This window comes from Streptomyces flavofungini (assembly GCF_030388665.1).
GTDB lineage: Bacteria > Actinomycetota > Actinomycetes > Streptomycetales > Streptomycetaceae > Streptomyces > Streptomyces flavofungini_A.
Window position 1 is genome coordinate 5,634,617 of sequence record NZ_CP128846.1, and the last position, 115,343, is coordinate 5,749,959.

Consider the following 115,343-nt stretch of genomic DNA (forward strand, 5'->3'; position numbering starts at 1 on the left):
CGAAGCAACGAAGCCAAGGAGATCAGCGAGCTTAGGAGCAAGGCCCGACGGAAGTCGCCTGACAGAGCCCAGGCGAACGGCCCCCGGCATGGCGCCGAGGGCCGTTGCTTTTGTGCATGGTGAGAGTGGGTTTCCCGCCCGGCGTCAGCCCAGGATTTCCCCAGCAAGACGCCCAAGGTCGACCGAAAAGGGCCGAACGGACCGGAAGTCAATCACCGCTCGCGAGCCATCGAAAATGGCCGCTGACCTGCGAAAACCCAGTTACGGCAGGTTCCTCGCCATGACGATGCGCTGAACCTGGTTCGTGCCCTCATAAATCTGCGTGATCTTCGCGTCGCGCATCATGCGCTCCACCGGGTAGTCCCGGGTGTAGCCGTAGCCGCCGAGGAGCTGGACGGCGTCCGTGGTGGCCTCCATGGCGATGTCGGAGGCGAAGCACTTGGCGGCGGCGCCGAGGTAGGTGAGGTCGGCGTCGCCGCGCTCGGAGGCCGCGGCGGCCTGGTAGGTCAGGGCGCGGGCCGCGGAGATCTTCATGGCCATGTCCGCGAGCATGAACTGCACGCCCTGGAAGTCGCCGATCGGCTTGCCGAACTGCTTGCGCTCCTGGACGTAGCCCTTGGCGTAGTCGAGGGCGCCCTGCGCGATGCCGAGGGCCTGGGCCGCGATGGTGATGCGGGTGTGGTCCAGGGTCTTCATGGCGGTGGCGAAACCGGTGCCCTCCTCGCCGATCATGCGGTCGGCGGGGATGCGGACGTTGTCGAGGTAGACCTCGCGGGTGGGGGAGCCCTTGATGCCGAGCTTCTTCTCCGGGGCGCCGAAGGACACGCCCTCGTCGCCCTTCTCGACGACGAAGGCCGAGATGCCCTTGGAGCGCTTCTCGGGGTCGGTCACGGCCATCACCGTGTAGTACTCGGACACGCCCGCGTTGGTGATCCAGCGCTTCACGCCGTTCAGGACGTAGAAGTCGCCGTCGCGCACCGCGCGGGTCTTCATGCCCGCCGCGTCCGAGCCGGCGTCCGGCTCGGAGAGGCAGTACGAGAACATGGCGTCGCCCTTGGCCAGCGGCGTCATGTACTTCTTCTTCAGTTCCTCGGAGCCGGAGAGGATCACGGGCAGCGAGCCGAGCTTGTTCACGGCCGGGATGAGGGAGGACGAGGCGCAGACGCGCGCCACCTCCTCGATCACGATGACCGTGGCGAGGGCGTCGGCGCCCGCGCCGCCGTAGCTCTCCGGTACGTGCACGGCGTGCAGGTCGGAGGAGACCAGGGCGTCGAGGGCCTCCTGCGGGAAGCGGGCCTCCTCGTCCACCGCGGCGGCGAACGGAGCGATCTTCGCCTCCGCGAGGGAGCGGATCGCGTCGCGGAGCATGTCGTGCTCCTCGGACGGGCGGTACAGGTCGAAATCAGCCGATCCGGCCAAGGTATCTCACGCTCCAAGCACGCTGAGGACGCTAATTACCGTTAAGTAACCCAAATTTTAGGGGTCCGCTCACGCCAGGGATACGTGAGCTTGACGACAGCGGAAGATGTGCCCGGTGAGAGCCCCTGTTACGCCAGGACTATGCTCGGGCACCGCGCAGCCGTCGTACCCGATCCACTGGAGCACCGCATGGCCCTCAAGATCACCGTGATCGGCACCGGCTACCTCGGCGCCACCCACGCCGCGGCCATGGCCGAGCTCGGCTTCGAGGTCATCGGGCTCGACGTGGTGCCCGAGAAGATCGAGACGCTGCGCCGGGGCGAGGTCCCGATGTACGAGCCGGGCCTCGACGAGCTGCTGCGCAAGCACGTCGCGGGCATCGAGGGCTCCACCGGGCGGCTGCGCTTCACGATGGACTGGGCCGAGGCCGCCGACTTCGGCGACGTGCACTTCGTGTGCGTGAACACCCCGCAGAAGCACGGCGAGTACGCCTGCGACATGAGCTACGTCGACGCCGCCATGGACTCGCTGGCCAAGCACCTCACCAAGCCCGCCCTGGTCGTCGGCAAGTCCACCGTGCCGGTGGGCAGCGCCGAGCGCATCGCCGCCCGGCTCGCCGAGCTGGCGCCCGCGGGCGGCGAGGTCGAGCTGGCCTGGAACCCCGAGTTCCTGCGCGAGGGCTTGGCGGTCAACGACACGCTGCACCCGGACCGGATCGTCGTCGGCGTCCGCAGCGAGCGCGCCGAGAAGATCCTGCGCGAGGTGTACGCGACGCCGGTCGCCGAGGGGTCCCCCTTCATCGTCACCGACTTCCCCACCGCCGAGCTGGTCAAGACCTCGGCGAACTCCTTCCTGGCCACGAAGATCTCCTTCATCAACGCCATGGCCGAGGTCTGCGAGGCCGCCGGCGGCGACGTGGTGAAGCTCGCCGAGGCCCTCGGCCACGACGACCGCATCGGAAGGAAGTTCCTGCGCGCCGGGATCGGCTTCGGCGGCGGCTGCCTGCCCAAGGACATCCGCGCCTTCATGGCCCGCGCCGGTGAGCTGGGTGCCGACCAGGCCCTGACCTTTCTGCGCGAGGTCGACTCGATCAACATGCGGCGCCGCGGCCACATGGTGGAGCTGGCCCGCGAGGCCGTCGGCGGCGGGTCCTTCCTCGGCAAGCGGGTCGCCGTCCTCGGCGCCGCCTTCAAGCCCGACTCGGACGACGTGCGCGACTCGCCCGCCCTGAACGTGGCCGGCCAGATCCACCTCCAGGGCGGCCAGGTCACCGTGTACGACCCCAAGGGCATGGCCAACGCCCGCCGCCTCTTCCCGACCCTCGGGTACGCCGACACCGCCGAGGACGCCGTGCGCGGCGCCGACGTCGTCCTGCACCTCACCGAGTGGCAGGAGTTCCGCGACCTCGACCCGGAGGCCCTGGGCGCGGTGGCCGGCCGCCGGGTCCTCCTGGACGGCCGCAACGCGCTCGACCCGGAGCGGTGGCGCGCGGCGGGGTGGACGTACCGGGCGATGGGCCGGCCGGCCGCCTAGGGCTGTCCGGCGGGCCGGTGCGCGCAGGCCTCAGGCCTTGTCGGCGGTCCCGGAGCCGCCCGGCGCCCGGCGCGCCCGGTACGCGCGCATCTTCGCCCGCGCCCCGCACACCCCCATGTCGCACCAGCGGCCCCGGCCCCCGGGGCTGCGGTCGTAGTACGCCCACCGGCAGCTCGTCGCCTCGCACCCCTTGAGGCGGGACCAGGTGCCCGCCACGACGGCCTCCGCGACGGCCGCGGCCACCCGGGACACCAGCGGCCCGGGGTCGGCGGGGGCGAGCGACGCGGCGCCGTCGGAGCCGTCCACGCGCACCAACAGGGGTGCCGCGGCGAGGAGTTCGCCGAGGGGGCGTACCTCCTGGTGCGGCGGGTGCCCGGCGTGGGCGAGGCAGACGGCCCGCAGGGACTCGCGCAGTTCCCGCGCGCCGTCCACGTCCGCCGCGGCGAGGCCGAACCGGGCCCGCCCCGCCTCGGTGTCGAGCTCGTCGGTGCCCGCCTCGATGTCCAGCGTGTTCACCAGGTCCTGGATCAGCGCGAGGCCCCCTGGTGCGGGCGCTCTGTCGTTCATGGTTGCGACGTTACCCGTATGGGGCCACTATGGGGTAACCAGAGTGGTTACCAGAGAACGTGATTTGCCGGTAACGGAGATTCCCGACCGAGGAGAGCTCATGACCACCCCTGTCGTCCGCCTTCGCGCTGTCGTCCTCGACTGTCCCGACCCGCACGCCCTCGCCGAGTTCTACGCCGGGCTCATCGGCGGCACGATCCACGAGGACGGCGACGGCGAGTGGGCCGAACTGCTCGCCCCCGGCCGCGTACGCATCGCCTTCCAGCGCTCCGAGGGCCACACCCCGCCCGCCTGGCCCCGCTCCGACACCAACGGCCAGCAGTTCCACCTGGACTTCGACGGGGGCTCGACCTGGGCCGAGATCGACGCGGCCCAGGAACGCGCCTTCGCCCTCGGGGCCCGCCCGCTCGACCTGGACGACGGCGGCGGCAAGCGGGACTGGCGCGTGTACGCGGACCCGGCGGGGCACCCGTTCTGCTTCTGCCTGGTCCCCGAGTCGGACCGGGTCTGACCGAGTCCGACCGGGCCGACGGGAGCAGGGCGGGCGACTCCCGGTCGCCCGCCCGACGGAAGCCGCCCTCGGCCCGCGCGCCCGCTCTCAGCCCGCGCGCCCGCTCTCAGCCGTCGAGCCGCCCGATCGTCGCCGTCGACGCCCCCCGCCGCTCCCGCGCCGCCCGCGCCGTGAAGTCCGCGCCGCGCAGCACACGCTGGGCGTTGCCCCAGGTGAGCGCCATGACATCGGCCTCGGCCCAGCCCCGCAGGAACAGCTCGGCGACCAGTCGCGGGTAGCGCGAGGCGTCGGCCAGCTCCCCGGAATGCCCGGACCTGGTGTCGTACATCCCGGAGATCCCGACGCACTCGGTCCCCGCCACCCGGCGCACGTGCTCCAGGTGGTCGGCCACGTCCCCGAGCGTCGGTCCCGTCCGGTCGGCCGTGAGCGGCACCAGGCACAGGCCCTTCGCCGCGCCCACCGCGGCGAGCAGCTCGTCGCTGAGGTTCGCGGGGTGCTCGCGCAGCGCCCGGGCCCCGGAGCGGGTCCACAGCGACGGCGCCTTGGAGACGGCGAGGACCCGGCGCGCGGTCGCCTCGGACGCCCCGGAGAGGTCCGCGAGGACGCCGAGCCGGTTCATCTCCCGCACCACCTCCTCGCCGAACGCGCTCAGCCCGTCCGCGCCCGCCCAGGAGGTCCCGGCGAGGGTGAGGGAGCTGAGGCCCAGCATGTGCAGCGAGCGCAGGGCGCCGAGCGAGTCGCCGATGGCGCGGGCGCTCGCCGGGCCGATCAGGGTGGCGATGCGGCCGCAGTTGTGGGCGTCGGTGGTCTCGGAGGCGTCGCGGGCCACCCGCAGCCCGCCCGCGTACCGGGCGACCACGTGCTTGACCAGGTCGAGCTGTTCGAGGGCCGAGCTGACCGCGCGGTCGCCCTCGGGCTCCGCGTCCGGCATCTGGAGCGACCAGAACTGCATGCCGACCCGGCCCGCCCGCAGCCTCGGCAGGTCGGTCTGGAGCCCGCCGTCGCCCAACTCCAGGTCGTACCAGGGATATTCGCGCAGCACCCCGGGCAGGCCGCTGTAGCCGTCGGCGACGGGGTGCGCGGCGAGCAGGGCCTCGGCCCGCTCCAGGGCGTCCCGCAGCTGCGGCTCCAGGGGCTCCGGCGGGGTCTCGGGCGTGCGGCCGTCGTCGGTGGGGGCGGGCACGGGGCGCACGTCGGGGGTGGGCGCGGCGCGCTCGTCGTCCGCCCCGGCCTCGGCGGGGGAGTCGAGTTCGTCCTGGAGGTCCGCCATGGCAGGGCTCCGCTCGGTGGTGGCGCTTGTGGGTGGTGGTCGGTCCACCGTGACACGGGGCCCGCGCGGCTTCGCGGCGGACGAGGCGTTCGGGGTACAGCCGTGCCCGTACCCCGAGAAGTCCGCGCTCCGGGAGTCCAGGACACCTGCTGTCCTGGACTCCCGGAGTCGCGGACCCGGAACTCTGATGACCCGGACACGCCGACGGCCCCGGTGCCGCGTCGTCACGCGGTGCCGGGGCCGTCCTCAGCGGTGGGCCGGGCGGGTCGGCTAGTTGCCGGACACCGTCACCTTCTCGTCGTTGTTGAGCTGCGACACCAACTGCTTGACCTTGGCCTTGTCCCAGACGACGTTGCCGCCCGCGAACCCCGAGATCGGCATGTTCATCGACTTGCCGTCGCCGCCGGTGACGCCCTTCATGGCCCAGAACATGGAGGCCACGTCCATCAGGTCCATGTCCTTGTCGACGATCAGGGTGTCCAGGCCCGCGCCCATCGTCGGGTACAGCTTGAACGGGTTCATGACCGTGCCGGGCGTCGCCGCCTGGTTGGCGAGGGCGGCGAGGAACTTCTGCTGGTTCTTGGTGCGGTCCAGGTCGCTGCCCGGCAGGGCGTAGCGGGTGCGGACGAAGGCCAGGGCCTCCTCGCCGTTCAGGGTCTGCTTGCCCGCCTCGAAGTCGGCGCCGGACTTCTTGTCCTTGAAGCCCTTGGGGATGTTCATCTCCACGCCGCCGACCGCGTCCACGATCTTGGCGAAGCCGCCGAAGCCGATCTCCGCGTAGTGGTCGATGCGCAGGCCGGTGTTGGCCTCGACGGTGCGCACGAGCAGCTCGGGGCCGTCCTCGGCGTACGCGGCGTTGAGCTTGGTCTGGCGGCCCGTGCCCGGGTAGAGCTTGCCGGACTCGGCGCCCTTGAAGGAGGGGATCGTGACGTTCGAGTCGCGCGGCAGCGAGATCATCGTGTTCCCGCCGTCGTCCGCGACGTGCAGGATCATCATCGAGTCGGTGCGCTTGCCCTCGGCGGAGCCGGTGTGGAGCTTCTTCTTCTCCTCGTCGGACATCCCGGCGCGGCTGTCCGAGCCCACGATCAGGTAGTTCGTGCCCTTGCCGCCTTCGGGCCGCTCGATGACCTTCGACAGGTCGACCTCGCGCTTGAGCTTGGAGTCCGCCCAGAAGTACGTGCTCACGGAGACCACGATCAGCAGCGCGAGGAACGTCACCAGGCCCCAGGTGATGCGCTTCTTCCAGTTGACCGGCGGCTTGGGCGCGCGCGGCGGGGCGGGCGGGCCGCCGGGGCCGCCGGGACCCTGCGGGCCGCCGGGGCGGCGCTGCGGCGAGCCGTACACCTGGCCGGTGTTGTAGCCGCTGTCGTAGCCGTCCTGGCCGTGGCCGTGGCCGTGGTCGCCCGGTCCGCCGGGACGGGCGTGCGGGTCCTGGCCGCGCTGGTCGCGGTACAGGTCGTCGTAGACGTTGTCGTCATACGATGGCTGGCGCGCCTGGCGAGGCTGGCGCGGGACCGAGCCGGGCTGGCCGGGAGCCGAGGGGCCGCCGCGCTGGACGTGGCGCATCACACGGGCGCCCTCGGGCTGTGCGCCGTCGCTGCCGTACCCGTGGCGGTCACCGTTGCTGTTCCGCGCGTCTGGCCAATCGCTCATGTGGCTTAGTGTGCAGTGCCGCACCCCACGCCTCACAGGGAGGGCGTTGTTTCGGGTCAGGGCTGTTGCAGAGCTGATGCAATGTGCCGCATGCCACTGCGCGGCCGCTGCGGGGGTGCGCGATCGTTTTCGGCCGGTGGATGGCGCGTACCGGGCGTTTACGCTTGTTCCATGACTGATCACGCCCCGATAGGGGCCGGAGACGACCTTTCCGGCAAGCCGACCTCGGCCTCGCGCACCACGCTGAGCCACATCATGACCGCGGGTGACACGAACCTCCTCGGGACGGTGCACGGCGGCGTGATCATGAAACTGGTGGACGACGCGGCGGGCGCCGTCGCCGGGCGCCACTCCGGCGGACCCGCGGTCACCGCCTCCATGGACGAGATGGCGTTCCTGTCGCCGGTCCGCGTCGGCGATCTGGTGCATGTGCACGCGCAGGTGAACTGGACGGGGCGCACGTCCATGGAGATCGGCGTCCGCGTGATGGCCGAGCGCTGGAACGAGTCCACCCCCGCGCAGCAGGTCGGCTCCGCCTACCTCGTCTTCGCGGCCGTCGACGCCGACGGCAAGCCGCGCACGGTGCCCCCGGTCCTGCCGGACTCCGAGCGCAACGAGCGCCGATTCAAGGAGGCTCAAATTCGCCGTACGCACCGACTGGCGCGCCGCCGCGCCATCAAGGAGCTGCGCGCCCAGGAGCCCGACGCGAGCTGAGCGCGGCGGGGCGCGGCGGGGCGCGGCGGGCCTCAGCGGGTCTGGTGGCCCCAGGAGCCCCGTCCTACGCTTGAGGCATGGCGGACGTGCAGCGGCACCCGAACATCGACACGGCGATTCGCTATCACCAGGCCGTCGCCCGCGGCGCACTCGGCGAGGAGCTCGCCGGCTTCTTCCACGACGAGGCCGTGCACCGCGAGTACCCCAACGCCTTCCTGCCGGACGGCGCCGTGCGCGACCTGACCGCCGTCCTGAAGGCGGGCGAGCAGGGCGCCAACCTGCTCAGCCGGCAGTCCTTCGACGTGCTCAACGCCGTCGCGGCGGGGGACCAGGTCGCGCTCGAAGTGACCTGGACCGGAGTCCTTGCCGTGCCGCTGGGCGATCTGCCCGCCGGGCAGGTGCTGCGCGCCCACATCGCGACGTTCCTGACGTTCCGCGACGGCAGGATCGTCGAGCAGCACAACTACGACTGCTACGAACGCACCGATGCCGTACGGGAGGACGACCCGCCGGAGGGACCCTAGGGTCCGTCCCGGTCACGGACACACCACCTGGTCCCCGGTCAGCGCCCCGTACTCGCCCTGGTACGCGTCCTCCGCCCGCACCGGACGCACGTCCTTGAAGTCGCTGCCCGCGATGACCTTCAGCATCGGGCCCTGCCCCCTCGCCACCCGCAACTCGCAGCCGGGCAGCGCCGCGGCCAGGGACTTCGCCGAGCGGTCCCAGCGCGGGTCATAGGCGACCACGGTGCGCGTCACGGGCTCCGCGCCGGGCGGCGGCAGCGCGCTCCCCGGCGCCCGGGTGGTGCGGAACCCGGTGGTCCGCAGCGCCGCGTCGACCCGCTTGCCGAGGCCAGGGGTGCTCGTGCCGTTGTCCACCTGCACCCGGATCTGCTGCGGCGACACCGGCACGAGCGCGGCCTTCCGCTTGGCCTGGTGCGGGGCGAGCGGCTTGTCCTCGCGCAGCGCCTTGAACAGCTTCCCGGCCTTCACCGGGTCCCACTTCAGGGTCGAGCCGATGCCCGGCACCTTGAAGCCCATCCTGCCGATCGGCACCGTCGTGAACTCCGACGACGACGGCGAGAAGTTCCGCATCGCCCGGCCGAGCGTGAGCATCTCGGTCGTCCCGAAGCCCTTGTCGGCCCGCACCGACTCCAGGAGCGTCTTGGTGACGTCGTTGAACTTCACCGGGTTGAGCAGCACGCCGCTGCTGGTCGCCTTCGCGATGAGCGCCGCGAGGAAGCGCTGCTGGCGCTGCATCCGGCCGAGGTCGGACGCCCCGTCGACGTACCGGGAACGGACGTACTGCAGGGCCTCGCCGCCGTTCAGCTCGTGCGTGCCGACGGGCAGGTCCAGGCCGGTGTGGGAGTCCTTCAGGGGGCGGGTGGTGCAGATCTCGACGCCGCCGAGGACGTCCACGGTCTTCATGAAGCTGGTGAAGTCGACCTCCAGGTAGTGGTCGATCTTCACCTTCGTCATGTGCTCGACCGTGCGCACGGTCAGGTTCGGGCCGCCCTCCGCGTAGGCGGCGTTCAGCTTCACGGGGTGCGCCCGGTGGTGCTTGCGGGAGTTCTGGTCGACGTGCTCGGGCATCTCGGCGTACGAGTCCCGGGGCAGGCTGACCACGCTCGCCCGGTCCCGGTCCTCCGAGATGTGCACGATCATGACCGTGTCCGTGCAGTGGCAGGGCGCGCCGCCGAGGCGGTACTTCCTGCGCTCCTCACTCGTGATCTTGTCGCGGCCGTCGGTGCCCACGAGCAGCACGTTCATGCCGTTGCCCGCCTCGGGCCTGTTCTTCATGTCCTTGAAGGCGTCGACGCGGCTGATGCCGGTCTCCAGGCCCGAGACGACCGAGTGCCCGATCCCGGCGGCCGCCAGTACCCCGACGGACAGGGTGGTCGCGACCCGCATGGCCCAACGGGGCCGACGCACCCGCCGGCCCGCCCGTGGGCCCCCCTTCGGGACCGGTCGCGGTGGCCGCGGGCGGTGCGGTGGGGTGGCGGGGGAGCGGGGCGGTGTGGGCACTGCGGGGCACCTCCGCGGTCGTGGTCCTGGGCGGGGGACGCCAGAACCGTAGGCCCATACGATCTGCGGACCGGGGTAGCGACCCGGACGGCGCGCGCCGGTGTCCCCCGTTCGCGGTAACGTGACGCCCGATGCTCCACTTTCCCGGGGGCGACCCTCGGACTCCCGGCCGAGCGATGCTGTGTCTCCCGGGGGGCGACCCCCGGACCCCCGGCCGAGCGACGAAAAGGAACCCGCGCAGTTGAAGTCCGACGTGCATCCCCCCGCTGTCTCTGTGATCATGCCGGTCCTCAACGAGGAGCGGCACCTGCGTGAAGCCGTGCACGCGATCCTCCAGCAGGAGTACGCGGGCGAGATGGAGGTCGTGGTCGCGCTCGGCCCCTCCACCGACCGCACCGACGAGATCGCCGCGGAGCTGGTCAAGGAGGACCCGCGGGTGCACACCGTCCCGAACCCCACGGGACGTACGCCCGCCGCCCTGAACGCCGCGATCAAGGCCTCGCGCCACCCGATCGTGGTACGTGTCGACGGCCACGCCGCGCTCTCGCCGGGCTACATCACGACCGCCGTGCGCCTCCTGGAGGAGACCGGCGCGATGAACGTCGGCGGCATCATGCACGCCCAGGGCACCAACGCCTGGGAGCAGGCCGTGGCCGCCGCCATGACCTCGAAGATCGGCGTGGGCAACGCCGCCTTCCACACCGGCGGTGAAGCCCAGCAGGCCGAGACGGTCTACCTGGGCGTCTTCCGGCGCGAGGCCCTGGAGCAACAGGGCGGCTACAACGTCGAGTTCATCCGGGCCCAGGACTGGGAGCTGAACTTCCGGATCAGGGAGGCCGGGGGGCTCATCTGGTTCTCGCCGGAGCTGAAGGTCTCCTACCGCCCGCGCCCGAGCGTGAAGGCCCTCGCCAAGCAGTACAAGGACTACGGCCGCTGGCGGCACGTCGTCGCCCGCTACCACCAGGGCTCCATCAACCTGCGCTACCTGGCGCCGCCGGTCGCCGTCTGCGCCATCGCGGCGGGCCTCGTCGTGGGCGCGGCCCTCACGCCCTGGGGATTCGTCGTGCCCGGCGGCTATCTCGCCGCCATCGTCGCGGGCTCCGTCCCGGCGGGCAAGGGACTGCCCCTGAAGGCGCGGCTGCAGATCCCCGTGGCGCTCGCGACCATGCACATGTCGTGGGGCTGGGGCTTCCTCACCAGCCCGCGCTCGCTCGCCAAGCGGGTCATCGCCTCGCGCCGCCCGGCGGTCCTCGGGGAGACCCAGGAGGCCTGAGCCCCGGCGTGGGCAGCCCCGAGGCCCAGGAGGCCGGAGCGCCCCGGCCCCAGCAGCCCCGCCCCAGGCCCAGGAGGCCCGACGGAGCCCCCTGGCCCCCCGTTCCGGGGGAGCCGGGGGGCTCTTCGGCTACCAGGTGAAGTTCGGGTCCACCTTCATGCAGGCCTTCTTGTCGGAGCCGCTCAGGGCGTCCGCCGACTCCGGGGTCGAGTCGTCCTGCTTCGCGGCCTTCTTCGGCTTGTCGCCCTCGCGCCAGTCGGCGCCGACGACCAGCGTGACGCCGGAGACGTCCGTCGACTTCTTCACCGAACTCAGCGGCATGCCGAGGGACTTGGCGACCCGCTGGGCATCGCCCTCCAGGTCCACGCTCGGATACCGGATGACCGTCCTGTCCTCGCTCACCGACGCCGACGTGTCCGGCGCCGCCTTCGCGAAGCCGAGACCGGCCAGCTCCTGCGCGACGGCGCTCGCCCGGCCGCGCACGGCGAGCTCCGTGGCCGTGCGCGTGCCGTTCTGGACCTGCAGCGCGATCTCCCCGTCCGGCGCCGCCGGGTCGTCCGACAGCTTCTCCTTGGCCGGCTTGCGCTTGCCCTTGCCGTCGAGGGCGATGTCGTCCCGTACCAGCCGGAAGAGCTGCTCGGCGTCGCCGGGCTTCGGGACCACCCGGGAGCCGGCGTACTCGAACGGCATGGTCGTCATCGTCGTGCGCTCCGGCGAGACCTTCTTCAGCTCGTTGCCGAGGCCGATGAGCTTCAGGGGGGAGCCGATGCCCGGGTCGACCTTCAACGCCCTCGTCGCGTTCTCGGCGAGCTTGCGCAGCCGGTTGGGGCTGGTCAGCCCGGTGTTCTCGCGGAGCGTGCGGACCAGCGAGTTCATGTACATGTGCTGGGCCTTGGCGCGGGATATGTCGGTGCCGCCCTCGAAGCCGTAGCGGGTGCGCAGCCACTGCAGGGCCTGCTCGCCCTTGATGTTCGTGGTGCCCTTCTCCAGCTTCAGGCCCGAGCCCTTGCCGTCGCTGGTGCGCGAGTGGATGTTCTTGTCCACGCAGACGGGTACACCGCCGATCGCGTCGGCCATCGACACCACACCCGCGAAGTCGACCATCATGAAGTGGTTGATGTGGATGTTGGTCAGCTTCTCCCAGGTGGCGACCGTGCAGCCGGGGCCGCCGCGACCCAGCGACTCGTTCGTCATCGTGCGCGGGCCGCTCTCCGGGTACACCTTGCCGTCGTCCGGGTCGGTGCACTTGGGGATGGTCAGGAGGGTGTCGCGCGGCATGCTGATGACGGACATGTTGCTGCGGTCCGCCGACAGGTGCAGGAGCATCTGCACATCGGCGAGGGGCGGGCCGCCGAAGGTCTCCTTGGCACCGCCGAGCTTCTGGTTCTCCTTGGAGTCCCGGGCGTCGGAGCCGATCAGGAGGATGTTCAGGGGCGTCTGACCCGCGGAGTTGGGCGTGGGCTCGGGGGCCCTGTGGTCGCCCAGATTCAGGTCGTCCGTCTCCAGGTTGCTGTTCAGGTGCTGGTAGTAGAGGTAACCGGCGCCGGCCGTGCCGAGTATCAGGACCGAAAGGACGATCGCCGACCAGCGCAGGACGCGGCGCTTGCGCCGGCGTCTCGGCTTGCCGCCGTCCCCGTCGCCACCGCCCCGCGTGCCCTTGCCGGGCGGGCCCGACGTACCGCCTTTGGTGCGTCCGCCTTTGGCGCGTCCGCTTGTGCCCCCGGCGCTTTTGCCCCCGGCGCTTTTGGTGCCCGCGCCCGCAGCGGCCGTGCCGCGGCCGGTCCGTGCTGCCTCGGCCCCCGCCGCACGGGAACCCGCCTCCGCGGTGGTGTCGCGTAGGCCGGATTCCTTCGCCGTGCCCGAGTCCGTGCCGGGCGATGTGTTCCGCGTCCCCGTCCCGCCGGACGCTCCCTCCCTGCGGACACTGTGCTGCCCCATCCCTGTCCCTCCCCGCCCTGTTTCACAAGTGCGGCCGCCCCACGGCGACTTGCGGCGCGGTGCCGCCGCCACACCCGGCGGCGGTCGCCGGCCCGCCGCCAGGTGTGGCGTTCTGTGAGACGTCAAACAACTGTCTCAGGTCACTTGGCACACACGGATTTGTCGGCACCGACCTTCTGAATGCCGTCCGGTGCCTTCGACGGAGCACTTATGGGCACCCCCGCGCCCTTGAAGTCGGCCCCCAGGGTCAGCACCATCGCGGGCAGCCCCTGCGCGTTCTTCTCGCTCTCGCCCGGCTTCAGCGCCGACCCGGGCAGCCCCATCAGCTCGGCGAGCCGCCGCGCCTGGTCGGCCTCGCCCTTGCCGTACTCCAGGGTGGTCTTGCCCAGGTTCTTCGGCGCGTTGCCGAGCTGGCTGGACTTCGTCACACCCTCGTTGTTCTGCAGCCAGGCGAGGGTCGCCTGAGCGGCGCCCGTCTTCCCGCTGCCGTTGTAGATGTCGACGCGGACGTCGGCGGGGTCGGCCTTGGGGCCCTTGAGGCGGGCGGCCACCGCGGCCTTCTCCTTCTTCTCCTTCTTCTTGACCTCGGTCAGCGACACGTCCTCGCGCATCATCGAGAACAGCTCGTCGGACTTGGCCTTGTTGAGCACGACCGTGACGGGCTTCTTCTCGGCGGGGTTGTCCACCACCGGGGTCGTCGCGAAGGTCAGGTTCTTCATGTCGAGCTTGCCGAGCTCCATGCCGAGGTCACGGAGTTTCATTATGTCGGCGATCTTGGAGTCGACGGTCAGCGCCTTCGTGCCCGCCTCCGCCAGACTTATCATCTTCTTCGGGCTGGTCAGCGTGCCCCCGGACTTCAGCTTGCGCATCAGCGAGCTGAGGAACTGCTGCTGCAGCTCGATCCGGCTGAGGTCGCCGCCGTTGCCCACGGAGTGCCGGGTGCGCACGAACGCCAGCGCCTCCTCGCCCTCGATCGTGTGCTTGCCCTTGGCCAGCTTCAGATGCGAATCCGGGTCGTCGATGTCCTTGGCGAGGCACACTTCGACGCCGTCGACCGCGCTGGACAGCGTCTTGACCGCGTTGAAGTCGGCCACCATGAAGTGGTCGAGCTCTATGCCGGTGATCTCGGTGACCGTGCGCATGACGCAGCTCGGCGTGCGCTCGCTCTGACCGAGGCTCTCGTTGAAGCGGACCTGCTGCGAGCCGGGGATGACCTTCGTGGAGCCGTCGTCCTGCTTGGTGGGGCAGTCCGGAATGTCCGTGATCAAGTCGCGCGGGATGCTCAACGCGGTCGCGTTGGAGCGGTCCTTGGAGACGTGCAGCAGGAGGGTGGTGTCGGCGTGGCCGACGCTGCCCTCGTCGCCGTAGCCCTCGTTGCCGTCGCCGCTGCGCTTGTCCGTGCCGACGAGCAGGATGTTGATGGCGCGGTCCTTGCTGAACCCGCCGGTGCCCGCGCCGTCGTCGGAGACGGCGGTGATGTTGTCGTTCAGGTGCTGGTAGTAGAGGTAGCCGCCGACCGCCGCTACGACGACCACGAAGGCAACCGTGCCGCCCGTCCAGATGGCGATCTTCTTGCCCGTGTTCTTTTTCTTCTTGGGCCGCCTGGTGCCCCGCCGGCCCGCGGCCGGCTCCGGCGCGCCGTGCCGCCTGCGCTGGCCCGGCACCTGCTCGCGGCCGTGCTCCCGGCTGCCGTGCTCGGACCCCTGCCGGCGTCCGTGGTCACGGCCGGGCTCGCGTCCCTGGTCCCGGCCGCGCTCACGGCCGTCGGGGCGCTCGGAGCCGCGCCCCGACGGCCGGGGTGCGGCACCACGGGGTCCGGGAACTCCAGGCGGCGCCGACTGCCCTGCGGAAGGACTCAGTCGCAGTTCGTAGTCGCCTGTCTGCGGATTCAGTACCCACTGGTCTGCGGGGTCGATGTCATCAGCCCGCCCACGGCCTTGCGCGTCCACGGTTGTTTGCGTCCTCCGTCAGGGCCACGCGGCGCCTTTCCCCCCTCAAGAAGGCGCTCGGTCAGTCGTACAACGGTGCGCGGTCGCGAAGACCGGGCACCGGATCGGCTCACACTATCCGCCCAGTTCAGCGTCCAACGACGCCGGTGACAAATTCCACTCCCCCTTGGGGCACCTACAACTGGGCAATCCACCCAATTTCTTTGGTGAAGGGCCCTTCGCGGTCCCGCCGGTTCTACTCGCAGCTGGTCCGGTCGGCCGTGTTGCCCCGGAATGTGGGCGCGGGGCTCGGCGTATGACTCGGGTCGTCGGGCTTCTCGTCGCCGCCCTCGTACGTGGATTCGTCTTCGTCGTACGTCTCTTCGGAGCCGTCCTCGTACGCCGTGGAAGCCTTCCCCTCGTACGCGGCCGCCGTGGCGTCGTGTGTCACGCGCACCGGCTCGTCCTTGCGCAGCCGCGTGAAGAGTTCCTTCGCGGCGGGCTCGACCAACTCGTCGCGATTCGCGTCATAGGCGTAGGAACGCCGTGGCACGGTGAGGAATTGAACCCGTTCTGTGGGGATATTGCGCACCCCGCGCACCAGTTCGTACAAACCACGCAGACTCGCCAGACCCGGGTCCGTCGTCAGCGAGGACGTGGCCGCGTCCAGAACGGGATAGAGCTTCACGGGATTCAGCAGGACGTCGTTGCCGCGCACCTTGTTGACGAGCGCGGCCAGGAACTCCTGCTGGCGGTCCATGCGGTCGGTGTCGCTGCCGTTGCCGAGCGACTTGCGGGCGCGTACGTAACCGAGGGCCTGCTCGCCGTCGAGGGTCTGCGGTCCCGCGGGCAGCCGGATCTTGGCGGCGCGGTCGTCGACGGGCTCCTCCAGGCAGACCCGCACCCCGTCGACGGCGTCCACCATGTCCTTGAACCCGGCGAAGTCCACGACCATGTGGTGGTCGATCCGGATGTCGGTGAGCTTCTCCACCGTGCGGATCGTGCAGGCCGTGCCGCCGAACTCGAACGCCCAGTTGAACTGGGCGAATTGGGCGCGGGTGCGGGAGCCGTCCGGGCGGCGGCAGCTCGGGATGTCCACCATCAGGTCGCGCGGCAGCGACACGGCGGTCGCGCTCTGCCGGTCCGCGGCCAGGTGCAGCAGGATCGTGGTGTCCGAGCGCTGGGTGCCGGGGTCGCGGCCGTACTTGCGGTTGTCGCGCCCGGCGCGCGAGTCGGAGCCGATGAGCAGGATGTTCTGGGCGTCGTGCACGAGCGGCGTCGGCCGCTCCGCCTCGAAGCGCGCCAGCTCGGCCGCGGCGCCGGTGTCCTTGGTGATGTTCCCGTTCAGCTTGGTGTACGCGGCCCAGCCGACGCCGCCCGCGGCGAGCACGAGGACGGCGGTGGCGAGCGCGGCCCAGCGCAGCCAGCGGAGCCTGCGGCGGCGCGGCCCGAACCCCACGGGGCTCGCGCCCGCGCCCGGCGCGTACGTGGCCTCGCGTGGCGCGGACGCGGCCCCTGCCGCTTCCTCGCCCGGCTCGGACGGCGTGCGCGCGGTGTCGGTCACGTGGCGGTCCACCCCTCTTGGCTGCGGTCGGTACGCGGTCGCTGCTCGCTCTGTGCGCTCTTACGACCATGGACCGGCGCGCGCCGGGGGGCCTGCGGGCCAGGGGCTCCGTTGGGCCGAACGGGGGATGCCGAGGGGGCCGCGGCGGAGCTCGGGCGGGGCCGGGGCGGGGTCCCTCGGGCCGGGGCGGGGCACCTCGGCCCGGGGCGGCCCGGGCCCGGCCGCCGTGGAGCCCCGCCCGGACGTCAGCGGGCCGTGGCCGTGACCCGCTCGCTCTCGATCCGCTTCTCCAGGCCGCCCTCGCCGAGCCGGTCGAGGTGGCGGCACAGGACCACCGAGCCGCCCGCGGCCAGCGGCGCGTAGAGCCCGGCGCTCAGGCCGTCCCAGGTGCCGTAGGGGCGGTCGGAGAGCAGCCGGGAGCCCGGGGCGAGGCCCAGCTCGGCGGCGTCGGCGCGGGCCCGCTCCACCAGGTCGGCGCCGGTCAGCTCCAGGCCGCCGACGGCGAGCGCGGGCTCGTCGGGGTCCACGGGCGCGTACGGGGCGAACCGGTCGCCCTGGCTCGGCACCTCCACGGCGTAGTCGGCGAAGCCCGCGGGGGGCTCGGGGAAGCGGCCGCCGAGGGGGCGCAGGGCGAGGGCCACGCGCTCGCCGGAGCAGGCCCGCGCCGCGTCGAGCGTGTCCGGGCCGCTGACGACGAGGTCGGCCGCCGCCGGGTCGCCGCCGACGTCCGCGACGACGCCCACGGAGGAGCAGGCGAGCAGCCACACCGCCGTCTGCCAGTGCGCGGGAAGCAGCAGCGCGAGCCGGTCGCCGGGCTCGGCGGACAGCTCGCCCTGGAGGAGGTTGGCGGTCTTGGCCACCCAATTGGCGAAGGTGGCCACGGACAATTCGACGCGCTCACCGGTGGCGTCGTCGTAGTACGTCACGAGCGGGCGCGCCGGGTCCGCGGCGAGCGCGGATCGCAGCAGGTCGGCAGGGGTGCGGTCGTTGGCGTTCACGGCCGCAAGGGTACGCGGACGACGGCGTGTCGCCGCTGCCCGATGCCCAGTTGGGCCCGTCGGCGGGGCGCCCTGCGGGCCGACGGGCCGTCAGTTCCGTGTGCCCCCCGATGGACAGATATGTGCCTGTATGTCAACTATCAGTTGTATGCGTGGATTCCTTGCTTCCTCGATCGGTGTCACCTGCGCCACGGCGCTCGCCCTCCCTCTCGCCCTGACGTCGTCCGATACCGCGGCCGTCACCCGGCCCGCCGCGGAGACGCTGCCCGGCAGCACCCAGTCGCTGCCCCTGGGACCGCTCGGCGCCGACCGCGCGGGCGGCGCCGCCCCGCGCGACCAGGGGCTCGGCCGCCGCGACGTACGCCCCTTCTCCCTGGTGGGTGTCGTCTGGGACGACCCGGACGTCGAACTGCACGGCCGGGTCCAGGTCCGCACCCGCGCCACCGGCACCACGAACTGGTCCTCCTGGCAGGAGGTCGAGACGCACAACCACGAACACGCGGCCGACCCGGGCACGGCCGAGGGCGACTCCGGCCGCGTCCGCGGCTCGACGGCGCCCCTGTGGGTCGGGGACTCGGACGGGGTCGAGCTGCGGGTGCGGCCGGACGCCGAAGGCGGTGCCGGGCGGGCCACCGGACGAGCCGGGCGCGCGCTCCCCGAGACGCGGGCGGCGCTGCCCGCGGGCCTGCGCCTGGAGCTCGTCGACCCCGGGGAGCACCCGGCGCCGCCCGCCGACCTCCACGACGGCGGGGCGCCGCAGGGAGCCCCGGGGCGGGCCGACGGCGTCCAGGCCGGGCTGCCGGACGCGGCCGGGAGCCCGCTGACGGCCGCGTCCGCGGCCGCGTCCGCCGTGAACGCCGACCTCGCCCCGCTCGGCGCCGCCGCGGTCACCCCGCTCGACCGGGCGCACACGCAGGCGGACCTCGTCGCCGCGCACGGGGGTGACGTCACCAGGGCCAGGCCGTACGTCGGGCCGCGGCCCGGCATCGTCACGCGGCGCGGCTGGGGCGCCGACGAGAGCCTGCGCGAGCGGAACTTCGCGTACACCAGGACCGTCAAGGCGGCCTTCGTGCACCACAGCGCCACCGGCAACAACTACAGCTGCTCGCAGGCGCCCTCCGTCCTGCGCAGTATCTACCGCTACCACGTCAAGAGCAGCGGCTGGCGCGACTTCGGCTACAACTTCGCCGTCGACAAGTGCGGAAACATCTACGAAGGCCGTGCCGGGGGAGTGGCCAAGGCCGTCCTCGGCGCGCACACTCTCGGTTTCAACAGCAACAGCATGGGCATCGCCGTCCTCGGCACGTTCACCAGCGCCGGCCCGCCCAAGGCGGCGGTGACCGCGGTCGCGAAGCTCACCGCGTGGAAGCTCGGCCTGTTCGGCGCGAATCCCCGCGGCAAGACGTATCTGAAGTCGGGCGGTGGCAACCTCTACCGGAAGGGCAGCAACGTCAGGCTCAACGTGATCTCCGGCCACCGGGACGGGTTCGCCACCGAGTGCCCCGGGCGGCTGCTGTACAAGAAGCTCGGCACGGCCCGGTCCGTGTCGGCCCGCCTCCAGGGCCGCTGAGGTCCCTCGCCCGGCAACCCCGTTCCTCCGTCTGCATACACTGGCCGGCCGACACGAAACCTCGGCCGGCCCCAGCAGGAAGCAGAGACGACAGGTGACAGAAGCGATCCTCCTGGTCGGCGGCAAGGGCACCCGGCTGCGTCCGCTCACGGTGAACACACCCAAGCCGATGGTCCCGGCGGCGGGTGTCCCCTTCCTCACCCACCAGCTGGCCCGCGCCCGCGCGGCGGGCGTCGACCACATCGTCCTCGCCACCTCCTACCTCGCGGAGGTCTTCGAGCCGTACTTCGGCGACGGCTCGGAGCTCGGCCTCCACATCGAGTACGTGACCGAGGAGGAACCCCTCGGCACCGGCGGCGCCATCCGCAACGTCGCCTCGCGGCTGCGCTCCGGACCCCAGGACCCCGTCCTGGTCTTCAACGGCGACATCCTCACCGGCCTGGACATCCGCGCCCTGGTCGCCGAGCACCAGCGCGTCGACGCGGACGTCTCCCTGCACCTGACGAAGGTCTCCGACCCGCGGGCGTACGGCCTCGTCCCCACCGACCCGACCGGCCGCGTCACCGCCTTCCTGGAGAAGCCGCAGACTCCCCAGGAGATCGTCACCGACCAGATCAACGCGGGCGCGTACGTCTTCCGGCGCTCGGTCATCGACACGATCCCCGCGGGTCGGCCCGTCTCCGTCGAACGCGAGACCTTCCCCGGCCTGCTCGCCTCCGGTGCGCACCTCCAGGGCATGGTCGACTCCACCTACTGGCTGGACCTCGGCACCCCTCAGGCCTTCGTACGCGGCTCCGCCGACCTCGTCCTCGGCCGCGCCCCGTCGCCCGCCGTCCCCGGCCGCTGCGGCGACCGCCTCGTGCTGCCCTCCGCCCGGGTCGCCTCCGGGGCCAAGCTCACCGGCGGCACGGTGGTCGGCGAGGACGCCGTCGTCGGCGAAGGGGCCCGGCTGGTCGGCAGCACGGTCCTCTCCGGTGCCGTCATCGAGCCCGGCGCCGTCATCACCGACTCCCTCATCGGTGCCCGTGCCTCGGTCGGGGCCCGGTCGGTCCTCACCGGGGCCGTCGTCGGCGACGGGGCGTTCGTCGGCGCCGACAACGAGCTGCGGGACGGTGTCCGCGTGTGGTGCGAGGCGCGCCTCCCGGCGGGAGCGGTCCGCTTCTCCTCCGACCAGTAGGTCGGCGCGGGTTCCCTCCCACCCGCCGCGGGACACCCACCCCCGGGGCCCGGGGCGGAGCCCCGGTTTCGGGAAGGGGCGGGGCCGGGGAAAGGCCACCGCGTACCCTCGACGGATGTCGTCCCGGTTCGCCCCCCGCCCCACCCGCACCACCGTGCGCGGCGGCGAAACGATCGTCCCCCAAGGCGCCCCCCGCCAGAACACCGCAGCGGCAACCCGCACCTGGAGACCACCCACCCCCCTGGACCTGAGCCTCACCCTCGGCCCCCTCCGCAGGGGCCCCGCGGACCCCACCTTCCGCACCACCCCCGACGGCTCCGTCTGGCGAGCCACCCGCACCCCCCAGGGCCCGGCCACCCTCCGCGTGGCCCTCCGCGCGGACACGGCGGAGGCGGAGGCGGAGGCTTGGGGCCCGGGCGCGGACTGGGCCTTGGACGGCCTCCCGGACCTCCTGGGCGCCGGGGACACCCCGGAGGACTTCGAGCCCCGTCACCGCCTGGTCGCGCAGACCGAGCGCCGCCGCCAGGGCCTGCGCCTGCTGCGGACGGGCCTGGTGATGGAGACCCTGATCCCGTCGATCCTGGAGCAGAAGGTCACGACGGACGAGGCGTACCGCGCCTGGCGCCTCCTGGTCCGCAAGTACGGCGAACCGGCCCCGGGACCGACCCCCGTCCAGGCCCGCATGCACGTGATGCCGGACCCGCGCACGTGGTCACGCATCCCGTCCTGGGAGTGGCACAGGGCTGGCGTGGACAACAAGCGCGCGTCGACGATCCTGCGCGCGGCGCGGGTGGCTCCCCGCCTGGAGGAGGCGGCGGCGATGGACCCCGTGGCGGCCCGCGCCCGCCTCGAACTGATCCCCGGCATCGGCCCCTGGACCTCCGCCGAAACCGTCCAGCGCAGCAACGGCGCCCCCGACGAGGTGACGGTCGGCGACCTCCACCTCCCCGGCATCATCGGCTACGCCCTCGCCGGCGACCGCACCGCCGACGACACCCGCATGCTGGAACTCCTCGCCCCCTACCAGGGCCAACGCCACCGAGCGGCCCGCCTGATCCTCCTGAGCGGTCACACACCACCACGCCGAGCTCCGAAGATGCGCAAGACGAACATCGCGGCGCTGTGAAGAGGGCTGGCGAGGCACGGTGAAGAGGGATAGCGAGGCACGGTGACGACCGGGGCGACATCTCCGCGAGCCTCCGTCACCTCCAGGCCTCCGAGACCGCCGCGAGCCTCCGACACCTCCGAGCCTCCGTCACCTCCGGGCCTCGGGGCACCTTCAGGCCGGCCCCGGTGAAGTATTCAGCCCGTCGTGGGGCTCCCTGCTTCTTGAGAGCTTGGGGGAGATCGAGGACGAGGCGCGAGGCGCCGATCCGGCGGCGCCCCGTCCCACGGCAACGGGGACAGGGCCCCACCGCTACCGCACAGCGACAAACTCCCCAGGCTCCCGCCCCACCCGCCCCGCCGGAGGCGAAGCCGGGTGCCCCACAGCAACAGCTCCCATCGGGTCCCAGTCCCCAGGAAGCTCAAGAGCCCCCCGCACGACATCCCGACAGAACATCGTCGAGGAAACCCAAGCGGACCCCAGCCGCTCCCCGGCCAGCGCGACGAGGAAGTTCTGCACCCCCGCCCCGGCGGCGACGACGAACATCTCCCGCTCGGCCGCGTCCCGCCGCGCGTCCCCGTACGTATGGGCCCCGTCCATGACGAGGCACGGCACGACGAGGTAGGGGGCGTTGCGCAGCACGTCCCCGCGCCGTACCCGCCGGGCGATGGCGTCCTCGGACTTCCCGTCCCGCCGCAGATCGGCGATCCAGGCGTCCCGCATGGCGTCGAGCAGCCGCACCCGCGACTCCTCGGACTCCAGGAGGACGAAGCGCCAGGGGGTGGTGTGGTGCGGCGCGGGCGCGATGACGGCGGCGGCGACGGCACGTCGTACGGCTCCGGGGTCGACGGGCTCGTCGGTGAACTCCCGAACGGTCCGCCGCAGCGAGAGCGCCTCGCGCACGGCTTCGGAGGTCCCGAGCCGGAACATGTCGTCCCGGGCGTTGCGCACCAGAGCCCGAGCCCCGAGCTCGGTACCGTCCGACGAATCCTCGGCCCCCTCAGAGCCCCGCGCACTCTCCGGATCCTCAGAGCCCCGCGCACCCTCAGAGCCCCGCAAGCCCGCGGACCTCTCGGCCTCCGCGGACCCCTCAGCCTCCCCGGCCCCCTCCCCGCAGCGGGCGACCACATGCCCCAGCCCCCGCACGACCGCGACCGGCAGCCCCGCTGCCTTCCCCTTGACGAGGTCCCCGGCGGCGGCCAGCTCGTCGGCGGTGGCGATGACGGTGGCGACGAGCGGATTGCCGAACGCGTCCGTGCCGCCGCGCAGGTCGTCGAGGACCCGCACGCCCGCGGCCCCGATGGCGACGTCGGTGAGTCCGGCCCGCCAGGGCCGTCCGAAGGTGTCGGTGACGATGACCCCGACGTCGACGCCGAGCGTGTCCCGCAGTCCCTGGCGGATGGCGCGGGCGGAGGCGTCGGGGTCCTCGGGGAGCAACAGGACGGTCCCGGCGGGGGTGTTGGAGGCGTCGACCCCGGCGGCGGCCATCACGAGGCCCTGCCGGTTCTCGACGATGCGCAGCGTTCCGCGCCGGGCGACGACGCGTACGGTCTCCGCGTCGATGGCCGCTTCCCGGTCGGCCGCGGCGACCACGCGCCCCTCGGCCTTGCTGACGATCTTCGAGGTGACGAGCACGACGTCACCGTCGGCGAGCGCGGGCTCGGCGACGGCGATCAGCTTGGCGACGTCGTCACCGCGCCGCACCTCGGGAATCCCCCTCACGGCCCACACCCGGAACCCGGGCACGTCCCCACCGGCAGACCCGGCAGACCCGGCGGACCCGGCAGACCCAGCGGACCCGGCGGAGCCAGCAGCTCCCGCAGCCTCCGCCCCCTCGGTGCCTTCCGCCCCCTCGGTGCCCTCCGCCCGCTCAGTCCCCTCGGCCCCCCTCACGCCCGCACCTCTTCAGCCAGCGCCAGCGCCTCCCGCGCCATCGCCGTGGTGGCGTCCTCGTCCGTCATCAGGAGGGGGATGGCCCGGCACCGGATCCCGGCGGACTCGACGCGCTCGACGGCGCCCGCGTCCACCGTGTCGACGAGCCAGCCGTCGAGGAGTCCGCTGCCGTAGTGCTCGGCGACGGCGGCGGCCGTGGTCTCCACGCCGACGGCGGCGAGGACCTTGTCGGCCATGCCGCGCACGGGCGCGTCGCCGACGATGGGGGAGAGGCCGACGACGGGGACCCCGGCCTCGGCGATGGCCTCACGGATGCCGGGTACGGCGAGGATCGTGCCGACGCTCACGACGGGGTTGGACGGCGGGAACAGCACGACGTCGGCCTCGGCGATGGCTTCCAGGACGCCGGGCGCGGGCTTGGCCTGCTCGGCGCCGACGGGCACGATCGCGTGCGCGTCGACGGAGGCGCGCAGCCGCACCCAGTACTCCTGGAAGTGCACGGCCTTGCGCTCGCCGTCGAGCTCGATGCCGACGTGCGTCTCGACGCGGTCGTCGGACATGGGGATGAGCCGCACGCCGGGCTGCCAGCGCTCGCACAGCGCCTCGGTGACGGCGCTGAGGGGGTATCCGGCGGCGAGCATCTGTGTGCGCACGATGTGCGTGGCGAAGTCGCGGTCGCCGAGCCCGAACCAGTCGGGTCCGACGCCGTACGCCCCGAGTTCCTCCTTGACCTTGAAGGTCTCGTCGGTCCGCCCCCAGCCCTGCTCCTCGTTGATGCCGCCCCCGAGCGTGTACATCACCGTGTCCAGGTCGGGGCAGACCTTCAGGCCGAACAGGTGGATGTCGTCACCGGTGTTGCCGATGACCGTGATCGCCGCGTCGGGCGCGGCCTTCTTGAGGCCGCGGAGGAAACGGGCGCCGCCGATGCCGCCGGCCAGAACCACAATGCGCATGCGCCCAGCATCGCAGGCGGGTACGACATCGTGTCAGGCGGTCACGGGATTCGGGCGGCCACCGGCCAGGGGGTTCAGGCGGCCACCGGCCAGGGGGTTCAGGCGGTCACCGGATCCTGCGGCGCGCGGGCCTCGCAACGGGCCGTGTGCATCGGCATCTCGGTGAGTCCGGGGTAGTACACGTGCAGGCTGACGGCCGGTTCGAGGGAGTCGTTGACGACCTCGTGGACGTACCCGGGCGCGAAGACGCGCTGCGCGCCGGCGCCCAGGGTGCGCGCGGCGCGCTCCGTACGCTCCGTCAGTTCGCCCTGGAGGACGGTCAGTACGCCGCTGGAGCGCCCGTGGTCGTGGGTTCCGCTGCCCTGCCCGGGTACCCACGACAGGAGCCACACCTCGTAGCCGGGTCCGGTGCGCAGGCGGTGGTACCAGCGGGTGGCGGCGTCGTACTGGACGAGGGGCTCCCACTGGGAGCGGTCGGCGGCGATGGCGCGGGCGAGGCCCGCGAACTCGGCGACGGTGAGGGGGTGCTCGCGCGCGGGCTGCAGGAGGTGCGGGACTTCGAGGATGTCGCCGGCGATCTGGAGGTCGCTGTCGCTGTTCATGGTGCGGTGGTTCCTCAACGTATGAGTGCTGGGGTGTCGCAGGATGGGGTCGTACGAAGCCGTGCGAGGGGTGATTCGGGCGATCTGTACGAAGCGGTACGACGGCCGTGCGAGGGAGTCGTACGAGGGGAGTGGCTCAACAGCCGGAGGCGTGCCTCAACAGCTGGAACAGATGCTCGTACAGCGACAGCGCGCGGGGGCAGCACCGGAAGACCCGCCAGTGCGGGTCACGGAAAGCGCCAAGTTCGCGAGCATGCCCACCAGGACAGCGGCTCACACCCTTGGTGTCAACTCGACGTCCGAATTGTGGACAATGTTTCACCTCATCCGGTTCCCCTGAGCGGCGAAAGGTTTGTGCAGTCGCCCCCTGGGACACATGCCGCATCAACCAGCGCTCGCGGGCGCGTCAACCGGCGCGTCAACCGGCGCTCGTCCGCCGTTGTGATCCTGTGATCCGAATGTGATCCGGTTCGCTTCGGTGATGGCCGATGCAACGGGAGTGAGTGTCGTGGCGTCCCTGTCATCGAGTGCCTGTACCGGGGCGGGCGGCGGACCTGCCGCTGGGAAGTGTCACGTTTTAGGTAGATTTGAACACTTTCCGCAAAGCCTTGGTTCCGCAGAGTGAATAAGGGGCCCAATAGCAGATCTCGGCTTGACTGGCCCGGATCGGCACACTTGTAATTTCACTCGTGTCGTTCAGCCGAAATCGGTAACGGCAGCATCACGGGGACGCGAAGACAGACGAGGGGCGCACATGACCGAGCTGGTTCAGGAACTGCTGGTCGAGGACGCGGACGAAGAAATCGGCTGGCAGGAGCGCGCACTCTGCGCCCAGACCGACCCCGAGTCCTTTTTTCCCGAGAAGGGCGGCTCCACGCGCGAGGCCAAGAAGGTCTGCCTCGCCTGCGAGGTCCGCTCCGAATGCCTTGAGTACGCGCTTGCGAACGACGAACGCTTCGGCATCTGGGGCGGCCTCTCGGAACGCGAACGCCGCCGCCTGAAGAAGGCGGCCGTCTAGCCCGGTGGCTGTCCGCCCCCGCCCCGGGGCCGTACGACCACCGGTGCCCGAACCTCCGCATTGCCCCCTTCGAGCGGCACTCATACCCCTTGTCGCCGCCCGTCACCGCACCACGAACAGCCCGTCGCCCGAGGGTTATCCACAGGCGGCGGGCTGTTGTCGTGCCAGCCGTTAGTGTGGGGCCCCGTCCGAGACGCCACAGCGCCCCACGGGGCGCGGGCGTCCACCGCAGTCCAGCGAACCGGGGCCCGTACCTCGATGTCCGTGCACAGCCACCCGGCAGCCCGCGAAGGCGCTGCCGCCGGGTTCGACCCGTCCCGCGCGGCCGGGTTCGACCCGGCAAGCCCACCCGAGTTCCCGCGGCATGTCGTCACCGCCGTGCTCGTCTCCCACGACGGCGCCCGCTGGCTGCCCGACGCCGTCGCCGGACTGCTCGGCCAGGACCGCCCCGTGCAGAACGCGATCGCGGCCGACACCGGCAGCGCCGACGACTCCGCGCGCCTGCTCACCGAGGCCCTCGGCCCCGACCGCGTGCTGCACCTGGCCCGCCGCTCCGGCTTCGGCACCGCCGTCGACGAGGCGGTCCGCACGGCACCCGTGCTCACCCCCGAGGAACTGCCCTACCTCAAGCGCCCCAGCGGCTGGGACCCGGTGAGCCGCACCTGGCGCGACGAGACGTACGACATGCCGGAGCTGCCGCACGGCGAGCCCGAGCAGTGGCTGTGGCTCCTGCACGACGACTGCGCGCCCGAGCCCGGCGCCCTCGCCGAGATGCTGCGCGCCGTCGAGAACGAACGCGAGCTCGGCCAGGACACCCAGGACATCGCGATCGTCGGCCCCAAGCTCCGCGGCTGGTACGACCGCAGGCAGCTCCTCGAAGTCGGCGTCTCCATCGCCCACTCCGGCCGCCGCTGGACCGGCCTGGACCGGCGCGAGCAGGACCAGGGCCAGCACGACCACGTGCGGCCCGTGCTCGCCGTCTCCACCGCCGGGATGCTGGTCCGGCGCGAGGTCTTCGAGCAGCTCGGCGGCTTCGACCGGCGACTGCCCCTGATGCGCGACGACATCGACCTGTGCTGGCGCGCGCACACCGCGGGCCTGCGCGTCCTGGTCGCCCCCGACGCCGTCGTGCGGCACGCCGAGGCGGCCTCGCGCGAGCGCCGCACCGTCGACTGCGTGGGCCGCACGGCCACCTCGCCGCACCGCGTCGACAAGGCCGGCGCCGCGTACACCCTGCTCGTGAACTCCCGCACGGCGGTGCTGCCCTGGGTCTTCGTGCGGCTCGTCGTCGGCACGGTCCTGCGCACCCTCGCCTACCTGGTCGGCAAGGCACCCGGTCAGGCGCTCGACGAAGTCGCCGGACTCTTCGGCACGTTGCTGCGGCCCGAGCGGATCCTCGCCGGACGCAGGAAGCGCGGCAAGCCGGTCGTCGAGGCGAGCGAGACCCGGCCGCTGTTCCCGCCGCCGGGCGCCACGGTCCGCGCCACCGTCGAGCAGGTCGCGAGCAATCTGGTGGGCCGCTCCGACCCCGAGGTGTCGGCCGCGGGACGGCACGGCGCCGTCGAATCGGGCCCCGGCGGCGACGACGCCGACTTCCTGGAGATCGAGCAGTTCGCCCGCCTCAAGCGCGTCGCCCGCAAGCCCGGCCCCGTGCTCTTCGCCGTGCTGCTCTTCGTCTCGCTCATCGCCTGCCGCGCCCTGCTCGGCGGCGGCGCGCTCGCGGGCGGCGCGCTCCTGCCCGCGCCCGCCGACGCCTCCGGGCTGTGGTCGCGGTACCTGGACGGCTGGCACCCCGTGGGCATCGGCGGCACCGGGAACGCCCCGCCCTACCTGGCGCTCCTCGCCTCGCTCTCGACCCTCCTGCTCGGCTCCAGCGGCCTCGCCGTCACGGTGCTCCTGGTCGGCTCGGTGCCCCTCGCGGGCTTCACGGCGTACTTCGCGTCCCGGCCGCTGGTCCAGTCCCGCCTCCTGCGCGCGTGGGCGTCCGTCGCGTACGCCTTCCTGCCCGCCGCCACGGGCGCGCTCGCGGGCGGGCGCATCGGCACGGCCGTCCTCGCGATCCTGCTGCCGCTCATCGCGCGCGCGGCCGTCTCCGCCAGCGGCCTCGCCGCCCCCGACGGCACGCGCGGCAGCTGGCGCGCCACCTGGGCGTACGCGCTCCTGCTGACCGTCACGACCGCCTTCACGCCGATCGTGTGGCCCATCGCACTCGTCCTCGGCCTCGCGCTGCTCGCGGTGCGCCGCCGCGACCTCGCCGCCTACGGCCTCCGGTTCCTCGCCGCGCTCGGCACGCCTCTGCTCGTGCTCGCGCCCTGGTCGCTCTCGCTGCTGCCGTTCGGCTTCTTCAAGGAGGCCGGGCTCGAGTACGGCACGGGGGCCGCGTCGGCGCTCGACCTGCTCGGCGCCAGCCCCGGCGGACCCGGCACCGTCAGCGGCCTGCTGCTCATCGGCGTCGTCCTCGCCGCGCTCGGCGCGCTCCTGCGCGGCCAGCGGCAGGCGGCGATCCGCACGGCCTGGGCCGTCGCCCTGGTGGCGCTGGTCTTCGCGGCCCTGTCGAACGGCTCGGCGTGGGCGGGCCCGGCCACGCTCGCGTACGGCATCGCGCTGCTCGCCGCCGCCGCGCTCGGCGCCGACGGGGCCCGCGCGCGGGTCGCCGAGCAGAGCTTCGGCTGGCGGCAGCCGGTGGCCGCGCTCATCGCCTTCGCCGCGGCCGCGGGCCCGCTGCTCGCCGCCGCCGGGTGGATGATCGGCGGCGCCGACGGTCCCCTGGAGCGGCGCGACCCGGTGCAGGTGCCCGCGTTCGTCGCCGAGGAGAGCGGCACCCAGGACCAGGCCCGCACCCTCGTCCTGGACAGCGCCACGCCCGCCGAGGTGTCCTACACCCTCGTCCGCGGCTCGGGCGCCCGCCTGGGCGACGCCGAGCTGGCCGCGGCCGACGGCACCGACAAGCGGCTCGACCGGATCGTCGGACGCCTCCTCGCGGGCTCCGGCGCCGACCAGGCCGACCAGCTCGGCGGCTACGCCGTGCGCTACGTCCTCGTCCGCGACGGCGCCCCCCGCCAGCTGAGCCGCACCCTCGACGCCACCCCCGGCCTGACCCGGCTCAGCCAGGAGGACGGCAGCGCCCTGTGGCGCGTGGACCGGCAGGTCGCCCGCGCCGCCATCGTGCCGAAGTCCGGCGACCCGGAGCCGGTGGCCGCGGGCCCCGTCGAGCTGCACACCCGCATCCCCGCGGGCAAGGAGGGCCGCGTCCTGCGCCTGGCCGACTCGGCCGACCCGGGCTGGACGGCCACCCTGGACGGCCGCGCGCTGACCCGGACGACCGTCGACGGCTGGGCGCAGGGCTTCGAACTGCCCCCGACCGCGGGACGCCTCGACGTCACGTACGAACCGACGGCGGGCCACACGGGCTGGCTGTGGGCCCAGGGCGCGCTCGCCGTGGTCCTGGTGGTCCTCGCCCTGCCCGGACGGCGCAGGGACGTCGACGACGACCTGCCCGAGGAGCCCGTCCTGCCCGCCCAGGCCGTCACGGGCGAGGGCCGCAGGGCACGCAGGCTCCGCGCCCAGGGGGAGGCCCCCGACGGCACCGACGCCGGGGACACGGGGGCGGAGGGCCTGGGCGCCGTCCCGGCCCAGCACACCCCGGACCAGGACGGGACGCCCGGTTACGACGACTGGCAGACCCCGGCCCCCGCGGGCGCCGACCACGGCGCGTACGGCGGCGAACAGGCCTACCAGGGCGGGCAGTACGGCTCCTACGAGCAGCCGTACCAGGCCGACCCCTACCAGGCGGGCCCCGGCGGAGCGGCGCACGGCGGCCAGTACGACCCGTACGCCTACGGCGGGTCCTACGGAGGGGCCCAGCCGGGCTACGGACAGACGTACGACCCGGCGGGCGGCCCCGGCGGCGCGCCAGGCCCGGCCGACGCCACGGACCCGACCGGCCCCGCGGACACCGGCTACGCCGCGCAGCTCCCGCCGATGCCGTCGCAGTCCCCGCCGATGCCGCCGCGGCCCCCGCGCGGCCCCGACAGTGAGCGTTCCGACGGGAGCCAGCAGTGAACCGCACCACCGTGTCCCTGATCGCCGCGACGGCCGCCCTGGCCGCCGTCACCGGCTTCGCCTCGGTCAACGCCCCCGACGGCGGCGACGAAGCGGCGAAGACCGCGAAGCGGCTGCCCGTGGAGCGCACCAGCCTGCTGTGCCCGGAGCCGAGCACGTCCGACCTCGCGGAGACGAGCTACACCGCCTTCACGCCCTCCTCCGGGGGCGCGGCGAGCGGCGGCAAGGCCGAACTCCTGCCGGCCCCCAAGGTCCTGACGGACACCCACCAGGGCGCCAAGGACCGCACGAAGGGCCTCAAGCCGTTCCTGACCCAGAAGTCCCCGGGCAAGCCCGTGACCGGTGAGGAGTCGGGCGCCGAGGCGCCCGCGCTCGTGGGCAGCGCCGACGGCGCCCTCGCGCCCGGCTGGACCGTCCAGCAGACCACCACGGTCAGCGCGGGCTCCGGGCGCGGCGTGCAGGGCGCCAACTGCGTCGCCCCCGACACCGAGTTCTGGTTCCCCGGCGCGAGCACCGCCAAGGGCCGCAGCGACTACATCCACCTGACCAACCCGGACGACGCGGCGGCCGTCGTGGACGTCGAGCTGTACGGCCGCGACGGCGCCATCAAGGCCGACGTCGGCCAGTCCATCCAGATCCAGCCGCACTCCAGCGTCCCCGTGCTGCTCTCCACGCTCACCGGCAAGCCGTACACGAACATCACGATGCACGTCGCCGCGCGCAGCGGGCGTGTGGCCGCGGCCGTGCACTCCTCGGACGACGAGCTCGGCGGCGACTGGCTGCCCGCCTCCGTCGACCCCGCCCCCAGCCTGGTCCTGCCCGGCATCCCCAAGGACGCCACGTCGGTGCGCCTGGTCGCCTTCGCGCCCGGCTCCGACGACGCGGACCTGAAGGTGCGCCTCGCCTCGCCGACGGGCACGATCACCCCGGCGGGGAACGGGACGCTGCACGTGAAGTCCGGCATGACGGCCGCCGCCGACCTGGGCGACGTCACCAAGGGGGAGGCCGGTTCGCTGCTCCTTTCGCCCACGGAGGACGCGGTGCCCGTGGTCGCGGGGCTGCGGGTCACGCGCGGCAAGGGCGACAAGCAGGAGACTGCGTTCATCCCGGCGACGAGCGCCGTCGGCGACCGCGCCACGGTCGCCGACAACCGCGCCAAGGGCTCCACGCTCTCCCTGGTGGCCCCGGGGAAGACGGGCCGCGTGAAGGTCACCGCGTCGGCGGGCACGGAGGCGGGGGAGCCCGTGACGAAGACGTACACGGTCAAGGGCGGTACGACGCTCGCGGTCGACCCGCCGGTCCCGTCCGGCCTCAAGGGGTCCTACGCCCTCACCCTGGAGACCGAGTCCGGCGGCCCCGTGCACGCCGCCCGGATGCTGGAGCTGCCGGAGAACGGCATCCCCATGTTCACGATCCAGACGCTTCCGGACGACCGGGGGACGGTGGCCGTCCCGGAGGCCGAGCAGGACCTCGACGTGCTGCAGAAGTGAGGGCCGGGCTGCGGAAGTGAGGCCGGGCGCTGTGGGAGTGAGGCCGAGGCTGTGGAAGTGAGGCCGGGCGCTGTGGAAGTGAGGCCCGGGGCTGCCCCTGGGGCTTCGGCCTGCTCGGCCTGCACCTCCTACTCCTCGCCGTAGCGCGGGTCCACCGACTCCGGTGAGAGGCCCAGCAGCTCCGCCACCTGCTCCACGACCACTTCGTGGACCAGCGCGGCCCGTTCGTCGCGGCCCTTGGTGCGGATCTCCACGGGGCGCCGGTAGATGACGACCCGGGCGGGCCGCCCCTCGGAGGCGGAGATCGTCCCGCCGAGCGGCACCGTCCCGGTGCCCCACTCCTCGTCACCGGCGTCCCCGCCGGTGGTCGGCGGCACGTCGAGTACCAGGAAGTCGATCTCGGTGAGCTGCGGCCAGCGCCGCTCCAGGCGCTCCACGGAGTCCTGCACGAGGTCCGTGAAGGCCTCCGCGCGGCTGGCGGAGAGCGGCACCTGCGGAGGCGCCACAGGGCCGCGCATGCCCCTGCCGTGACGGTCGCGTCGGCGGGGCCTCGGCTCACTGGAGCGGGGTTGTACGGGGTCGTCCATCACTGGGGAAGCGTAGTCCTCGAGATCGCCCTTTCCGCACGGAGCACGGCATGTCGCTTCCTGACCATTCCAGCCAAGCTTGGGCTCGATTGCGTATCTCTCCGGGACCGCCGATCTCGCGACGATTGGCCGCATTTGTACCGAGTGGTGACCGCGTTCAACACCGCAGGTCCCCCTGGTCCCTTGTGTCTCCGCAGGTCAGTGGCGCGTTCCCGAGGGCCCCTGTGTGCGGGATCACAGCACGACACGGGGGAGTGACCTCGGGGAGAGTCGTCGCGGCCCGCTCAAGAGTGCGGTACCGTCCAACGTCGTGAGCCCTGTACGTCGCTGTTCGCGCACCGCTTGCGGCCGTCCCGCCGTCGCGACGCTGACGTACGTCTACGCCGACTCGACCGCGGTCCTCGGCCCTCTCGCCACCTACGCCGAACCCCACTGCTACGACCTGTGCGCCGAGCACTCCGAGCGCCTCACCGCGCCCCGCGGCTGGGAGGTCGTCCGCCTGGCCGACGGCTCGGGACCGGCCCGGCCCAGCGGCGACGACCTGGAAGCGCTCGCCAACGCCGTGCGGGAGGCGGCGCGGCCGCAGGAGCGGGCCGCGGGAGCCGGTGGCGGCGGGGCGCGCTCGGCGGACCCGATGGAGGTCGCACGCCGGGGGCACCTGCGGGTGCTGCGCTCGCCGGAGTCCTGAAGCCCTTCTCCGTGGAGAGCCGCAGGGAGCCGTCACTCCTCACCGGCGTCTCCGTGGGCGACCGCCACTTCTGACCGGCATCTTGGCCGGAACGGCGTCTTGGTCGGATCGGCGTCTCCGTCGGAACGGCGTCTCCGAAGGCGAGCGGCGTCTCCGTAGAGGGCTGTTATTCACCCTTGAACAACCCGTCCCGCACGCCCCATTGACGTGGCGTTGGCGCGGACACGACCATTCCTCCCATCCATGAGAGATCCCTTTCCGCATCACGGAATCGGGGAGGCTTGGTGTACGTCCAGGAACTGGAGCCCGTGGCCGACTCGCTCGGCCTGTCCGCCCTCGTCGCGACCCTGCCCCTGCTCACCGTCCTCGTCCTGCTCGGCGCCGTCCGCATGAAGGCCCACCGCGCGGGACTCATCGGCCTCGCGGTCGCCGCCGCCGTCGCCTGGCTCGCGTACGGCATGCCGCTCGGCCAGACCGCCTCCAGCGCCGCCCAGGGCGCCGTCTTCGGGCTCTTCCCCATCCTGTGGATCGTCGTCAACGCCCTGTGGGTGTACCGGATGACCGTCCGCACCCGGCACTTCGACATCCTGCGCCGCTCCTTCGGACGGCTCTCCGACGACCCGCGCATCCAGGCGCTCGTCATCGCCTTCTGCTTCGGCGCGCTCCTGGAAGCGCTCGCCGGCTTCGGCGCGCCCGTCGCGATCTGCTCGGTCATGCTGGTCGCGCTCGGCTTCGACCCGGTGCGCGCCGCCGTCGTCGCCCTCGTCGCCAACACCGCCCCCGTGGCCTTCGGCGCCATGGGCACCCCCGTCGTGACGCTCGCCCAGGTCACCGGCATCCCGCTGGACACCGTCGCCACCGTCGTCGGCCGCCAGACCCCGCTGCTCGCCCTCGTCGTGCCGCTCCTCCTGGTCGCCCTCGTCGACGGGCGGCGCGGCCTGCGCGAGACCTGGATCCCCGCCGCGGCCTGCGGACTCGCCTTCGCCGCCGCCCAGTTCGCGGCCTCCAACTACGTCTCCGCGCAACTGGCCGACATCGGGGCCGCCTTGGCGGGCGCGGGGGCGCTCGTCGCCGTCCCGGGCGCCCGGAAACCGGCCGCCGAGCCCGTCCGCGCCGCCGTCCTGACCGGCGCCCGCAGCACGGACCTGGACCACGACGACCCGCGCCCGGACGTGCTGCGCGCCTACGCCCCGTACGCCCTCATCGTCGCGATCTTCTCCGTCGCCCAGATCCCGCCCGTGAAGGACTTCCTCGCCGAGGCGACCCGAACCTTCGACTGGCCCTTCCTGAACGTCGCCGACCCGGCGGGCGACCCGGTCGGCGGCAACGCCTTCTCGCTGCCCGTCGTGTCCACCGGCGGCACGCTCGTGCTCCTCGCGGGCGTCGGCGCGGCGGTCGTCCTGCGCGTCCCCGCGCGCGTGGCGGTGCGCGAGTGGCTGGCGACCGTGCGCGAACTGCGGTTCGCGATCCTCACCGTGACGAGCGTGCTCGGGCTCGCGTACGTCATGAACCTCTCCGGACAGGCCGCCACCATCGGGCACTTCGTGGCCGACGCGGGCGCGGGCCTCGCTTTCCTCTCGCCGGTGCTCGGCTGGTTCGGCGTCGCCGTGTCCGGCTCCGACACCTCCGCCAACGCGCTGTTCGGCTCGCTCCAGGTGACGGCCGCCGAGCAGTCGGGGCTCTCGCCCGAACTCCTCGCCGCCGCGAACAGCTCGGGCGGCGTCCTCGGCAAGATGATCTCCCCGCAGAACCTGACGATCGCCTGCGCGGCCGTCGGGCTCGCGGGCAAGGAGGGCGACCTGCTGCGCAAGGTGCTGCCCTGGAGCATCGCGCTGCTCCTGGTGATGTGCCTCATCGTGGTCGGGCAGAGCACCGCGGTCCTCGGGTGGATGCTGCCCTGACGGGATGCGGCCCGGATGCCCTGACGGGATGCCGCCCGATGTCCTGACGGGATGCCGCCCTGGCGCCGCTTCCCCTCCGGCGTTGCGGGTAGTTTGTTGCCACCGACGAGGGCTTGCCGAGCTCCCTGAACCTTGCAGAGAGGGTTGCCGTGACTGCTGACCTGTCCCAGCTCGTGAAGGCGTACGACGTGCGCGGGGTGGTCCCGGACCAGTGGGACGAGTCCCTGGCCGAGTTGTTCGGCGCGGCCTTCGTGAGCGTGACGGGAGCGGACGCGATCGTCGTCGGGCACGACATGCGGCCCTCGTCGCCCGGTCTGTCCCGCGCTTTCGCGCGAGGGGCCGCGGCGCGCGGCGTCGACGTCACCGAGATCGGCCTGTGCTCGACGGACCAGCTGTACTACGCGTCGGGCGCGCTGAACCTGCCCGGCGCGATGTTCACGGCCTCGCACAACCCGGCGGAGTACAACGGCATCAAGATGTGCCGCGCGGGCGCCGCCCCGGTCGGCCAGGACACCGGCCTCGCCGACATCCGCGCCCTGGTCGAGCGCTGGTCGGACGAGGGCGCCCCCGCCCCCGACCCGGCGGTGACCCCCGGCACGCTCACGCGCCGCGACACCCTCAAGGACTACGCGGCGCACCTGCGCTCCCTGGTGGACCTCACCACCATCCGCCCCCTGAAGGTCGTCGTCGACGCGGGCAACGGCATGGGCGGCCACACCGTCCCCACCGTCTTCGAAGGCCTGCCCCTCACGCTCGTCCCGATGTACTTCGAGCTGGACGGCACCTTCCCCAACCACGAGGCCAACCCGCTGGACCCGGCCAACATCGTCGACCTCCAGGAGCGCGTGCGCGCGGAGGGCGCCGACCTCGGCATCGCCTTCGACGGCGACGCCGACCGCTGCTTCGTCGTCGACGAGAACGGCGGCCCGGTGTCCCCCTCGGCGATCACCGCCCTGGTCGCCGCCCGCGAACTCGCCAAGCACGGCGGCTCCGGCACGGTCATCCACAACCTGATCACCTCCTGGTCGGTCCCCGAGGTCGTCCGCGAGAACGGCGGCACGCCCGTGCGCACGCGCGTGGGCCACTCCTTCATCAAGGAGGAGATGGCCAAGTCGGGCGCCATCTTCGGCGGCGAGCACTCCGCGCACTACTACTTCCGCGACTTCTGGAACGCCGACACCGGCATGCTGGCCGCGCTGCACGTCCTCGCGGCCCTAGGCGGCCAGGACGGCCCGCTGTCCGGCCTCGTCGCGCAGTACGACCGCTACGCGGGCTCCGGTGAGATCAACTCCACGGTCGACGACCAGGCGGCGCGCCTCGCGGCGATCCGCTCCGCGTACGAGGGCCAGGACGACGTCACCATCGACGACCTCGACGGCCTGACGGTCACGTCCACCGACTGGTGGTTCAACGTCCGCGCCTCCAACACGGAACCCCTCCTCCGCCTGAACGCGGAGGCCCGCGACGAGAAGACGATGACGCGGGTACGGGACGAGGCCCTGGCGATCATCCGAGGCTGATCCACGACCACCCTCATGCCGTTGCTGTCGGTGTCCTGCGCACGCGGGGGTGCGCAGGACACCGACAGCAACGGCTGGCCTGCGGCTGCGGGCGCGGACTGGCAGGTGGGCACCAACGCACCACGGGCCGCACCCGAAGGAACAAGCGTCGCCCCCCCGGGCATCCGGAGCGAAGCCCCGCCTCGCCCCCGCCCAAGGCCCCCGGCCAGCGGTACCCTGACCAGGCCACAAGCCCCACCCGCCCCACCCCGAAGGGACCCCGCACCATGCCGCTCGAAGCCGGCCTCCTGGAGATCCTCGCCTGCCCGGCCTGCCACGCCCCCCTCAAGGAGACGGACACGGAGCTGGTCTGCACGGCGAGCGGCCCGGACTGCGGTCTGGCCTACCCGGTCCGCGACGGCATCCCCGTCCTCCTGGTCGACGAGGCCCGCCGCCCCGAGTAACGATCGAAGAGGCGCACCGTACGAAGCCGCGACCGGCACCCCGTACGACCACCCAGCCCGCCACCCGCCGTCGCACGGCGATCGGAGGCCGCCCTCATGCTCGACGACTCGCTCCTTGAAGATCCCGGGGCCCTGGCCCGGGCCGACCTGCACGATCTGCTGCGCGGCGCCGCCGAGGCGGGCGCCCGGGTGCGGACCGCGGTCCGGCACGCCACGGAGTCCGGCCTCACGGACCTCAAGCCGGACGGCCGCCCCCGCGCCGTCCTGATCGCGGGCCCGGGCACCGCGGCGACCGGCGTGGCCGACCTCATCGGCGCGCTCGCGGGCACCGGCTGCCCCGTCGTGCGCCTCGCGCCCACCGGGGTCGCCCCCGCCGCAGGCGCGCTGCGCTGGTCCCTGCCCGGCTGGACGGGCCCCGTCGACCTGCTGCTCATCGTCACCCCGGACGGCACGGAGCCCGGCCTGACACTCCTCGCCGAGCAGGCGTACCGCCGCGGCTGCACCGTCGTCGCGGTGTCCCCGGCCCGCACCCCGCTGGCCGAGAGCGTCGAGGGCTCGCACGGCCTGACGGTCCCGATGGCCGCATCGCCCGTGGCCGCGTACGGGACGACGTACGGCGAGGCGGAGAGCCGCGTCGGCACGCACGAGGAGCCCGCGGGGCCCGCGCGGACCGACCCCGGCGGCCCCGGCGGGCCCCACGACCCCACCGGCCCCGCGCAGCCGGACCCCGCCGAACCCGGAAGCCTCGGCCGCCCCGGCGCCGCCCACGGCGTACTGGAAGACCGCGGTCCGCTGACCTCCCCGCACAACGACCCGCCGGAGGCCCCCGCGGCCGCCCCCGGCACCCTCTGGGCCCTGCTCACGCCGCTGCTCGTCCTCCTCGACCGGACCGGCCTCATCGCCGCCCCCGTCGACACCCTCCAGAAGGTCGCCGACCGCCTGGACGACGTGGCCGAGCGCTGCGGCCCGGCCATCACGACGTACAGCAACCCCGCGAAGACGCTCGCCGTCGAGCTGTCCGAGTCGCTGCCGCTGATCTGGAGCGAGGGGCAGACCGCGGGCATGGCGGGCCGCCGCTTCGCCGCCGCCCTCGCCGAACTCGCGGGCCACGCCGCGCTCGCCGCCGAGCTGCCCGAGGCCCTGCCCGCGCACGCCGCGCTGCTCGTGGGCGGCATCGCGGGCGGCGCCGAGCGCGACGACTTCTTCCGCGACCGCGTCGACGAACCGGCCGCGCTCCGCGCCCGCGTGGTCCTGCTCCGCGAGCGCCCGTCCGACGCCGGCGGCCTGACCGCGATGCCCGCCGCCCGCGAACTCGCCCGCAGCCACGACACCCCGCTCAGCGAGCTGGAACCGGGAGACGGCAGCGACCTGGAACGCCTCGCCGAGCTGATCGCCATCACGGATTTCGCGGCCGTTTACCTGGCGCTCGCCTCCGGGGGCCGATCATGACGGCACGCCGACCGTGACGGACGTGCCGACGCGACCGCACGCCGACCGTGACGGGTGTCCGACGTGACCGCACGCCGACCGAGACCGCACGCCGACCACGGGTGACCGCCCCGGCCGGGGCGTCCGCACCCGCGTACCCGCACCACCCGTAAGGGAGACCTCCCCGTGGACCGCCTCACCAACACCATCCGCCCCTACGCCTGGGGTTCCACCACCGCCATCGCGGAGCTGACGGGCGCCGAGCCCACCGGCGAGCCGCAGGCCGAGATGTGGATGGGCGCCCACCCGGGCGCACCCTCGCGCACCGAGCGCGGCCCGCTCAACGAGGTGATCGACGAGGACCCGGCGCGCGAGCTGGGCCCGCGCGCCGTCGCGAAGTTCGGCCCGCGCCTGCCCTTCCTCCTGAAGATCCTCGCCGCCGGCGCCCCCCTGTCCCTCCAGGTCCACCCGAACCTGGAAGAGGCCAAGGAGGGGTACGACGACGAGGAGCGCCGCGGCGTCCCCATCGACGCCCCGCACCGCAACTACAAGGACGCCAACCACAAGCCCGAACTGATCTGCGCGCTCACGCCCTTCGACGGACTCTGCGGCTTCCGCGCCCCCGCCGAGGCCGCCGACCTGCTCGCGGGCCTCGGCGTCGACTCCCTCAAGCCGTACGTCGACCTGCTGCACGCCAAGCCCGAGGAGGCCGCGCTGCGCGAGGTCCTGACGGCCGTGCTCACCGCCGACCCGGACGACATGGCGAAGACCGTCACCGAGGCCGCGGCCGCCGCCGAGCGCATCGGCGGCGACCACGCCCCCTACGCCGCCATCGCCCGGCACTACCCCGGTGACCCCGGCGTCATCGCGGCCATGCTGCTCAACCACGTCCGACTCCAGCCCGGCGAGGCCATGTTCCTCGGCGCCGGCGTCCCGCACGCCTACCTCCAGGGCCTGGGCGTGGAGATCATGGCCAACTCCGACAACGTGCTGCGCTGCGGCCTCACCCCCAAGCACGTCGACGTACCCGAACTCCTGCGCGTCGTCCGCTTCGAGGCCACCGACCCCGGCGTACTGCGCCCCGAGGCGTCCCCCGACGGCGAGGAGGTCTACGAGACCCCGATCGACGAGTTCCGCCTCTCCCGCTTCGTCCTGCCCGAGGCCGGCGCCGCCCACGACCTCACCGCCGCGACCCCGCAGATCCTGCTGTGCACGGCGGGCGAGGTCCGCGTGGGCGACATCGCCCTGGCGCCGGGACGGTCCGCGTTCGTCCCCGCGGGTGAAAAGACGGAAGTGTCCGGGGCAGGCACGGTTTTCCGCGCCACTGTGGTGGCCTGAGACACCGCACGCGTCCCGTGCTGCAACAATGACCCACCGCGAAGGCCGGGCGGAGCAGCGCCCGGACGCGCGCAAGGCGCAGCGGCAAGGCGTAGTGACGCAGGCGAAGGGACATCGGGCACACATGAGTGCGTCAGGCGGAACAAAGGCGATCGTGGCGGCACTCGCCGCCAATCTCGCGATCGCGGTGGCGAAGTTCGTGGCGTTCCTCTTCAGCGGCTCGTCCTCGATGCTCGCCGAGAGCGTCCACTCGCTCGCCGACTCCGGCAACCAGGGCCTGCTGCTCCTCGGCGGCAAGAAGGCCCAGCGCGAGGCGACCCCGCAACACCCCTTCGGCTACGGGCGCGAGCGCTACATCTACGCGTTCCTGGTCTCCATCGTGCTCTTCTCCGTCGGCGGCATGTTCGCCATCTACGAGGGCTACGAGAAGATCAAGCACCCGCACGACATCGAGCACTGGTACTGGCCGGTGGGCGTCCTGGTCTTCGCGATCATCGCGGAGTCCTTCTCCTTCCGGACGGCCATCAAGGAGTCCAACGCCCTGCGCGGCAAGCTCACCTGGACCCAGTTCGTGCGCCGCGCCAAGGCCCCCGAGCTGCCCGTCGTACTCCTCGAAGACCTCGGCGCGCTCGTCGGCCTGGTGCTCGCGCTCGGCGGTGTCGGCCTCGCCCTCGCCACCGGTGACGGCGTCTGGGACGGCATCGGCACTCTGTGCATCGGCGTCCTGCTCATCCTCATCGCGATCGTCCTCGCCGCCGAGACCAAGTCGCTGCTCCTCGGCGAGGCCGCGGGCACCGAAGAGGTCGCGAAGATCGAGCGGGCCCTGGTCGACGGCGACACCGTCACCGGCGTCATCCACATGCGCACGCTGCACCTCGGCCCCGAGGAACTCCTCGTCGCCGCCAAGGTCGCCGTCCAGCACGACGACACGGCCCGCGAGGTCGCGGAAGCGATCAACGCGGCCGAGGACCGCATCCGCGCCGCCGTCCCCATCGCCCGCGTCATCTACCTGGAACCGGACATCTACAACGCGGAAGCGGCGGCAGCGGGCACGAACCCGGCGAAGTCGCCAGGCGGCCACTGACGGCAAGGGCCCCGCACCACTTCGGTGCGGGGCCCTTCGACGTACGGCCCGCGTACGGGCGCACTCGCCCTCACTGCACCTCGCGCAGCACCTCCAGCACAGCCCTCTCGTCCGGCGCGGCCTCAAGCCGCTCCCGGAACCCTCCGTCCATCAGCTTCCGCGAAAGCATCGCCAGAATCCGCAGATGCTCATCACCCGCGGCCGCCTCCGGCACGGAGATCATGAAGATCAGCTTGGCCTTCGTACCGTCGAGCGCCCCCCACTCGATGCCCTCGGCGGACCGGGCGAACCCCACGACCGGCGAGGTCACCGCATCCGTCTTGGCGTGCGGAATGGCGATCTCCTCCCCGAGCCCGGTGGTGCCCTGCGCCTCCCGGCGCAGCGCGGTCCGCACCAGTTCCTCTACGTCGACGACCTTCCCGGTCCGCGCGAGCAGCCCGGCCAGCTCCCGGATCGCGGCCTCCTTCTCGTCGGCGTCGAGCCGGACCTTGACGGTCTGCTCGGTCAGATACCCGGAGAGCACCTCACCACCGGAAGCCACCACGGGGTCGGCGGACGCCTGAGGCGCGTCGGTCGAAGGATGAGGCGCGTCGGCCGAGGAAGCGGGCGCCGAAGGGGCAGGCGCGGCAGGGGACTTCCGCAGCGGTGCCGCCGGGGGGACATCCGCGGCACCGACTCCGGCCCCGACCCCGGCGAGCGCCGGCTCGGCGTCCCCACTCGCCCCACCGGCCAACGGCTCCGCCCGCCGCTTCCGCTCACTGATGTCCACCAACGCCACCGTCGTCAGCGCCGTGACCACAGTGCCGAGCGCCACAGCCACGAAGAACATCGGCACACCACCGACCGCCCCGAGGACGGCCACGATCGGCCCGCCGTGCGGCACCGCGTCCTTCACGTCTGCGAGCCCGGCGACCGCACCGGCCACGGCTCCGCCCAGCATGTTCGCCGGAATGACCTGCGCGGGCCGCGCCGCGGCGAACGGAATCGCACCCTCGGAGATCCCGAACAAGCCCATGAACAGGGCCGCGAGCCCGGTCTCGCGCTCCTGCTCGCTGTAGAGCCGCTTGCGGATCAGCGTCGCGAGCCCCTGCCCGAGCGGCATCACCGGGATCGCCGCGGCGCACATGCCCATGACGGTCTGGTTGCCGGTGGCGATGAGCCCCGCGCCGAACAGGAACGCGGTCTTGTTGACCGGCCCGCCCATGTCGAACGCGATCATCAGCCCCAGGATCGCGCCGAGCAGGATCGCGCTGGTCCCGGTCATCCCGCTGAGCCAGTCCGTCAGATGCTCGAACACCCACGAGATGGGCTTGCCGATGACGTAGATGAAGAAGAGCCCGAGCGCGCTCGTCGCCAGAATCGGGATCACGATGATCGGCATGATCGGCTGGACGAACTTCGGGACCTTGACCTTCTTGATCCACAACACCAGGTACCCGGCCAGGAACCCGGTCACGATCGCCCCGATGAACCCCGCCCCCGCCTTGGAGTCGTACAGCTCACCGGTGTTGGCGATCCACCCGCCGATCATGCCGGGCACGAGCGCGGGCCGGTCCCCGATCGCGTACGCGATGTACCCCGACAGGATCGGCACCATCAGCGTGAACCCGATGACCCCGATCTGGTTCACATGCATCCAGAACGAGTCGTCGGGGATGACCAGACCCCCCTTGGGGTCGGTGTGCCCGCCCAGCGACAGCGAGATCGCGATCAGCAGACCACCGACCACGACGAACGGGATCATGTACGAGACGCCGTTCATCAGCGCCTTGTACGCGACGCTCCGCTCCCGGCCGCCGCCCGCGCCCCCGCCGCCGCCCGCTGAAGCGGAACCCCCGGCGCCGCCACCGCCCGCGTGCACGGGCGCGCTGCGCACCCGCTCGATCAGGCGCTCCGGGTGACTGATGCCCTCGGAGACCCCGACGGACAGCACCCGCTTGCCCGCGAACCTCGTCAGGTCCACGTCCTTGTCGGCCGCGACGATGATGCCGTCGGCATCTCTGACATCGTTGTCAGTCAATACGTTTTCAGCCCCGATGGAGCCCTGGGTCTCCACCTTCATCTCGATGCCCTGGCTGTCGGCGGCCTGCTGGAGTTTCTCCGCCGCCATGTACGTGTGGGCGATGCCCGTCGGACATGCGGTCACCGCGAGCAGCTTCAGCCGCGGGTGCCCACTGGGGTCCCCGCCTGCCACGGGGTCGGCCGGACTGGTCACGTGGATCTCCTAACGCCTTGGCCAAAATCGATCGCGCGCATGCTCCCGATCTCCAGGCATCCTGCAACACCCGCGGACCAGTTCAAAAGCGCAAAGGTCCCGGTTCGGCGGGGTCTCTGGACCTTTGTTCCCTCCTCGATTCGGCCACAGTCCGGCACGAGGCGGGCTGGGGCGCGCTGCGCCAATCGGTGTAGATTCGTGACAGTGCCAGACGTCGCTGCTGATGGCGGTCGGGCGGTCCGCACCTGGACCGGCCGAGGGAGAGAGGGCCTCCGACGGACTGCGCTGCGCGCGGCGGTGCACCCTTGTGCCCCGACGCCGCAGGTCAGCCATGCCCACCCTCGACCGATCACGAGGAGCAGCTCAGAATGACTGCCGCCAACGGCCACGACTTCAAGGTCGCCGACATCTCCCTCGCCGACTACGGCCGCAAGGAGATCAACCTCGCCGAGCACGAGATGCCCGGCCTGATGGCGATCCGCAAGGAATTCGCCGCCAGCCAGCCGCTCGCCGGCGCCCGCATCATGGGCTCCCTGCACATGACCGTGCAGACCGCCGTCCTCATCGAGACCCTCGTCGCCCTCGGCGCCGAGGTCCGCTGGGTGTCCTGCAACATCTTCTCCACCCAGGACCACGCCGCCGCGGCCGTCGCCGTCGGCCCGAACGGCACCCCGGACAACCCCCAGGGCATCCCGGTCTTCGCCTGGAAGGGCGAGACCCTCGAGGAGTACTGGTGGTGCACGGAGCAGGCCCTGACCTGGCCGAACACGCCCACCGGCGGCCCGAACATGATCCTGGACGACGGCGGCGACGCCACCCTCCTCGTCCACAAGGGCGTCGAGTACGAGAAGGCCGGCAAGGTCCCGGCGATCGAGACCGCCGAGTCCGACGAGCACCGCGTCATCCTCCAGACCCTGCACCGCACGCTCGCCGAGAACCCGCAGAAGTGGACCCAGCTCGCCTCGGAGATCCGCGGCGTCACCGAGGAGACCACCACCGGCGTCCACCGGCTGTACGAGATGCAGCGCGACGGCGAGCTCCTCTTCCCGGCGATCAACGTCAACGACGCCGTCACCAAGTCGAAGTTCGACAACAAGTACGGCTGCCGCCACTCCCTCATCGACGGCATCAACCGCGCCACCGACGTCCTCATCGGCGGCAAGACCGCGGTCGTCTGCGGCTACGGCGACGTGGGCAAGGGTTGCGCCGAGTCCCTGCGCGGTCAGGGCGCCCGCGTGATCATCACCGAGATCGACCCGATCTGCGCCCTGCAGGCCGCGATGGACGGCTACCAGGTCACGACGCTCGACGACGTCGTCGAGACGGCCGACATCTTCATCACCACGACCGGCAACAAGGACATCATCATGGCCTCGGACATGGCCAAGATGAAGCACCAGGCGATCGTGGGCAACATCGGTCACTTCGACAACGAGATCGACATGGCCGGCCTCGCGAAGCTCCCGGGCATCGTCAAGGACGAGGTCAAGCCGCAGGTCCACACCTGGACGCACCCCGACGGCAAGGTCCTCATCGTCCTGTCCGAGGGCCGCCTGCTGAACCTGGGCAACGCCACCGGCCACCCGTCCTTCGTGATGTCCAACTCGTTCGCGGACCAGACCCTGGCCCAGATCGAGCTGTTCACCAAGCCCGACGAGTACCCGACCGACGTCTACGTGCTCCCCAAGCACCTCGACGAGAAGGTCGCCCGCCTGCACCTGGACTCGCTCGGCGTGAAGCTCACGACGCTCCGCCCCGAGCAGGCCGCGTACATCGGCGTCCAGGTCGAGGGCCCGTACAAGCCGGACCACTACCGCTACTGACCCCGGCCCCGGCCGCCACCGCGACCACCCCGACGGGCCCCGGCCACGAGGCCTTGGCCCTGCCTCGGAACCCGGTCCGTGACCCCACTCCCGACCCGGGACCTGGTCATGCGACCCCGCTCCTGACCCGGGACCTGGTCACACCCGGCGGCCGCCCGGCAGTACGCCTCCAGCAGGCCCTCGCCCACCGGGGCGGGGGCCTGCCCCCGTAGCGGCGCCCACGGGGACGATCCGCCCCACGCCCGACAAGGACCACGCACCATGCCCCGCGGCCGATATTCGCTTCACGATCCGCACGATCACACCCCTCTCGGCGAAGAACACTTCCACTGCGCGCCCGGCCCTTCCGGCTGGCGCTATGTCGCCCAGCGCACCACCCCCTCGGGCGACCACGCGGGCTCCGTCGACCTGGCCATCGACGAACTCGGCCGCCCCATCCGACTCGAACTGCACGCTTCCGGCTGGCAGGTGCGCGCCGCCGCCCTGGACGGCGTCACCTGGGTCCGGACCGACGCCACCGGCGCCCACGCCGACGAGCGCAACGCCCCCGCTCACGCCATCACCGGCACATCCCCCGCCTTCCTCGTCGCCACCGCCCGGCTGCTGCGGCTCGCCCCCGCTGCCCCCGCGACCCGCGTCCGCCTGGTCGCCTTCACGGACCCGGTCCTCGCCCCCCGCACCCTCGACCAGTCCTGGGCCCTGCTGAAAAGCGAAGCACACGCCACTGACAACGGCCCTCTGACCGTGGACGAATACGAGGTCACAGCCCTGGACACAGGCGAGAGGCATACCGTCCACCTCACCGGCGACGTCGTCCTCGCGGCGCCCGGCATCGAGCTGGAGAACCTGGAGACGCCGCCGTCGGTGTTCGGCTGAGACGCGAATCGGGCTCATGAGCCGCGGAGCGGGAGGATGGCCGCGGACCGGGCTGATGAGACGTGAATCGGGCTTACGCGGGCGGCACGAAGCCCGTCGAGGGCCGGGCGGGCTTCTCGGGCACCGGGGGAGGGGGAGAGGCCGGGGGCGCAGCGGGTCCGGCGGTGGGCTGAGGGGGCTGCGCGGGTGTGGTGGTGGGCTGGGGCGGCTGCGCGGGCGCGGTGGCCGGGGGCCCGTACGCATCCGTCACAGAAGCCGCCCCCGCCCCCTGCTCCCCGAACGCCCGCCGCGCCTCACGCGCCTGCCGCTCGTGCACTACGGCGGCGAGGAAGGCCGCCGGGGGCACGCCCTCCGGCGCCGGAGCCCCGGTCCGCGCCACCACATCGTTGGCGAGACGTTCCGCCATCGCCCAGCCGACCTGCGGATCCAACTGCCCCATCCGCGTCAGGTACTGGCGGACGGCCAGCCACAGCCCGTCCGGCACCGCCGACAGGTCCAGCTCGGCGAACCGCCCCACGAGCCACGGCGGCGGCGCGGGCACGTATTCGGTACGCCCCGCCGGCACCCGCTCCCGTACGACGAGCGTCCCCGCGAACACATCCCCCAGCCGCCGCCCGCGCTCCGACACCAAGGAGGCGATGCACGCGACGACCCCGAACGTCATGAGGATCTCCACGACCCCGATCGCCCCGCGCACCAGCGCGTGCCGGAACCGGATCGGCCCGCCGTCGTCCCTGACCACGCGCAGCCCGCACGCCAGCTTCCCGAGCGACCGCCCGTGGCTGAGGGTCTCCACCGCGATCGGCACACCCACGAGCACCAGCACGAACGTCGCCACCGCGATCGCGGCGACCGCGGCGTCGTCGAGCGACCCGGCCGCGGCCAGCAGCCCCAGCGTCACCGCCAGATACGCCGACCAGGCCACGACCATGTCGATGAGCACCGCCAGCGCACGACTCGGCAACTTCGCGGGACGCAGTTCCAGCGCCACCGCCTCGCCCGTCACCAGCTCACTCACGCCTGCCGCCCTTCCCGTTGCTGCCCCCGGAACCGCCAGTCTGCCAAGCTGACTATCGATCGCGCCGCACCACCAGAGCCGCAGTACGAGAAGCCGAGGAGCAGTCAACCGATGGACCTCGACGTCTTCGTGTCCGCACACCGGGCCGAATGGGACCGTCTGGACACCCTGCTGCGCCGCCAACGCCGTCTCACCGGCCCCGAGGTCGACGAACTCGTCGTCCTCTATCAGCGCACGGCCACGCACCTCTCCCTGATCCAGTCCAGCGCCCCGGACCCACAGCTGACCGGCCGTCTCACCCAACTGGTGGCACGCGCCCGCAGCGCCGTGACAGGCACGCGCCGCGCCTCCTGGAGAGATGCCACGCGCTTCCTGACACACGGTTTCCCCGCTGCGGTCTACCGCAGCCGTCACTGGTGGGTACCCACAGCCCTGCTCTCCATCGCCCTGGCCGCCGTGATCGGCTGGTGGATAGGCACCCACCCCGAAGTCCAGTCCTCCATCGCCGCCCCCTCGGAGCTGCGCGACCTCACGCGCCCCGGAGGCGAGTACGAGACGTACTACTCCAGCCACCCGGCGGCGTCCTTCGCCGCCCAGGTATGGACGAACAACGCCCAGGCAGCAGCGATGTGCCTGGTCCTGGGGGCGTTCCTCTGCCTTCCCGTCATCTGGATCCTCTTCCAGAACATGCTCAACCTGGGCGTCGGCATCGGCTTGATGTCCTCCGCCGACCGCCTCGACACCTTCCTCGGCCTCGTCCTGCCCCACGGCCTCTTGGAGCTGACCGCGGTCTTCGTAGCCGCCGGCACCGGCCTCCGCCTGGGCTGGACCCTCATCGCCCCGGGCCCGCGAACCCGCCGCACCGCCATGGCCGAGGAAGGCCGCTCCGCCCTCGGCATGGCCATCGGCCTGGCCCTCGTCCTCCTCATCTCCGGCGCCATCGAAGGCTTCGTCACCCCGTCCGGCCTCCCCACTTGGGCCCGTATCGGCATCGGCATCGCCGCCGAGGCGGCGTTCCTCGTGTACGTCTACGTCCTCGGCGGCCGAGCCGCGCGCGAAGGCGAGACGGGCGACGTGGAAGAGCACGAGCGGAGCGCCACGGTCCCCACTGCGGCGTGATGTGCGCACGTCGCCTCTGAGCTGCTAGTCTCCTCTTCGCCCCGGAAAAGTCATTGACATGGCAGATCCGAGGAGGTAGATTCGAACAGTTGCCTAGAGCTGGACAGCTCGCGCGGCGGCAGTTAAAATCTGCCTGCTTCTTGAATCTCATCTCATCGAGAAGCCATCCCGATGAATCGGAAAGCTGAGCCGGTCAGACCGGCCGAAAACTTCTGATAAAGTCGGATCCGCCGGAAAGGGAAACGCGAAAGCGAATACCTGGAAAGCACCGAGGAAATCGGGTCGGAACGGGAAGCCGGAAAGATCTGATAGAGTCGGAAACGCAAGAACAAAAGAAACACCGAAGGGAAGCGCCCGGAGGAAAGCCCGCGAGGGTGAGTACGAAGGAAGCGTCCGTTCCTTGAGAACTCAACAGCGTGCCAAAAGTCAACGCCAGATATGTTGATACCCCGTCTACTGGACGTCAGTCCGGTGGCGAGGTTCCTTTGAAAAAGTCCTGTACGGCATGGTCCGTGCAGGCGCACAGCGAGGACGCTGTGAACCGGGGGATTATTCCTCTCCTGGTTCCGCTCTCGTGTGTGTCGCCGGGATATCCCGGAAGCATTCACGGAGAGTTTGATCCTGGCTCAGGACGAACGCTGGCGGCGTGCTTAACACATGCAAGTCGAACGATGAAGCCCTTCGGGGTGGATTAGTGGCGAACGGGTGAGTAACACGTGGGCAATCTGCCCTGCACTCTGGGACAAGCCCTGGAAACGGGGTCTAATACCGGATAACACCTTCTCTCGCATGGGAGGGGGTTGAAAGCTCCGGCGGTGCAGGATGAGCCCGCGGCCTATCAGCTTGTTGGTGAGGTAGTGGCTCACCAAGGCGACGACGGGTAGCCGGCCTGAGAGGGCGACCGGCCACACTGGGACTGAGACACGGCCCAGACTCCTACGGGAGGCAGCAGTGGGGAATATTGCACAATGGGCGAAAGCCTGATGCAGCGACGCCGCGTGAGGGATGACGGCCTTCGGGTTGTAAACCTCTTTCAGCAGGGAAGAAGCGCAAGTGACGGTACCTGCAGAAGAAGCGCCGGCTAACTACGTGCCAGCAGCCGCGGTAATACGTAGGGCGCAAGCGTTGTCCGGAATTATTGGGCGTAAAGAGCTCGTAGGCGGCTTGTCACGTCGGTTGTGAAAGCCCGGGGCTTAACCCCGGGTCTGCAGTCGATACGGGCAGGCTAGAGTTCGGTAGGGGAGATCGGAATTCCTGGTGTAGCGGTGAAATGCGCAGATATCAGGAGGAACACCGGTGGCGAAGGCGGATCTCTGGGCCGATACTGACGCTGAGGAGCGAAAGCGTGGGGAGCGAACAGGATTAGATACCCTGGTAGTCCACGCCGTAAACGGTGGGCACTAGGTGTGGGCAACATTCCACGTTGTCCGTGCCGCAGCTAACGCATTAAGTGCCCCGCCTGGGGAGTACGGCCGCAAGGCTAAAACTCAAAGGAATTGACGGGGGCCCGCACAAGCGGCGGAGCATGTGGCTTAATTCGACGCAACGCGAAGAACCTTACCAAGGCTTGACATACACCGGAAACGGCCAGAGATGGTCGCCCCCTTGTGGTCGGTGTACAGGTGGTGCATGGCTGTCGTCAGCTCGTGTCGTGAGATGTTGGGTTAAGTCCCGCAACGAGCGCAACCCTTGTCCCGTGTTGCCAGCAAGCCCTTCGGGGTGTTGGGGACTCACGGGAGACCGCCGGGGTCAACTCGGAGGAAGGTGGGGACGACGTCAAGTCATCATGCCCCTTATGTCTTGGGCTGCACACGTGCTACAATGGCCGGTACAATGAGCTGCGATACCGCGAGGTGGAGCGAATCTCAAAAAGCCGGTCTCAGTTCGGATTGGGGTCTGCAACTCGACCCCATGAAGTCGGAGTCGCTAGTAATCGCAGATCAGCATTGCTGCGGTGAATACGTTCCCGGGCCTTGTACACACCGCCCGTCACGTCACGAAAGTCGGTAACACCCGAAGCCGGTGGCCCAACCCCTTGTGGGAGGGAGCTGTCGAAGGTGGGACTGGCGATTGGGACGAAGTCGTAACAAGGTAGCCGTACCGGAAGGTGCGGCTGGATCACCTCCTTTCTAAGGAGCACTTCTTACCGAGTTCGCTCGGTCAGAGGCCAGTACATCAGCGAATGTCTGATGCTGGTTGCTCATGGGTGGAACGTTGACTACTCGGCCTGGTTCACGGGTCGGAGGCTGTGAGTACTGCTCTTCGGGGCGTGGAAAGCATGATCTCCGGGCGGGACGAGGTCGGGCACGCTGTTGGGTGTCTGAGGGTACGGACTTGTTCCTGACCTCAATGCCGACCCCAGTGAAGGTTCGTTTCGGCGGGCTGTGATGGGTGGTTGGTCGTTGTTTGAGAACTGCACAGTGGACGCGAGCATCTGTGGCCAAGTTTTTAAGGGCGCACGGTGGATGCCTTGGCACCAGGAACCGATGAAGGACGTGGGAGGCCACGATAGTCCCCGGGGAGTCGTCAACCAGGCTTTGATCCGGGGGTTTCCGAATGGGGAAACCCGGCAGTCGTCATGGGCTGTCACCCGCTGCTGAACACATAGGCAGTGTGGAGGGAACGCGGGGAAGTGAAACATCTCAGTACCCGCAGGAAGAGAAAACAACCGTGATTCCGGGAGTAGTGGCGAGCGAAACTGGATGAGGCCAAACCGTATGCGTGTGAGACCCGGCAGGGGTTGCGTATACGGGGTTGTGGGATCTCTCTTCTGTTGTCTGCCGGCGACAGGACGAGTCAGAAACCGTTGATGTAGGCGAAGGACATGCGAAAGGTCCGGCGTAGAGGGTAAGACCCCCGTAGTCGAAACGTCAGCGGCTCGTTTGAGAGACACCCAAGTAGCACGGGGCCCGAGAAATCCCGTGTGAATCTGGCGGGACCACCCGTTAAGCCTAAATATTCCCTGGTGACCGATAGCGGATAGTACCGTGAGGGAATGGTGAAAAGTACCGCGGGAGCGGAGTGAAATAGTACCTGAAACCGTGTGCCTACAAGCCGTGGGAGCGTCGCGCGGGGAACTTGTTCCTGTGCGTCGTGACTGCGTGCCTTTTGAAGAATGAGCCTGCGAGTTTGCGGTGTGTTGCGAGGTTAACCCGTGTGGGGAAGCCGTAGCGAAAGCGAGTCCGAATAGGGCGGTTTAGTAGCGCGCTCAAGACCCGAAGCGGAGTGATCTAGCCATGGGCAGGCTGAAGCGGAGGTAAGACTTCGTGGAGGGCCGAACCCACCAGGGTTGAAAACCTGGGGGATGACCTGTGGTTAGGGGTGAAAGGCCAATCAAACTCCGTGATAGCTGGTTCTCCCCGAAATGCATTTAGGTGCAGCGTCGTGTGTTTCTTGCCGGAGGTAGAGCACTGGATAGGCGATGGGCCCTACCGGGTTACTGACCTTAGCCAAACTCCGAATGCCGGTAAGTGAGAGCGCGGCAGTGAGACTGTGGGGGATAAGCTCCATGGTCGAGAGGGAAACAGCCCAGAGCATCGACTAAGGCCCCTAAGCGTACGCTAAGTGGGAAAGGATGTGGAGTCGCAGAGACAACCAGGAGGTTGGCTTAGAAGCAGCCACCCTTGAAAGAGTGCGTAATAGCTCACTGGTCTAGTGATTCCGCGCCGACAATGTAGCGGGGCTCAAGCGTACCGCCGAAGTCGTGTCAATCCAGCATGAGGGCCAACGCCCGCTGGGTTGGGTAGGGGAGCGTCGTGTGCCGGGTGAAGCTGCCGCGTAAGCGAGTGGTGGACGGTTCACGAGTGAGAATGCAGGCATGAGTAGCGATACATACGTGAGAAACGTGTGCGCCGATTGACTAAGGGTTCCTGGGTCAAGCTGATCTGCCCAGGGTAAGTCGGGACCTAAGGCGAGGCCGACAGGCGTAGTCGATGGATAACCGGTTGATATTCCGGTACCCGCTGTGAAGCGTCAAACATCGAATCCAGTGATGCTAAGGCCGTGAAGCCGCCCTGGAGCTCTTCGGGCGAAGGGGAGTGGTGGAGCCGCTGACCCGATCTGGTAGTAGGTGAGTGATGGGGTGACGCAGGAAGGTAGTCCAGCCCGGGCGGTGGTTGTCCCGGGGTAAGGGTGTAGCCCGAGCGATAGGCAAATCCGTCGTTCTTGTGGGTGAGACCTGATGCCGAGCCGATTGTGGTGAAGTGGATGATCCTATGCTGTCGAGAAAAGCCTCTAGCGAGTTTCATGGCGGCCCGTACCCTAAACCGACTCAGGTGGTCAGGTAGAGAATACCGAGGCGTTCGGGTGAACTATGGTTAAGGAACTCGGCAAAATGCCCCCGTAACTTCGGGAGAAGGGGGGCCATTTCTGGTGATGACACTTGCTGTCTGAGCTGGGGGTGGCCGCAGAGACCAGCGAGAAGCGACTGTTTACTAAAAACACAGGTCCGTGCGAAGCCGTAAGGCGATGTATACGGACTGACGCCTGCCCGGTGCTGGAACGTTAAGGGGACCGGTTAGTCACTCTTCGGGGTGGCGAAGCTGAGAACTTAAGCGCCAGTAAACGGCGGTGGTAACTATAACCATCCTAAGGTAGCGAAATTCCTTGTCGGGTAAGTTCCGACCTGCACGAATGGCGTAACGACTTCTCGACTGTCTCAACCATAGGCCCGGTGAAATTGCACTACGAGTAAAGATGCTCGTTTCGCGCAGCAGGACGGAAAGACCCCGGGACCTTTACTACAGTTTGATATTGGTGTTCGGTTCGGCTTGTGTAGGATAGGTGGGAGACTGTGAAGCGGGCACGCCAGTGTTCGTGGAGTCGTCGTTGAAATACCACTCTGGTCGTGCTGGATGTCTAACCTGGGTCCGTGATCCGGATCAGGGACAGTGTCTGATGGGTAGTTTAACTGGGGCGGTTGCCTCCCAAAGGGTAACGGAGGCGCCCAAAGGTTCCCTCAGCCTGGTTGGTAATCAGGTGTTGAGTGTAAGTGCACAAGGGAGCTTGACTGTGAGACTGACGGGTCGAGCAGGGACGAAAGTCGGGACTAGTGATCCGGCGGTGGCTTGTGGAAGCGCCGTCGCTCAACGGATAAAAGGTACCCCGGGGATAACAGGCTGATCTTCCCCAAGAGTCCATATCGACGGGATGGTTTGGCACCTCGATGTCGGCTCGTCGCATCCTGGGGCTGGAGTCGGTCCCAAGGGTTGGGCTGTTCGCCCATTAAAGCGGTACGCGAGCTGGGTTTAGAACGTCGTGAGACAGTTCGGTCCCTATCCGCTGTGCGCGTAGGAGTCTTGAGAAGGGCTGTCCCTAGTACGAGAGGACCGGGACGGACGAACCTCTGGTGTGCCAGTTGTTCTGCCAAGGGCATGGCTGGTTGGCTACGTTCGGAAAGGATAACCGCTGAAAGCATCTAAGCGGGAAGCCTGCTTCGAGATGAGGACTCCCACCTCCTTTGAGGGGTTAAGGCTCCCAGTAGACGACTGGGTTGATAGGCCAGATATGGAAGCCCTGTGAGGGGTGGAGTTGACTGGTACTAATAGGCCGAGGGCTTGTCCTCAGTTGCTCGCGTCCACTGTGTTGGTTCTGAAACCACGAACAACCCCATGCCATGGTGATGGTGTGGTGCGGTCGTTTGAAAAGTTTCATAGTGTTTCGGTGGTCATAGCGTGAGGGAAACGCCCGGTTACATTCCGAACCCGGAAGCTAAGCCTTACAGCGCCGATGGTACTGCAGGGGGGACCCTGTGGGAGAGTAGGACGCCGCCGAACTAAATTTGATAACGCCGTATCCCCCGAGTTTCGACTCGGGGGATACGGCTTTTTTGCGTTCCGGTGAGGCGCGGGCCGCCCGTTGTTCTACAGGCGGCCCGCTGCCTTCAGGGACAAGTAGGCGTCGGCCAGAGCAGGGGCCAAATTGTCAGGAGTCGCGTCCACGACCGTGACGCCATGGCGGATGAGTTGTTCCGCGGTGCGTTGGCGTTCCGCCTGGGCCTGCGCGCCGGCCGCGGCGGCGTACACCGCTTCCGTCGTGCCCCGGGCCTTCGCCATGTGGGTGATGTGCGGGTCGGCGACCGAGGCGACCAGCACCGTGTGGCGCTGCGTGAGTCGGGAGAGTACCGGCAACAGGCCCTCCTCGATGGGGGCCGCTTCGAGATTCGTGAGAAGAACGATCAAAGAGCTTCGAGGGGCGGTGCGCAGCGCTGTGGCGGTGAGGCCGCGGGCGTCCGTCTCCACGAGTTCGGGTTCGAGAGTGGCCAGGGCGCTGACCAGGGACGGCAGGACATCGCCCGCGGCCTTGCCCTGGACCAGGGCGCGTACCCGGCGGTCGTAGGCGAGGAGATCCACGCGGTCGCCCGCGCGGGAGGCCAGGGCGGCCAGGAGGAGAGCGGCGTCCATCGACGCGTCGAGACGCGGGGCGTCGCCGACGCGGCCCGCGGAGGTGCGGCCGGTGTCGAGGACCAGCAGGATGTGGCGGTCCCGCTCGGGCCGCCAGGTGCGGACGGCCACCGAGGACTGCCGTGCCGTGGCGCGCCAGTCGATGGAGCGGGTGTCGTCGCCGGGGACGTATTCGCGGAGGCTGTCGAACTCCGTGCCCTGACCGCGGATCAGCACACTGGTGCGGCCGTCGAGTTCGCGCAGCCGGGCCAATTTGGACGGCAGGTGCTTGCGGCTGGCGAACGGCGGCAGGACACGGAGCGTCCACGGCACGCGATGGCTGCCCTGGCGGGAGAACAAGCCCAGCGGGCCCCTCGAACGGATCGTGACGCGGTCGGCGTGGTGGTCGCCGCGGCGGGTCGGGCGCAGCCGGGTCGTGATGCGGCGGCGTTCGCCGGGCGGGACGTCCAGGGGGTTCCTGGACGCGGTGACCTCGGTGCCCGGCTGCCAGCTGCTGGGTGGCCAGGCATCGCGGACCTCGGCGCGCAGACGGCGGTTCGTGGGGTTGGTGACGGTCAGTTGGACGTCGGCGGGCTCGCCGAGGCGTACGGAAGAGTCGCCGGAGCGGGCCAGGACGAGACGGCGTACGGGAGCGGCCAGGGCGAAATCGCAGGCGCAGGCCAGGGCCAGGGGGCCGTTGACCGCGAGGATGCCGGTCCAGCTGGGCTCCACGAGGCCTACGGGGAGGGAGCCCAGCGCCGCCAGGAGCGCGGTGCGGCCGGTCAGGGGCATCAGCGGGGCACCGGGACGTGGGCGAGGATCGCGTTGATGACGGAGTCGGCCGTCACGCCCTCCATCTCGGCCTCGGGACGCAGCTGGACGCGGTGGCGCAGCGCGGGCAGGGCGAGGGCCTTCACGTCGTCGGGGATGACGTAGTCGCGGCCCGTCAGCCAGGCCCACGCGCGGGCCGTGGACAGCAGAGCCGTGGCGCCGCGCGGGGACACGCCCAGCGTGAGGGACGGCGATTCGCGGGTGGCGCGGCAGATGTCGACTACGTAGGCGGTGATTTCGGGAGAGACAGCGGTCTTCGCGACGGCAGCGCGGGCCGCTTCCAGGTCGTCGGGGCCCGCTACGGGGCGTACGCCGGCGGCGCGCAGGTCGCGTGGGTTGAAGCCTTCCGCGTGCCGCGTGAGGACGGCGATCTCGTCCTGGCGGGTGGGCAGGGGGACCGTCAGCTTCAAGAGGAAACGGTCCAGCTGGGCCTCGGGGAGGGGGTACGTGCCTTCGTACTCGACCGGGTTCTGGGTGGCGGCGACGAGGAACGGCTCGGGGAGGGGGCGCGGGGTGCCGTCGACCGTGACCTGGCGCTCCTCCATCGCCTCGAGGAGGGACGACTGGGTCTTGGGCGGGGTGCGGTTGATCTCGTCGGCGAGGAGGAGATTGGTGAAGACCGGGCCCGGCTGGAAGGAGAACTCGGTGGTGCGGGCGTCGTAGACGAGGGAGCCCGTGACGTCGCTGGGCATCAGGTCGGGGGTGAACTGGACGCGCTTGGTGTCGAGTTCGAGGGAGGCGGCGAGGGCACGTACGAGCAGGGTCTTCGCGACGCCCGGGACGCCTTCGAGCAGGACGTGGCCGCGGCAGAGCAGGGCCACGACGAGGCCGGTGACGGCGGGGTCCTGGCCGACCACGGCCTTGGAGATCTCCGTGCGCAGGGACTCCAGGGAGGAGCGGGCGCCGCCGGAGCTCGCGGCGTTGTCAGTGGTCGGGTCCATCATGAAGTACGAACCTCACTTTCGAGGGCGTCGAGTTGGTCGGCGAGGGCGATGAGCCCTGCGTCGTCGCCGGGGGGCGAGCCGAAGAGGAGGGGGAGCAGGTCCCGGCCGGGCGTGCGGAGACGGCTGGTCAGGGCGGGCAGGAGCGCTTCGGGTGTGTGGGCCCGGGCGGTGGGGACGCCGACGAGGGGGGCGAGTCGGGTGCGGGTGGCCGAGCGGAGGGCCGCGGCGGCGCGGTCGCGGGCGTCGGCCTTGCGGTAGAGGCGGGCGCGGCCCTCGGCGGTCTCCGAGGCGCGGATCGCGACGGGGAGTTTCTCGGGGACGAGAGGGCCGAGGCGGCGGCCGCGCCAGAGGGCCGCGAGGGCGGCGGCGAGGGTGAGTTGCAGCGTGCCCCAGAACCAGCCGGAGGGGATCAGGTCGAAGAAGCTGTCGTCGGCTGTCTCGTCGACGGCGTCGTCGGAGAGCGAGGGGAGGTACCAGACCAAGTGGGGACGCGAACCGAGCAGTTGCAGGGCGAGCGAGGCGTTGCCGTGCTTGTCGAGGCGGTCGTTGTGGAGGATGTCGGGGGCGCCGAGGACGACCGTGTCGCCGCGCGCCGGGGACTTCTCCGGGGTGTTCCGCGCGGCGCCCTCGGGTGCTTCCGGCGCGTCCTGGGCTTCCTGTGCTCCCTCTGCTTGCTTCGGGGTGTCCTCCGGGGCGTTGGCGGTCTCCGGAGAGCCGTCCTTCGCGGATGTCGCGGGGAGGACGAGGAGGCTGGGCAGGCCGTCGGAGACGTAGCAGGCCTCGGCGCCGGGGGCGAGCGAGTCGTAGCGGATGCCGCCCACGTCCGCGGGGCCGGCGCGGCGGGCCGTGGGCAGGTCGCAGTCCGGGGACAGCGTCGAGTCGTCGCTGGGGGCGGCGTCCGCGGTGACCCCGGGGGCGAGCTTCGACACCGACGGGCTGCCGGGGGCGACCAGGACGGTGCGGCCGCCGGAGCCCTCGGTGGCGTCGTGCAGCCGGGACTGCTGGCGGTCGGTGAGCAGGTCCGGGTTGGCCACCAGGAGGGTGGTGTCGGGGCCCGCGGCGGCCCGTGCCTCGGCGGTGGTGGTGACGACGCGCGTGGACACGCCCCGGTCGGCGAGGAGTTCGGCGACGGCGCGGCTGCCGTAGGGGTCGGCGGAGCGCGGGTCGAGGCTGCCGTGCTCGGTGCCGGAGCGGACGGCCGCGATGGCGACGGCGGTCGCCAGGAGGATCACGGCGGCGAGGACGATGCCGCGGGTGCGGGTCCAGAGCTGACGGGGCGTAGGGGCCGTCGACGTCGACGGGGTGCCGGGCCTGCCGTCGGCAGGGGGCGGTCCGTCGGAGGGCGGTGTGGGGGCGTCGGCGAGTGCGGTGGAGACGCTGGGGGTGCCGGGGGCGTCGGGGGTGCCCGGGGTGCCGGGGATGCCGGTGGGGTGTGCGGGAGGGGTGCGGTGCGTGGGAGGCGTCGCCCTGGGCGGGGTGTCGGGGGAGTCCGTCATCGGATCGCTCCCCAGGAGGCGCTGTCGGACGGGGCGTGGGACGCGGTGGTGAGGAGCGGCTTGGCGCGCTCCAGGTCGCGGTCCAGGTCGGCGAGCCGGTGGTACGCCGCTTCGGAGGCCGTACGGCCTCCGTACGTCACGTCGTCGAAGTCCCGGGCCGCCGCGTGCAGGCGGTCCTCGTGGCCGGGCAGGGGGCGGGCGGCCTCCGCGGCGGCCTCGTCGGCGGTGCGGCCGGGGCGCGGGTCGAGGAGCGCGCGTTCCTCCAGGGAGCGCACGATCGCCCGCATCCGCTCCTGGAGGGCCTGGCTCCAGTGGCCCTGGGCCGCGTGCGCCTCGGCGTCCGCGCGGTGCTCCGCGGCGCTGCGGGGGCGGTCGTCGAAGAGCGCGGCAGAGGTGGTGGGGGTGCGGCGGGGGGTGCCGAGGCGCCACCAGAGGGCCGCGGCGACCGCCACCACCGCGAGCACGATGACGACCAGACCGACCACGCCGCCCGGCGCCGCGCCGGACGCCGCGCCGAACAGGTCGTCGACCCAGCCCCAGAAGCGGTTCAGGGCGCGCTGGAGGAGGCTGGGGTCGTTCTCGTGGTACATCGACTTGGACAGTTCGCGCTCGGCCGCCTCCCGCGCGGGGCGGCCCGGGATCGTCAGTGGTGGGCTGTCATCGCCACGCGGCAGCGTCACCCCCGTGCCGGCGCCGGACGGTGGCGCGGCCACCGACACGCCGGTCCCCGGCGGCACGACGGCCGCCCGGAACCCGAAGCGGGGCCGGGCGGAGGCCGCGCCGAAGCAGGCCTGCGGCAGCCGTACGGCCGCGCCGAGCACGTCGAGTACCGCCCCCGCCGATGTCACCGCATCAGCTCCCCGGGGTGCCGGGGGCGTCGCTCGGGCCGTGGCCCGGCACACCGGCGGCGCGGGCGAGTTCGAGGTCGAGGGCCTCGCGGCGGATGCGCTGGTCGATGTAGAGAAGCACGGAGACCCCGGCGGTGATCGGGAACGTCAGCATGGAGCCGATCACCTGCCCGATGCCGCTGACGATCAGGAACGTCCAGCCGACGTCACTCGTGCTGCTGTCCAGGAAGCCGGACACGCCGTCGCCGCTGACCGCGCCCGCGACGAGGGTGAACGGGATGCCGATGATCGACACGACGACGTTCGTGATGACCATGGCCAGCAGGTTGATGCCGAAGACCCGCCACCAGGAGAGACGCACCAGCTTGGCGGACCGGCGGAGCGCCTGCTTCACACCCTGCTTCTCCAGCATCAGCGCCGGAGAGGCGAGCGAGAAGCGGACCATCAGCCAGACGGCGACGACACCCGCCGCGAGCCCGCCGAGGAAGATGAGGGCGATTCCTCCGTCGCCCCCGCCGGCCACGGTGACCAGGATCCCCGGCACCGTGCCTGCGGCGACCACGCCCAGGCCGATGAGCGGCAGGAGCAGCGTCAGGCCGAGCAGCTTCCACAGTTGCGGGCGGGCATCCTGCCAGGCCTCGGCGGTGGTGACCGACTTGCCCAGGACGGCGCGGCTCGTGACCATCGTCAACAGCGCCGTGGCGACGATCGTGCCGAGCAGCATGACGACGATGACGACGCCGAAGCTGAGGAGCGTGTCACGGAGTGCCCGCACCACCTCTCCGGTGGTCGCGCTCGAGTCGTCCAGGGCCTCGAGGTTCTGGTTGTCGTTGAGGACCAGGCCCTGGAGCAGGACGAGGCAGAGCTCGGAGACGACGGCGATGGTCAGCGAGATGCCGAGGACCGTGCGCCAGTACGTACGCATCGTGGAGACAGCGCCGTCCAGGATCTCGCCGACGGCCAGCGGGCGCAGCGGGATGACGCCGGGCTTCGCGGCGGCCGGCGGGCCCTGCCAGGCGCCCCAGCCGCGGTAGGGGCCGCCGGGACCCCCGGGGCCGCCCGCGCCCCAGCCGGGCCCTCCGGAGCCGCCAGGGCCCCCCGGGCCGCCGGGACCCCCGCCCCAGCCCTGGCCGGGAGGCGCGGGTGGTGGCGGGCTCTGGTCGGGGGCCGGCGGGCTCGGCGCGGACCACTGGGCGGGCGGCGGCTGCTCCTTGGACCACTTCGAGCCCGGGCCGCTCGGCTGGTCCTCGGGCTCGCCGGACCCCTTCTTGCCGGGGTCGTGGCCGTCGGAGGGGGCAGATCCGGGCGAAGCCCAGCCCGGAGTGTCGTTCATCGTCGCTCCTTCACAGTGCCCGTCCGCGGTCGCGGCGGCAGGTTGGCAGCCATCGTGCCACGGGGCGGTCGCCCCGGGGTCGGGCGCGGTGGTGCGGAGGCCGAGTGCCGTGGCCGGATGGGCTGCACACCTTCTATTGTCCGGCCGGTAGCGGGCAGACTGGGCGGATGGCTGATCAGTACGCGCAATCCGGCGAGGCAGTGCGGCGGTCCGAAGGCCCTGAGATCCCCGGGATCCCCCAGACCCCAGGGATTCCCGCGATCCGCTGGGACGAGCCACCGGAGGGACCCGTCGTCGTCCTCCTCGACCAGACCCGGCTCCCGGGTGAGGAGAGCGAGCTGGTGTGCACGGACCCGCCCGCCCTTGTGCAGGCCATCCGGACGCTGGCGGTGCGCGGGGCGCCGTTGCTCGGCATCACGGGTGCGTACGGCGTCGCGCTGGCCGCGGCCCGCGGCTTCGACGTCGACGAGGCCGCTGACGCCCTCGCGGGTGCGCGGCCCACCGCGGTCAACCTGGCGTACGGGGCGCGCAGGGCCCAGACGGCGTACCGCGAGGCCCTGGCCGACGGCGCGGACGAGCGGCGCGCGGCGGGGGCGGTCCTCGCCGCGGCGCGGGCGGTGCACGCGGAGGACGCCGAGGCCAGCGCGCGGATGGCGGTGCACGGCCTGGCGCTGCTCGATGAGCTGATGCCCGGCGGCGGCCACCGTGTCCTCACGCACTGCAACACTGGGGCGCTGGTCTCCGGAGGCGAGGGCACGGCCTTCGCGGTGGCGCTCGCCGCGCACCGTGAGGGGCGGTTGCGCAGGCTGTGGGTCGACGAGACCCGGCCGCTGCTCCAGGGCGCCAGGCTGACGGCGTACGAGGCGGCGCGCAACGGCATGCCGTACACCCTCCTGACCGACAACGCCGCGGGTTCGCTGTTCGCGGCCGGCGAGGTGGACGCCGTGCTGATCGGCGCCGACCGGATCGCGGCCGACGGTTCGGTGGCCAACAAGGTGGGGAGCTATCCGCTCGCGGTGCTGGCCCGCTATCACCACGTGCCGTTCATCGTGGTGGCGCCGGTGACGACCGTGGACCCGCAGACCCCGGACGGGGCCGCCATCGAGGTGGAACAGCGAGCCGGCCATGAGGTGACGGAGGTCACAGTGCCCTTCGTGTCGATGGCCGGGGCCGAGGCGGGAGGGGGGATCTCGGTGGCACCACTGGGGACGCAGGCGTACAACCCGGCGTTCGATGTCACCCCGCCCGAGTTGGTGACAGCCGTCGTCACGGAGGAAGGTGTCGTCTCACCCGTGACAGCGGAGGGCCTCGCCGAGCTGTGTGCCAGGTCACGCCAGGTAACGATTAGCTAATGGGATGATGTCAGGCATGAAGGGACGAGTCCTTGTCGTCGACGACGACACCGCACTGGCCGAGATGCTCGGGATTGTGCTGCGTGGTGAAGGTTTTGAGCCGTCGTTCGTAGCTGATGGCGACAAGGCGCTGGCCGCTTTCCGGGAGGCCAAGCCCGATCTGGTGCTTCTCGACCTGATGCTGCCCGGACGGGACGGCATCGAGGTGTGCCGTCTGATCAGGGCGGAGTCCGGGGTGCCCATCGTCATGCTCACGGCCAAGAGCGACACCGTGGATGTGGTGGTCGGCCTGGAGTCCGGGGCCGATGACTACATCGTCAAGCCGTTCAAGCCCAAGGAGCTGGTGGCGCGCATCCGTGCGCGGCTGCGCCGCTCCGAGGAGCCCGCGCCGGAGCAGCTGGCCATCGGTGACCTGGTCATCGACGTGGCCGGGCACTCCGTGAAGCGGGACGGGCAGTCGATCGCGCTGACGCCGCTGGAGTTCGACCTGCTGGTCGCGCTGGCCCGCAAGCCGTGGCAGGTGTTCACGCGCGAGGTGCTCCTCGAGCAGGTCTGGGGCTACCGGCACGCGGCCGACACCCGCCTGGTGAATGTGCATGTGCAGCGGCTGCGCTCCAAGGTCGAGCGCGACCCGGAGCGTCCGGAGATCGTCGTGACCGTGCGTGGCGTCGGTTACAAGGCCGGACCGAGCTGACGTGTCCCGGGACAGTTCCTCTCCGGCGCCCGGCGAACCGGGAGCGCGGCCGGGGCGGACTGTGCGGCCGCCGAGTCCGCCTCGACGCGCCCCGAGGTTCGGGGCGCTGGTCGACAGCGGTCTGATGCTGCAGGGCGGGGTGCAGGGCAGCAGCCCGCTGCTGCGGCTCTTCACGCGCTGGGTGCGCCGCCCGCTGCTGCCGATGATGCGGCTGTGGCGGCGCAACATCCAGCTGAAAGTCGTCGTCACGACGCTCCTGATGTCGCTGGGCGTGGTGCTGCTGCTCGGCTTCGTCGTCATGAGCTCGGTCAGCAACGGCCTGCTCAAGGCCAAGGTGAACGCGGCCCAGAGCCAGGCCGACGGCGGCTTCCGGGTCGCCCAGGAGCAGGCCAACACCGCCCACCAGCCCACTGGGCAGGGCGGCGACGCCGCGGACGGCCCCACCGCGCAGAACTCCGCCGTGTGGCTGTCCGAGCTGGTCGAGCAGCTCGCCAGCGGCGGCCAGAACGCCTTCTACGTAGTCACGCTCAGCTCCAGCGCGAGCGACAGCGGCAGCGTGCGCGGGCCGCGCGCCTCCGGCGGTGTGGACCCGATCCAGAGCGTGCCCGTGGACCTGCGCGACCGGGTCGACGGCGGCTCCCTCGCGTACCAGAGCAATACGCGCATCGACTTCATCGACCACCGCGAGTCCCAGCCCGGCCTGGTCATCGGCAAGCAGCTGAGCGACCTCAACGGCGACTCGTACCAGCTCTACTACCTCTTCCCGCTGACGCAGGAGGAGGAGTCGATGAACCTGGTGCGCGGCACGCTCGCCACGGCCGGTCTCTTCGTGGTGGTGCTCCTCGGGGCCATCGCCTGGCTGGTGGTGCGCCAGGTCGTCACGCCCGTGCGGATGGCGGCCGGGATCGCCGAGCGGCTGTCCGCGGGGCGCCTCCAGGAACGCATGAAGGTCACCGGAGAGGACGACATCGCGCGCCTCGGCGAGGCCTTCAACAAGATGGCGTCGAACCTCCAGCTCAAGATCCAGCAGCTGGAGGAGCTGTCGCGGATGCAGCGGCGGTTCGTCTCCGACGTGTCGCACGAGCTGCGGACGCCGCTGACGACCGTGCGGATGGCCGCCGACGTCATCCATGAGGCGCGCGTCGACTTCGATCCGGTGACGGCCCGCTCCGCGGAACTGCTCGCCGACCAGCTCGACCGCTTCGAGTCCCTGCTCGCCGACCTCCTCGAGATCAGCCGGTTCGACGCGGGCGCGGCGGCGCTGGAGGCCGAGCCGATAGACCTGCGGGAAGTCGTACGCCGCGTGGTGGGCGGTGCCGAGCCGCTGGCGGAGCGCAAGGGCACCCGCATACGGGTCGTCGGCGACCAGCTGCCGGTCGTCGCCGAGGCGGACGCACGACGGGTGGAGCGGGTCCTGCGGAACCTCGTCGTGAACGCCGTGGAGCACGGCGACGGCAAGGACGTGGTGGTCCGCCTCGCGGCCGCCGGCGGCGCCGTCGCCGTGGCGGTGCGGGACTACGGAGTCGGGCTCAAGCCCGGCGAGGCCACACGCGTGTTCAGCCGCTTCTGGCGGGCCGACCCGGCCCGCGCGCGTACCACCGGTGGTACGGGCCTCGGGCTCTCCATCGCCCTGGAGGACGCCCGGCTGCACGGCGGGTGGCTGCAGGCGTGGGGCGAGCCGGGCGGCGGATCGCAGTTCCGGCTCACCCTGCCGCGCACGGCCGACGAGCCGCTGCGGGGCTCGCCGATACCCCTGGAGCCCGACGACTCCCGCCGCCGTCTCAACGGCGCGGGGCAGCCCCGCGCGGACGGCACGAAGCGGGCCACGGTGCCCCACCAGGCGCCCCCGGACCGGGTGCCCCCGCCCGTGCCCGCGAAGGCGCCGATCGCGCCGAGGCTGGCCCGTGCGGCCGCCCTGGACGTGGACCCGACGGCACTGCCGGGCAACGGGGCGCGGGTCGTCCCGCGGCAGGCCTGGGAGGAGTCGGGCGCGGAGAGGGTTCCCGGCGAGCGCGGGGAGCCCGACGAGGGCGTGGGAAACGGCTCCTACGGAGACGTCGATTCGCGTACGGGCGTCGGCCCTGTGACAGGCACAGCCTCCGTAGGGGCCGCTGACGCCGCAGAGGACAGTGAACTCTCGGCCGGCGCGAACGTGGCCGCGGACAGTGACACCCCTATGAGCAGCGACACCCCCAACAGCAGTGACACCCCCAACAGCGCGGACGCTTCTGCGGACAGCGACGTCCGCGCCGGAGCGGACGCCGTCGCGGGCAGGGAAGAGGAGGCCTCGCGTGGGCGCTGAGGGTCAACTGCGGGGGCGCACGCGTCCGCTGCGCGCCGGAGTGGTGCTCGCCGCGTGCGGGGTGCTGATCGCCGGATGCGCCTCCATGCCCGACGAGGGCAACATGAAGAAGGTCGAAGCCTCCCAGCGGCCCGACTCGCAGTCACAGGTGCGCGTGTACGCCATGCCGCCGCCCGAGGACGCGGGCGCGGTCGACATCGTCCAGGGCTTCCTGGAGGCGCTGACCAGCGACGACCCGGACTTCGCCATCGCGCGGAAGTACCTGACGAAGAAGGCGTCCCAGAACTGGCACCCGGAGCGCTCCACCACGGTGCTCGCCGACGGCCCGAACACGGTCGCGGACAACGTGGGCAACAACAACGAGGGCGAGCGCACGTACTCGCTGACCGGCCGCAGGCTCGCCACCGTCAACGAGCAGCGCGCGTACAAGCCCGACACGAGGCCGTACAAGCAGTCCGTGCACCTCACCCAGCAGAGCGGCCCGAACGGCATGGTGTGGCGCATCGACGTCCCGCCCGTGGGTGTCGTGCTCGGCGAGTCCGACTTCGAGCGGAACTACCAGGCCGTCAACAAGTACTACTTCGCGTCGCCCCCGGGGAACGTGAAGACCCGTGACAGGCCCGGCGGCCAACAGGGGCTCGTCGCCGACCCCATCTACGTACGCCAGCGCATCGACCCGCTGACCGAGACGGTGAAGGCGCTGCTCGACGGCCCCACCAACTGGCTCGGGCCGGTGGTCCGTTCGGCGGTCCCGATGGGCGCGCGGCTCGCGTCCGGCACCAAGTCGCTGACGCCCGACGACAAGAACAGGCTGGTCGTGCCGCTGAACGCGCGCGCCGACACGCTCGGGCACGACCAGTGCACGCAGATGGCCGCCCAACTGCTCTTCACGCTCCAGGACCTGACCTCCTCCGGCGTGGAACAGGTGGAACTGCAGCGCAAGAACGGCTCGCAGCTGTGCGTCCTCAGCAAGAACGGCGCCGAGACCGTCGCGCCGCACCGCACGGCGGACCTCCTGGCGTACCAGTACTTCATCGACGAGAAGCAGCGACTGGTGCGGATGCCCGGCAACGCGGGCAGCAACGCCGCGCCCGAGCCGGTGACCGGGCCGTTCGGCGACGGGGCGCAGCCGCTGCGCTCGGCGGCGGTGTCGCGCGACGAGGAGCGCGCCGCAGGTGTGTCCTCCGACGGGCGGCGGCTGTACACGACGTCGGTGGTGTCGAAGTCCACGCTCGGCGGCCCGGAGCTGCGCTCCCGCGCCAAGTCGGAGAAGGACGGCCTTTCGACGCCCAGTTGGGACGGGCGGGGCAACCTGTGGGTGGCCGACCGGGACCGCAAGCGGCCACGGCTGCTGTGGCTCTCCGAGGGCACCGGCGAGCCGGTCCAGGTCCACGTCCCCGATCTGAACGGGCGCATCGAGGCGGTGCGGGTCGCGGCCGACGGGGTGCGGGTCGCGCTCCTGGTGGCGAAGAACGGCGAGACCAAGCTCCAGATCGGCCGCGTCGAGTGGGAGGACGGCAAGGGCGGCCGGCCCGCCATCTCCGTGGTCGAACTGCTGGAGGCGGCACCGCAGATGGAGGAGGTCACCGCCATGTCCTGGGCGGGCGGCAGCCGCCTCGTGGTGATCGGCCGCGAGTCCGGCGGTGTGCAGCAGATGCGGTACGTCCAGTGCGACGGGTCCGCGCGCACGGGGGCGACGCTGCCCGGTCTGACCGGCGCGAAGGAGATCGCCGCGTCGGAGGACGAGCGGCAGCCGCTGGTGGCTCACTCGGACGACGGGATCGTACGGCTGCCGTCCGGAGCGCAGTGGCAGACGGTGGTCAAGGAGGGGACGGCACCGGTCTATCCGGGGTGAGGCGGGCTGCTTCGTCCCGGGTGGGGCAGTGGTCGGCTCCGCCGCGGGGGAGGCAGTCGGCTCCATCCCGGCTGAGCCGGTCCGCTCCGTCCCGCCTGAGCCGGCCTGCTCATCCCGGCCGAGCCGGTCTGCTTCGTCGTGGGGTGAGCCGTTCCCAACAGGGCTTCGGTGCAGCTCAATCGGGGTGCTCTGAGTTATCCACAGGCGGTTGTCCACAGGGGTGGCCGGGCGGCGTGCGGGTTGGCACAGTGGGGACATGCGGGGGTGGTGGCAGGACCTCACGGATCTGGTGCTGCCGGCTGACTGCGCGGGCTGCGGGGGGCCGCGCGTGGCTCTGTGCGCCGGATGCCGGGCCGCTCTGTGCGGGGCGGCGCCGCGCAGGGTGCGGCCGGATCCGGAGCCGCGGGGGCTGCCGGCGGTGTACGCGGCTGCGGCGTACGGACAAGCGGTGCGGGCGGTGCTGCTCGCGCACAAGGAGCGGGGCGCGCTGCCGCTGGCCGGGGCGCTCGGCGAGGCCCTCGCGGGCGCGGTCCTGACGGCGCTGCGGGCAGCGGCGGCGGACGGGGTCGTGGACGGCGCTGTGGGCAGGGCCGTGGGCGGGGCGGAGCCCGGGATCTGGCCGGGCCGAGGTTCCGGTCGAGTGCTCGGCGGGCCCGTGCTGTTGGTGCCGGTGCCGTCCGCGCGGCGGTCCGTGCGGGCACGGGGGCACGACCCGGTGCGGCGGATCGCGCTGGCGGCGGCGGGGGAGCTGCGGCGGGCCGGGATGCCGGTGAGTGTGCTGTCCGCGCTGCGGCAGCGGCGCGCGGTCGCGGACCAGGCGGGGCTCAACTCCCGTCAGCGGCAGGCGAACCTGTCGGGTGCGCTGGAGGTGGTGGCCGGTGCGGGGCCGCTGCTGCGGGACGCGGGGCGGATCGTCGTCGTGGACGACCTGATGACCACGGGCGCCTCGCTGGCGGAGGCGGCCCGTGCACTGGGAGGCGTATGTGGCGCACACGGGGTAGGTGACAGGGCAGGAGGAGAGGGGGACGCGACGGCGAGGGGGATCGGCGGGGCCGGGAGGGGGAGCGGGTTCGGCGGGAGCAGCGGGTCCGAAGGGAGCGGAGAGGGCAGAGGGAGCGGAGAGAGCGGCAGGACCGGACGGAGGGCACAGGTGACGGCGGGGCGCCAGGCCGGGAACCGGCCAAGCTGGGAGGGCGGGGACGGCGTCGCGAAAGTGGCCGGGAAAGGGTGCCCGGCCAGCGGAATGCCTCGTTTAAACATCATCCGGGCCGCGGTTGTCGCCACTTCCGCGGCTTCTTTCGAAATAAACCGGAACTGACCGAGAACTTTCATCGTTGCAGGTAGTGAGAGGGCCTATCCACCCGAATGGAGGTACGTGTCAGTAGAGGGTGACGACATCCGTCCGGGCGAGATATGTTCGGTTGTGAGGAACGGCGGACTGCGCCCCTCGCATATCGGAATGCCGGTCTTCGGGGTTCCCCGTAATCACCCGGGACCGGTGGGTGGAGATCTTGTCCACGGGGGAGGAGGAGGTGGAAGTCACCGAGTCCGAGGCTCCGGGAGTTTCCGGGGCCTGGTGCAAAAGGGAGATGCTCCGCCGAAGCAGCGGAGCGATCCGGGAACGGAGTTCTGCGTGGACATCGTCGTCAAGGGCCGCAAGACCGAGGTGCCCGAGCGGTTCCGCAAGCACGTGGCCGAGAAGCTGAAGCTGGACAAGATCCAGAAGCTCGACGGCAAGGTGATCAGCCTCGACGTCGAGGTGTCCAAGGAAACCAACCCGCGTCAGGCCGACCGTTCCGACCGCGTGGAGATCACCGTCCGTGGACGTGGGCCCGTGATCCGCGCGGAGGCATCGGCGTCCGATCCGTACGCGGCGCTCGACCTGGCCACCGCCAAGCTCGAGGCACGACTGCGCAAGCAGCACGAGAAGCGGCACAACAGGCGCGGCACCGGCAGGCTCTCCGCCGCCGAAGTGGCCGCCCACGTCCCGGAAGCAGCGCATCTCAACGGGGATGGCAGCCTGAGCCGTGACGAGGAGCCGGAAGGCGTGCCCACCACCAGGATCGGCTCCCTGGAGATCCAGGGCGAAGGCCCCCTCGTGGTCCGCGAGAAGACGCACGTCGCGGCCCCCATGTCCCTGGACCAGGCGCTGTACGAGATGGAACTGGTCGGACACGACTTCTATCTGTACGTCGACTCCGAGACCAAGGAACCCAGCGTCGTCTACCGACGGCACGCCTACGACTACGGCGTCATCCGCCTCAACACCGACCCCATGGTCACGCACCCGCAGCCGACCGGCGGGAGCGGTGTCCTCGGCGGCTGACACCCCCTTCGCGGAGCGCATGGAACGGTGCCCCTGGAGCGCGTGTGCGCCCCCAGGGGCACCCGCGTGCGACCACTGGGCGCACGACCGGGGCGCTGAGCATGGAATCATGGGCCCGACGGCCCAACCCGCTTGACCCTGCCTAGGGTTGGTGCAGCCAAGGCAAGAGACTGGCCCTGGCCTTCAGGGGGAGGAACGATGGCGGACAGCTTCGGACCGATGCGGAGCGAGGATGCCGGTGACGGCATCGGCATCGGCACGGACGCGGGCGCCCCGCGCAAGGAGCCCATCAGGGTCCTGGTCGTGGACGACCACGCGCTCTTCCGTCGCGGCCTGGAGATCGTCCTCGCCGCCGAGGAGGACATCCAGGTGGTCGGGGAGGCCGGCGACGGCGCCGAGGCGGTGGACAAGGCCGCGGACCTGCTGCCCGACATCGTGCTCATGGACGTACGGATGCCGAAGCGCGGTGGCATCGAGGCATGCACCTCCATCAAGGAGGTGGCGCCCAGCGCCAAGATCATCATGCTGACGATCAGCGACGAGGAAGCGGACCTCTACGACGCCATCAAGGCGGGCGCGACGGGCTATCTCCTCAAGGAGATCTCCACCGACGAGGTCGCCACGGCCATCCGCGCGGTGGCCGACGGGCAGTCGCAGATCAGCCCCTCGATGGCCTCGAAGCTGCTCACCGAGTTCAAGTCCATGATCCAGCGCACCGACGAGCGACGGCTCGTGCCCGCGCCCCGGCTCACCGACCGGGAGCTCGAGGTCCTCAAGCTCGTCGCCACGGGGATGAACAACCGCGACATCGCCAAGGAGCTGTTCATCTCCGAGAACACCGTGAAGAACCACGTGCGCAACATCCTGGAGAAGCTGCAGCTGCACTCCAGGATGGAAGCCGTGGTCTATGCGATGCGCGAGAAGATCCTTGAGATTCGGTGAGTCCGAGCCGGAAGCCGTGGTCGAGCCGGAAGCCGTGGTCGAGTCCGAAGCCGTGGTCGAGTCCGTGGCCGCGGCTGTGGCGGCTGTGTCCGTGTACGGCTGCCGTTCGGGCCGGGGGCCCGGGCGTGCTTGAGGTCAGCTGACCGCGCGGGTCAGGTCCGCGGTCAGCTCCGGGCGGTCGACGCGCTCGATCCGTACGGAGTCGCAGTCCACCCACCGCGCCGCCTCGAGCAGCGCCTGCGCCACCGCGGGCACCGCCTTCGGGCCCTCCAGGGACACCTGCTTGGCCACCAGGGTGCTGCCCTCGCGTGCCGGGTCCACCCGGCCGACCAGACGGCCGCCCGCGAGGACCGGCATCGCGAAGTAGCCGTACACCCGCTTGGGCTTGGGGACGTACGCCTCCAGGCGGTGGGTGAAGCCGAAGATCCGCTCCGTGCGCGCGCGCTCCCAGATCAGCGAGTCGAACGGCGAGAGCAGCGTCGTGCGGTGGCGGCCGCGCGGGGGTGTGGCCAGCGCCAGCGGGTCCGCCCAGGCCGGCTTGTCCCAGCCCTCCACCGTCACCGGGACCAGACCCGAGTCCGCGACCACCGCGTCGAACTCCTCGCCCTTCAGGCGGTGGTAGTCGGCGATGTCCGCGCGCGTGCCCACCCCCAGGGACCGGCCCGCGAGGGCGACCAGGCGGCGCACGCACTCCTTGTCGTCCAGCTCGTCGTGCAGCAGCTCGTCCGGGATCGCGCGCTCCGCGAGGTCGTACACCCGCTTCCAGGAGCGGCGCTCGGTGCACACCACCTCGCCGTACATCAGCGCGCGCTCCACGGCGATCTTGGAGTCGGACCAGTCCCACCACTCGCCCTTGTTCTTCGCGCCGCCCAACTCCGTCGCCGTCAGCGGGCCTTCGGCGCGGAGCTGCTTGATGACCTGGTCGTACGCGCCGTCCGGGAGGTCGTGGTGCCAGTGCGGGCGGGAGCGGTAGGCGCGGCGGCGGAAGGCGAAGTGGGGCCACTCCTCGATGGGGAGGATGCAGGCCGCGTGCGACCAGTACTCGAACGCGTGGGGTGGGGACGGGGGTTCGCCGGGGGTCGTCGGCGTCCAGTACGCCGACTCGACCTTCTTGCGGCCTACCGCGCCCAGGCGGGCGTACGGGATCAGTTCGTGCGAGCGGGCCAGGACCGAGATCGTGTCCAGCTGGACCGCGCCCAGGTGCCGGAGCACGCCTCGGACCGCCGACCTGCGGTCGGGGGCGCCCAGGAAGCCCTGGGCCTTGAGGGCGATGCGGCGGGCCTCGTCGGCGGAGAGGGTCAGCTCGGGGCGCGGCATGCTCGTCGTCATGGTCGGAACGATAGGGGGAGGGTCTGACAGCGGCGGTGCGGGGCGTTGCCCTGCGTGGGGCGCCCCAGTCCCGCCCCTTTCCCGAAGCCGGGGTGCTGCGCCCCTGGTCCCCAGCCCTGCGCGCGCATCCCCGTGCGGTGGGGCGGGGGCGCCGTCGAATCGGCGCTCCGCGCCTCGCCCTCAAGCGCCGGACGGGCTGCACGCTTCGCCGGGGCGGAGGTGTGTCGGGCGGGCTGGGGATCGGTGTCGGGCTCAGGAGCTCGTCGTCGGGCTGGGGAGGTAGGGCTGGAGGGACGGGAGGGCTATGTCTGAGGGGAGCAGGGCGCCTACCCAGCAGTCGCGGAGGGTGCCCTTGTTGAGGAGGGCCGCGCGCAGGGTGCCCTCGATCGTGAAGCCCGCCTTCTCGGCGACCGCGCGGGAGCCGTGGTTGCCGACCTCCGCGCGCCACTCCAGGCGCGTGCAGCCCAGGCGCTCGAACGCCCAGTGGGCCACCGCCTGCACGATCTCGGTCATGTAGCCCTGGCCCCGATGCTCGCTGCCGGTCCAGAAGCCGATCTCCCAGGCGCCCGAGCGCGGGTGGTGCAGGCTCGTCGCCGCGAGCAGCGGGCCGCCGCCGCGCGGGCGCACCGCCCAGGTGTACTCCATGTCGTACCGCCAGCCGTCCGGCACCATGCGGCCGACGAAGCCCTCGGCGTCCACGCGCGCGTAGGGCGACGGGATCGTGGTCCAGCGCTGGATCTCGGGATCCTGGCAGGCCGCGTACACCTCGTCGATGTCGTCCGGCGTGAAGGTGCGCAGCAGCAGGCGCTCGGTGGTCAGTGTGACGGGCTCCATCGGCTGATTCTGCTCGTGGCGGCCCGGACCACGCCAGCGGTTTGTGCGGGAGGGCGGGAGGGAGGGCGGGGAGGGCGGGGAGGGAGGGGGACGTGGGGCCGGGTGCGTGGGGCCGAGGGTGGGTGAGGGAGGATTTGGGGCGTGGGGCGGCACCTTCGTGGGTGCCCGGGCGTTGACGTAATGGCAGACCTCCCGGCACGGCCGGGTCCTCGCATACGATGGCCGTTGCCCGACGAGTAAAACCGACCGTGCCAGGCCCGACCGGCAAGGAGACCAACCCCCGTGTCCGTCCTCTCGAAGATCATGCGTGCAGGCGAAGGCAAGATCCTGCGCAAGCTGCACCGCATCGCGGACCAGGTCAACTCCATCGAAGAGGACTTCACCGCCCTCTCCGACGCCGAGCTGCGCGCGCTGACGGCGGAGTACAAGGAGCGCTACGCCGACGGCGAAACGCTCGACGACCTCATGCCGGAGGCGTTCGCGACCGTGCGCGAGGCCGCCAAGCGCGTCCTCGGCCAGCGCCACTACGACGTGCAGATCATGGGCGGCGCGGCCCTGCACATGGGTTATGTCGCGGAGATGAAGACCGGTGAGGGCAAGACGCTGGTCGGCACGCTGCCCGCGTATCTGAACGCACTCTCGGGCAAGGGTGTGCACCTGATCACGGTCAATGACTACCTGGCCGAGCGCGACTCCGAGATGATGGGCCGCGTCCACAAGTTCCTCGGCCTGAGCGTCGGCTGCATCCTCGCGAACATGCCGCCCGCCGAGCGCCGCGAGATGTACAACCGCGACATCACGTACGGCACGAACAACGAGTTCGGCTTCGACTACCTCCGCGACAACATGGCGTGGTCGCAGGAGGAACTGGTCCAGCGCGGCCACAACTTCGCGATCGTGGACGAGGTCGACTCGATCCTCGTCGACGAGGCGCGTACGCCGCTGATCATCTCCGGCCCCGCCGACCAGGCCACCAAGTGGTACGGCGACTTCGCCAAGCTGGTCACCCGCCTCACCAAGGGCAAGCCCGGCGAGCCCCTCAAGGGCATCGAGGAGACCGGGGACTACGAGGTCGACGAGAAGAAGCGCACCGTCGGCATCCACGAGTCCGGCGTCGCCAAGGTCGAGGACTGGCTGGGCATCGACAACCTCTACGAGTCGGTGAACACCCCGCTCGTGGGTTACTTGAACAACGCCATCAAGGCCAAGGAACTGTTCAAGAAGGACAAGGACTACGTCGTCATGGACGGCGAAGTCATGATCGTTGACGAGCACACCGGCCGTATCCTCGCCGGTCGCCGCTACAACGAGGGCATGCACCAGGCGATCGAGGCGAAGGAAGGGGTGGACATCAAGGACGAGAACCAGACCCTCGCGACGATCACCCTGCAGAACTTCTTCCGCCTCTACAAGCGCCACGACCACGAGGGCAAGGAAGTCCCCGGCCTCTCCGGCATGACCGGTACGGCCATGACCGAGGCCGCCGAGTTCCACCAGATCTACAAGCTGGGCGTCGTCCCGATCCCGACGAACCGGCCCATGGTCCGCGTCGACCAGTCGGACCTGATCTACCGCACCGAGGTCGCCAAGTTCGCCGCCGTCGTCGACGACATCGCCGAGAAGCACGAGAAGGGCCAGCCGATCCTCGTCGGCACCACCTCCGTCGAGAAGTCGGAGTACCTCTCGCAGCAGCTCTCCAAGCGCGGCGTCCAGCACGAGGTCCTGAACGCCAAGCAGCACGACCGGGAGGCGACGATCGTCGCCCAGGCCGGCCGCAAGGGCGCCGTCACCGTCGCCACGAACATGGCCGGACGAGGCACCGACATCAAGCTCGGCGGCAACCCCGACGACCTCGCCGAGGCGGAGCTGCGCCAGCGCGGCCTCGACCCGGTCGAGCACGTCGAGGAGTGGGCCGCCGCGCTGCCCGCCGCCCTGGAGAAGGCCGAGCGCTCCGTGCAGGCCGAGTTCGAAGAGGTCAAGGCCCTCGGCGGGCTGTACGTCCTCGGCACCGAGCGGCACGAGTCCCGCCGCATCGACAACCAGCTGCGCGGCCGCTCCGGCCGACAGGGCGACCCCGGCGAGTCCCGCTTCTACCTGTCCCTCGGCGACGACCTGATGCGCCTGTTCAAGGCCCAGATGGTCGAGCGCGTGATGTCGATGGCCAACGTCCCCGACGACGTGCCGATCGAGAACAAGATGGTCACCCGCGCCATCGCCTCCGCGCAGTCCCAGGTCGAGCAGCAGAACTTCGAGACCCGCAAGAACGTCCTCAAGTACGACGAGGTCCTCAACCGCCAGCGCGAGGTCATCTACGGAGAGCGCCGCCGCGTCCTGAAGGGCGAGGACCTGCACGAGCAGATCGTGCACTTCATGGACGACACCATCGACGCCTACGTCTCCGCGGAGGCCGCCGAGGGCTTCGCCGAGGAGTGGGACCTGGACCGGCTGTGGGGCGCCTTCAAGCAGCTCTACCCGGTGAAGGTCACCATCGAGGAGCTGGAGGACGAGGTCGGCGACCGTGCCGGTCTGACCGCCGAGTTCATCTCCGAGGCCATCAAGGACGACATCCACGCGCAGTACGAGGCCCGTGAGGCGCAGCTCGGCTCCGACATCATGCGTGAGCTGGAGCGCCGCGTCGTCCTGTCCGTCCTCGACCGCAAGTGGCGCGAGCACCTCTACGAGATGGACTACCTCCAGGAGGGCATCGGTCTGCGCGCCATGGCGCAGAAGGACCCCCTGGTCGAGTACCAGCGCGAGGGCTTCGACATGTTCAACGCCATGATGGACGGCATCAAGGAGGAGTCCGTCGGCTATCTGTTCAACCTGGAGGTCCAGGTCGAGCAGCAGGTCGAGGAGGTCCCGGTGTCGGACAGCGCGCCCTCGCTCTCCAAGGACGGCGTCCAGGACGCGGTTCCGGCCGGCGCCCGCCCGGAGATCCGCGCCAAGGGTCTCGACGCCCCGCAGCGCCCCGACCGCCTGCACTTCCAGGCGCCGAACGCCGAGGGTGGTGTCGACGAGGGCGACTTCGCGACCAACGACCAGCCGTCCGGCAGCACGACGCCGGCGTCCGGCGACGGCCTGACCCGCGCGGAGCGCCGCAAGGCCCAGAAGGGCGGGCGGCGCCGCAAGAAGTAGCGTTCGCCGCACGGAGCGGATCGTGAGGGCCGGGCACCGGGTGGTGTCCGGCCCTTCGTGTGGACGGGCAGTTCGCATGGACAGGCAGTGCGCATGGACAGGCAGTGCGCATGAGCGGGCCGGTTCGCGTGTGCGGAGCCTTCGTGTGGGCGGGTCCTTCGCGGGGGTGGGCGTGGTCAGCTCCTGTGGAGCGGCGGTCCCGCCACCTCCACCGCCGTGCAGCGCCAGCGCTGGTCGTCGCCCCGGTGCAGGCGGAACGCGAGCGCGCGCAAGGCCGTGCCCGCGCCCACACGGGCGAAGACCTCGAAGACCCCGGGGCGGACCTCGTAGTGCCCGACGCGGTGCACGGCCGGGCGGTGGCCGCCGACCGTGTCCAGGGGGCGGCTCTCGGCGAGGCGGGCCAGGTCGTCGTACGCGGTGTGGGCGATGTGACGGGCCACCCAGTGCAGGGGGCGCTGGCCGCTGAGGACCAGCAGCAGGCGCTCGGTGAACAGCTCGCTCGGGTGCGGGGGCGGCTGGACCGGCCTGAGCGGCTGGTGGGGGCGGCGCGGCTCGGGTACGCGGGAGTCGTGGCGGCCGGGCGGGCGGCCTCCCGGCGGCCGGCCGCCCGGGGGCCGCGTGGCCGGTGGACGGGGGTCGCCGGGGCGGCGGCGCGGCCTGGTCATGACCTTGGGCATGGGGGCGGGGGACGGGTGCGGCTGAGCGGCCCCGCGGGGGCCGTGGGCGTGGGCGGGGCGGGAGGCGGTCGAGGGCTCGTGACGCATGGTGTGGCTCCGTTCGGGGCGTCGGGAATCGGGTGCCGGGTGCCGGGTGTCCGGTGCCGGGTGTCCGGTGCCGGGCGTGGGGCGGCAGGCGTGGGGCGGCCGGAGTACCGGGAAGTAACTTGTGCTGGGGATCTTGTACGGCCCGTCGGGTCGGGGCCGCAACGGCCGCCGAGGGGGCCCGCAGGGCAAGGGGCGGTTCACTCATCCGGATGAGCGGGGGTGGTCCGGGGCCCGTGTTCGCCGGGGCCGGGCGGGTGATGACGTGGACCGGGGTGGACGCGGTCGAGGGCTCGGGCGGCAGCTCGAAGGGGGACGCCCGCACGTATCCTGGGGGCCCGTCCCGGGAGTCCTGGAGGCCCCTCCCGGGAGCCTTCGCGACTACGAAAGCGGCCAGCCATGCGCGTGTACGTTCCCCTGACACTGCCCCGTCTCGCGCAGGTGCACGAGGCCGGTGAGCTGGGTCCCGGGCCGCTGACCGCGTACGCCGTGACGCCCGCGCTGCGCGAGTGGTACGTCTCGGACGACCTGGAGGAGCTGGAGTACGCGGCCCTGAACCGGGCGGCGCTGCACTCGCTGCGGCTGCTCGCCGGGGAGCCGGGGACCACGCGGCGGCGGGTCGTCCTCGCGGCGGACGTGCCGGACAGCGCGGCGGTCGTCGATCCCGACCGCGGGCTCGACCGGGGCGCGCTCGGCGAGGTGCGGATCACGGCCGCGCTGCCGTTGGCCAAGGCGGCCGCGGTGCATGTGGACGGCGGGGACGCCGAGGCCGACGTGATCGCGGCGGCGGACGCGCTGGGGGCGGCGGACCAGGGGGACGACGACGCGCAGTTCGTCGTGGACGGGGCCGAGGACCACGAACTGCTCTGGTACGCCACGCAGGAGATCCCGAACCTGGTCCGGCCCGAGGCGTAGCCCCGAGGCGTGGTCCCAGGGGGTGGCCCGAGGCGTGGTCTCAGGGGGTGGCCCGAGGCGTGGTCCCAGGGCGTGGTCACAAGGCCTGGCCCGAGGCATGGCCCCAGGTGGGGCCTGGTCCGGTCGGGTTGTCGGTGGGGCCGGGTACGGTCTTCGGCATGGGGAAGCTACAGCGCGGGGCGCACATCGTCTGGGACTGGAACGGGACCCTTCTGCACGACATCGACGCGGTGATCGGCGCGACGAACGCGTCGTTCCTGGAGATCGGGCTAGAGCCGATCACGCTGGAGCGGTATCGGGAGCTCTACTGCGTGCCGGTGCCGCTGTTCTACGAGCGGCTGATGGGGCGGCTGCCCACCGAGGACGAGTGGCTGGTCATGGACGCGGTGTTCCACAAGCACTACGGGACGCGGGTGGACGCCTGCGGGCTCGCCGAGGGGGCCGCCGAGCTGCTCGCCTCGCGGCAGGCCGAGGGGCGTACGCAGTCGTTGTTGTCGCTCGCTCCGCACGAGCAGCTGGTGCCGTTGGTGCGGCGGCACGGGATCGCCGAGCGGTTCGTGCGGATCGACGGGCGCACGGATTCGTCCCATGCCGGGAAGGCCGAGCGGATGGTGCGGCACCTCGGGGAGCTGGGGGAGGTCGACGCCGGGCGGGTCGTGGTGATCGGGGACGCGTTGGACGACGCCGTGGCCGCGGCGCACGTGGGGGCCCAGGCCGTGCTCTACACCGGTGGGTCGCACAGCCGGGGGAGTCTGGAGGTCGCCGGGGTGCCCGTGGTCGACAGCCTCGGGGAGGCCGTGGAGACCGCGGAGCGGCTGGTCGCCTAGAGGTTCCCCTAGGTCATCGGAGCCAGGTCACCGGCTAGGTCATCGGAGCCAGGTCCCCGGCTAGGTCACCGGAGCCTTCGCCCTCAGTACCGTCAGGAATTCGCGCATCCAGCGGGAGTGGTCCGGCCAGGCTCGGGCCGAGACCAGGGTGCCGTCGACCACCGCTTCCGCGTCCTGGAAGGTGGCGCCCGCCGACTGCATGTCGAGTTCCAGGGCCGGGTAGGCCGTGACGCGGCGGCCCGCGAGGGCGCCGACGGCCGCGGTGAGCAGAGGGCCGTGGCAGATCTGGGCGACGGGCTTGTCCGCGTCGAAGAAGGACTTGAGGATCTTGCGCAGCTCGGGGTCGGCGCGCAGGTACTCGGGGGCGCGTCCGCCCGGGATCACCAAGGCGGCGTACTGACCGGGATCGACCTCGGCGAAGGCCAGGTCGGCGGGCCAGGTGTAGCCCGGCTTCTCGGTGTACGTGTCGAAGCCCGGCTCGAAGTCGTGCACCACGAACTGGAGCTTCTTGCGGGAGGGGGCCGCGATGTGGACGTCGTACCCCTCCTCGCGCAGCCGCTGGAAGGGGTAGAGGACCTCCAGTGACTCCGCCGCGTCACCGGTGACTATCAGGATCTTGGCTGCCATCGCTGTTCGCTCCCAGGGTCGCTGGTGTCGCCAGGGTCGGGTCGCGTGCTGTTCGGTCCGTCACGCTCAACGTGCATCGCCCGGCCGCGTTTGCCAAGAGGGTGCCCGGATAGTGGGTGCCCGCCACGGACAGGACGAGCGCCCGCCACACACGGGACGAGCGCCTGCCGCGCCCCGCACGAGTGCCCGCCGCGCGCCCGTGGCCGGAAAGGCACACGATGAGCGGGGGACGACTGTGCAGACTGTCAAAATTGACCCGCTGGTTTTGTACACATACGGCTCATGACGACTTCCGGGTGCGGGGCGATAGCCTTGTCCCGTGATCAGCGCGATATCCCGCGGAGGCGACGTCGCCTCCGCCCCGCGCCCGGAGACCACGGTGCACACCGACCGTGCCGGGCGCCTCGCTGACGACTCTTCTCAGAGCGGACGTCGCAGACATCGTCGACATCACAGACATCTGAGCCGGCCCACGACTCCGCCAGAATTGGCGGATTTCCGCTCGCTCAGCGCTCATCGCGGCATAACGTCGACTTCGACCGGAGACCCCGTGTCGCGGCGTCATGTCACATCACTTCCTTCTACGTCACGCAACGGCGCGCGACAGGAGTCAGAGGACAATGCAGACCAAGCTGGACGAAGCCAAGGCCGAGCTGCTCGCGCGGGCCGCCCGGGTAGCTGAGAACAGCCCGGTCGGGGGGCGCCTGCCAACGGGAGCACCGACCGGGTCCACGGGCGGGAGCCACGACACCGGCGGCTCGGGGTCGGCCACGGCCCGCAAGGGCGGCAAGGCCCCCGCGGCCGACCAGGCCACCCCCGCGGACCCCTCGAAGGTGCTCGCGTTCCTCCAGCGGTACTACCTCCACACGGCCCCCGAGGACCTGAGCGACCGCGACCCGGTCGACGTCTTCGGCGCCGCCTACTCCCACTACCGGCTGGCCGAGAACCGCCCCCAGGGCACCGCGAACGTCCGGGTGCACACCCCGACCGTCGAGGAGAACGGCTGGACCTGCAGCCACTCCGTCGTCGAGGTCGTGACCGACGACATGCCGTTCCTGGTGGACTCCGTCACCAACGAGCTGTCCCGGCAGGGACGCGGCATCCACGTCGTCATCCACCCGCAGGTCGTGGTCCGCCGCGACCTCACCGGCAAGCTCCTCGACGTACTGCCCGAGGGCCAGGACGTCGGCGCCGAGCGCCCGCACGACGCCGTCACCGAGTCGTGGATCCACGTCGAGATCGACCGCGAGACCGACCGCGCCGACCTGAAGCAGATCACCGCCGACCTGCTGCGCATCCTGTCCGACGTCCGCGAGACGGTCGAGGACTGGGACAAGATGCGCGACGCCGCGCTGCGCATCGCCGACGAGCTGCCGACCGAGCCGACCGCCGACGACGTCCGCGACCAGGAGGTCGAGGAGGCCCGCGAACTGCTGCGCTGGCTGGCCGCCGACCACTTCACCTTCCTCGGCTACCGCGAGTACGACCTGACGGACGAGGACTCCCTCGCCGCCGTCCCCGGCACCGGCCTCGGCATCCTGCGCGCCGACCCGCACCACAGCGAGGGCGACGACCACCACCCGGTCAGCCCGTCCTTCAACCGGCTCCCCGCCGACGCCCGCGCCAAGGCCCGTGAGCACAAGCTGCTCGTCCTGACCAAGGCCAACAGCCGCTCGACCGTGCACCGGCCGAGCTACCTCGACTACGTCGGCGTGAAGAAGTTCGACGAGAACGGCGAGGTCGTCGGCGAGCGCCGCTTCCTCGGTCTGTTCTCCTCGGCCGCGTACACCGAGTCCGTGCGCCGCGTCCCGGTCATCCGCCGCAAGGTCGAGGAGGTCCTCAAGGGCGCGGGCTTCACGCCCAACAGCCACGACGGCCGCGACCTGCTGCAGATCCTGGAGACGTACCCGCGCGACGAGCTGTTCCAGACGCCGCCCGACGAGCTGCGGTCCATCGTCACGTCCGTGCTCTACCTCCAGGAGCGCCGCCGTCTGCGCCTGTACCTGCGCAAGGACGAGTACGGCCGCTACTACTCCGCGCTCGTCTACCTGCCGCGGGACCGCTACACCACCGGCGTCCGGCTGCGGATCATCGACATCCTCAAGGAGGAGCTGAACGGCGCCAGCGTCGACTTCACGGCCTGGAACACCGAGTCGATCCTCTCCCGCATCCACTTCGTCGTCCGCGTCCCCAAGGGCGGCGAGGTCCCCGACCTCTCCGACGCCGACGTCGAGCGCATCGAGGCCCGCCTGGTCGAGGCCGCCCGCTCCTGGGCCGACGGCTTCGGCGAGGCGCTGACCGCCGAGCTCGGCGAGGAGCGCGCGGCGGAGCTCCTGCGCCGGTACGCCAACGCCTTCCCCGAGGGCTACAAGGCCGACCACACCCCGCGCGCCGCCGTCGCCGACCTCGTCCACCTGGAGCGGCTGTCCCAGCAGAGCCGGCAGGACTTCGCGCTCAGCCTGTACGAGCCGGTGGGTGCCGCGCCCGACGAGCGCCGCTTCAAGATCTACCGCTCCGGCGCCCAGATCTCGCTTTCGGCCGTCCTGCCGGTGCTCCAGCGCCTGGGCGTCGAGGTCACCGACGAGCGGCCGTACGAGCTGCGCTGCTCGGACCGCACCAGCGCCTGGATCTACGACTTCGGCCTGCGCATGCCGAAGTCGCAGAACGGCAACGGCGACTACCTGGGCGACGACGGCCGCGGCCGCTTCCAGGAGGCCTTCGCCGCCGCCTGGACCGGCGAGGCCGAGGTCGACGGCTTCAACTCGCTCGTCCTGCGCGCCGGTCTGAACTGGCGCCAGGCGATGGTCCTGCGGGCGTACGCCAAGTACCTGCGCCAGGCGGGCTCCAAGTTCAGCCAGGACTACATGGAGGACACCCTCCTCAACAACGTCCACACCACCCGGCTGCTCGTCTCGCTGTTCGAGGCCCGGATGTCCCCGGACCGCCAGCGCGCGGGCACGGAGCTGACCGACGGGCTGCTCGAAGAGCTCGACGGGGCGCTCGACCAGGTCGCCTCGCTCGACGAGGACCGCATCCTGCGCTCCTTCCTCACCGTCATCAAGGCGACGCTGCGCACCAACTACTTCCAGAGCGCAAGCGCGGGAAGCGACCAGAGGGGTCAGGAGACGGCGGGCGGCAAGCCGCACGGTTACGTCTCCATGAAGCTGGACCCGCAGGCCATCCCCGACCTGCCCGAGCCCCGTCCGGCGTACGAGATCTGGGTGTACTCGCCCCGTGTCGAGGGCGTGCACCTGCGCTTCGGCAAGGTCGCGCGCGGCGGCCTGCGCTGGTCCGACCGGCGTGAGGACTTCCGCACGGAGATCCTCGGCCTGGTCAAGGCGCAGATGGTGAAGAACACCGTCATCGTGCCGGTCGGCGCGAAGGGCGGCTTCGTCGCCAAGCAGCTGCCCGATCCGTCGGTGGACCGCGACGCCTGGCTCGCCGAGGGCGTCGCCTGCTACAAGACCTTCATCTCGGCGCTGCTCGACATCACCGACAACCTGGTCGCGGGCGAGGTCGTGCCCCCGGCCGACGTGGTGCGGCACGACGAGGACGACACCTACCTGGTGGTCGCGGCCGACAAGGGCACGGCGACGTTCTCCGACATCGCCAACGAGGTCGCCGAGTCGTACGACTTCTGGCTCGGCGACGCCTTCGCCTCCGGCGGCTCCGCGGGCTACGACCACAAGGGCATGGGCATCACCGCCCGCGGTGCCTGGGAGTCGGTGAAGCGGCACTTCCGCGAGCTGGGCCACGACACCCAGACCGAGGACTTCACCGCGGTCGGCGTCGGCGACATGTCCGGCGACGTGTTCGGCAACGGCATGCTCCTGTCCGAGCACATCCGCCTGGTCGCCGCCTTCGACCACCGGCACATCTTCATCGACCCGAACCCGGACGCGGCCACCTCCTACGCCGAGCGCCGCCGCCTGTTCGAGCTGCCCCGCTCCAGCTGGGCCGACTACAACAAGGAGCTGCTCTCGGCGGGCGGCGGGATCTTCCCCCGCTCCGCCAAGGCGATCCAGCTCAACGCGCACATCCGCCAGGCCCTCGGCATCGAGACCGGCGGCGCCAAGATGACCCCGGCCGAGCTGATGCAGGCCATCCTCAAGGCGCCGGTGGACCTGCTGTGGAACGGCGGCATCGGCACGTACGTGAAGTCGGGCACCGAGTCGCACGCGGACGTCGGCGACAAGGCCAACGACGCCATCCGCGTCGACGGCGCCGACCTGCGCGTGAAGGTCGTCGGCGAGGGCGGCAACCTGGGCCTGACCCAGCTCGGCCGGATCGAGTTCGCGCGCGCCGGCGGCCGTATCAACACCGACGCCATCGACAACAGCGCGGGCGTGGACACCTCCGACCACGAGGTGAACATCAAGATCCTGCTGAACGCCGTGGTGCAGGCCGGGGACATGACGGTCAAGCAGCGCAACAAGCTGCTCGCCGCCATGACCGACGAGGTCGGCCGGCTCGTCCTGCGCAACAACTACGCGCAGAACGTGGCGCTCGCCAACTCCGTCTTCGAGTCGCCCTCGCTGCTCCACGCCCACCAGCGGTTCATGCGCCGCCTGGTCCGTGAGGGCCAGCTCGACCGGGGCCTGGAGTTCCTGCCCGCCGACCGGCAGATCCGCGAACTGCTCGGCTCCGGCCGCGGCCTCTCGCAGCCCGAGCTGGCCGTGCTCCTCGCGTACACGAAGATCGTGGCCGCGGACGAGCTGATCCACACCTCGCTGCCCGACGACGACTACCTGCGGCGGCTGCTGCACGCGTACTTCCCGAAGGCGCTGCGCGAGAAGTTCGCCGAGCAGATCGACGCGCACGCGCTGCGCCGCGAGATCATCACGACCGTCCTGGTCAACGACACCGTCAACACCGGCGGTTCGACCTTCCTGCACCGGCTGCGCGAGGAGACCGGGGCGTCGCTGGAGGAGATCGTGCGGGCGCAGCTCGCCGCGCGCGAGATCTTCGGGCTCGGCGAGGTCTGGGACGCGGTGGAGGAGCTCGACAACGTCGTGGCCGCCGACGTGCAGACGCGGGTGCGGCTGCACTGCCGCCGCCTCGTCGAGCGCGGCACGCGCTGGCTGCTCAACAACCGGCCGCAGCCGCTGCAGCTCGCCGAGACCGTCGATTTCTTCCGCGCCGGTGTCGGCCAGGTGTGGTCCGAGCTGCCGAAGCTGATGCGCGGCTCCGACCTGGAGTGGTACGAGAACATCCGCGAGGAGCTGGTCGGGGCCGGGGTGCCCGAGGAGCTGGCGCAGCGGGTCGCCGGGTTCTCCTCGGCCTTCCCCGCGCTCGACATCGTGGCCGTCTCGGACCGCATGGGCAAGGACCCGCTCGCGGTCGCCGAGATCTACTACGACCTCGCCGACCGGCTGCGGATCACCCAGCTCATGGACCGGATCATCGAGCTGCCGCGGGCCGACCGCTGGCAGTCGATGGCCCGCGCCTCCATCCGCGAGGACCTGTACGCGGCGCACGCCGCGCTGACGGCCGACGTGCTCGCCGTCGGCAACGGCAGTGCCACGCCGGAGCAGCGCTTCAAGGCGTGGGAGGAGAAGAACGCGGCGATCCTGGGCCGGGCCCGGACCACCCTGGAGGAGATCCAGGGCTCCGACGCCTTCGACCTGGCGAACCTGTCGGTGGCGATGCGGACGATGCGGACGCTGCTGCGCACGCATTCGTAGGTCGTACGTGAACGGGGGCGCCCCGCACCGTCGTGGTGCGGGGCGCCCCCGTCTGTGCGTCCGGCGCCGGTGCGTGCGGCGTCCGTGCGTCCGGCGTCGGTGTGCGTGGGGGTGCGGGTCCGTCCGGCGTCGGTGTGCGGCGGGATGGGGGACACCCGCAGTCTGCGGAACGGGTGATGAGACTGGGCTTATGCCGTTAATTCGGGCATTTGGGCTACGGTGGGTGAGATTGTCTGACTGACGAGTCCGTACGGGTCGGGAAGGCCACAAGGTGAGCCGATGACAGATGCAAGTCCGCTGGACGCCGCGGAGCGCGCGGTCCGGGTGCTCGGCGCCGGACGGCTGCCCGAGGAGTGGGCCGCGACGCCCCTGACCGTCGTCATGCCCACGTACAACGAGGCGGGGAACCTGCCCGGCATGGCCGACGCGCTGCTCGCCCTGCCACTGCCCGGCCTCAGCCTGCTCGTCGTCGACGACTCCAGCCCCGACGGCACCGGCGACCTCGCCGAGGCGTGCGCACGGCGGCACGCGGAGGCGGAGGGCCGCCGCCGCATGCACGTGCTGCACCGCACCGAGAAGGACGGCCTCGGCCGGGCCTACGCGGCCGGGATGGCCAAGGCCGTCGACGACGGCGCGCACTACGTCCTGCAGATGGACGCCGACGGCAGCCACCCCGTGGCGAAGGTCGCGGAGCTGCTCGGGGTCGCGCTCGCCACGGACGCCGGTGTCGTCGTCGGCAGCCGGTACGTCCAGGGCGGCACGCTCTCCGACGCCTGGGGCGCCCATCGCAAGCTCCTCTCCCGCTGGGCCAACGCCTACGCCGGCACGATCCTCGGCACCCGTGTCCGCGACATCACCGGCGGCTTCAACCTGTGGCGTGCCGACGCGGTGCGCGCGGTCGACCTCGGGTCCGTCGACAGCGCGGGCTACAGCTTCCAGGTCGAGATGAAGTACCGCGCGGTGGGCCACGGCTTCGACGTCATGGAGGTCCCGATCCACTTCGAGGACCGGACGGTCGGCGACTCCAAGATGAATCTGATGGTGCAGCTGGAGTCGGTGGTGGTGCCGTGGAAGCTGCGGCTCGCCCGCGGGGCCCGTGCGCTGCCGGGGGTTCCGGGGAGCCGCGGGCAGGGGCCCGGGCCGGGTTCGGGGCCGTCCGCATGACCAGCACGCTGCACGAGATGACCGGCGCACTGCCCGAGGCGCAGGCCGGGACCCGCCCCGCTCCGGCGCCCGCCGCGACCCGCCTCCCCCTCGCCCGGCTGCGCCGCCTCTTCCTGGAGGTCGTCAGGTTCGGCGTCGTCGGCGGCAGCGGAGTCGCCGTCAACCTCGTCGTCTTCAACCTCCTCCTGCACGGCCTCGGCCGCGCCCCCATGACCGCCACCGTGCTCGCCAGCTGCGTCGCCATGGGCACCAACTACCTCGGCTTCCGCTTCTACACGTACCGGGACCGCGCCTCCCGCACCAAGCGGCAGATCGCCCTCTTCTTCGTCTTCAGCGGCATCGGCGTCGCGATGGAGAGCCTGCTGTTCTACGCCGCGTACCACGGAGCGGGCCTCAGCGGGCCGCTCGGCTCGAACATCGCGAAGGCGCAGTCCATCCTCCTCGCGTCGGCGTTCCGCTTCCTGGTGTACCGGACGTGGGTGTTCCAGCACCGGGCCCAGCATGACGGCCGGCGGCCGTAGCCGGGACGAGGCCCGGTGGGCGTGGGTCCCCTGGGGCGTGGCGGGCGCCGTCACCGCCCTGCTCCTCGCCGTCATCCTCCGCCTGCCCTGGGTCGGCGACCTCGGCGTCCACGCGGCGACGATCGAACGCGTCCGGCACGATCCGCTGCACCCCGGCGACCCGCTCGTCGACGCGGACGTACCCAGCCCCTACTACTCCCCGTGGACGGTGCTCCTCGGCCTCCTCGCCAAGGCGACGGGCGCGGGCGCGTTCGGCGTCCTGCGGGGCGCGGCCCTCGTGGGCCTCGCGCTCCTGCTCTCCGGCGTGTGGCACTTCGTCCGTACGCTGACGGACCGACGGGCCGCCCCGCCCCTGGCCCTGCTCTGCGTGCTGTTCCTGTGGGGTCCGGCGCTGTTCGAGTGGAGCGGCTTCCTCGGCCTCAACTCCCTCGCCCTGACGGTCTCCTACCCCAGTACGTTCGCGCTCGGCCTGTCCTTCCACCTGTGGGGGTGCCTGCGCGAGGCCCTGCGGGCGGGCTCGGGACGGAGGGTGTTCCTGGGCCTCGGGGCGCTGTGGGCGGTCGTCCTCCTCACCCACCAGTTCACCGGCGTCGTCGCCTCGCTCGGCGCGGCGGCGATGCTGCTCGGCGCCCGGCCGTGGCCCGCGCGTCCCGTGCTGGTGCGCCTGGCCGCCGGTCTGGCCCTCGGCCTCGTGGTCCTCGCCGTCTGGCCCTACTACTCCTTCTTCGACCTCCTCGGCGCGGGCGCGGACCTGGAGGAGATCCACCGCGCCCTGTACCGCGACCTCCCCGGCCGCTTCGGCCTGGCCCTCCTGGGCGTGGCCGCGCTCGCCCTGCGCTTCCGCCGGGACCGGCGCGATCCGCTGGTCCTCTTCTTCGCGCTGGGCGCCGTGGTGTTCGCGGCCGGGGGCCTGAGCGGCCACTACGCGTGGGGGCGGGTGCTGCCCGCGGCGCTGATTCCGGCGCAGGTCGCGGCGGCGGTGGAGGTGGCGGGGGTGCTCGGGACGGCGCTGCCCCCGAGGCCGGGGGCCGTTGGAGACCGCCGCCGCCGGACCTTCGCCGCCGCCCTCGCCACCACCCTCACCGCCGCCCTGGCCGTCGGCGCGTGGACGCAGGCCGGGACGCTGGGCTACGTCCTTCCCAAGGACGCGCTCCCCTCCGCCGTCGCCGCGAAGTACCGCCCGCCGTGGCCCGGCTACCGGTGGATCACCCCGTGGGTGCGGTACGGGGACGTGGTCCTGGCGAAGACGTTCCCCGCCCGCCAGATCCCCGCGTACGGGGCGTACACCGTGGCTCCGGGGTACCCCGACTTCTTCCTCCCCGACGAAGTCGCGCGGAAGGACGCCGTGCGCCGGTACTTCGCGCCGGGCACGCCCCGCGCCGAGCGGCTTGAGGTGCTGCGGCGGTACGGGGTGCGGTGGGTCGTGGCGTATCCCGGGGACGGGGGGCTGGGGGAGGGGGACCCCGCGCTGCGGAAGGTGGCGGTGGGCGTGCGGGGGCAGGTGCTCTATGGGGTGGTGGGGTGAGCTGCCCGCTTCCGCGTGGGGTGAGCCCGCCTGCTCCGCAGGATCACTCCGGTGTGAACTCGTATTGCAGCTCGTAGAGATGGCCTGCCTTGACCATGACGGTGACCTCGACGGGGAGCCCGTTGTCGCTGTAGACGACGCGCAGGGTGTGGAGTACCGGCAGGTCGCCGGGCAGCCGGAGGGTCTGGTGTTGGTCCTGGGTGGGAACCCTTGCGGAAACGCGGTCCACACTCCGGCGGGGCGGAAAGCCGAGCTCGGCAAGAAGGGTCGGGGTGCCGCCTTTGATGCGCCGCTTGTCCGAGAGCCCGGTGCCCCGGGCCAAGGACAACGGGTAGTAGGACATGACCAGTTCGGCCGGCTCGTCGTCGATGGTGAGGGTCTGCCGCCGTAGCTGCGCCGTTTCGCCGTCGGCGAGGTTCAGGGCGGCTGCTACGTCGGAGGGCGGGCGCACCTCTGACACGTCCAGCAGTGTGATGCGCGCCGACGTGCCGTGCTGCGATGCCTGGGCGAGCCAGCGGTAAGGCTCTCCCGATTCTGAACGAGCCAGGGAGGCAGCGGGGCGCATGGTCCGTTGCCTGTGTTCGCGCACCGTGACCGCCGCTCCGGCACGGCCTATGACGAGCTGTTCGTCCTTGAGGAGTTGAAGCGCCTTCTGGACGGTTGCGTTGGATGCGTCGAAGCGTGCTTTCAGCTGCGCGGTGGACGGCAGCTTGCCGCCCGGGGCCAGATCGCCGCTCATGATCTCGTCCCTGAGGTCGGCGGCGATCCGCTCGTGCAAGGAGCGACGGTCGAGTGCGTGGGCTTCGGTGGTGGGCACGGTCATCCGATCCTGATCTCGTAACGCAGTTGCTGCCGATGGGCGGGCATGACCATCAAGTCGACCTGGATCGGCTGGTCGTCGCTGTCCAGGGTGACCCTGCTCAGGCGCAGGACGGGTTCGTCCGCCCCCGTGCGCAGCGCCTCGCGCTCGTCCGCGCTGGGCATGCGCGCGGTGACGTCTTCCCGGACCCGTACGCCGACGTGGCCGAGTTCGGCGAGCAGGGTGACGGCGCCGCCGGGAATCTTCCCCTTCTCGGCGAGGCGGGTGCCACGGGCGATGGACACGGGATAGTACGTGTCCGTCAACTCGCAGGGTTTGTTGTCGAGTTCGATGATCCGACGCCGTACGACGACGGGCTCACCGGCTGTCACGCCGAGCAGCGCGGCCACCGCGTCCGGGGCTGGTACCTCGCCGGCGTGCGCGATGCGCTGACCTCCCTTGCCGCCTCGGGCGGCGGCTTCGGCAGCCCACGCGTGGGGCTGTCCCGCCGCTCGCGGCGCCAGGTACGGCATCGAGGTGCTGACCCACGTGCTGTCGCTCACGGTGTCCTCCGAGTGGTCAGTGGCTTCAACCTTGCTGCTTTACACGTTAAGCGACTCGCTGTGCGCCTGGCCTCTGGGCGACCTTGCCGCTTTTCGCGAATAGCGGTACGGTCTTCGTTATCGTACGGCCCAGGATCAAGGCGGTGTTCACCGTGCCCCTGTCACGGCAACGACGATTTCCCCGCGCACGCGACTCCGTGCCCGCCGCGCGTGCCTTCGCTCTCGAGACGCTGGTGGAGTGGGGTGTGGACATTGCTGACCGGTATGAAGACGTGCGGCTCTGTGTCTCCGAGGTCGCGACCAATGCCGTGCTGCACGGTGTTCCGCCGGGGCGCGAGTTCTGCCTCACGCTTGTCGTGGACGGCCTGTTGTTCCGCATCGAAGTGCGTGACAGCGGCGGCGGGTCGCCGCAGGTCATCCGCGAGAGCGGCGAGGAGTGCAGTGGCCGAGGGCTGCGCCTGGTGGCGGCCTTGGCCGACGACTTCGGCGTCACCGTGCACACCCCTGGCAAGACTGTCTGGCTGGCCTTCAAGGCCGTCACTGAAGTGGTGCCGAGTCCCGCGCATGCCGACGAAACGCGCGGGGTTTGCACGTGAGTGGCACGGGCGGGATCGCGCGAGGTCGGTACGGGTTCGCGGAGTGGGCGCTGACGGCCGCCGAGGGGATGGCGGTGCGATATGCCGGTAAGTGCCTGTCATGCGGGGAGCGTTCTCCCGACGTTCTCGAGTCGGACGATGCGCAGTTGTGGTGCCTCAAGCATGCGGGCGCCGTTCGGCATTCCGGCTTCGAGGTGTCCGCCTTCCAGTACTTCGACGCCGAGATGGTCGCGCCGGATGCAGGTTCGCGCGCGCTGTAAGCCGGGGGCGGGTGCTGCCCTCACGGGTTCATTCGGGCTGGCGGGGGCGGGTGGGTGGGAAAAGTGCGGTGCGGTGGGGGCGGCGGTGATCGGCCGGCGGGGGCATGGGTGGACGGGCTCGGGTCGGGGGGTGCGTGCGGTGAAGGTGCCGGGAGCTTCGCCTCGGCTGGGGGCGCCGGGGACGCTGCTGGGTGCTGGGTGCTGGGTGCTGGGTGCTGGGTGCTGGGTGCTGGGTGCTGGGGTCGGGTGGCTGCGGCTGCGGCGCCGTGGGTGCCGAGGGCTTGTGCCGGGGCTGCCCCGGGGCCGGGCGGCGTCCCTCTCGTCACCCCGTGTCAGCGGAACACGCTTGCGGCCAGGTGCGCCGCCCGGTGCACCCGGGAGCCCTTGGCGCCCGCCAGGCGGCGGGTCAGCGGGCGGAGCACGTGGGCCGTCGCGCCCACCGGCGTCCACGTGAGCTGGAGGCGGCCCGCGCCCCGGCCCTCCGGCTCCGCCGTCACCACGTGCGGGGTCGTGCCCGAGCGGTAGGGGACGCGGGCCTCCAGGCGGGGGAACGCCAGCGGGGCCAGCAGGAGCCCGCTGTTGCGGAGGCGGCCGTCGGAGAGCTGGATCAGGGGGTGGCGGGTGCCGGAGAAGCCGCCCACGGGCACGCGGGCCCGCGCCAGGTCGAGGACGACCTCGCCCTCGAAGACCCCGGGGCGGACCGGGTCGAGGCGGAACGGAGTCGTGAGGCGTTCGCGGCCCGGGGCCACGACCAGGCGGGCCACCTGGGGGCCCACGGGGAGCCGCAGCCCCGGGTCGTAGGTGCGGATCCGCAGACGCAGGGCCGCGCCCCGCCCCCGTTCGAGCCGCGTGATCTCGTGGCGGAACTGCGCGCCGGGGAACGGGCGCGAGTCCAGGCCCAGGTCCGTCAGGTCGAGCTCACGGCGGGCGGCGGGCGATTCGGGGACGGTCCCGCCCCAGTAGAGGCGGCCCTCCGCGTCCACCGACGTCTCGCGCGGACCGACCCCGTGCCCCAGGCCCCGCGCCGCCACCTGCGCCTCCGCGAGACGCCCGTCCCGTACGAGCTGGAGGACCACACGCTCCGCGCGCGGCAGACGCTCGTACGCCCCCGGAGCGAGCCCCGCCAGATACGGGTTCACGAGGGCGGCGAAGCCGCGCAGCCACTCCTCGTCCCGGAAGGGCAGATCGCCCGCGTACATGCGGAAGTCGTGCTTGAGGAACTTGTAGTCCTTGGCCTCGCGCACGCTCCCATGGCCGCTCTCCGCGAGGAAGGCGTCGATGAGCCCCTGGACGTGCACGCGGTCGCGGACGTTGGACAGCTTGTGGCGCTGGTTGGAGATCGAGGCCGCCTCGGCCGCGCCGTAGGGCTCTATGTACCAGCGGTACACCGGCTCGGGGATCACGGTGAACGCCTTCGCCAGGCAGTACGCCTGGGCCGAGAAGAGCTGGTCCTCGTAGTGGATGCCCTCGGGGAAGCGCAGGCCGTTGCGGTCCAGGAAGGACTTTCGGTACATCTTGCTGGTCGACAAGTGCTCGAAGAACAGGGCCGGTTCGGCCTCGATGCCCGCCACCGTGCGGCGCTCCGCGACGAGGTGCGGCATCCACGTCGACGTGCGGCCGGTGTCCACCCGGACCCGCTCCACGGCGCCCATCACGAAGTCGACCTCGGACTCGGCGTGCGCGGCGAGCAGCAACTCCACCGCCCGCTCGGGCAGTTCGTCGTCGCTGTCCAGGAACATCAGGAACGGGGCGCGCGCGATGTCGATGGCCCGGTTGCGGGGCGCGCTGCAGCCGCCGCTGTTCTCGGGCAGGCGCAGATACGTGACGCGGTCGTCGCGCGCGGCCAGCTCCCGGGCGACCTGCGGGGTCGCGTCCGTCGAGTGGTCGTCGCTGATGACGATCTCGATGTTCCGGTGCGTCTGGCGGCGGAGCGAAGCCACGGCACGCGGGAGGCGTTCGGCGTCGTTGTAGACGATGACGGTGATGGTGGCGTCCGGGACGTCCGCTGCGGTGTGGGTCATGCGGTGGCCTCCTCCGAGGTCGCGGTGGCCTCCTCCGGTGGCGCGGTGGCCTCCTCCGGGGGCATGGCGGCCTCCTCCGGTGTCGGCGCCGGGGTCCGTTCCTCCAGCGGCGTGACCGGCGGCAGCGCCGCCTCGCTCTCGCCCAGGAACACCCGGCGTACCACCCGCTCCGCCGCCCGCCCGTCGTCGAACTCGCAAAAGCGCCGCCGGAACGCGGCCCGCGCCTTCGCCGCCGTCTCGTCCCGCCATGCGGGAGAGGTCAGGATGCCGGTCAACTCCGCCTGGGTGCGGGCCACGTGGCCCGGCGGCTCGGCGAGCAGGTCGAAGTAGACGCCGCGCGTCTTCGCGTACGTCTCCCAGTCGTCCGCGTAGACGACGATGGGGCGGTCCAGGTTGGCGTAGTCGAACATGATGGAGGAGTAGTCCGTGATCAGGGCGTCCGCCGCCAGGGCCAGTTCCTCCACCGGGTCGTACGACGACACGTCGATGACGCGGCCCGCACGGCGCAGGCCCGTCAGGGGCGAGGCCGCGCCGCCGTAGAAGTAGTGGCCGCGCACCAGGAGCACGGTGTCCTCGCCGAGGCGTTCGGAGAGGGCCGCGAGGTCCAGGCGGGGGGTCCAGGTGGCCTCGTAGTCGCGGTGCGTCGGAGCGTAGAGCAGGGCGCGCTTCCCGGGTGCGATGCCGAGGCGTTCGCGGACCGCCCGCACGTCCGCCGCCGTCGCTGAGTAGTACACGTCGTTGCGCGGGTAGCCGTAGTCGAGCTCGACGTACCGCGACTGGTAGGCGCGCTGCCACATCTGCGTGGAGTGGCTGTTGGACGAGACGCTGTAGTCCCAGCGGTCCACGCGCGCGAGCAGGTCGTGGAAGTTCAGGCCCTTGGCCGCCGCCGGGTAGTCCAGCTGGTCCAGGCCCATGCGCTTGAGGGGGGTGCCGTGGTGGGTCTGGACGTGCACGGCGTCGGGCCGCTTGACGACCGCGTTCGGGAAATTGGCGTTGTTCACCAGGTACTTGGCGGTCGCCAGGGTCCGCCAGTAGCGGCGGGTGCCGGGGACGACGTGGTCGGTGCCGGGCGGCAGCAGCGGTACGTTCTCGGCGCCGACGACCCACACCGGGTGGACGTGCGGGGCGAGTTCGGCGAGCTTCGCGGCGATCGCGGCCGGGTTGCAGGCGACGCCCCGGCCCCAGTACGCCGAGAACACGGCCAGCTCCGGGTCGACCGGGCGCCGAAGATCCTGGTGGTAGCGCGCGTCCCTGACCTTCCTGCCGACCGCCGCGCGCCCCGCACCGACGGCTGAACGCACCTTGCGGCGCTGCTTGTTGGCCGCCTGGAACGCGCGGTACTTCGCGTACGCGTCCTCCTCCAGGAGGCGACGGCGCACCCCTTCCAGGCCGCCTGGCCGACGGTAGCCGGGCGGGCGGTGCGCGACCGCCGCGCGCGAGGCCCGGCGGAAGAACTCCCGGGCCGCCGGTTCGGGCAGCCCGGCGCGGGCGACGATCCGCAGGCTCGCGGTGAGCATCGCCGCGTACAGGACGGCGGTGGGGCCCGGTCCCGCGTCACGCTCGGCGGCCAGGGCGAGCAGGCGCTCGTACGTCTCCAGGAGCGCGAAGCGGTCGTCCGGCGTGAGCGGAGGCAGGCTCTCGACCCGCAACCGACGCTCCTCCAGGGCGACTTGGTCGTACGCGGCCACCCGGTCGGCGAGCAACGGCACCGCGTACGCCACGAACAGCTCGTCGTCCCCGCCGAACAGCTCCGCGTGCGCCCGCCAGAAGCCCGCCCGCACGATCCTCGTCCCCAGCAGCGGCGCGACCTTCAGCAGATCCGGGCAGTCCGCGAGCGGCACGTCGCGGCGCCCCGGCTTGGCCAGGAACCCGCCGTCCGCACTCGGTGCCCCCGCGCGGCGCCAGGTGGAGACGGAGTGGTCGGTGAGCAGCACGTCCACCGTGTCCGGCAGCTCCGCGGCCCGCTCGGCGGCACCACGCGCCCCGAGCGCCGTCACCCCGTCCTTGCTCCGCGCGAACTGCAGCCAGCGCCCCCTCGCCCGTGCCGCCCCCGCCGCGCGGGCCGCACCGTCCGAAGTCCCCTCGGGCAGCGGGACGACCGTCACGGAGGGGTGGCGGGCGGCGGCGTCCTGGGCGGAGGGGCCGATGGCGGCGACGACGACTTCGACCGTGGGGGCGTCCGGGGCGGGGTCGGCCGCGCCCACCGGGCCGGTTCCGGCGGGCCCTGCCCCGGCCAGCTCCGCCAGGGTCTCGGGCAGATGTCCCTGTACGTTGCGGCCGTACAGGACGACGCTCAGTTCCGGCACCACACTGCCCGCCTTTCCCTGTGTCGCTAAATGCTCCCATAGTGTATGGATCTGCGTGTTGATGCGACAAAAGGGGCAGGCTGGGCCGGTCGGGCCGGTCGGGCCGGTCGGGCCTGTCGAGCCGGTCTGCCGCCGCTGTCGCTGTCGCTGCCGCCGACGTCCCGGCGGGAGCAATCCGGCCGCGTCGTCGCTGCGAATTCCCTCTGTCCGACAACCCAACGGCAACAGGGAGTTAGCCATGCAGCGCAAGACGACCACCACCACCATCCCGCCGGGCCGCAGGTGGACCCGGCGGATCGCTGTCGCTGTCGCCGCCACCGGGGCCCTCGTGGCCGGCGGAGTTGTCTCGGCGGGTTCGGCCGGCGCCGCGACCTTCTGTGGGAACACGCCGGCCGGCGGTTACGCGTGCATCGTCGGGCAGCCGGACGGGTCGTACACCTACTACGGCAGCAACGGGGAGATCATCTACAACTGGTGAGCCGCACCCCTGGCGGGACGGGTCCTCGGGTGCGAGGGTCCGCCCCGCCGGAGGGCACCAGGGGAGGGCACCAGGGGAGGGGAGGCGTCAGGCCTTGCCGCCCGTGAAGCGTTCGTACTCCCGCATGACCTCCTCCGTCGGGCCGTCCAGGCGCAGTTCGCCGCGCTCCAGCCACAGGACGCGGTCGCAGGTGTCGCGGATCGACTTGTTGTTGTGGCTGACCAGGAAGACCGTGCCCGCGCGCTCGCGCAGTTCCCGGATGCGGGATTCGGAGCGTCTCTGGAAGGAGCGGTCGCCGGTGGCCAGGGCCTCGTCGATGAGGAGGACGTCGTGGTCCTTCGCCGCGCCGATGGAGAAGCGGAGGCGGGCCGCCATGCCGGAGGAGTACGTGCGCATCGGCAGGGAGGTGAAGTCGCCCTTGTCGTCGATTCCGGAGAAGTCGACGATCTGTTGGTAGCGCTCGCGGACCTGTTCGCGGGACATGCCCATCGCCAGGCCGCCGAGGTGGACGTTGCGCTCCCCCGTGAGGTCGTTCATCAGGGCCGCGTTGACGCCGAGCAGGGACGGCTGACCATCCGTGTAGATGTGGCCGCGTTCGACGGGGAGCAGTCCGGCCACCGCCTTGAGCAGCGTGGACTTGCCGGATCCATTGGTGCCGATCAGGCCGATCGCCTCGCCGCGGTGGGCCGTGAAGGAGACGCCGCGGACCGCGTGGACCGTGCGGACGCCGCGCTCCTGGCCGCCCTCGCGGCGGCGCAGCATGCGGCCGAGGGCCGCGGTGGCGGCGCCCCGGCCGGAGGCGGCCGCGCCGTGCACCCGGTAGACGATGTCGACCGCGTGGGCGATCACCGTGGGGGCGGGGGCTCCGGGAGCGCTCGGTGTCGTCTTCGTCGAGGTGTCAGCCACGTCCGTACGTCTCCTCCGCCTTCCAGAAGTAGATGAACCCGCCGACCCCCGCGAGCAGCGCCCAGCCCGCCGCCCAGGCCCACACGTGCGCCGGCAGCCGGCTCGCGTCGAAGCTGTCGATGAGGGCGAAGCGCATCAGGTCGATGTAGACGGCGGCCGGGTTGGCCTCCAGGAGCACGGTCAGGGCGTGCGGCAGGTGGCGGTCCTTCAGGACCGTGTCGATGCTCCACATCACCCCGGACGCGTACATCCACGTCCGCAGGACGAAGGGCATGAGTTGCGCGATGTCCGGGGTCCTGGCCCCGAGCCTCGCCATGATCAGCGCAAGGCCGGCGTTGAACGTGAACTGGAGCGCGAGCGCGGGGATCGCCAGGAGCCAGGACGCGGCGGGCGGCACCCCGAACGCCAGCAGGATCGCCACGAGCGCGCACAGCGAGAACAGCAGCTGCTGGAGCTGTTGCAGGCAGTACGACAGGGGGAGCGAGGCGCGCGGGAAGTGCAGGGCGCGGACCAGGCCGAGGCTGCCCGAGATCGCCCGCGTGCCCGCCATCACCGACTGCTGCGTGAACGTGAACACGAAGACGCCCGTGACCAGGAACGGGACGTAGTCCGGCACCCCGTGCTTGGTGTTCATCAGGACGCCGAAGACGAAGTAGTACACGGCCGCGTTCAGGAGCGGCGTCATGATCTGCCAGAGCTGGCCGAGCTTCGCCTGGCTGTACTGCGCGGTCAGCTTGGCGGTGGCGAACGCCGTGATGAAGTGCCGCCGCTGCCGGAGTTGGCGTACGTAGGCGGGCAGGGTCGGGCGGGCGCCGCTGACGGTGAGGCCGTGGCGGGCGGCGAGTTCGGCGGGGGACAGGGTGTCGGGTCCGGAGGGGGTGGTCGACTCGGTGGGTGCGGCCGTCGCGGTGGGCGGCTTGTCGAGGAGCTGGCTCACGTCCGCTGCTTTCGCTCGGGGGCGCGGGGATCCCTCGGGGCGCGGGCGGCCGTCGCGGGCGCGGGAATCCGAGGGCAACGGCGATACGTACGTCGGGACGGGTCCGTATCGTCGTGACGTCGACAGTAGGACGCGGCTACGTCGGGACGCAACCGTATCGTCGTCGCGCCCTATGCTGTCCGTATGACGACGAGCGACCGGGACACGGGCCGTACCGCCCGCCAGCAGGGCAAAAGGGCACCGGCCGGAGCCGCCGTGCTCCGCGAGGATGTGACCGAGGCCATCCGGACCGCCGTCTTCGAGGAACTCGCGGCCGTCGGCTACGCCCGCATGTCGATCGAGGGCATCGCGCGCCGCGCGGGCGTCGGCAAGACGGCCGTCTACCGGCGCTGGCGCTCCAAGCTGCACCTGGTCCTCGACCTGGTGTCGGCCCTCGCCGTCCAGGGCCTGCCCACCCCGGACACGGGCTCCCTGGAGGGCGACCTGCGGCTGCTGTACGAGGTGACGTCCCGGGCGCTGCGCCACCCCGTCGCCTCCCAGGTCATCCCCGACCTCCAGGCCGAGGCGGCCCGTAACCCCGAGATGGAGGCGGCCCTGCAGAAGGCGCTCCGCGAGGGCCAGCACGGCGTCGCGAGCGGCATCGTCGCCCAGGCGGTGGCGCGCGGCGAACTGCGCGCGGGCCTGGCCGAGGGGGAGCGGGAGCTGGCCCTCGACCTGATGTCGGGGCCGCTGTACTGGCGGGCGGTCGTGGTCCGGGGCGAGCTGCCCAAGGGCTACCTGGGCGCGCTCGCCACGGCTACGACGGCGGCGCTCAAGGCGCTGTGAGGGGCGCGGGGGTGCGAGGGCGCGGGAGCGCGGAGGTCGCGCGGTCGCCGGGCGGAGGCCAGGAGGGGCGCTTCCCGCTGCTCGGGTCGGTCGGGCTGGTCGGGCCGGTCGGCCCGGTCGGGTCGGTCGGGTCGGTCAGGCCGGTCGGCCCGGTCACGCTCGTCAGGAGTGCTTCTCGCGCGTCAGCACCAGCGCCGTGATCGAGCCGATGACGGCGACACCCGTGGTCACGCTCACGGCGATCTCCGTCGCCCCGCTGAACGCGACGCTGCTGAAGGCGTTGACGATGACGGCGAGGGCGAGCACGAGCCAGAGGGCGGCCTTCATGGCGGGACCTTTCGGGACGGTGGCGGAAGTCCGGTGCGAGATCGACTCTGCCGTGTCGTCCGCCGCGCGACGAGGGGGGGTCCTCCCGAACCGACGGTGCAGCCCGCTGCACCATCGGGCGGGGGTGCGCCCGCCTCTCCTCGCACGGCGGTTCACTTAGCCTGAGGGGCATGGCCCAGACGGACATGCGGGAGACGCTGGCGCGCGCCGACCGCGCGTCCACGCAGTTGCTGATGGGCGCGGGCATGGCCCTCCTCTCGTACGTCTTCGTCGGCGTCCTGCTCTTCACCGCCGTCACGTCGCTCATCGTGACCGGCCTGGGCGTGCTGCCCGAGACGGTCCTGCTGCTGCGCCGGATGGCCGGGTTCAAGCGGCGGCAGGTCGGCCGGTGGTCGGGCACGGAGATCCGGGAGGCGTACACGCCGCTGACCGGCACCCTCGTCGAGCGCGTGCGCAAGGCCGTGAAGGACCCCGGCACCTACCGCGACCTGCGGTGGCTGCTCGTCCACTTCGTCTACGGTCTGGCCCTGCTGTACGTCGCGCTGCCGCTGTGGGTGCTCGGTGCGCTGGTCGACGGGGTGTGGTGCGGGCTCCTTCGCCGCAAGGCGGTCGTGCTCCCGCTGATCGTGCGCCTCGCCGACCTGGACACGCGCTGGTCGACGGCGCTGCTCAAACCGTCGCCCGAGGCGGAGCGCAACGCCGAACTGGCCGAGCGCGTCGAGGAGCTGACCGTCACCCGGGCGGGCGCGGTGGCGGCGCACGGCGCCGAGCTGCGCCGGATCGAGCGGGACCTGCACGACGGCACCCAGGCGCGCCTCGTGGCCCTGTCCATGCGCGTCGGCCTCGCCAGGCGCGCGTACGACAAGCAGCTCGCCGCCGACCCCGGCGCCGGACCCACCGACCCCGAAGTCGTCCGCGGACTCCTCGCCGACGCGCAGGACCAGGCCGAGGAGGCCCTGACCGAGCTGCGCCACGTCGTGCGCGGCATCCACCCGCCCATCCTCACCGACCGCGGACTCCTCGGCGCCGTACGGGCCCTCGCCGCCGGCAGCGGCCTCGACGTGACCGTGCGCGACGACGGCGTGGCGGACGGGCCGCGCGCCCCCGCCGCCGTGGAGGCCGCCGCGTACTTCGTCGTCGCGGAGGCCCTGACGAACGCGGCCAAGCACAGCGGCGCACGGCGCGCCGGTGTCGAACTGGCCCGCGCCGCCACCGGGTTGCGCGTCCTCGTGCACGACGAGGGGTGCGGCGGCGCCGACGAGTCCGGCGGCACCGGCCTGCTCGGCATGCGGCGCCGGGTCGCGGCGCTCGACGGGACCATGGAGGTGGTCAGCCCCGCCGGGGGGCCGACCCGGATCGGAGTGGAGCTGCCGTGCGTGTGGTGATCGCGGAGGACAACGCCCTGCTGCGGGAGGGCCTCGTGCTGCTCCTCACGTCCGTGGGCCACGAGGTGGCCGCCGTCGCGGCCACCGGCCCCGAGGTGCTGCCCACGCTCCTCGAACACCGCCCGGACGTCGCCGTCCTCGACGTCCGGATGCCGCCCGGCTTCCGCGACGAGGGCCTGCGCGCGGCCCTCGCGGCCCGCGAGCAGCTGCCTCAGCTGCCGGTCCTCGTCCTCTCCCAGTACGTCGAGGAGACGTACGCGGCCGAGCTCCTCGGCGCCGGATCGAGCGGCGTCGGCTATCTCCTGAAGGACCGCGTCGGCCGCGTCGACGAATTCCTGGACGCCCTGGAACGGGTCGCCGCGGGCGGCACCGCCCTCGACCCCGAGGTCGTCACGGAACTCCTCACCCGCCGCGGCCCCGACCCGCTCGACTCCCTCACGCCCCGCGAACGCGAGGCCCTGCACCTCATGGCCGAGGGCCGCGACAACGCCACCATCGGCGCCACCATGTCCATCTCCGACCGCGCGGTCGGCAAGCACATCGGCAACGTCTTCCTGAAGCTGGGGCTGCCGCCGAGCGACAGCGGGCACCGGCGGGTGCTCGCCGTGCTCGCCTACTTGAACAAGGGCTAGGCCGGGCGCGCGCGAAGGGGTGGGCCCGGTCCGGGCCCACCCGACGGTTCAGCGCACCCACAGCTCGTAGTTGGTGAACGCACTGCCACACGTGCACTTGTACGCCATCCAGCGGCCGGCGTTGATGCCTCGGTTGCCCGCGGCTATGCAGTCCCGCGCCCAGAAGAAGTCCTGGATGAAGTCCCACGTGGGGCCCGGCGAGCACTCCTGTTTCGACTTGGCATCCGCTCGGATGCGCCGCCGGCGCCGCCTTGAGCGCGGCCGCGCGCTCGGCCCGCGACGAGGAACACGAACGGCTGACCTTGGCCGACCCGGCCGCGTCGCGGTCCGGCGCGGTGACGGCGGTGCGGGCTTCCTCGACGGGCTGGGCGGCCGGCGCGGGAGCCGCCACTCCGAGCGCGACCATGGACGCCAGGCCCGCGAACTCCTCATGTCGTCGCGGCGAAGCCGTTGAGCCCCACCTCCCTCAGCGTGCCGGGCGATCCGTGCGAAGGGCCAACAAACCCGGGCAGTCAGGGACACTGGAACGCAGAAGTGGCCCTTGGCCAGGGGAGATGTGTGCCGCTTGGAACGCCGGGGTGGAACGCTCCGCCCCCTCGGCCCGTCGGGTCCCGCCCCCTCAGCCCGTCGGATAGCGCCCCCTCAGTACCCGCCACAGCGGCGGCACCGTCCCCGCCAGAGCCGTCGCCGCGACCACCGTCACGATCAGGAACGCCTGGACCGGCGGGAGATGGGGCAGCGTGCCCGTGAAGCTGAGGCTGAACGCGAGGAGCGGGACGAGGGCCGCCGCGGCGCCCACGACCAGGCCTGTGAAGGCTATCGCCGCCGCCTCCGCGTGGAGCATGCGGCGCAGTTGGGCGCGGGCCGCGCCCGCCCGGCGCAGGAGGGCGAGTTCGGGGCGGCGGCCGACCGAGATCAGGGTGAGGGTGCTCAGGACGGCGACGACCGTGAAGGCGCCGATCGCCCCGACCGCCGCCGCCCCGACCACCTCCCCCAAGGCCTGGTCCTGCGGCTCGACGCGGGCGGCGGCACGCACGGCCCCCGCGCCCGGCTCCACCCGCGCCCCCGGCACGGCCGCGCCGACCGCGCGCGCCGTCCCGGCCCGGCCGTCCGTCGCGACGAGCACGCGGGCCGCCCCGGCGCCGGACGTGTGCCGCAGCACCTCGTCCCGCGAGAGCAGGAAGTCCCCGGTGCCCAGGCCCCGTTCGTACACCGCGACCACCCGCAGCCGCCCCGCGGCCCCGTCGCCGAAGCGCAGCGCCACCGTCGACCCCGGCTTCGCGTCGAGGGCGCGGGCCCGGTCCGCGGAGAGGGCGACCGTGCCGGGGCGCAGTCCGCCGATGCCGCCCTCGCGGACGTCGGGGTCCAGGGCGCGGGTCAGCCGCTCCGGGGTGACGCCGAGCACCGGCAGGCGTTCGAGCAGCGGCGACCCCGCCTCCTTGCGGGCGAGGACGACCGTGCTGGGGACCACCTCGGTCGCCGCGGCCACCCCGGGCACGGAGCGGATCCGGTCGAGGGCACCGGACGGCAGACCGCCGTCCGCCCGCACCACCAGGTCCGCCCTGGCCGCCTCCCGCGCCTGCGCCCGCGCCTCGTGCGTGAGCGTGGCGCCCGCCGCGAGCTGGACCACGGAGAACGCGGTGACCAGCACGATCGGGGTGATCGCCGCGCCGAGACGGGTCGCGGAGGCCGCGCAGTTGGCGGCGGCGAGCCTGCCGCCGGGGCCGCCGAAGCGGCGCAGGGGGGAGCCGAGCATCCGCATCGCGCCCGTCGCGATCCACGGGCCGAGCACCGCGCACGCGACGACCATCGACACGGCGGCCCCGCTCGCCGCCGCCGCGGCGGCCTGCCCGTGCTGCGTCGCCGCCGCCCCCGCCGCGGTGACACCGACGCCGAGCAGGACCAGGCCGGTGACGCGGCGCGGGGTCCCGGGCGGCGACTCGCGCAGCGCCTCCGCAGGGCGCACCTTCGCCGCGCGTCCGACGGCGAACAGGGCGGAGAGACGGGCCACGAGGACCGTCACGGCGGCGGTCACGAGGGGAGCCGCCAACAGCCAGGGCGGCAGGGGCAGGTGGAGCCCGTCGGGCAGAGCGCCGCGCGCGTCCAGGAGCGCCCGCAGGCCCACGTACGCCGGTACGGCGAGGATCGCGCCCACCGCCGAAGCGGCCACCGCGACCCGGCCCACCTCGCGGCCCACCGCGCCCCGCAGCTGCCGGGGCGTCGCGCCCACGGCCCGCAACAGGCCCAGCTCGTGGCCGCGTTGGCGCAGCGCCTGCACGATCGTCGACGACACCACGAGGACGGCGATCATGGCGACGGTGCCGGCGATCGCGCCGAGAGCCTCCAGCAAGGTCGCGCGGGCGGGGGCCGCCGCCAGGTGCTCCGCGGTGGCCCTGCCGTCCCCGGTGAGCACCCGCAGCCCGGCCGAGTCCCCCTCCGCCCGGTTCCCGGCGGCACGCAGCTTCGCCTCGTCCACCGCGTCCCGCACCCGCCCGTACAGCTTGTCCGCGCTCACGCCGGGTGCGGCCACGACGCCGATCGCGTCGACGGTGCCCGCGCGCCCGGCCAGGTCGCGGGCCCGCCGCGCGGTGAAGTACACGGCCGCGCGCGGTCCTTCGGCGACGCCCACCACGCGGTACGCGGTGTCCTCGCCGTCGACGCGGAGCGCCACCCGCTCGCCGGTGCGGGCCCGGCCCGCGCCCACGACGACCTCGCCCGGACGCTGCGGCGCCCGGCCCTCCAGCAGCGTGAACGGGGCGAGCCGCGCCGCGTCCCAGGGCCGTCCGGTGGCCGACGCGCCCTTGACGCCCACGGGGAACACCCGGTCGGCGACGGCCGCCTCGACCCCCGGAACCGCCCGGACCACACCGAGCGCGGCCTCGGGCACCCGGACCCGCTCGGTGAGACCCGTGGTCGCCGTCTCCGGCTCGGACCCCCACGGCTTCGCGGTGTACCGCGTGTTCTGGTCCCCGGCGACCACGAGGTCGGCCCCCGCGTACCGCTCCACGGGAGCGTGCCCGAGCGCCGCCGAGACCACCGCGAGCGCGAACGTCCCCAGCAGCGCCGAGGTCAACACGAGCGCGGCGAAGACGGCGGCCCAGGCCTTGCGGTGGGTACGGGCGGCGCGGGAGGCGAGGAGGGAGGTGACTCCGGGCCGGGCCCTGGGCGCGGACGCGGACGTCGGCTCCGGCGTGGGCCTCGGGTCGGACTCCGGTGCGGGCTCGGGCCGCGACCCCGACCAGCGCTCGGGCCTTCTCATGCCGCCACCGCCCCGCGTCCCAGGCGCCGCAGCACCGCGTGCACCCGTTCCGGGTCCGGCCGGTGCAGGGTCGTCACCACCCGGCCCTGGGCGAGGAACACCGCCTCGTCGCACCACGCCGCCGCGGCCGGGTCGTGGGTCACCATGACGACCGTGTGGCCGTCCTGGTCCACGGCCTGCCGCAGGAGTGCGAGGACGTCGTGGGCGGTCGCCGGGTCGAGGGCGCCGGTGGGCTCGTCGGCGAAGACCACGGCCGGGTCGGTCACCAGAGCGCGGGCGATCGCGACGCGCTGCTGCTGCCCGCCGGAGAGCTCGGCGGGGCGGTCGTCGGCCCGGTCGCCGAGGCCGACGGCGGCGAGGGTCACGGCCGTGCGCCGGGCCGTCGTCCCGTCGGCGTCGTCGGCGCCGCCCAGCATCAGGGGCAGCGCCACGTTCTCCGCGACGCTCAGCGACGGCACGAGATTGTGCGCCTGGAAGACGAAGCCGATCCGCTCCCGGCGCAGCCGCGTCAGGGCGGCCTCCTTCAGCGAGCCGAGCTCGACGCCCTCCACGCGCACCCGCCCGGACGTCGGCCGGTCGAGCCCCGCCGCGCACTGCAGCAGCGTCGACTTGCCGGACCCCGACGGCCCCATGACGGCGACGAACCGGCCGCGCTCCACGGCCAGATCGGTCGGGTGCAGCGCGACGACGGCGCCACCGCGATACGTACGGCAGACCCCGTCGAGGGCGAGCGCGCCACCGCCGGACGCGAGGCCGTCACCGCCGTCGCTCCCCGCCCGCCCCGTCGTCGCCCACCGCGTCGGACCGCGCCGCCTGAACATCCCGTACGCCCTCTCGGAGACTGCCGCGGCACGCGCCGCCCACCACCGAGAACGCTAGGAATCCGGGCCCCTCGGCCACGAGAGGGCACACCCCCGAGGTGAGGGTGCAGCCCGCTGCACCACGACCGGTCGTGCGGGGCTACGCGGGCTTGCGCAACACCTCCACCAGAGCCGCGATGCTCTGCTCCGCGCGGCCCTCCGCCACCGCCCGGTCCAGGAGCGCGTGCATCGGCTCCAGCCAGCGCGCGTCGAGCCCGGCCTCGGCCGCGATCTCGGTCTCGGCGGCGGCGCCCGCGTGGAAGATGCCGATGGACGACTGGGGGTCGTCGTAGGAGCCGCGGTCGATCTCGGCGGCGAGGTGCGGCAGGACGGAGCCGATCATCTCCAGCCACTTCACGGTGTGCGGCACCAGCGTGCTCGCCTCCAGGCCCCGCGCCGTGACGAGCGCCGCGCCCTGGAAGAAGCCGAGCAGGGCGGGCAGCAGCGTGCCGCCGACCGCGGACTCGTACAGCGCCGCGAGGTCCGGCTCGGTGCCCAGGTGCACGGTGTCGCCGCCGATGACCCGCAGCGTGGCCTCGTGCTCGTCGAAGAGGGCGCGGTCGCCGCTGTAGTAGTGCAGGGTGTCCGCCGCGCCCACCGCCGCGGGGACGTTCTTGATCGCGCCGTCCAGGAACCGCGCGCCGTGCCCGGCGGCCCAGTCGGCCATCGCGCGGGCGCCGGCGGGGATGCCGGAGTTGACGGTGATCAGGGTGCGTCCCGCGAGGGCGTCGGCGGCCGGTTCCAGGGCGGCGAGCGTCGCCTCGTACGTCGTCAGGCAGGCGATGGTCAGCGGGCTCGCGGCGATGGCGTCGCGGATGTCGGGGGCGTGCGTCGCACCCTGCTCGACGAGGGGCGCGGCCTTCTCGGGGCTGCGGTTCCACACGGTGGTGGGGTGCCCGGCGGCGACGTACGCCGACGCCAGGGCCGCGCCCATCGCGCCGAGTCCGACGACGGTCACGGGTGTGTGGGCGTGCTCGGGCATGACGGCTCCAATTCCTGGGATTCCGGGGAGGGTTCAGGGGCCGACGGGCAGTGTCGGCCCCTGATCACCAGGTTGGAGCGCGCCTGAACTTTCCTCAAGTACCTACTATTCGGTGAGGTACTGACCTTTTGGTGCGTGCCGGAGGGCGGCTGTGCCTGTGTGCCTGTGGGCCTGTGGGCGCTACGCCGGCTCGGGGTGCAGCCGCGTCCACCCCGCCCACGCCGACTCCACCATCTCCCGCACGTCCCGCTTGGCCGACCAGCCCAGCTCGGCGGTGACGCGGTCGGCGGCGGCGACCACCCGCGCCGGGTCGCCCGCGCGCCGTTCGGTGACCGTCGCCGGGATGTCGTACCCGGTGACGTCCGCGATCAGGTCGACCATCTCGCGCACCGAAACCCCCTCGCCGCGGCCGACGTTGAGGGTCAGGTCGGTGGCCTCGGGCGCGCCCGCGAGGCGCCGGGCCGCGGCCACGTGGGCCTCGGCGAGGTCGGTGACGTGGATGTAGTCGCGCACGCAGGTGCCGTCGGGCGTGGCGTAGTCGGCGCCGAAGATCCGGGGCGGCTCGCCCGCGGTGAGCTTCTCGAAGACCATCGGGACCAGGTTGAACACCCCGGTGTCGGCGAGCTCCGGGCTCGCCGCGCCCGCCACGTTGAAGTACCGCAGGCAGGCCGTGCGCAGGCCCGTCGCGCGGCCCACCGCGCGGGTCAGCCACTCGCCCGCGAGCTTCGTCTCGCCGTAGGGACTCATCGGCACGCAGGGCGTGTCCTCGGTGACCAGGCCGGTCTCGGTGTACGGCATGCCGTACACGGCGGCGGACGAGGAGAGGACGAAGGACGGCACGCGGGCGTCCGTGACCGCGTCCAGGAGGACCCGGAGGCCTTCCACGTTCTCCCGGTAGTAGCGCAGCGGCTGTTCGACCGACTCGCCGACCTGCTTCTTGGCCGCCAGGTGTACGACACCCGTGACCGCGTGCTCCCGCAGGGCGCCCGCGACCCGGTCCGCGTCGAGGGTCGAGCCGACGACGAGCGGCACCCCCTGCGGCACGCGCTCGGCGAGGCCCGTGGACAGGTCGTCGTAGACCACCGTCCGCTCGCCCGCCCCGGTCATGGCGCGGACGACGTGCCCTCCGATGTATCCGGCGCCGCCGGTGATCAGCCAGGTCATGGTCAGCTCGTCCCGTCGTGTCGTGTTGGTCCGGGATGTACCCCGGACATCCCGGACGTGCAGTCTCGCAGAGCCCGGATACGGGTCCTGTCAGGGGCGGCGCGCCCGGCGCCCCGTACGCCCGGCGCGCGGCCGCACGCCCCGCACCCGTCAGGGACCGCCCGCCCCGTCCCCCCGCCCGCCCGGCAGCCTCCGCACGAGTCGCACGAGCCGCCGCCGCGCCACCGCCACCACCCCGCGCAGACCCGGTGCGAGCCGCACCGAGAGGTTCCCCGCCTGCGTCGCGTACGGCTGGACGAGCAGCACGCCGTGCCGCCCGCCCGGCACCACCGTGCGGCGCAGCAGGCCGGGCCCGGCCACCGCCCGCGCCGTGGTCTCGCGGGCCGTGCCGTCGCCGAACAGCAGCCGCACCCGCAGGTCCCACACGTCGCCGTCGAGCGCCGCGAGGTCGACCCGCACGTCCGCCACCCACGTCCGGCCCGGCTCCTCGACCGTGAACGCCGCCGACCGCCGCACCCCGGGCCGACCGCCGCCCCGCCGCGTCAGCTCCACGTCGACCACCCCGGGGCCCGCCGCCTCGACCCGGCCGTACAGCTCGTGCAGGCGAAGGCGCAGCACGCTCGCGCCCCGGCGCGGACGCAGCTCGGCGTCGACCGCGAGCGGAAGCAGCCGCAGCGGCCGCGCGAGCAGGTGTTCCAGGGTGACCTGGGGCAGGTCCGCCGACCAGACGGGGGTGTCGTCGGCGGCGCGCGCGTACGGCGGGGCGAGCCGGGCCGGGCGGGCCGCGACCTGCTTGAGGCGGTCCAGGTCGCGCGGCTCGGCGGCGGCGAGGACGACCCGGGCGATGACGCGGCCGGGGGCGGGGGCCGCGGCCAGGTCGGCCTCGTCGAACTCGGTGAGGTAGGCGCGGGTCAGGGCCCACCACTCGCGCTGGTACTCCGGGCCGCGCTGGGGCAGCTCCCGGGTGTACATGCGCAGGCCGTGGTCGAGGAACTGGGCGCGGGCCGCCCGCGCGAGCACCTTGTCGCCGTCGGCGGCGCCGCGCAGGATGTCCACGGCCTGGCGGTGCGCCGTGATCCGGGCCCGCCAGTTCTCGATGCCCGCGCGGTCCAGGGAGATCGACAGCTTGGCGGCGGTCCGCCGCACGTGCCACACGTACACGGTGTCGGGGACGAGGGCGATGCGCGGGGCCGCGGCGAGGACCCGGGCGCCGAAGACGAAGTCCTCGTAGAGGAAGCGGCCTTCGGGGAAGCGGGCGCCGTGCGCGCGCAGGAAGTCCGTGCGGTAGAGCTTGTTGACGCACAGCGTGTCGTGGACCAGGCGCGGGCGCAGCTCCGGGCGGGGCACGAGCGCGGCCTTGCGGTACAGCTCGGGCTGCCAGGGCACCTCGCGTCCCGACGGCAGTTCGCGCCGCACGCACAGGCCCGACGCGACGTCGGCGTCGTGCCGCAGCGCCGCGGCCAGGAGCGTTCGCGCCCCGTCCGGCGCCAGCACGTCGTCGCTGTCGAGGAACATCAGGTACGGCAGGGTCGCCGCGTCGACGCCGTCGTTGCGCGGGGCGCCGCAGCCGCCGCTGTTGACGGCGCGCCGCACGACCCGCACCCGCCGGTCGGCGGCGGCCAGTTCCGCGAGGACGGCGGGCGTGTCGTCCGTCGAACAGTCGTCGACCGCGATCACCTCGCCCACCACGGGGCCCTGGGCGAGCGCGGAGCGCACCGCGTCGGCGATGTGCGGGGCGTCGTCGTAGCCGATCACGACGACGGTGATCTGGGGCTCTTGAGGTGAGATGGGGTCCACGGGGCAAATTTTAGGGGTTGGTAGAAATTATCCGATTAGGGGGCTTCGTCATGGAGTGCCGGGCGAAGTGTCGGAGTGGGCGCCGGAGGGGGCGTGGGACGGGGTGCCGGAGGGAGCGCCGGAGGGAGCGCCGGACGGGGTCCCGGCGCCGCCCGCACGCGGGGACGCGCCGCCCACCCGCGCGAGGATCTCGCCCGTCTGCGCGCTCCACGCCACCACCACCGCCTCCGGCGGCAGCGGCTGCTGCGGGGCCACCAGGAGCCAGCGCACGTGGTGGCGCCGGACGATCGCGGCCCGCTCGTCGGCCGGGGTGGCGGGGTCGAGGTAGGCGCGCACCTCCCTCAGGCGCTCGTTGCGCGCGGACTCCGCGAGCGAGGCGTCCGGCCAGGCGGGCGCGACCAGGTTGACGCCGAACGCCGGGATCGAGCGCATCGGACGGTAGCCGTCGGTCAGGACGACGTCGCCGCGCTTCATGTGGGCCGCAGCCCAGGCGTAGCTCGGCCAGCGCGGCGGCTGGTCGAAGCCGATCGGGTCGAGGGTGCGGGGCACCACGGCGCCCGCCTGGATCTGGACGAAGCCGACGAACGCGCCGAGCGCGGTGGCCCCGGCGAGGGCGGCGCGGCGGTTGCCCCAGGTGCGGGGCGCCGTCAGCTCGATGGCGAGGGCGAACTGGAGCGGGACGAGGGTGAGGCCGAGGATTCTGCCGTACGTGTAGTGGCCGCTGAGCCAGCCGTAGCCGACGACCGCGCAGTCCAGGGCGAACATCAGGACCAGCGGGTCCGTGCGGCTCCGCCGCCAGCGCAGGAACAGGGCCGGCAGGCCGAGGGCGGCGAGCCAGAAGCGCTGCGGCATGTCCGTGTAGAGCTGGCGGTGGATCCAGTCGACGCTCTCGTCCCCGACCAGCGTGAGCGGGTTGAAGTACGGCCAGGTGGTGGCCACCGCGAGGGCCGTGAGCCCGGTGAGCACCCACCGCAGCGGCGACCGCAGGCGCGGCAGCGCGAACGCCGTCACCCCGATCACCGCCGCCACCGAGGTGATCGGGTGGATCAGCAGGATCAGCCCGCACAGGGCGCCGAGCCCCGCGTACGGCCACCACCCGCGGGGCGCCCCCGCCAGCGAACCCGCCCACGCCCAGGCCCAGAACATCAGCGCGATGCCGAACGTCGACGGATAGCCGAGGTTGCCCGTCATCGACATCAGGCCCAGGTAGCCGCTCCACCACGCCATCCGCGTGCCCCACAGCAGGACCATCGCGAACAGGGCGAGGACGGGGGCCCAGGGCCGGGGCGTGAGGACGCGCACGAAGCGGGCGATGCCGGTGAGCAGGACGAGGAGGTTCAGCGGCCCGGAGAGCTTGACGACCTGCCAGCCCGCGAGCCCGGTCGCCTCGGCGAACAGCGCCTGGGCGACGGCGTACGGCGAGTAGTACGCGCTGCCCTCGCCCGGCAGGTCGGCCATGGGGTGCCGGGGGTGCAGCAGGTCGTCCTTGAGGCGTTCGACGACGGCCGCGTGCTGGCCGAAGTCGCAGCAGATCGGCACCCGCCAGTACGCGAGCGACATCACCAGCCAGAACAGCCCGCCGACGACCAGGTAGGGGCTCGGGTGCCAGCGGATCCCGAAGCCCGTGGCACTCGCGCCGAGCCGGGCGCGCCGCCGCTGCCACGTCGTCACCGCGGGGGGCGCCGCCGTGGACTCGGCGGCCGGCGCGGTCGTCGTCCCCGAAGTGCCCGCCGCCGTCATCGCATCAGCCTGTCCGCGACGCGCTCCGCCGCCCTGCCGTCGTCGAGGTCGCAGTACGCCTCGCGGAACGCCGCGTACGCCTTGCGGTGCCGGGCGGACACGGAGTCGAGGTCGCGCAGGGCGTCGACGACCTCGCGGGTGGAGGCGAGCAGCGGGCCCGGCGCGCGGGACTCGAAGTCGAGGTAGAAGCCGCGCACGGTGTCGCGGTAGTGCTCCAGGTCGTAGGCGTGGAAGAGCATCGGGCGCCCTGTGTGCGCGAAGTCGAACATCAGGGACGAGTAGTCGGTGATCAACACGTCGGCGACCAGGAGGAGTTCGGCGGTGCGCGGGTGTCCCGAGACGTCGCGGACGAAGGGGGCGCGGGCGCCGGGGAGCCGCCCGGAGGTCAGCGGGTGCTTGCGCACGAGCAGCACGTGGTCGTCGCCGAGCACGTCCTCGGCGACGCGCAGGTCGAGGGCCGGGTCGTAGCGGAAGCGGCCGGGGCCGAAGCCGAGGTGGTCGCGGTAGGTCGGGGCGTACAGGACGATCCGCTTGTCCGGGGAGAGGCCCAGTTCGCGCCGGACGCGTTCGGTGACCTTGTGGCGGTCGTCGGCGAACAGCACGTCGTTGTGCGGCGATCCGGCCTCCAGGACCTCGCCGTCGTAGGTGAGGGCGCGGCCCAGGTGCGGCGTGGCGAAGCCGCTGGGGGAGACCAGGACGTTCCACTGCGCGGCGAGCCGGGGCAGCAGGTCGAGGTGGCCGTGGTCGGCGTACAGGGTGTCCGTGAGGTCGGTGCCGATGCGCTTGAGGGGCGTGCCGTGCCAGGTCTGGACGACCGTCTGGCCCTCCCGGCGCGCGAAGAAGTCCGGCAGATGGCCGGCGGTGACGATGCGACGGCAGCGGGCGAGCGCCCCGTACCACTCGGCGCTGTGCTCCTCCACGCCGCGCGCGCCCGCGGGGACCCGCGTCTGCTGGTCGTGCGTGACCCACAGGTGCTCGACGTCGGCGCCGCGCCGCACCAGCTCCTCGTGGACGGCGCGCGGCGAGTCGCCGTCGAAGTACAGGACGGCGTCGCGCAGGCTCTTGACCCGCTCTCTCGGGTAGTGCTCGGTGCGCAGCCGGTGGCGCCGGTACGCGCCGCGCTCGGTGGCCGCGAGCACCGAACCGGCGTCGATCACCAGCCGGTCCCCGAACCGCCGGTCGGCCGTGAACCGGCGCCCCTGGACCACCCGGTGGTCCGGCATCCCCGCCCCCACCGACGTCAGCACCCGCACCGGCACGCCCGCCCCGCCGTGCCCCACCTCCCGCAGGAACGCGTACCACCGCCCCTCCCGGAGCACCCCGCCCCCGGGCGCGACCCGGGCCCGGAACCGCCCGCCGACCAGCTCCACCGGCACGCTCACCTCATCGTCGCGGCCGCTGTGCCGCAGCACGAGTTCGGCCGTCGGCCAGCTCGCGGCGGCGGCCGTGCCCTCGACGGCGAGCGTGCCGTCGTCGGCCCAGTCGACGCGGTCCGCGACGGGGCGCCGGGTCAGCTCCACGACGAGGCCGCCGCGGTCGTCGGCGGTGGCGCACAGCTCCCGTCCTGGGCGGGTGGCGTAGCGGCCGGGGGGCAGGTCGAGGGCGGCCGCGAGGGGGACCGTGGTGCCGTCGGCCCGTTCGAGGGCGGCCGTCCAGCGGTCGCCGTGCGGCGGCTCGACCTGGGCGGGCGCCAGGTGCGGTGCGGGCGGCACGTCCTCCAGGTCGGCGAGGCGCACCCGGGCCTCGAAGCGGTCGTCGACGAGGGCGAGGGGGTAGCTGTGGGCGGCGCCCGCGCCGGGGCGGGTCAGGCGCAGCGCCCTGGGCCCGGGGGCGCCCGCGGCGGCGGGGGTGAGGGTGCCGGTGAGGATCACGTCGGTGCCGTCGGCGCGGTGGCCGTCCACCCGCGCCGCGTACTCCTGGACGCGCAGGACGAGCCGCCCCTTGCTGAAGCCGAGGACCAGGCGGAGCCCGTCGCCGAGGTCGCGGGTCAGGGACTGGGTGCGGGGGCCGTCCGCGGCGCGCACGGCGGCGCGGCGCACGGTGCCGTGGCCCGCGACGACCACGCCGAGCAGCCAGTTCCCCGGCTGCCAGCGGCCGCCGCTGCGGAGCTGCTCGGGGTCGACGGTCATCTCGAAGCCCGACAGGTCGTAGCAGTGCAGCCGCTGTCCGGAGTGCTCGGTGGCCTCGGGCGCGGGCACGGTCCGCGTCGGCACCCGCTTGAACCGGCCCCTGCTGCGCGCCGACTTGAGCAGCCCCGCCTTCACCGACTGCGCGGGCCGCGCCGCCTCCAGGTTGCGCACATAGGCGTGGCCGCGGATCAGCAGCCGCCCCCGCTCGTCCCAGCTCGCCTCGTCGAGCCTGGCCACGGCGGGCAGTTCGCTCCGGTCGAGCCGGGTCAGCTCGCGCGGGAGCCGGTCGACGCCCGAGTAGGCCGCGTACCGGCGCAGGGAGCCGCGCACCTCGAACGCCCCCTTGCCGCCCCGCCGTTCACGGTCGAGCAGCTCGATCAGCTCGACCGTGCGCCGCTCCCGCACCAGGTGCCACTTCACCCGCAGGTCCACCGGCAGCTGCCGCAGGATCTCCGGGTCGGCGGCGCGCAGGAACTCGGCGGTGTCCGCGAGGAACGCCGACCGGTACTCGGGCCCGCCCATCGGCAGACCCTCCAGGAAGTACACGAAGTCGTCGCGCAGACAGGAGGCGTCGTAGACGGACTTCAGCTCCGGCGCGTGCTCGGCGAGGAAGCCGCTGACGTGCGCGCAGGCCGCGACGCGGTCGCGCACGCCCTTGACGTCGGTGCGCCGCCGCGTGATGGAGCCCTCGCGCACCCGCCAGTAGTAGACGTGGTCGCTGAGCACGTCCACGGAGGAGGCGAGGAAGTGCGCCGGGATCATCACCGGGGTGTCCTCGTACAGCCTGCCCTCGGGGAAGAGGAAGCCGTGCCGGTCCCAGAAGGAGCGCCGGAAGACCTTGTTCCAGGCGACCCGGTCGGCGAGCAGCGCCAGATCGCGGGAGATGTGGGTGCGGGTGCGCGGCGCGGTGAGCCACTGGTACTGCCAGGCCTGGGAGCGGCCGCGCTCGGTCAGGCGCCACACGTTGCCGCTGGCGAAGTCGGAGCCGCTCGCGTCCAGGCTCGCGATCATGCGGGCGTACGCGTCGTGCGGCACGATGTCGTCGCTGTCCACGAACGTCAGGTACTCGGCGGCCGGATTCGCGTGCCGCACCCCGGTGTTGCGGGCCGCGCTCAGGCCCGCGTTCGGCTGGCGGACGTACACGAAGCGCGGGTCGCGGGCGGCGAAGGCGCGGGCGATGCGGGGGCTGGCGTCGGTGGAGCCGTCGTCGACGAGGACGACTTCGAGCCCGCCGGCACCGCCGCCCCCGCCGCTGCCCGTATCCGCTCCGGCACCCCCGTCAAGGGTCTGCCGGGCGATCGACTCCAGGCACTCCTCAAGGAACTCCTCGACGTTGTAGATGGGCACGACGACGCTGAGTCGGGGCTGCACGGCGAGCGGCCTTTCGTAGAAGTCGGCTTGCGATACGACCTAGTACGGGCGTATTCACCCTTTTTGCCCGTGCCGATCAACTTCTTTGCCGCCGCTCACCCCAACGAGGTTCGCGATCACCCCATCGAGTGAGGCGCGGTCTTCGACAGAGCGTGTACGCGTGACTACGGTCGGTGTCCATGCCGCGCTTCTCAGTCGTCGTGCCCGCCCACCGCGTCCAGGGATACCTGCGGGAATGCCTGGAGTCCGTCCTCGATCAGTCCTTCGGCGACCTCGAACTCCTCGTCGTCGACGACGCCTCGCCGGACGCCTGCGCCGCGATCGTGGCGGAGTATGCGCAGCGCGATCCGCGCGCGCAACTGGTCCGGCTCGCCCGGCGGCAGGGCGCCGGGCCCGCCCGCGACGCCGGGGCGGCCCGTGCCACCGGCGACTGGCTGCTGTTCCTCGACGGCGACGACGTGCTGCTCCCGGGTGCCCTCGCGGCGCTCGACCGCGAGATCGCGCGGGCCGACGAAGAGGCCGCGGAGGGGCCCGGGGGCCTGGACGTGCTGATCTTCGCGCATGACCGCACCGACTGGTGGGAGACCGTGCGCAGACCGGCGGGCGAGGACGTCACGGGGGACCCCGTCGCCGTCACCGTCGCCGCCTGGAACCGCGTCTTCAGGCGGTCCTTCTGGTCCGCCCGCGGCCTCACCTTCTCCCGGGGCGCGTACGAGGACGTGGTGCCCGTGCACCGGGCGACGCTGGCCGCGGGCGACCGCGTCGGCGCGCTCGACCGGGTGTGCGTGCGCTGGCGGGAGCGGCGCGGCGGCAGCTTCGCGAAGTCGCCGGGACGCGAGCACTTCGCGGTCATCGGGCGCTACGAGGAACTGTTCACGGACGGCACCGGGGCCACGGACCGCCTGTTCCTGCGTGCCGTCGACCACCTCCTGGCCGTCCTCGACGACCCGGGCCGGATCGCGCCGGGCGACCGCTCTGCGTACTTCAGGGCGGCGGCGGGCATGCTGCGCGCCCACTGCCCCGCCGCACCACTGCCCTTGACGGAGCGTCAGCGGGCCTTGGTGTCCGGCTCGTACGCCTCCTACCGGGCCCTGTCCCGTGCGGGCGGCCGGATGAAGTCCGTCCGCGCGGCCGTCACCCGCCGCAAGAAGTCCGTCCGCGCCAGAGCCATGCGCGTCACCTACCGCGCCGACCTGCGCCGCTCCCTCGACCCGAACCTGGCCGTCTACGGCGCCTACTGGAACCGCGGCGTCAGCTGCAACCCGGCCGCGATCCACGCCAAGGCCCGCGAACTCGCCCCGCACATCCGGGGCGTGTGGGTGGTGTCGAGCCGCCACAAGCACCGCGTGCCGCCCGGCGTCGAGTACGTCATCGAGGGCTCCCGGGCCTACTGGCGGGCGATGGCCCGCGCCACCTACCTCGTCAACAACTCCTCCTTCCCCGGCGGCTTCACCAAGCGCCCCGGCCAGGTCTACCTCCAGACCCACCACGGCACCCCCCTGAAGAAGATGGGGCTCGACCAGCGCCGCTACCCCGCGGGCACGCATGGCATCAGCTTCCAGAAGGTCCTCGACCACACCGACCAGTGGGACTACAGCCTGTCCGCCAACCCGCACTCCACGGAGGTGTGGGAGCGCGTCTACCCGGCCGCGTACCAGGCCCTCGAAGCGGGCTACCCCCGCAACGACGTGTACTTCACGACCGGCCCCGACGACATCGCCCGGATCCGCGAGGGCCTCGGCGTGCGCACGGACCAGCGGGCCCTCCTCTACGCCCCCACCCACCGCGACTACCAGAAGGGCTTTCTGCCCCGTCTGGACCTGGAGCGGTTCGCCACGGCGCTCGGCCCCTCCTGGGTCGTCCTCGTCCGCGCGCACTACTTCTACGGCGCCGACGCGGGCCTCGCCGCCCACCCCGGCGTGCTCGACGTCACCGGGCACGCGCGCGTGGAGGACCTGTGCCTGGCCGCCGACGCCCTGGTCACGGACTACTCGTCGCTGATGTTCGACTACGCCTGCCTGGACCGCCCCATCGTCAGCTACGCCCCCGACTGGCAGGCCTACCGCCTCGCCCGCGGCACCTACTTCGACCTCCTCTCGGGCCGCCCCGGCGAGACCCCCGGCGCCCTCGCGACCACCGAGGACGAGCTGACCGCGCTGTTCCGGGACGGCGGCTGGGACACGGCGGCGACGACGGGGCTGCGCAAGGCGTTCCGGGAGCGGTTCTGCCCCTACGACGATGGGGGCGCCGCCGAGCGGGTGGTGCGGCGGGTGTTCCTGTCCTGAGGCGGCGCGCCGCCGTCCGGGCCGGTGACCGGCCCGGGCGACGACCCGCTCAGACGGCCGCGGTGCGCTCGTACGGCGAGCGCACCGGGAAGTACGCCGTCAGGAACGACCGCACGGCGAGCGCCATCTCCTCGTCGGACATGCCGCTGTCGGGCGACTCGCCGATGCAGAACGCCGTCTTGTTCCGCGACTGCAGGAGCTGCCCCAGCCGGGCGTGGTCGGCGCGGCTGCCGATGTCCACGAAGTCGTACGACACGGAGCCCGGCACCGCGCGGCCCGTCACGTACGCGTAGTGCTGGTGCAGGGACGACACCAGGGAGTGGTCCGTGGTGCCGCGGAAGCGGGCGCGGGACGTGGCGGCCAGCTCGTCGGCGTACCGCTCGGTGAGTTCTTCCAGGATGCTGCGGCGCAGCGCGTACGGCACGTGCAGGAAGCAGTGCGTCGCCGTGCGGCCGAAGTCGCGGCGCAGCAGCTCGCGGTTGTTCTTCGCCGCCGCCAGATAACCCTCGTCCGCCGCGTCCACCGGCAGCGCGGGCACGGACGCCGACGACCAGAAGAACTTGGGGAGGCCGGAGCCGAGGAAGAACGTGCCCGGCGTCGTCGGGCGGCCCAGGAACATGTCGTCGTTGAAGTAGAGGAAGTGCTCCGCAAGGCCCTCGATGCGGTGCAACTGGGTCTCGATGGCATGAGAGTTGAAGGTCGGCAGGGCGGAGGGGTCGGCGAAGAGGTCGCGGTGGTCGACGACGGTCAGGCCCGGGTGGTCCCGGTCGAGCCAGTCGGGGACCTGCCCGGCGGTGACCAGGTACACGTGCCGCACCCAGGGGGCGTACATCGCCAGGGAGCGCAGGGAGTAGCGCAGTTCGTCGCGGTTGCGGAAGCGGACGGTGCCGCTGTCCGCCGAGGAGTCGGCGCCCTCGGCGGCGCCGCCGAGCGCGGCCGTACGGGCGGCGCGCCAGTCGGGGTCGGAGTCGTCGACCCAGGTGTAGACGGCGTCGACGGGGAAGTCGGCGTCGTCCATGAGGCGCTCGGTGAAGACGTCCAGGGTCGGGTAGTCGCGCTCGCCGACGCGCAGGCGGGCGGTGGCGGTGAGGGAGGGCAGCTCGGTGCCGGCGAGGGTGGTGCCGAAGGGGGCGCGGCGCCAGGACGGCTCGGCCGCGGGGGCCGTGGGGGCCGTGCCTTCGAGGGGCGTCGGCGCGTCGGTGGCCCCGGGCTCCTGGACACGGGGCCAGAACGCCACCGTGCACGCCTGCTGCACCCCGTGACGCAGCGAGAGCGTCGTCGTGGTCACCGGCCTGAACACCTTGACGCCCGCCAACTCGCCGATGCCGTCGAGCCGTTCGGCGAGGACCGCGCCGGGCGCCGCGTCGCGCGGGTTGACCAGCTCGGCGTAGACCGGCTCCCCGTGCAGCGCCTCCGCGAGGGCCTTCAGGGCGCGGTCGCGGTCGTCGTCGGCCACGGCGAGGGTGTGGGCCGTGCCGCCGGTGCGCACCAGGACGTAGGGGACCTGTCGCGACTCCAGAGCGGCCGCCGTGACGTCGAGGTTCCACTGGGCCATGCGCGGCGCGAGCACGTCGTCCCTGCACTCCGCGAGGCGGCCCACCGAACGGATCACCCGGCCCTCGGGGGCGGCGGCCACGATCTCGTCCTCGCGGGCCCGCTCGTCGGCGCCCGCGTCCGCGTTGAAGGTGTGCGGCGCCGTCGGCCGGAAGCCGCAGCCGCCCGACGCCACGCCGAGCGCCACCCGGTCGGCCCGCCCGGAGAGCCGCTCCGGCCGGTCCCGCCCCGCCACGAGCC

The 115,343-nt window shown here is 72.1% G+C and carries 82 protein-coding genes and 3 rRNA genes (2 of these 85 running past the window's edge); 46 read left to right on the forward strand and 39 right to left on the reverse strand.

Annotated features, from left to right (window positions below; all coding sequences use genetic code 11):
- Positions 1-123, forward strand: partial view of a DUF7848 domain-containing protein gene (locus QUY26_RS41200; protein WP_436840390.1) — the final stretch only. 225 nt of this gene lie to the left of the window's left edge; the window shows 123 of its 348 coding nt (coding positions 226-348); the start codon falls outside the window, past its left edge; the stop codon is at positions 121-123.
- 138 nt (positions 124-261) lie between these two features.
- On the opposite strand, the gene QUY26_RS23935 is transcribed toward QUY26_RS41200, so the two are convergent.
- A complete protein-coding gene (locus QUY26_RS23935; RefSeq protein ID WP_289950010.1) occupies positions 262-1,419 on the reverse strand; it encodes an acyl-CoA dehydrogenase family protein in 1,158 nt (385 codons plus the stop codon).
- A gap of 189 nt (positions 1,420-1,608) precedes the next feature.
- Here QUY26_RS23935 and QUY26_RS23940 point away from each other — a divergent pair, with 189 nt between their 5' ends.
- Entirely contained in the window at positions 1,609-2,952 is a 1,344-nt protein-coding gene (locus QUY26_RS23940; protein ID WP_289950011.1) for a UDP-glucose dehydrogenase family protein, read from the forward strand.
- 30 nt (positions 2,953-2,982) lie between these two features.
- Here QUY26_RS23940 and QUY26_RS23945 read toward each other — a convergent pair whose 3' ends face one another.
- Complete coding sequence (locus QUY26_RS23945; RefSeq protein ID WP_289950012.1) at positions 2,983-3,519, reverse strand: CGNR zinc finger domain-containing protein; 537 nt, start codon at positions 3,517-3,519, stop codon at positions 2,983-2,985.
- A 100-nt stretch (positions 3,520-3,619) separates the two neighbouring features.
- On the opposite strand from QUY26_RS23945, the gene QUY26_RS23950 reads away from it, so the two are divergent.
- Complete coding sequence (locus QUY26_RS23950; RefSeq protein WP_289950014.1) at positions 3,620-4,030, forward strand: VOC family protein; 411 nt, start codon at positions 3,620-3,622, stop codon at positions 4,028-4,030.
- A 106-nt stretch (positions 4,031-4,136) separates the two neighbouring features.
- Here the strand turns inward: QUY26_RS23950 and QUY26_RS23955 are convergent, their stop codons facing one another.
- Positions 4,137-5,300: a dipeptidase gene (locus tag QUY26_RS23955; protein ID WP_289950016.1), complete on the reverse strand. Its 1,164-nt coding sequence runs from the start codon at positions 5,298-5,300 to the stop codon at positions 4,137-4,139.
- A 270-nt stretch (positions 5,301-5,570) separates the two neighbouring features.
- Positions 5,571-6,953, reverse strand: a complete 1,383-nt coding sequence (locus QUY26_RS23960; protein WP_289950017.1) for an LCP family protein — start codon at positions 6,951-6,953, stop codon at positions 5,571-5,573.
- 171 nt (positions 6,954-7,124) lie between these two features.
- Between QUY26_RS23960 and QUY26_RS23965 the strand changes: the two genes are divergently transcribed.
- Both QUY26_RS23965 and QUY26_RS23970 read left to right on the forward strand, forming a co-directional pair.
- Positions 7,125-7,667, forward strand: coding sequence for an acyl-CoA thioesterase (locus tag QUY26_RS23965; RefSeq protein ID WP_289950020.1), 543 nt, complete (start codon positions 7,125-7,127; stop codon positions 7,665-7,667).
- Between the two features lie 77 nt (positions 7,668-7,744).
- Positions 7,745-8,191 carry a nuclear transport factor 2 family protein gene (locus QUY26_RS23970; protein WP_289950022.1) on the forward strand — a complete coding sequence of 149 codons (447 nt, stop codon included), beginning with the start codon at positions 7,745-7,747 and terminating at the stop codon, positions 8,189-8,191.
- Between the two features lie 12 nt (positions 8,192-8,203).
- On the opposite strand, the gene QUY26_RS23975 is transcribed toward QUY26_RS23970, so the two are convergent.
- A complete protein-coding gene (locus QUY26_RS23975) occupies positions 8,204-9,691 on the reverse strand; it encodes an LCP family protein (RefSeq protein WP_289950025.1) in 1,488 nt (495 codons plus the stop codon).
- Between the two features lie 241 nt (positions 9,692-9,932).
- Between QUY26_RS23975 and QUY26_RS23980 the strand changes: the two genes are divergently transcribed.
- Positions 9,933-10,964, forward strand: coding sequence for a glycosyltransferase family 2 protein (locus QUY26_RS23980; RefSeq protein ID WP_436840391.1), 1,032 nt, complete (start codon positions 9,933-9,935; stop codon positions 10,962-10,964).
- A 129-nt stretch (positions 10,965-11,093) separates the two neighbouring features.
- Here QUY26_RS23980 and QUY26_RS23985 read toward each other — a convergent pair whose 3' ends face one another.
- From QUY26_RS23985 to QUY26_RS24000, 4 genes are all read right to left on the reverse strand, one after another.
- A complete protein-coding gene (locus tag QUY26_RS23985) occupies positions 11,094-12,902 on the reverse strand; it encodes an LCP family protein (RefSeq protein WP_289950028.1) in 1,809 nt (602 codons plus the stop codon).
- Between the two features lie 140 nt (positions 12,903-13,042).
- Positions 13,043-14,851, reverse strand: coding sequence for an LCP family protein (locus QUY26_RS23990; RefSeq protein WP_289950029.1), 1,809 nt, complete (start codon positions 14,849-14,851; stop codon positions 13,043-13,045).
- A 235-nt stretch (positions 14,852-15,086) separates the two neighbouring features.
- Entirely contained in the window at positions 15,087-16,394 is a 1,308-nt protein-coding gene (locus QUY26_RS23995) for an LCP family protein (protein ID WP_436840392.1), read from the reverse strand.
- A 245-nt stretch (positions 16,395-16,639) separates the two neighbouring features.
- Complete coding sequence (locus QUY26_RS24000; RefSeq protein WP_289950030.1) at positions 16,640-17,392, reverse strand: TIGR03089 family protein; 753 nt, start codon at positions 17,390-17,392, stop codon at positions 16,640-16,642.
- Between the two features lie 148 nt (positions 17,393-17,540).
- Between QUY26_RS24000 and QUY26_RS24005 the strand changes: the two genes are divergently transcribed.
- The 3 genes from QUY26_RS24005 to QUY26_RS24015 all read left to right on the forward strand — a co-directional run bounded on the left by QUY26_RS24005 (position 17,541) and on the right by QUY26_RS24015 (position 21,265).
- Positions 17,541-18,962 (forward strand): peptidoglycan recognition protein family protein, encoded by a 1,422-nt coding sequence (locus tag QUY26_RS24005; protein WP_289950032.1) that lies wholly within the window; start codon positions 17,541-17,543, stop codon positions 18,960-18,962.
- A 94-nt stretch (positions 18,963-19,056) separates the two neighbouring features.
- Complete coding sequence (locus tag QUY26_RS24010; protein WP_289950034.1) at positions 19,057-20,139, forward strand: NDP-sugar synthase; 1,083 nt, start codon at positions 19,057-19,059, stop codon at positions 20,137-20,139.
- A gap of 115 nt (positions 20,140-20,254) precedes the next feature.
- A complete protein-coding gene (locus QUY26_RS24015; protein ID WP_289950036.1) occupies positions 20,255-21,265 on the forward strand; it encodes a DNA-3-methyladenine glycosylase family protein in 1,011 nt (336 codons plus the stop codon).
- A 291-nt stretch (positions 21,266-21,556) separates the two neighbouring features.
- Here the strand turns inward: QUY26_RS24015 and QUY26_RS24020 are convergent, their stop codons facing one another.
- The 3 genes from QUY26_RS24020 to QUY26_RS24030 all read right to left on the reverse strand — a co-directional run bounded on the left by QUY26_RS24020 (position 21,557) and on the right by QUY26_RS24030 (position 24,692).
- The gene (locus QUY26_RS24020; RefSeq protein ID WP_289950038.1) at positions 21,557-22,990 is read right to left on the reverse strand and encodes a coenzyme F420-0:L-glutamate ligase; all 1,434 of its coding nucleotides are present in this window, start codon (positions 22,988-22,990) and stop codon (positions 21,557-21,559) included.
- Positions 22,991-23,133: 143 nt separating this feature from the next.
- The gene (gene cofD, locus QUY26_RS24025) at positions 23,134-24,090 is read right to left on the reverse strand and encodes a 2-phospho-L-lactate transferase (RefSeq protein WP_289950040.1); all 957 of its coding nucleotides are present in this window, start codon (positions 24,088-24,090) and stop codon (positions 23,134-23,136) included.
- Positions 24,091-24,188: 98 nt separating this feature from the next.
- Positions 24,189-24,692 carry a cysteine dioxygenase gene (locus tag QUY26_RS24030; RefSeq protein ID WP_289950042.1) on the reverse strand — a complete coding sequence of 168 codons (504 nt, stop codon included), beginning with the start codon at positions 24,690-24,692 and terminating at the stop codon, positions 24,189-24,191.
- A gap of 754 nt (positions 24,693-25,446) precedes the next feature.
- On the opposite strand from QUY26_RS24030, the gene QUY26_RS24035 reads away from it, so the two are divergent.
- The 3 genes from QUY26_RS24035 to QUY26_RS24045 all read left to right on the forward strand — a co-directional run bounded on the left by QUY26_RS24035 (position 25,447) and on the right by QUY26_RS24045 (position 31,262).
- Complete coding sequence (locus QUY26_RS24035) at positions 25,447-25,710, forward strand: WhiB family transcriptional regulator (protein WP_030363272.1); 264 nt, start codon at positions 25,447-25,449, stop codon at positions 25,708-25,710.
- 258 nt (positions 25,711-25,968) lie between these two features.
- The gene (locus QUY26_RS24040; RefSeq protein ID WP_289950045.1) at positions 25,969-29,772 is read left to right on the forward strand and encodes a glycosyltransferase family 2 protein; all 3,804 of its coding nucleotides are present in this window, start codon (positions 25,969-25,971) and stop codon (positions 29,770-29,772) included.
- Entirely contained in the window at positions 29,769-31,262 is a 1,494-nt protein-coding gene (locus tag QUY26_RS24045; RefSeq protein WP_289950046.1) for a DUF5719 family protein, read from the forward strand. The genes QUY26_RS24040 and QUY26_RS24045 overlap by 4 nt, the downstream gene beginning before the upstream one ends.
- Before the next feature lie 128 nt (positions 31,263-31,390).
- Here the strand turns inward: QUY26_RS24045 and QUY26_RS24050 are convergent, their stop codons facing one another.
- Complete coding sequence (locus QUY26_RS24050; protein WP_289955969.1) at positions 31,391-31,849, reverse strand: metallopeptidase family protein; 459 nt, start codon at positions 31,847-31,849, stop codon at positions 31,391-31,393.
- 310 nt (positions 31,850-32,159) lie between these two features.
- Between QUY26_RS24050 and QUY26_RS24055 the strand changes: the two genes are divergently transcribed.
- From QUY26_RS24055 to QUY26_RS24085, 7 genes are all read left to right on the forward strand, one after another.
- Positions 32,160-32,537 (forward strand): DUF3499 domain-containing protein, encoded by a 378-nt coding sequence (locus tag QUY26_RS24055; protein WP_289950049.1) that lies wholly within the window; start codon positions 32,160-32,162, stop codon positions 32,535-32,537.
- 284 nt (positions 32,538-32,821) lie between these two features.
- Positions 32,822-34,438: an L-lactate permease gene (locus QUY26_RS24060; RefSeq protein ID WP_289950051.1), complete on the forward strand. Its 1,617-nt coding sequence runs from the start codon at positions 32,822-32,824 to the stop codon at positions 34,436-34,438.
- A gap of 149 nt (positions 34,439-34,587) precedes the next feature.
- On the forward strand, positions 34,588-35,958 hold the full coding sequence (locus QUY26_RS24065; RefSeq protein WP_289950053.1) for a phosphomannomutase/phosphoglucomutase: 1,371 nt from the start codon (positions 34,588-34,590) through the stop codon (positions 35,956-35,958).
- Between the two features lie 266 nt (positions 35,959-36,224).
- Positions 36,225-36,401 (forward strand): Trm112 family protein, encoded by a 177-nt coding sequence (locus tag QUY26_RS24070; RefSeq protein WP_289950054.1) that lies wholly within the window; start codon positions 36,225-36,227, stop codon positions 36,399-36,401.
- 96 nt (positions 36,402-36,497) lie between these two features.
- On the forward strand, positions 36,498-37,850 hold the full coding sequence (locus QUY26_RS24075; protein WP_289950055.1) for an SIS domain-containing protein: 1,353 nt from the start codon (positions 36,498-36,500) through the stop codon (positions 37,848-37,850).
- 165 nt (positions 37,851-38,015) lie between these two features.
- Positions 38,016-39,167 (forward strand): mannose-6-phosphate isomerase, class I, encoded by a 1,152-nt coding sequence (manA, locus tag QUY26_RS24080; protein ID WP_289950057.1) that lies wholly within the window; start codon positions 38,016-38,018, stop codon positions 39,165-39,167.
- A gap of 124 nt (positions 39,168-39,291) precedes the next feature.
- Positions 39,292-40,251, forward strand: coding sequence for a cation diffusion facilitator family transporter (locus QUY26_RS24085; protein ID WP_289950058.1), 960 nt, complete (start codon positions 39,292-39,294; stop codon positions 40,249-40,251).
- 70 nt (positions 40,252-40,321) lie between these two features.
- Here QUY26_RS24085 and QUY26_RS24090 read toward each other — a convergent pair whose 3' ends face one another.
- The gene (locus tag QUY26_RS24090; RefSeq protein WP_289950059.1) at positions 40,322-42,466 is read right to left on the reverse strand and encodes a fructose-specific PTS transporter subunit EIIC; all 2,145 of its coding nucleotides are present in this window, start codon (positions 42,464-42,466) and stop codon (positions 40,322-40,324) included.
- A 368-nt stretch (positions 42,467-42,834) separates the two neighbouring features.
- Between QUY26_RS24090 and ahcY the strand changes: the two genes are divergently transcribed.
- Both ahcY and QUY26_RS24100 read left to right on the forward strand, forming a co-directional pair.
- Positions 42,835-44,289 (forward strand): adenosylhomocysteinase, encoded by a 1,455-nt coding sequence (gene ahcY / locus QUY26_RS24095; protein ID WP_289950061.1) that lies wholly within the window; start codon positions 42,835-42,837, stop codon positions 44,287-44,289.
- A gap of 261 nt (positions 44,290-44,550) precedes the next feature.
- Positions 44,551-45,165 carry a hypothetical protein gene (locus QUY26_RS24100; protein ID WP_289950063.1) on the forward strand — a complete coding sequence of 205 codons (615 nt, stop codon included), beginning with the start codon at positions 44,551-44,553 and terminating at the stop codon, positions 45,163-45,165.
- Between the two features lie 73 nt (positions 45,166-45,238).
- Here QUY26_RS24100 and QUY26_RS24105 read toward each other — a convergent pair whose 3' ends face one another.
- Positions 45,239-46,183 carry an RDD family protein gene (locus QUY26_RS24105; RefSeq protein ID WP_289950067.1) on the reverse strand — a complete coding sequence of 315 codons (945 nt, stop codon included), beginning with the start codon at positions 46,181-46,183 and terminating at the stop codon, positions 45,239-45,241.
- Positions 46,184-46,294: 111 nt separating this feature from the next.
- On the opposite strand from QUY26_RS24105, the gene QUY26_RS24110 reads away from it, so the two are divergent.
- The 4 genes from QUY26_RS24110 to rrf all read left to right on the forward strand — a co-directional run bounded on the left by QUY26_RS24110 (position 46,295) and on the right by rrf (position 53,076).
- Positions 46,295-47,302: a stage II sporulation protein M gene (locus QUY26_RS24110; RefSeq protein WP_289950070.1), complete on the forward strand. Its 1,008-nt coding sequence runs from the start codon at positions 46,295-46,297 to the stop codon at positions 47,300-47,302.
- 603 nt (positions 47,303-47,905) lie between these two features.
- Positions 47,906-49,431: ribosomal RNA gene (locus QUY26_RS24115) — 16S ribosomal RNA — on the forward strand.
- Between the two features lie 309 nt (positions 49,432-49,740).
- Positions 49,741-52,865 (forward strand): 23S ribosomal RNA (locus tag QUY26_RS24120).
- A 94-nt stretch (positions 52,866-52,959) separates the two neighbouring features.
- Positions 52,960-53,076, forward strand: a 5S ribosomal RNA gene (gene rrf, locus QUY26_RS24125).
- Together the 16S, 23S and 5S rRNA genes form the textbook arrangement of a ribosomal RNA operon.
- A gap of 87 nt (positions 53,077-53,163) precedes the next feature.
- On the opposite strand, the gene QUY26_RS24130 is transcribed toward rrf, so the two are convergent.
- The 5 genes from QUY26_RS24130 to QUY26_RS24150 all read right to left on the reverse strand — a co-directional run bounded on the left by QUY26_RS24130 (position 53,164) and on the right by QUY26_RS24150 (position 59,134).
- Positions 53,164-54,474 carry a DUF58 domain-containing protein gene (locus QUY26_RS24130; RefSeq protein ID WP_289950073.1) on the reverse strand — a complete coding sequence of 437 codons (1,311 nt, stop codon included), beginning with the start codon at positions 54,472-54,474 and terminating at the stop codon, positions 53,164-53,166.
- Positions 54,474-55,454, reverse strand: a complete 981-nt coding sequence (locus QUY26_RS24135) for an AAA family ATPase (RefSeq protein WP_380860589.1) — start codon at positions 55,452-55,454, stop codon at positions 54,474-54,476. Before QUY26_RS24135 ends, QUY26_RS24130 begins: the two co-directional genes overlap by 1 nt.
- Positions 55,454-56,953 (reverse strand): DUF4350 domain-containing protein, encoded by a 1,500-nt coding sequence (locus QUY26_RS24140; RefSeq protein ID WP_289950075.1) that lies wholly within the window; start codon positions 56,951-56,953, stop codon positions 55,454-55,456. Before QUY26_RS24140 ends, QUY26_RS24135 begins: the two co-directional genes overlap by 1 nt.
- On the reverse strand, positions 56,950-57,672 hold the full coding sequence (locus tag QUY26_RS24145; RefSeq protein ID WP_436840524.1) for a DUF4129 domain-containing protein: 723 nt from the start codon (positions 57,670-57,672) through the stop codon (positions 56,950-56,952). Before QUY26_RS24145 ends, QUY26_RS24140 begins: the two co-directional genes overlap by 4 nt.
- 133 nt (positions 57,673-57,805) lie before the next feature.
- A complete protein-coding gene (locus QUY26_RS24150) occupies positions 57,806-59,134 on the reverse strand; it encodes a glycerophosphoryl diester phosphodiesterase membrane domain-containing protein (RefSeq protein ID WP_289950077.1) in 1,329 nt (442 codons plus the stop codon).
- A 167-nt stretch (positions 59,135-59,301) separates the two neighbouring features.
- Here QUY26_RS24150 and mtnA point away from each other — a divergent pair, with 167 nt between their 5' ends.
- From mtnA to QUY26_RS24185, 7 genes are all read left to right on the forward strand, one after another.
- Positions 59,302-60,486, forward strand: coding sequence for an S-methyl-5-thioribose-1-phosphate isomerase (gene mtnA / locus QUY26_RS24155; RefSeq protein WP_289950079.1), 1,185 nt, complete (start codon positions 59,302-59,304; stop codon positions 60,484-60,486).
- Positions 60,487-60,490: 4 nt separating this feature from the next.
- Positions 60,491-61,180, forward strand: coding sequence for a two-component system response regulator MtrA (gene mtrA / locus QUY26_RS24160; protein WP_189176211.1), 690 nt, complete (start codon positions 60,491-60,493; stop codon positions 61,178-61,180).
- A gap of 1 nt (position 61,181) precedes the next feature.
- Entirely contained in the window at positions 61,182-63,482 is a 2,301-nt protein-coding gene (gene mtrB, locus QUY26_RS24165; RefSeq protein ID WP_289950089.1) for an MtrAB system histidine kinase MtrB, read from the forward strand.
- Positions 63,472-65,337 carry an LpqB family beta-propeller domain-containing protein gene (locus tag QUY26_RS24170; RefSeq protein WP_436840393.1) on the forward strand — a complete coding sequence of 622 codons (1,866 nt, stop codon included), beginning with the start codon at positions 63,472-63,474 and terminating at the stop codon, positions 65,335-65,337. Before mtrB ends, QUY26_RS24170 begins: the two co-directional genes overlap by 11 nt.
- A gap of 256 nt (positions 65,338-65,593) precedes the next feature.
- Entirely contained in the window at positions 65,594-66,655 is a 1,062-nt protein-coding gene (locus tag QUY26_RS24175; RefSeq protein WP_289950092.1) for a ComF family protein, read from the forward strand.
- A gap of 315 nt (positions 66,656-66,970) precedes the next feature.
- A complete protein-coding gene (gene hpf, locus QUY26_RS24180; protein ID WP_436840394.1) occupies positions 66,971-67,663 on the forward strand; it encodes a ribosome hibernation-promoting factor, HPF/YfiA family in 693 nt (230 codons plus the stop codon).
- Between the two features lie 198 nt (positions 67,664-67,861).
- A complete protein-coding gene (locus QUY26_RS24185; RefSeq protein WP_016645733.1) occupies positions 67,862-68,605 on the forward strand; it encodes a response regulator in 744 nt (247 codons plus the stop codon).
- 135 nt (positions 68,606-68,740) lie between these two features.
- Here the strand turns inward: QUY26_RS24185 and QUY26_RS24190 are convergent, their stop codons facing one another.
- Both QUY26_RS24190 and QUY26_RS24195 read right to left on the reverse strand, forming a co-directional pair.
- The gene (locus QUY26_RS24190) at positions 68,741-69,934 is read right to left on the reverse strand and encodes a winged helix-turn-helix domain-containing protein (RefSeq protein ID WP_289950095.1); all 1,194 of its coding nucleotides are present in this window, start codon (positions 69,932-69,934) and stop codon (positions 68,741-68,743) included.
- A 252-nt stretch (positions 69,935-70,186) separates the two neighbouring features.
- Positions 70,187-70,768: a GNAT family N-acetyltransferase gene (locus tag QUY26_RS24195; protein ID WP_289950097.1), complete on the reverse strand. Its 582-nt coding sequence runs from the start codon at positions 70,766-70,768 to the stop codon at positions 70,187-70,189.
- Positions 70,769-71,050: 282 nt separating this feature from the next.
- Between QUY26_RS24195 and secA the strand changes: the two genes are divergently transcribed.
- Positions 71,051-73,903 carry a preprotein translocase subunit SecA gene (secA, locus tag QUY26_RS24200; RefSeq protein WP_289950099.1) on the forward strand — a complete coding sequence of 951 codons (2,853 nt, stop codon included), beginning with the start codon at positions 71,051-71,053 and terminating at the stop codon, positions 73,901-73,903.
- Positions 73,904-74,079: 176 nt separating this feature from the next.
- On the opposite strand, the gene QUY26_RS24205 is transcribed toward secA, so the two are convergent.
- A complete protein-coding gene (locus QUY26_RS24205; RefSeq protein WP_289950101.1) occupies positions 74,080-74,667 on the reverse strand; it encodes an Rv3235 family protein in 588 nt (195 codons plus the stop codon).
- A gap of 396 nt (positions 74,668-75,063) precedes the next feature.
- Between QUY26_RS24205 and QUY26_RS24210 the strand changes: the two genes are divergently transcribed.
- On the forward strand, positions 75,064-75,579 hold the full coding sequence (locus QUY26_RS24210; protein WP_289950102.1) for a DUF6912 family protein: 516 nt from the start codon (positions 75,064-75,066) through the stop codon (positions 75,577-75,579).
- Positions 75,580-75,737: 158 nt separating this feature from the next.
- Entirely contained in the window at positions 75,738-76,406 is a 669-nt protein-coding gene (locus QUY26_RS24215; RefSeq protein WP_289950103.1) for an HAD family hydrolase, read from the forward strand.
- A 60-nt stretch (positions 76,407-76,466) separates the two neighbouring features.
- Here QUY26_RS24215 and QUY26_RS24220 read toward each other — a convergent pair whose 3' ends face one another.
- A complete protein-coding gene (locus QUY26_RS24220; protein ID WP_289950104.1) occupies positions 76,467-77,033 on the reverse strand; it encodes a DJ-1/PfpI family protein in 567 nt (188 codons plus the stop codon).
- Positions 77,034-77,653: 620 nt separating this feature from the next.
- On the opposite strand from QUY26_RS24220, the gene QUY26_RS24225 reads away from it, so the two are divergent.
- From QUY26_RS24225 to QUY26_RS24240, 4 genes are all read left to right on the forward strand, one after another.
- Entirely contained in the window at positions 77,654-82,717 is a 5,064-nt protein-coding gene (locus QUY26_RS24225) for an NAD-glutamate dehydrogenase (protein ID WP_289950105.1), read from the forward strand.
- Between the two features lie 279 nt (positions 82,718-82,996).
- Positions 82,997-83,881, forward strand: coding sequence for a polyprenol monophosphomannose synthase (locus QUY26_RS24230; protein WP_289950107.1), 885 nt, complete (start codon positions 82,997-82,999; stop codon positions 83,879-83,881).
- Complete coding sequence (locus QUY26_RS24235) at positions 83,878-84,402, forward strand: GtrA family protein (RefSeq protein WP_289950109.1); 525 nt, start codon at positions 83,878-83,880, stop codon at positions 84,400-84,402. Before QUY26_RS24230 ends, QUY26_RS24235 begins: the two co-directional genes overlap by 4 nt.
- On the forward strand, positions 84,383-85,927 hold the full coding sequence (locus QUY26_RS24240; protein WP_289950111.1) for a hypothetical protein: 1,545 nt from the start codon (positions 84,383-84,385) through the stop codon (positions 85,925-85,927). The genes QUY26_RS24235 and QUY26_RS24240 overlap by 20 nt, the downstream gene beginning before the upstream one ends.
- A gap of 43 nt (positions 85,928-85,970) precedes the next feature.
- Here QUY26_RS24240 and QUY26_RS24245 read toward each other — a convergent pair whose 3' ends face one another.
- Together QUY26_RS24245 and QUY26_RS24250 are read right to left on the reverse strand one after the other, a co-directional pair.
- Positions 85,971-86,750 carry a GntR family transcriptional regulator gene (locus QUY26_RS24245; RefSeq protein WP_289950114.1) on the reverse strand — a complete coding sequence of 260 codons (780 nt, stop codon included), beginning with the start codon at positions 86,748-86,750 and terminating at the stop codon, positions 85,971-85,973.
- Positions 86,747-87,289: a GntR family transcriptional regulator gene (locus tag QUY26_RS24250; protein ID WP_289950115.1), complete on the reverse strand. Its 543-nt coding sequence runs from the start codon at positions 87,287-87,289 to the stop codon at positions 86,747-86,749. Before QUY26_RS24250 ends, QUY26_RS24245 begins: the two co-directional genes overlap by 4 nt.
- A gap of 152 nt (positions 87,290-87,441) precedes the next feature.
- Between QUY26_RS24250 and QUY26_RS24255 the strand changes: the two genes are divergently transcribed.
- On the forward strand, positions 87,442-87,885 hold the full coding sequence (locus QUY26_RS24255; protein ID WP_289955976.1) for an ATP-binding protein: 444 nt from the start codon (positions 87,442-87,444) through the stop codon (positions 87,883-87,885).
- Entirely contained in the window at positions 87,882-88,145 is a 264-nt protein-coding gene (locus tag QUY26_RS24260) for a DUF7848 domain-containing protein (protein ID WP_289950117.1), read from the forward strand. The genes QUY26_RS24255 and QUY26_RS24260 overlap by 4 nt, the downstream gene beginning before the upstream one ends.
- Before the next feature lie 332 nt (positions 88,146-88,477).
- On the opposite strand, the gene QUY26_RS24265 is transcribed toward QUY26_RS24260, so the two are convergent.
- Positions 88,478-90,166: a glycosyltransferase gene (locus QUY26_RS24265; RefSeq protein ID WP_289950119.1), complete on the reverse strand. Its 1,689-nt coding sequence runs from the start codon at positions 90,164-90,166 to the stop codon at positions 88,478-88,480.
- Positions 90,163-92,472, reverse strand: a complete 2,310-nt coding sequence (locus QUY26_RS24270; RefSeq protein WP_289950120.1) for a CDP-glycerol glycerophosphotransferase family protein — start codon at positions 92,470-92,472, stop codon at positions 90,163-90,165. Before QUY26_RS24270 ends, QUY26_RS24265 begins: the two co-directional genes overlap by 4 nt.
- A gap of 238 nt (positions 92,473-92,710) precedes the next feature.
- On the opposite strand from QUY26_RS24270, the gene QUY26_RS24275 reads away from it, so the two are divergent.
- A complete protein-coding gene (locus QUY26_RS24275) occupies positions 92,711-92,950 on the forward strand; it encodes a hypothetical protein (RefSeq protein WP_289950121.1) in 240 nt (79 codons plus the stop codon).
- Between the two features lie 87 nt (positions 92,951-93,037).
- On the opposite strand, the gene QUY26_RS24280 is transcribed toward QUY26_RS24275, so the two are convergent.
- Together QUY26_RS24280 and QUY26_RS24285 are read right to left on the reverse strand one after the other, a co-directional pair.
- Positions 93,038-93,856 carry an ABC transporter ATP-binding protein gene (locus QUY26_RS24280; RefSeq protein WP_289950123.1) on the reverse strand — a complete coding sequence of 273 codons (819 nt, stop codon included), beginning with the start codon at positions 93,854-93,856 and terminating at the stop codon, positions 93,038-93,040.
- Positions 93,849-94,793, reverse strand: coding sequence for an ABC transporter permease (locus tag QUY26_RS24285; protein ID WP_289950125.1), 945 nt, complete (start codon positions 94,791-94,793; stop codon positions 93,849-93,851). Before QUY26_RS24285 ends, QUY26_RS24280 begins: the two co-directional genes overlap by 8 nt.
- Positions 94,794-94,976: 183 nt before the next feature.
- Between QUY26_RS24285 and QUY26_RS24290 the strand changes: the two genes are divergently transcribed.
- Positions 94,977-95,618: a TetR/AcrR family transcriptional regulator gene (locus QUY26_RS24290; protein WP_289950127.1), complete on the forward strand. Its 642-nt coding sequence runs from the start codon at positions 94,977-94,979 to the stop codon at positions 95,616-95,618.
- Positions 95,619-95,780: 162 nt separating this feature from the next.
- Here the strand turns inward: QUY26_RS24290 and QUY26_RS24295 are convergent, their stop codons facing one another.
- A complete protein-coding gene (locus QUY26_RS24295; protein WP_289950129.1) occupies positions 95,781-95,945 on the reverse strand; it encodes a hypothetical protein in 165 nt (54 codons plus the stop codon).
- Between the two features lie 185 nt (positions 95,946-96,130).
- Here QUY26_RS24295 and QUY26_RS24300 point away from each other — a divergent pair, with 185 nt between their 5' ends.
- Both QUY26_RS24300 and QUY26_RS24305 read left to right on the forward strand, forming a co-directional pair.
- A complete protein-coding gene (locus QUY26_RS24300) occupies positions 96,131-97,330 on the forward strand; it encodes a sensor histidine kinase (RefSeq protein ID WP_289955979.1) in 1,200 nt (399 codons plus the stop codon).
- Positions 97,318-97,962: a response regulator transcription factor gene (locus QUY26_RS24305; protein WP_289950131.1), complete on the forward strand. Its 645-nt coding sequence runs from the start codon at positions 97,318-97,320 to the stop codon at positions 97,960-97,962. Before QUY26_RS24300 ends, QUY26_RS24305 begins: the two co-directional genes overlap by 13 nt.
- Positions 97,963-98,581: 619 nt before the next feature.
- Here QUY26_RS24305 and QUY26_RS24310 read toward each other — a convergent pair.
- The 7 genes from QUY26_RS24310 to QUY26_RS24340 all read right to left on the reverse strand — a co-directional run bounded on the left by QUY26_RS24310 (position 98,582) and on the right by QUY26_RS24340 (position 111,264).
- On the reverse strand, positions 98,582-101,221 hold the full coding sequence (locus QUY26_RS24310) for an ABC transporter permease (RefSeq protein WP_289950133.1): 2,640 nt from the start codon (positions 101,219-101,221) through the stop codon (positions 98,582-98,584).
- Positions 101,218-102,042, reverse strand: coding sequence for an ABC transporter ATP-binding protein (locus QUY26_RS24315; protein ID WP_289950135.1), 825 nt, complete (start codon positions 102,040-102,042; stop codon positions 101,218-101,220). The genes QUY26_RS24310 and QUY26_RS24315 overlap by 4 nt, the downstream gene beginning before the upstream one ends.
- A gap of 139 nt (positions 102,043-102,181) precedes the next feature.
- Positions 102,182-103,063, reverse strand: a complete 882-nt coding sequence (locus QUY26_RS24320; protein ID WP_289950137.1) for an NAD(P)-dependent oxidoreductase — start codon at positions 103,061-103,063, stop codon at positions 102,182-102,184.
- 180 nt (positions 103,064-103,243) lie between these two features.
- Complete coding sequence (gene galE, locus QUY26_RS24325; RefSeq protein WP_289950139.1) at positions 103,244-104,227, reverse strand: UDP-glucose 4-epimerase GalE; 984 nt, start codon at positions 104,225-104,227, stop codon at positions 103,244-103,246.
- A 150-nt stretch (positions 104,228-104,377) separates the two neighbouring features.
- On the reverse strand, positions 104,378-106,015 hold the full coding sequence (locus QUY26_RS24330) for a glycosyltransferase family 2 protein (RefSeq protein WP_289955981.1): 1,638 nt from the start codon (positions 106,013-106,015) through the stop codon (positions 104,378-104,380).
- A gap of 57 nt (positions 106,016-106,072) precedes the next feature.
- The gene (locus tag QUY26_RS24335) at positions 106,073-107,764 is read right to left on the reverse strand and encodes a hypothetical protein (protein ID WP_289950141.1); all 1,692 of its coding nucleotides are present in this window, start codon (positions 107,762-107,764) and stop codon (positions 106,073-106,075) included.
- Positions 107,761-111,264 (reverse strand): bifunctional glycosyltransferase/CDP-glycerol:glycerophosphate glycerophosphotransferase, encoded by a 3,504-nt coding sequence (locus QUY26_RS24340; protein WP_289950144.1) that lies wholly within the window; start codon positions 111,262-111,264, stop codon positions 107,761-107,763. Before QUY26_RS24340 ends, QUY26_RS24335 begins: the two co-directional genes overlap by 4 nt.
- Before the next feature lie 179 nt (positions 111,265-111,443).
- On the opposite strand from QUY26_RS24340, the gene QUY26_RS24345 reads away from it, so the two are divergent.
- Positions 111,444-113,549 (forward strand): bifunctional glycosyltransferase/CDP-glycerol:glycerophosphate glycerophosphotransferase, encoded by a 2,106-nt coding sequence (locus tag QUY26_RS24345; protein WP_289950146.1) that lies wholly within the window; start codon positions 111,444-111,446, stop codon positions 113,547-113,549.
- Positions 113,550-113,598: 49 nt separating this feature from the next.
- Here QUY26_RS24345 and QUY26_RS24350 read toward each other — a convergent pair whose 3' ends face one another.
- Positions 113,599-115,343, reverse strand: the 3' portion of a protein-coding gene (locus QUY26_RS24350) for a stealth conserved region 3 domain-containing protein (protein ID WP_289950149.1). It continues 1,150 nt past the right edge of the window; 1,745 of the gene's 2,895 nt are visible here — the last part of the coding sequence; the start codon falls outside the window, past its right edge — the gene reads right to left on this strand; its stop codon occupies positions 113,599-113,601.

Coding starts and splice junctions, on each gene's coding strand:
- QUY26_RS24275 (WP_289950121.1), top strand. CDS start 92,711: ATGCAGCGCAAGACGACCACCACCACCATCCCGCCGGGCCGCAGGTGG.
- QUY26_RS24005 (WP_289950032.1), top strand. CDS start 17,541: ATGCGTGGATTCCTTGCTTCCTCGATCGGTGTCACCTGCGCCACGGCG.
- QUY26_RS24265 (WP_289950119.1), bottom strand. CDS start 90,166: ATGACCCACACCGCAGCGGACGTCCCGGACGCCACCATCACCGTCATC.
- QUY26_RS24185 (WP_016645733.1), top strand. CDS start 67,862: ATGGCGGACAGCTTCGGACCGATGCGGAGCGAGGATGCCGGTGACGGC.
- QUY26_RS24215 (WP_289950103.1), top strand. CDS start 75,738: ATGGGGAAGCTACAGCGCGGGGCGCACATCGTCTGGGACTGGAACGGG.
- QUY26_RS23970 (WP_289950022.1), top strand. CDS start 7,745: ATGGCGGACGTGCAGCGGCACCCGAACATCGACACGGCGATTCGCTAT.
- galE (WP_289950139.1), bottom strand. CDS start 104,227: ATGACCTGGCTGATCACCGGCGGCGCCGGATACATCGGAGGGCACGTC.
- QUY26_RS24310 (WP_289950133.1), bottom strand. CDS start 101,221: ATGAGAAGGCCCGAGCGCTGGTCGGGGTCGCGGCCCGAGCCCGCACCG.
- QUY26_RS24040 (WP_289950045.1), top strand. CDS start 25,969: ATGTCCGTGCACAGCCACCCGGCAGCCCGCGAAGGCGCTGCCGCCGGG.
- mtrA (WP_189176211.1), top strand. CDS start 60,491: ATGATGTCAGGCATGAAGGGACGAGTCCTTGTCGTCGACGACGACACC.
- QUY26_RS24130 (WP_289950073.1), bottom strand. CDS start 54,474: ATGCCCCTGACCGGCCGCACCGCGCTCCTGGCGGCGCTGGGCTCCCTC.
- QUY26_RS23965 (WP_289950020.1), top strand. CDS start 7,125: ATGACTGATCACGCCCCGATAGGGGCCGGAGACGACCTTTCCGGCAAG.
- QUY26_RS23940 (WP_289950011.1), top strand. CDS start 1,609: ATGGCCCTCAAGATCACCGTGATCGGCACCGGCTACCTCGGCGCCACC.
- QUY26_RS24075 (WP_289950055.1), top strand. CDS start 36,498: ATGCTCGACGACTCGCTCCTTGAAGATCCCGGGGCCCTGGCCCGGGCC.
- QUY26_RS24030 (WP_289950042.1), bottom strand. CDS start 24,692: ATGAACAGCGACAGCGACCTCCAGATCGCCGGCGACATCCTCGAAGTC.
- QUY26_RS24295 (WP_289950129.1), bottom strand. CDS start 95,945: ATGAAGGCCGCCCTCTGGCTCGTGCTCGCCCTCGCCGTCATCGTCAAC.
- QUY26_RS24035 (WP_030363272.1), top strand. CDS start 25,447: ATGACCGAGCTGGTTCAGGAACTGCTGGTCGAGGACGCGGACGAAGAA.
- QUY26_RS24335 (WP_289950141.1), bottom strand. CDS start 107,764: ATGACGGCGGCGGGCACTTCGGGGACGACGACCGCGCCGGCCGCCGAG.
- QUY26_RS24345 (WP_289950146.1), top strand. CDS start 111,444: ATGCCGCGCTTCTCAGTCGTCGTGCCCGCCCACCGCGTCCAGGGATAC.
- QUY26_RS24300 (WP_289955979.1), top strand. CDS start 96,131: ATGCGGGAGACGCTGGCGCGCGCCGACCGCGCGTCCACGCAGTTGCTG.
- QUY26_RS24085 (WP_289950058.1), top strand. CDS start 39,292: ATGAGTGCGTCAGGCGGAACAAAGGCGATCGTGGCGGCACTCGCCGCC.
- QUY26_RS24070 (WP_289950054.1), top strand. CDS start 36,225: ATGCCGCTCGAAGCCGGCCTCCTGGAGATCCTCGCCTGCCCGGCCTGC.
- QUY26_RS24230 (WP_289950107.1), top strand. CDS start 82,997: ATGACAGATGCAAGTCCGCTGGACGCCGCGGAGCGCGCGGTCCGGGTG.
- QUY26_RS23950 (WP_289950014.1), top strand. CDS start 3,620: ATGACCACCCCTGTCGTCCGCCTTCGCGCTGTCGTCCTCGACTGTCCC.
- QUY26_RS24135 (WP_380860589.1), bottom strand. CDS start 55,454: ATGGACCCGACCACTGACAACGCCGCGAGCTCCGGCGGCGCCCGCTCC.
- QUY26_RS24210 (WP_289950102.1), top strand. CDS start 75,064: ATGCGCGTGTACGTTCCCCTGACACTGCCCCGTCTCGCGCAGGTGCAC.
- QUY26_RS24205 (WP_289950101.1), bottom strand. CDS start 74,667: ATGCGTCACGAGCCCTCGACCGCCTCCCGCCCCGCCCACGCCCACGGC.
- QUY26_RS24175 (WP_289950092.1), top strand. CDS start 65,594: ATGCGGGGGTGGTGGCAGGACCTCACGGATCTGGTGCTGCCGGCTGAC.
- QUY26_RS23955 (WP_289950016.1), bottom strand. CDS start 5,300: ATGGCGGACCTCCAGGACGAACTCGACTCCCCCGCCGAGGCCGGGGCG.
- QUY26_RS23960 (WP_289950017.1), bottom strand. CDS start 6,953: ATGAGCGATTGGCCAGACGCGCGGAACAGCAACGGTGACCGCCACGGG.
- QUY26_RS24140 (WP_289950075.1), bottom strand. CDS start 56,953: ATGACGGACTCCCCCGACACCCCGCCCAGGGCGACGCCTCCCACGCAC.
- QUY26_RS24220 (WP_289950104.1), bottom strand. CDS start 77,033: ATGGCAGCCAAGATCCTGATAGTCACCGGTGACGCGGCGGAGTCACTG.
- QUY26_RS23985 (WP_289950028.1), bottom strand. CDS start 12,902: ATGGGGCAGCACAGTGTCCGCAGGGAGGGAGCGTCCGGCGGGACGGGG.
- QUY26_RS24235 (WP_289950109.1), top strand. CDS start 83,878: ATGACCAGCACGCTGCACGAGATGACCGGCGCACTGCCCGAGGCGCAG.
- QUY26_RS24150 (WP_289950077.1), bottom strand. CDS start 59,134: ATGAACGACACTCCGGGCTGGGCTTCGCCCGGATCTGCCCCCTCCGAC.
- QUY26_RS24320 (WP_289950137.1), bottom strand. CDS start 103,063: ATGCCCGAGCACGCCCACACACCCGTGACCGTCGTCGGACTCGGCGCG.
- QUY26_RS24245 (WP_289950114.1), bottom strand. CDS start 86,750: ATGACCGTGCCCACCACCGAAGCCCACGCACTCGACCGTCGCTCCTTG.
- QUY26_RS24110 (WP_289950070.1), top strand. CDS start 46,295: ATGGACCTCGACGTCTTCGTGTCCGCACACCGGGCCGAATGGGACCGT.
- QUY26_RS24195 (WP_289950097.1), bottom strand. CDS start 70,768: ATGGAGCCCGTCACACTGACCACCGAGCGCCTGCTGCTGCGCACCTTC.
- QUY26_RS24290 (WP_289950127.1), top strand. CDS start 94,977: ATGACGACGAGCGACCGGGACACGGGCCGTACCGCCCGCCAGCAGGGC.
- mtnA (WP_289950079.1), top strand. CDS start 59,302: ATGGCTGATCAGTACGCGCAATCCGGCGAGGCAGTGCGGCGGTCCGAA.
- QUY26_RS24240 (WP_289950111.1), top strand. CDS start 84,383: ATGACGGCCGGCGGCCGTAGCCGGGACGAGGCCCGGTGGGCGTGGGTC.
- QUY26_RS23945 (WP_289950012.1), bottom strand. CDS start 3,519: ATGAACGACAGAGCGCCCGCACCAGGGGGCCTCGCGCTGATCCAGGAC.
- QUY26_RS24050 (WP_289955969.1), bottom strand. CDS start 31,849: ATGGACGACCCCGTACAACCCCGCTCCAGTGAGCCGAGGCCCCGCCGA.
- QUY26_RS24225 (WP_289950105.1), top strand. CDS start 77,654: ATGCAGACCAAGCTGGACGAAGCCAAGGCCGAGCTGCTCGCGCGGGCC.
- ahcY (WP_289950061.1), top strand. CDS start 42,835: ATGACTGCCGCCAACGGCCACGACTTCAAGGTCGCCGACATCTCCCTC.
- QUY26_RS24100 (WP_289950063.1), top strand. CDS start 44,551: ATGCCCCGCGGCCGATATTCGCTTCACGATCCGCACGATCACACCCCT.
- QUY26_RS24315 (WP_289950135.1), bottom strand. CDS start 102,042: ATGTTCAGGCGGCGCGGTCCGACGCGGTGGGCGACGACGGGGCGGGCG.
- cofD (WP_289950040.1), bottom strand. CDS start 24,090: ATGCGCATTGTGGTTCTGGCCGGCGGCATCGGCGGCGCCCGTTTCCTC.
- QUY26_RS24015 (WP_289950036.1), top strand. CDS start 20,255: ATGTCGTCCCGGTTCGCCCCCCGCCCCACCCGCACCACCGTGCGCGGC.
- QUY26_RS24190 (WP_289950095.1), bottom strand. CDS start 69,934: ATGACGACGAGCATGCCGCGCCCCGAGCTGACCCTCTCCGCCGACGAG.